Genomic DNA, 100323 nt, shown 5'->3' with positions numbered 1-100323 from the left:
GCCAACGCGGCTAGGCCGGCACGTCGGTAGCGGCCGCCGGGCCAGCCGGGGGCAGGGCCGCGGGGCGGCTGCCCGAGCGGCTGCGGCTGGCGGCCGGGCGGCGGGCCGGGGCCGCAGCGGCTGGCGCCGGGGCGATGGTGGCCGAGGCCGCGGGGCGGGCGCGGCGCGGTCGGGCGGGCTTGGCGGGAGCCGGTGCAGCGGCCGGTGCCGGCTCGGGAGTCGCGTTGGCGGGCGGGGCACCAGCGGCTTGCTGGCTTTGCTCCACGAGCTGGCGGGCTTCCTGCTCGAAGCGCTGCGCGCCCCGGGCCACTACTCCCTTTACCTGCTCCTTGGTTTCGCGGCGGATGCGCTTGGCGAGGTCCTTGAGCTGGCGGTCCAGCTCTTTCTGGGCCTGCTTGGCGGCGGCTTTCAGGGCTTTCTTGCCGGGAGCTTTTTCGCTGGGCAGGTCGATGCTGGAGTGGGCGCCGCCGGCCTGGGCCTTGGCGGCTTTGCGCTCGGCCTTATCGGCTTTGCGGTCCTTTTTGCCGCGCTTGCGGCCGGCGGCCTGTTCGTCCTGCTCGGGTGCGGCCTGCTTGTCTGCTTTCGCCATGGTGTGGTGCGGGGTAATAGAAGCTGAAGTACGGTTTCGGCAAGGAAGCAATTCGGGCGCAGATTGCCGCGGCTGCCCGCAAATGATAACATTCGGCGCTCCGGATGCTGCTGCCTGATACGCAGCCGGGCGCACCGCGTCTGCGCTTTTCGCCGTTTCTTTGCGCCTCCCTTTGTATCTGACTCCGCGCCGGCCCGGTGGCTGCGCGGTTTTTCCTGTACCCATGCAAGCTCTTCCCAAGCGTTATACCGTCACGGCCGCGCTGCCCTACGCCAACGGCCCCGTGCACATCGGCCACCTGGCCGGCGTATACCTGCCCGCCGATATCTACGTGCGCTACCTGCGCGCCCAGGGCCGCGACGTGAAGTTTATCTGCGGCTCCGACGAGCACGGCGTGCCCATTACCATCCGGGCCCAGAAGGAAGGCATCACGCCCCAGCAGGTGGTCGACAAGTACCACGCCATCATCCGCGACTCGTTCCATGATTTCGGCGTGTCGTTCGACATCTACTCGCGCACCTCCAACGAAACCCATCATAAAACGGCCTCCGACTTCTTCCGCAAGCTCTACGAGGCCGGGCAGTTCACCGAGCAAGTGTCGCAGCAGTACTACGACGAGCAGGCCGACCAATTTCTGGCCGACCGCTACATCGTGGGTACCTGCCCCACCTGCGCCAACGAAAACGCTTACGGCGACCAGTGCGAGAAATGCGGCTCCAGCCTGAGCCCGACGGAACTGATCAACCCGCGCTCCATGCTCTCGGGCAACAAGCCGGTGCTGCGCGAAACCAAGCATTGGTACCTGCCGCTCGACCAGTACGAGCCCTGGCTGCGCGAGTGGATCATCGAAGGCCACAAGCAGGACTGGAAAACCAACGTGTACGGCCAGTGCAAGTCGTGGATTGACCAGGGTCTGCACCCGCGCGCCGTGACCCGCGACCTGGACTGGGGCGTGCCCGTGCCGGTGGCCGGCGCCGACGGCAAGGTGCTCTACGTGTGGTTCGACGCGCCCATCGGCTACATCTCGGCTACCAAGGATTTGCTGCCCGACGACGCCTGGAAGCCCTACTGGCAGGACCCTGAAACCAAGCTGCTGCACTTCATCGGCAAAGACAACATCGTGTTCCACTGCATCATCTTCCCGGCGATGCTCAAGGCCCACGGCGAGTTTATTTTGCCCGACAACGTGCCCGCCAACGAGTTTCTGAACCTGGAAGGCGACAAGATTTCGACCTCGCGCAACTGGGCCGTGTGGCTGCACGAGTACCTGCAGGACTTCCCCGGCAAGGCCGACGTGCTGCGCTACGTGCTCTGCGCCAACGCCCCCGAAACCAAGGACAACGACTTTACCTGGAAAGATTACCAGGCCCGCAACAACAACGAGCTGCTGGCCACGCTCGGCAACTTCGTGAACCGCGCCGTGGTGCTCACCCACAAGTTTTTCGAAGGCCGCGTACCCGAAGCCGGCCCCTTGGATGAGTTGGACGAAGACGTGCTGCGCCAGCTCGCCGAGTTTCCGCAGCGCATTGCCGACCTCATCGAGCAGTACCGCTTCCGCGACGCCCTGGCCGAAGTATTGAACCTGGCCCGACTCGGCAACAAGTACTTGGCTGACACCGAGCCCTGGAAGCTCATCAAAACCGACCCCACCCGGGTGAGCAGCATCCTGCACGTGAGCCTGCAGCTTACGGCCGCGTTGGCCACGCTGCTGGAGCCCTTCCTGCCCGAGTCGGCTGGGAAGCTGGCCACCATGCTGCGCACCGAGCGAGTAGCCTGGGGCGAGGCCGGCCGTGCCACGCTGCTGCCCGAAGGCCACCAACTGGGCGAGGCTTTCCTGCTGTTTGAGAAAGTGGAAGACGCCACCGTGGAAGCTCAGGTGCAGAAGCTGCTCGACACCAAGAAAGCCAACCAGCTGGCCGCCGCCGTGGCCGCGCCGGCCAAGGACAACGTGTCGTTCGATGAGTTCGGCCGCATGGATTTGCGCGTGGGCACCATTCTGGCCGCCGAGAAAGTAGCCAAGACCAAAAAGCTGCTGAAGCTGACCGTGGACACTGGCCTCGACCAGCGCACCATCGTGTCGGGCATTGCCGAGCACTTCATTCCCGAAGCCTTGATTGGTCAGCAAGTGTTGGTGCTGCTGAATCTGGCCCCGCGCGAAATCAAGGGCATCGAAAGCCAAGGCATGCTGCTGCTGGCCGAAAACGCCGACGGTTCGTTGCAACTCATGCAGCCGGGCCAGCCGGTGCGCCCCGGAAGCTTCGTGGCCTAGGGCAACCTGATTACGGGCTGTCGACGGAAGCCGCTGCTTGAATGGGCGCGCTTGCCGTCGGCGGCCACGGGCTCCAGGGGCCAAGAGGCACCAAGGTAATGGGGGCGCTGGGTTGAGCCGTGGCTTTAGGGACGGGAACGGCCAGAAACTGCGGGGTGAGGTTGCCCGGACCGGCCAAGAAAAGCCCAACCCCCAGCCCGATGACAAGCAAACCGGTGGCGCACCAGAGCGCAAAGCGAAACAAAATGGCGGTCATTGGGATAAGCCCGGCATAATTAGGAGCGGAGCGCTGGCAAAGGTGCCGGACTCGGCTGCGGCCGACAATCCCCGAAAACCAGTATTTTAAGCCTCCCGGCCTACTGCTATTCCCCGCGTTGCTTTTGACAGGCTTGGGTGTTACACCAAATGCAACTGGGCCGCGGCGCGAATGAGGGCGGCGCTGTTGCTCACCTCGAACTTGGTGAGCAGGTTGCGCCGGTGCGACTCTACCGTGAGCAGGCTCAGGAAAAGCTTATCGGCAATGGCTTGGCTGGTAAGCCCTTCAGCAATGAAGGCCAGGACTTCCTTTTCGCGGCGCGTAAGTACCGGACCGGGGGGCGGAGCGGGCTGGAGCAGCAACTCCTGCATTTCGTCGCTGAAAAACCGCTTGCCCGCGTGCACCCGCGCAATGGCCGCCGCCAGTTCTTCGGGCAGAGCGTTTTTGAGCAAGTATCCGGCCGCCCCGGCCTGTACCATGCGCGTGAGGTAGCTGCGCTCGTTGAGCGTGGTCAGGGCAATGACTTTGAGACCCGCGTGTTCCTGTACCAGCTGCCGGCACACGTCGATGCCGCTGCCATCGGGCAGGTTGATATCGAGCAGTACCACATCGGGCATGGTGGCCTGCGCGGCGCTTAAAGCTTCGGCAGCAGTGGCGGCGGCGCCCACCACCTGCAGCCCCGGCAGGGGCTCAAGCAGCACGCGCAAGCCTTCCAGCACCATGCGGTGGTCGTCGACGAGCAGAACGCGAATAATACTCATGGCGGATCGGGGAGGGGCGAACGAAAACAGGCAGAGCACCCGCGCTAGGCCGCGGGAGCTGCCAGGGGTACGTCAATGGTAATGGCCGTGCCTTGGCCGGGCGCGGTCTGGATATCGAGGGCGCCGCGCAGGTAGTCTACCCGGGCCTGCATGCTGCGCAAACCCACGCCGCGGTGGCTGGCCGCCGAATCGAAGCCGCGGCCGTCGTCCTCCACCACTAGCTGCAGCTGGTCGTCGGTGCGGCTGAGCTGCACCAGCACCGATTGGGCGTCGGCGTGCTTCACCACGTTGTTGAGCAGCTCCTGTACCAGCCGAAACACCACCAGCTCGGTGCGCTGGGGCAGCCGCTCGGCAGTGAGGCCAAAGGTTTGGAGCTGCACGCGCAATGGCCGGGACTGGCCGAGCTGGTCGCACACATCCTGCAGAGCGGTGGTCAGACCAAAATGTAGCAGGGCCTCGGGCATCATGTCGCGGGCCACGCGGCGCAATTCGCTGATGGAGCCGTCGAGCTGTTCCAGGGAGCGGGTAAACAGCTGGGCACTGGGCTCGGGCAGCACCACGGCACTACGCACCGAGCCCAGGTAGTATTTCACCGAAGAAAGCATCCCGCCCAGCCCGTCGTGCAGGTCGCGGGCCAGGCGGCTGCGTTCTTCTTCCTGCCCGCGCAGCATGGCTTCGGAGGCCAGCAGCTGCCGCTCCTGCTGCAGCTCCTGAATTTTCTGGGCCTGCAGCAGCTGCTGCTGGCGGCCGATTTTCTGCCGGCTGCGCAGGGTGGTAAACCCCAGCACCCCGGCGCACAGCAAGGCCAGCAACACGGCTCCGGCGCCCCGGTTCACGGTTTGCTGGCGGCGCAACTCAGCCGCTTGGGCCCGCTGGGTTTGGCGCAAAGTCAGGATTTGTTGCTCTTTCTGCTGCACCTGGTACTGGCTTTCGATGCGGCTGATGGCCTGCTTGGTGGTGCTCTCCTGAGTGCTGTCTTCGGCGGCTTTGTAGCGTTTGAAGTAAGTCAGAGCAGTAGCCGTCTGGCCTTGCTGCTCGGCTAGCTCAGCCAGGGCCCGTAGGGTAAAATAGCGCTGCTGGGCGGCGCGGCCCGCGCGGGCCTGCTGCTCGCTGCGCAGGTAGTAGCGCTGGGCCGCGGCGTAATCCTGGCGTCGTTGTGCGGTGCGGGCCAGGGCAAAGTACAGTTGCGCCAAGTGCACAGGGTTGCCCTGCGGTTCGAGGTAGCGCAGGGCGGCGCGAAAGTGCTGGTCAGCCGCCGCAAAATCCTGGGTTTCGAAGTAGTAAATGCCTTCGATGCGGTGTTGCTCGGCTACGTCGTAGGGGGAAGTGGCGCGCACGGCCCGGCCCCGCGCCAGGGCCTGGGCGGCGTCGCCAAAGTTGTGGGCCCGAATGTGTAGCATAGCCAGCAGGTTGTAGGCTGGCAGTAGCCCGCGCTGGTCGGGTAGCTGCGGGCGCAGGGCCAGTGCCCGCGTGATGTAGCGCCGGGCTTTGTCGGGCTGGTTTAGGTCGTGGTAGTAGGAGGCAATGTTGAGGTAGCAGGCCAGCAGTTTGGGATAATTGCCGGCTGCCTGCAGGTAGTTCACGCCCTGGAAAAAGCGCTTCATGCCGGCTTCCATCTGGCCTTGGTAGAACAGCGCCTCGCCCGACCCCAGCGCCGCCAGGCCCAGACCATTGAGCCGCTGCGACCGGGGCAGGCGGCCCAGCAGCTCTGCGGCCTGGTCGTAGGCAGCCAGCGCCGCCGGGTACTGCTGGGCGGTGAAGTGCAAATTGCCGCGCAGCAGCTGTGCCTGGGCCAGACCTTCGGGGAAGTTTTCCCGCTCGCTGTACCGCTGCGCGGCTGTCAAGAAGTCTCTGGCTTGGCCGGTGTCGGCTCGGGCGATTAGGCTAGCCGCCTGGCGCAGGTAGCGGCGGGCCTGGGCTGTATCGGTCACCGCAGCTGGCGCCGGCTGAGCGGGCAGCGCCGGGCTGAGCATCAGGAAAAGCGAAAGACAAAGCCGCGTCAGCATCGAGGGGAGAAGAGAATGACAGGGCTCCAAACTTACGGCCGGGGGCCGCATGATGGGCCGCAGCAGAAGAAAATACTGGTTTACCAGGAGAAGCAAAATCCCGGTTTCAAGTGGTTCCAGCCCGGGAAAGCTGCTGCTACCTTTGCGGCGTCTCCTCATGTGGCACCGCTTTCTTTCTTTTCTTGATGTTGAAGTTTACCCTCGCAGCCGCGGCTCTTTTCGGTGCCGTTAGCGGCTGGCTGCCCGCCGCTACTGCCCAGCATCGTCCGTTTGAGCAACTGCGGCCGACTTCCCCTACAGAGCTGCTGCAAGCCCGGCCGCAGTCTGCGGCTGCCCGCACCATCAGCTCCTCCGTGCAGCGCCCCGGCCAAGTGGTATCGTACGGCTACGACTCCCTGGCGCAGGCCTGGGTCAAGCCGGCCCGTACCCGTTTTACCTACGACGGCCGGGGGCGCGAAATTTTGCAGGAAGTGGCCGACTCGGCCAGTGGCCGGGCCTTCAGTCGCATGGCTACCACCTATAATGCGGCCGACCAGGTGACCGAGACCCTCACCGAAGTCAACTTCACCGGTACCTGGAACTACGGCACCCGCAACCAATTCAGCTACGACACCCGGCGGCAGCTCACGCAGGAGCTGTACCAGTTTTATAACGCCTCGGGTACCTGGTACACCTTCGATGGCATCCGCTACCAAAACGTGTACAACGCTGCCGGCCACCTCACCGAGCAAACGCTGCAACACTACCGGCCCGGCACGGGGGCTTTTGTCGATTCGGTGCGTTACCTCTTCCACGGGTTGGCGCCGAGCGGGGAATGGGCGGAGCTGATCATCCAACGGCCCAGCGCCGGCGGGCAGTGGACCAACTGGGAACGGCAGCTCAACGTGGTGTGGTACGACTTCGGCCGGAAGCTGATGAGCAGCGCTCAGGCCCAAGTATGGGATAACAACCGGTGGGAATTGGTAACGCGGCTAACGGGCACGTACACCGCCACCCATGAAGTACAGATGGTGGAAGAGCGGCTGGCGGGCAACTGGGTAAATGCGCAGCGCCACACGGTTACTTATGATGCTCAGGGGAGCCTGACCGGAGACAAAACAGAGGACTGGACCGGCACAAGCTGGGGAACCGTATTTGAGGTAGCGCTCAACCTGTACTACCATCCCGACGGGACCGTACGCCGCCGCATCGTGCGCGTCGACAGCAACGGTGCGGGCTTGCAATACGCTGCCCTGGATAATTTCTCGGGCTACCAGACCTTTGTGCTGGCTGCCCGGGCTAGCGCCGCGCTGGCCCCCGGCGCGCTGCAGGCGTACCCTAACCCCAGCGCCGACGGCCGCTTCACGGTGCAACTGAATGCCTCATCCGCTACCGGCGAATTGCGCGTGACCGATGCCCTCGGCCGCCTGGTGCACCGCCAGCCCGCTCCCTCGCTGCCCGGCACTGAGAGCCTGGACTTGAGCCAGCACCCAGCGGGCGTGTACACCCTGGAACTGCGCACGGCTGCCGGAATAGCGCGCCAGCAAGTGGTGCGCTGAGCGGCCAAACAAAGGGCTGGTGTTCGTACCCAGTCAGCCCCGCTCCACCGGCAATTTTAGCTGGTAGGGCGGGGCTGACTGGGTATGAGTGGTGGGAAATAGCCGCGCTACTTCGTGTTGTAGAAGTTCATGGTACGCTCTAGGCCCAGCGTGCCGAAGGCCAGCACGGCTTCGGCGGCCTTTTCGATGCGCAGCGGCAAATCAATCCGCTCGTCCTCGTTGAAGGGCTCCAGCACGTAGTCCACCTGCCGGCCCTTCGAGAAGTTGGCGTCCACGCCGAAGCGCAGGCGGGGGTATTCGTCGGTGCCCAGGGTTTCCTGGATGTGCTTGAGGCCGTTGTGCCCGCCGGCCGAGCCGCGGCCTTTCAGGCGCAGCTTGCCGTAGGGCAGGGCCAAATCGTCGGTCACCACCAGTAGCTGCTCTCTCTCCAGCTTCAGCGCGCTGAGGTAGTGGGCGGTGGCCTTGCCACTCAGATTCATGTAGGTGGTGGGCTTCACCAGCACGTAGGTTTTGCCCTTGTGCTTGATTTCGGTGACGAAGGCGTGGCGGCCGATTTCAAACCGCGCCTCGTGCTTCTGCGCCAGGTAGTCGAGCACCATGAAGCCAATGTTGTGGCGCGTGTCGGCGTACTCGGGGCCGATGTTGCCCAGCCCCAGGATCAGGAATTTCATATCAGGGATTTGTGCGGATTTGTCGGATTGGGCTTGCGCCCTCCGGTGGTTCGCGGATGGGGCAGACGGTTGATTGTCCGGCATCCGAATCGGGCCGCGCAGCAAAACTACCTAAACAGGCACGAAAAAGGCCGCCCTGCAAGCAGAGCGGCCTTTCGTATCAGCGGCAGCGGCGTTTTCCTGAATCAGCCGCGGCATCCGGGCAATCCAGGAAATTCGCCGGAAGCCGTGATTATTTCTCGGCCTGCAGTTGGCCTTTCAGCGCACGCGGGATGGTTACCGTGGCAATGGGAGCCAGGGGGTTGGTCAGGATGGTGTAGTTCTCGGGCTGCACCTTGTTTACCTTGATCGACTTGCCCAGGGCCAGGTCCGAAATGTCCACCTTCACGTAGTCGGGCAGGTTTTCGGCGGTGGCTTTCACTTTCAGCTTACGCAGCTTGCTCACCAGCTTGCCACCGGCCAGCACGCCCGGCGAAACGCCCACGAACTGCACGGGAATGTCCATTTTCACTTCTTTGCCTTCCTGCAGCAGCAGGAAGTCAACGTGCAGCAGCATCTCGTTCACGGGGTGGAACTGGGCGTCCTGCACGATGGCCCGGTACATGGTGCCTTCCACGTTCAGGTCGACGATGTGCACCTCGGGGGTGTACAGCAGCTCGCGGAACAGGATGGCCGGTACCGAAAAATGCACTTGCTCTTCGCCGCCGTACAGCACGCACGGTACGTACGAGTTCAGGCGGAGGGCCTTGGCATCTTTCTTACCGAGATTCGCTCTTTTAAACCCTACAATCTCGAGGCTTTTCATAATGGTGTTGTGAAAGGCAAGGCCGCTTAAAAAGCCTTGCAATGAAAGTGTTCCGCCGGCCCACGTGGCCGAGCGGGCCGCAAAGGTACGCGCTTCCGCCGGGATTGAAAAGCCCGGGCCGACTATCTACCCGAAACCTGCCCGGCCACGGCCGCAAAGCAAACGGTCACCCCCAGCCGAAGCTCGAGGTGACCGTCAGGGGTAGCAAGCCAGCCGGCTAGATAAACAGCGAGCTGATGCTCTCGTGGGTAACCACGTTGCGGATGGCCTGGGCAAACAGGTCGGCCACCGAAATGACCCGGATCTTCTCGTTTTCCTGGCGCAGCGGAATCGTGTCGGTCACAATCAGCTCCTGTAGCGAGGAGTTGCGAATGCGCTCGTGGGCCGGGCCACTCAGCACGGCGTGGGTAACCACGGCGCGCACCGACTGGGCGCCGCGCTCCAGCAGTAGGTCGGCCGCCTTGCAAATGGTGCCGGCTGTGTCCACGATGTCGTCGACCAGCACCACGTTCATGCCCGTCACGTCGCCGATGACCTGCATGGAGGCAATTTCGTTGGCCCGCAGGCGCATCTTGTCGCACACCACGATTTCGGCGCCGAACTTCTTAGCAAAGGCGCGGGTGCGCACCACGCCGCCCACGTCGGGCGAGGCGAAGATCAGGTTGTCGAGGTTCAGCGACTTGATGTAGGGCGCCGACACGGTGGAGCCGTCGAGATGATCCACCGGAATGTCGAAGAAGCCCTGAATCTGGCCCGCGTGCAGGTCGCAGGTCATCAGGCGGTCGGTGCCCACGCTCTGCACGAAGTCGGCCACCACCTTGGCGCCGATGCTCACCCGCGGCTTGTCTTTGCGGTCTTGCCGGGCGTAGCCGTAGTAGGGCATCACCACGTTCACGTGCTTGGCCGAGGCGCGCTTGGCCGCGTCCACCATCAGCATGAGCTCCATCAGGTTGTCGGCGGGCGGGAAGGTGCTCTGAATCAGGAATACCTCGCAGCCGCGCACGCTCTCGTTGAAGGAGGGCCCGATTTCGGAGTCGGCGAAGCGGGTGATGCTGCAGTCGCCGAGCTCGGTGCCGTAGGCGGCGGCAATGCGGGCGGCCAGCTCGCGGGAGGTGGTGCCGGAAAAGATTTTAACCTGGGGCGTCATATGGGAAGCTGTGAGTGGCAGGCGGAGGCGCAAACTTAGCGGTTGGCGCAGGGAAATCGGGGAGGCCGGGCAGAGGCCAGCCAAACCGGAAAAAGCGAAAGGCGCCGGCTTCTCTCCGGGGAGGAAGCCAGCGCCTTTCGCTGTTGAGCAGTTGTCCGACCAGGGCTCGAACCTGGACTTTCTTGAATCAAAATCAAGCGTGTTGCCAGTTACACCATCGGACAATTTCCCATTCGTCGACCGGTCGGTGTTCCGTTTGGGTTTGCAAATGTACTACCGTTTCGGGGCGCTCCAAATTTTGGCCGAAAAAAAATTTGCGGGAAACCCCCTGAAACAGGCTGCAAAAGCCCTTTTGCCGGTGATTTTCAGCGAGAAAAGTTTCCTGCCGCGCCAGGTTTGCCCATGCGGCGAATGGTCCGTACTTTTGCGGCCTGAAACTGCTTCATTCTCCTTATACAGAAACGCAAATGGCGAATACCGGCAAAATCACCCAGGTCATCGGTCCCGTGGTGGACGTGAGCTTCGCGGGTGAAGGCTCCAAGCTCCCCAACATCCTCGACGCGCTGGAAGTGACGAAGGACAACGGCCAAGTCGTTATCCTGGAGTGCCAGCAGCACCTGGGCGAAGACCGTGTGCGCACCATCGCCATGGACTCGACCGAGGGTCTGACCCGCGGCGCCGACGTGCGGGACCTGGGCGCGCCCATTTCCATGCCCACCGGCGACGGCGTGAAAGGCCGCCTGTTCAACGTAATCGGCGAGGCCATCGACGGCATTCCGCAGCCCCAGTCGGGCACGCGCCTGCCCATTCACCGCCAGGCACCGGCTTTCGAAGAGCTGGCTACTTCCTCGGAAGTATTCTTTACCGGCATCAAAGTAATCGACCTGCTGGCCCCCTACGTGAAGGGCGGCAAGATCGGTCTGTTCGGCGGGGCCGGCGTAGGCAAAACCGTACTGATTCAGGAGCTGATCAACAACATCGCCAAAGCCTACTCGGGTCTGTCGGTGTTTGCCGGCGTGGGCGAGCGTACCCGCGAGGGCAACGACCTGCTGCGCGAATTCATCGAATCGGACATCATTCGCTACGGCTCGGAGTTCAAGCACTCCATGGAGCAGGGCGGCTGGGATCTGAGCAAGGTGGACATGGCCGAGATGGAAAAATCGCAGGCCACGCTGGTGTTCGGCCAGATGAACGAGCCTCCCGGAGCCCGCGCCCGCGTGGCGCTGTCGGGCCTCACCATCGCCGAGAACTTCCGCGACGGCGACGGCACCGGGGCTGGGCGTGACATCCTGTTCTTCATCGACAACATCTTCCGCTTTACTCAGGCGGGCTCGGAGGTATCGGCTCTGCTGGGCCGGATGCCCTCGGCCGTAGGTTACCAGCCCACGCTGGCCACCGAAATGGGCGCCATGCAGGAGCGCATCACCTCCACCAAGCGCGGCTCCATCACCTCGGTACAGGCCGTTTACGTGCCGGCCGATGACTTGACCGACCCGGCTCCGGCCAACACCTTCGCTCACTTGGACGCCACCACGGTACTGTCGCGTAAGATTGCCGAGCTGGGCATCTACCCGGCCGTTGACCCGCTGGACTCCACTTCGCGCATCCTGGATGCTGCCGTACTCGGCGACGAGCACTACAACACTGCCCAGCGCGTGAAGGAGATTCTGCAGCGCTACAAGGAACTGCAGGACATCATCGCCATCCTGGGTATGGACGAACTCTCGGAGGAAGACAAGCAGACCGTAAACCGCGCCCGTCGGGTGCAGCGCTTCCTGTCGCAGCCCTTCTTCGTGGCCGAGCAGTTCACCGGTCTGGCCGGCGTACTGGTTGACATCAAGGACACCATCCGCGGCTTCAACGAAATCATCGACGGCAAGCACGACCACCTGCCCGAAGCCGCGTTCAACCTCGTGGGTACCATTGAGGACGCCGTAGCCAAAGGCGAGAAGCTGATGGCCGAAGCCCGCTAATTTTTGAGTTGACGGTTGTCCGTTGTCCGTTGTGAGGCCAAATGGCACACGCTGACAACGGACAACTACAAACAGGCAACTGCTATGCGTTTAGAAATCATCACGCCGGACCGCAAGGTGTTTGAGGGCGAAGTTTCTTCGGCCATCTTCCCGGGCGCCGACGGCCAGTTTGAAGTGCTCAACAACCACGCCCCGCTCATCAGCGCGCTGCAGCCGGGCGAGGTGCGCGTAACCAGCGCCGCCGGCCGCGAATCGTTCCAGGTAACGGGCGGCGTGGTGGAAGTGCTGCGCAACAACGTGGTAGTGCTGGCCGAATCGGTGCTGGCCTAGCCTCTCCCAGCTAATAACTCAGGAAAGCCTCTCCCGCCGGGAGAGGCTTTTTTGTTGGGCCGAGCTGAACCGCCGGCCCGCGGTTGAATGCCGGTTGCCGGATTGTGCTGCCGGCTGCCGACCTTGCCGCGCTTACGCCCCCGAACCATGCCGCCGCTTCCCGACCCGCTCGCCGCCATCGAGAACATTTACACCACCCGGCAGCGCCACGTGCTGCTGATTGCCTCGCTGCTGGGGCTGGGCGGACTGATGCTGCTGGGTTTAGCGCAGTACCTGACGGCGTTTCTGGGCGCGGGTATTCTGTTTGTGGTGTTCCGGCCGTGGTGGCTGGCGCTGGTGCACCGCCGCCGCTGGAACCGCCGCCTGGTGGCCGTGCTGCTGCTGCTGGTGACGGTGGTGGTGCTCATCATTCCGTTCGTGGCCCTGAGCACCCTGCTCATCGACCGGCTGGTGGCCTTTGCCCGCCGCCCCGAGCTGATCATGGAAGTGCTGCACAAGCTGGAAGACGCCACCGGCTTTCAGATTATAGGCAAGCAGAACGTGCAGCAGATTCTGCAGCAGGTGGCGCGGCAGGTCAGCAGCTGGGCCCCCAGCCTGGCCACCGGCACGCTCAACTTCCTGGTGATTGTGGGCCTGATGCTGTTCACCATGTATTACCTGTTCATGCAGGAAACCTACTTTCTGCTGGGCCTGCGCCGCTACCTGCCCTTCCGCAGCGACACCCTCACCGAGCTGGGCGACTCGCTGCGCAACAACGTCAACGCCAACGTGCTGGGGCAGGTGGTGGTGTCGCTGGTGCAGAGCATTCTGACGGGCCTCACGCTGTGGATTTTCGCGGTGCCCGACCCGTTCTTCTGGGGCGTGGTAGCCTTCTTCATGGCGTTTCTGCCGGTGCTGGGCACGCCCCTGGTGTGGGGTCCGGCGGCGCTGTACCAATTTTCGCAGAGCAAAGCGGGACTGGCCATTGGCATCCTGCTGGTGGGGCTGCTGGTCATCATCAACGTCGACAACCTGCTGCGCATCGTGCTGGCCAAGCGCATGGGCGACATTCACCCGCTCGTCACGCTGGTGGGGCTGGTGCTGGGCGTCGAAATCTTCGGCATCATCGGGCTGGTGGTGGGGCCGTTGCTGGTGTCGTACTTTCTGGTGCTGATGGAGGTGTTCCGCCGCGAAAACCGCGCGGCCAAGGCGGCTCGCAAAGCCCGCCGCGCCGCCGCGGTCAGCGGCCCGGCCGGACCGCTGCCGCCGCAGGGCGGGCTGCCGCCCGGGGGCAGCGCGTAGGGCGGGAAGCGCCGGGCGGCGCCGGAAAAACCCTGCGCGGGCGTAGCTTGCGCCGCCGGCCGGGGCAAGCCTGGTTTTGCCCGGCCCGGTCCGCCAACCTCCGCACCCGATGACCAGCATCAACCCGAAAATCACCCCAATCTACCAGACCTCGGTCTTCAAGTTTCAGGACCTCGACGAGCTGGAAAGCTACTTCCAGGACCCGGGCAGCCGCTACCTGTACTCGCGCAACGGCAACCCCAACTCCGACGAGCTGGCCACGGCCATCAACGCGCTGGAGGGCGGGGCGGGCGGCGTGGTGACGGCCTCGGGCATGGCGGCCATCTTCGCGTCGATCCTGGCTTACTGCCAGGGCGGCGACCATGTGCTGTGCGCGGCCGACATCTACGGCGGCTCGGCGGCGCTGCTCAACACCGAGCTGAGCCGCCTGGGTATCACGGTCACCTACGTGCCCTTCGAGCAGCTCTACGACCTGCGGCCTTTCGTGCAGCCCACTACGCGTCTGCTGCTGGCCGAAACCATCAGCAACCCGCTGCTGCGCGTGGCCGACCTGCGCCGCCTCGCCACCGAGTGCCACGGTCTGGGGCTGAAACTGGTGGTCGACAACACCTTCGCCACCCCGCTGCTCACCCAGCCGCTGGCCCTGGGCGCCGACATCAGCCTGCACAGCGTAACCAAGTACTTGGCCGGCCACAGCGACGTAACCGCCGGCGTGGCCGTGGCCGCCGACCCGGAAATAGCAGCCCGGCTCCGGCAGATTGGGGTGTTCTACGGCCTCACGCTGAGCCCTATGGAAAGCTGGCTGGCCGTACGCGGGCTGAAGACCCTGCGCCTGCGGGTGCGCGAGCATTGCCACAACGCCCAGGCCGTAGCCGAAATGCTGAGCCGGCACCCCGCTGTGCGCGAGGTGTACTACCCCGGTTTGCCCACGCACGCCCAGCACGCCCTGGCCCGGGAGCAGGGCCAGGGGCTGTTCGGCGGCATGCTGTCGATTCTGCTGCCCGACGACCAGGAAGCTGTCAGCCGCTTTATGCGCCGCAGCCAGCGGTTCCCGTTCGCGCCCTCCCTGGCCGGGGTCGACTCGTCGCTTTCCTACCCGCTGGGTACCTCGCACCGCGCCCTCACGGCCGAGCAGCAGCGCGAGCTGGGCATCACGGTAGGGTTGGTGCGGCTGTCGGTGGGCATCGAGCCGGCCGAGGAGCTGCTGGCCGATCTGCAGCAGGCGCTGAACGGATAAGCCGCTGACTTCTGCCCGATACTCTGCCCTACGATGAGCCAGGAAAGCCTCGCGGCCCTCATCACGCTGCTTGCCATCTGTGCTATCAGTCTGCTGATAGCCGGGGTGACGAAATACCGACCACCGCACGCAATTAACCTGCTGTATGGCTACCGGACGGGCCGCTCGATGCGCACGCCTGCTACCTGGCAGGAAGCCAACCGGTATTTCGCGGAGTACTTCTGGCGCCTGAGCTGTGGGCTACCCGCCCTAGCCCTGGGGGCTTTTCTGCTGATGAGGGATGGTTGGGCAGTGGCGCTGGTACTGGGCGGCTGGATTTTGGGGCTGGGCATCGGCGTGTGGCAAACCGAGCGGCGGCTGCAGCGTCGCTTCGACGAGCAGGGCCAGCCGCGTACTTAGATCGGCAGGGTGAAGCCCGAGCCCATTAGTCAAGCAAGGCAAGTCGCCTGACTCAGTTTGTACCAACCAGGCAGCGTTTTGTGCCGCCTGGTTGGGGTTTTGTACTGCTGATTGAACTTTATAGGCTATTTGAACCAGGTTTTAAGCTTAGTTACAGGATTTCCCGCAGTGCTTTCACCACCCGCCGCACGTCGGCGTCGGTCATGGATGAGCCGGAGGGCAGGCACAGGCCGCGCCGGAACAAATCGGCGCAGACCTCACCGCCGTACGCGGGCGAATCGGTGAACAAGGGCTGCAGGTGCAGGGGCTTCCACAGCGGGCGGCTTTCGATGTTGTGCGCTTCGAGGTGCTGGCGCAGGTATTCGGGCGTGTGCTCGGTGTACTCGGGGTTGAGCAGCACGGTGGTCAGCCAGCGGTTGGAGCGCAGGCCGGCCGGCTCGGCAGGACCGACTTCCAGCGCCGCCACGGGACGCAGCAGCTCCTGGTAGAGGGCGTAAATCTCGCGGCGGCGCTTCACGCGGTCCTCAATCAGCTCCATCTGCCCGCGGCCGATGCCGGCCAGGATGTTGCTCAGCCGGTAGTTGTAGCCCAGCGTGGAATGCTGGTAGTGGGGGGCGGGGTCTTTGGCCTGGGTGGCCAGCCAGCGGGCTTGCCGGGCGTACTCGGCGTGGTTGGTGAGCAGGGCGCCCCCGCCGCTGGTGGTGATGATCTTGTTGCCGTTGAACGACAGCACCGCCACCTCGCCGAAGGAGCCCAGCGGCTGACCCTGGTGGCGCGAGCCTAGCGCCTCGGCCGCGTCTTCGAGCACCGGCACGCCGTACTCGGCGGCTACGGCTAGCAACTCGGGCAGGCGGGCGGGCATGCCGTAGAGGTGCACCACGATGACGGCCTTGACCGGCCGGCCCAGTTGGGCGCGGGCGGCCAGAGCCTCGCGCAGCCGCGCCGGGCACAGGTTCCAGGTGGTTGGCTCGCTGTCGACGAATACGGGCTCGGCCCCCACGTAGCGTACGGGACTGGCGGTGGCCACGAAGGTGAACGACGGCACGATGACTTCGTCGCCGGGGCCCACGCCCAGCAGCAGCAGGGCCAGGTGAATGGCCGCCGTGCCCGATGAAAGCGCCACGCAGTGCTGAACGCCCACGTACTGACTCAGGTCGCGCTCGAAGCCGTCGAGGTTGGGGCCGGTGGGCGCTACCCAGTTGTCTTCGATGGCTTTGTGGACGTAGTTCAGCTCGTGGCGACCGAGGTGGGGCGGGGAAAGGTAAAGCCGGTCGTATTCGTCGCTGCGCATTCGGTAGGTGTAGGGGCGCGTGGCACGCGCCCGTCGTGAAACGATAAAAGCCGAGTGGTGCAGATGCCGACGGGCGCCTGCAAGGCGCCCCTACGCGTGCTGCTTGATGACCTGGGCGGGTACGCCCACGGCCGTGACGCGGGCGGGCAGGTCGCGCACGGCCACGGCGCCGGCGCCCACGATGGTGCCCGCGCCCACGCGCACCTGGTTGATGACGGTGGCGTTGGTGCCCAGGTACACGCCGGTTTCCAGGAAAGCCTCGCCGCCCACGTTGGCCTGGGGCATCAGCGAGCAGAAATCTTCCAGCACGGCGTCGTGGCCGATGGTGCAGCCCAGGTTGAGCAGCACGTGGCGGCCCAGCACGATGTCGCAGGTGAACACGCAGCCCTGGCAGATGATGCTGCCGGCCCCGATCTGCACGTTCTGGTAGCCGCGCAACGTCACCGAGGGGTGAATGAGGGTAGCGAAGTGCACGTGGGGCGAGCTGAGGCGCTCCACCACGCTGGCGCGCTGCTGGGTGTTGCCCACGGCCACGGCTGCGTAGCGGGTTTCGGTGGTGGCGTTCAGGTCGGCCACGGTGCCCAGCCAGGGCAGGTCGTGGAGGCGGTCGGCGTCGGCGGGGGGCTGGTCGTCGTAGAAGCCGAGCACGTCCCACTGCTGGCGCATTTCGTTGAGCTGGCGCACGAGCATGAGCACCTCGCGGCCGAAGCCACCGGCGCCCACAATGACCAGGGGGCGGCTGCCGGCGAAGTCGAGGTCGTCGTAGTCGGAAAAGAAAAGCTGGGTCATGCGGAGGAATCGGGGGAAGAAGGCGGCGAGCCGCGGAAGGCTTCGGTGGTGGCCTGACCGGGCGCCGTGACGCCGTGGGCACCGAGCACGCGGCCGGCCGTACGTACGAGAATACGCAAATCGAGGGAAAAAGACAGGTGGTCGACGTACCACACGTCGTAGGCAAACTTCTGCTCCCAGCTGATGGCGTTGCGGCCGTTTACCTGGGCCCAGCCCGTGATGCCGGGGCGCACGAGGTGGCGGCGGGCCTGCTCGGGCGAGTACAGCGGCAGGTACTGCACCAGCAGGGGCCGCGGCCCCACCAGGCTCAGGTCGCCGCGCAGCACGTTCCAGAGCTGGGGCAGCTCGTCGATGGAAGAGGCGCGCAGCCAGCGGCCGAGGCGGGTGAGGCGCTGGGCGTCGGGCAGCAGCTGACCCCGGGCGTCGCGCGCGTCGCGCATGGTTTGCAGCTTGTAGAGCGTAAACAGGCGGCCGTGCCGGCCGGGGCGGGGCTGGCGAAACAGCACGCGGCCGCCGGGCTGAAGCCTGAGCAGGGTGGCCGCCAGCAGCAGCAGGGGCAGACTCACCACCAGCAGGGGCAGCGCGAGTAGCACGTCGAATCCGCGCTTGCCCCAGCGGTGGTACCAGTCGGCAGAAGGGGCAAGGGTGGGCATGGGGCAGCGGGCAGAATGCCCGGCAAGTTACGGCGGCGGCTGAATGCGGCCGGGAAGCGGCTGGGGTGCGACTGGCAACCGCGTGGCTGCGGTGCCGCAACATCACGGCTCGGAACCGCGCCGTTGCGGTTCTACACCGCGCTGTCGCGGTTCCGAGCCGCGATGTTGCGGTTCCAAACCGGTCGGTCGCGGTAAAAAGCCGCGAGGTCGCGGTTCCGAGCCGCAACATTGCGGTAAAAAGCCGCGACCTCGCGGTTCCGAGCCGCGAGGTTGCGGTTCCGAACCGCGAGGTTGCGGTAAAAAGCCGCGACCTCGCGCCTCCGAGCCGCAACCACGAACCCACAGGGCGCGCAAGGGCGAAACGCAGATGCGGGGAAGGCCCGGCGGCCGCAGCCGTTGGGTTGATTTCGCCGCGCTGCCGTTCTTTGCGCCATGCTCGTCTTTCCCAACGCCAAGCTTAACCTGGGGCTGCACATTACGGCCCGCCGGCCCGATGGCTTTCATTCCCTGGAAACCGTGATGGTGCCCCTGCCCTGGACCGACGCCCTGGAGGTGCTGCCGCTGCCCGCAGCCGCCGAGCCCACGCTCACGCTCACCGGGCGGCCAGTGCCCGGCGACTCGGCCACCAACCTCTGCCTGCTGGCCTACGAGCTGCTGCGCGCCGACTTCCCGCGGGTGCCGGCCGTGGCGCTGCACCTGCACAAGGTGGTGCCCATCGGGGCCGGGCTGGGCGGCGGCTCGGGCGACGCGGCGTTTGCGCTGCGGGCGCTGAACACGGTGCTGGCCCTGAACCTGAGCGACGACGCGCTGGAAAACTACGCCCGCCAATTGGGCTCCGACTGTGCCTTTTTCATCCGCAACCAGCCGGCCCTGGCTCTGGGCCGCGGCGACGACCTGAGCCCGCTGCCGCTGCCCCAGCTGGCGGGCACGGCCTGCAAGGTGATTTACCCGGGGCTGCACATCAGCACCGTCGAAGCCTACGCGGGCGTGACGCCCCGGGCGCCGCAGCACGAGCTGCGCGCGGCGCTGGCCGGGCCGGTAGCGAGCTGGCGCGCAACGGTGGTCAACGATTTTGAAGCCGCGCTGCACCCGCGCTTCCCGGTGCTGGCCGAGCTGAAGGCGCAGCTGTACGCGGCGGGGGCAGCCTACGCCAGCCTGTCGGGCTCGGGCTCGGCGGTGTTTGGGCTGTGGCCGGGGCAGGAAGCGCCGCCGGCGCTGCCGCTGCCGGCCGCTTACGAAGTGTGGGACGGGCGGCTGTAAGGTCAGTGCAACGCTACAAGATCATGTGGCTACCCGATAGCCGCACCGGGCTCTACGAACTGCAGGCGCAGCAAGAGCTGGCTCCCGACCATTGGGTGTACAAACGCATCAACTCCGCGCACTTTGACCTGGACCGTTGGCTGGCCACTTACGGCGAATACCACCGCCGGTGGCTGGAACAAGACGATGACACCATCTATCAGTGGCATCAACCCCTGAATCAGCAGCCCATTGAGGCGGCCCAACGATTCAATCGGGAGTCGATGGCAGCGCAGCTATACTTCTGGCTGGACGTGGACCGTAGCCTGGAAGGGATGAAAGGTTTTCAGTGGCGGCGTAGTCCCCTGTCGGGGAAAGATTGCAGAACCTGGGGCCGACTTTCCCCGCCCTGAACCGGCTGGTGGCAGTGCAGGATGCGCTGGTAATGCCGGCCTCCGAAACGTAGCCTTCGGAGAGCTGACGCTACCGCTCCCCCACGGATACCGCCTCGGCAGCCGGTTTGCGGCGGCGCTGCACCCACTGGTCGAGGAGGGGGTGCACCAGCACGCTCACCAGAATGAGCAGGGTGCCGGCGTAGAAGCCGGGGCTCATTTTTTCCTGCTGGCCGAAGATGACAACGGCCAGGGCAATACCGTAGATGGGCTCCAGGTTGATGGTGAGGTTGACGGCAAAGGCCGAGAGGCGCTTCATCAGCTCGACGGAGGCCGAGAAGGCGTAGACGGTGCACACGCCGGCCAGCACCAGCAGCCACAGCCAGTCGAGGGGCTTGGGGTCGAGCATGGGCAGCTCGCCGCCGAAGGCCGGGCGCACGATCAGAAACAGAATGATGCTGAGGCAGGCGCCGGCCATTTCGTAAAGGGTGAGGCGCAGCGGCGGGTGATGCTGAATCTGCTTGACGTTGAGCACGCTGAACAGGGCGCTCAGGCCCGCCGACAGCACGGCCACGGCCAGCCCGGTAAGCTGGTCAAACTCGGCCTGCGACACCAGGTAGAGGCCGGCCATGGCCACCAGACCCAGCAGGATTTCGTAGGCCTGGAACTTCTTGCGCAGCAGCAGCGGCTCGAGCAGTGAAGTCCATAGGGCCAGCGTGGCCATGCCCGCCAGACACACGCTCACCGACGAGAGGCGGGCGGCCAGGAAAAAGGTAATCCAGTGCGCGGCCACCAGCACCCCAATGCCCAGCAGGCGCAGGGCCTGGCCCACCGGCAGGCGCCAGGGCTGCTGCCGCACCGAGAGCAGCATGGCCAGCCCCACCGAGGCAATGAGGGTGCGGTAGAACACCAGCTCGACCGGCGGCAGCGAAATGAGCTTGCCCAGGATGGCCGTGAAGCCCCACAGAAACACGATGAAGTGCAGGCGCAGGTAGTCTTTGAGCATTAAGTTAGGGGCTTGGGGGCTTGGCCGATTAGGTTTTTGGTTGGGATTTGGGTTGGCAGAGCCGGTTGAACACCTGAACTCCGCCGCTGTTTGCCGGGCCCGGTTGAAAGGCAGCGGAAGTGGCGGAATTGGGTTGCGCCTGTTCGTCAACCAAGCTCCCAAGCCCCTGACACCTAACGCGGAACGAACCGGTAGAGCACGACTCCGATGAGGGTAAAGACGATGTTGGGCACCCAGGGGGCCAGGGCCGGCGGCATGGAGCCCACCAGCGCCAGGTTGCGGCTCATGATGACGAAGATGATGAACACGAAGGCCAGCACGAAGCCCAGGGCAATCTGGCCGCCCACGCCGCCGCGGGCCTTGCGCGCACTCATAATCACGCCGATGACGGTGAGAATGACAATGGCGAAGGGGTAGGACAGCCGCTCGTACTTCTCCACCAGGTAAATGTCGGTGTCGGCGGCACCGCGGTCGATTTTTTCCTGGATAAAGCGGTTGAGCTCGGGCAAGGACAACGTTTCGCTGAGCTTGAAGGTGCTGGCGAAGTCCTTGGGGTACAGGTTCAGGGTGGTGTCGCGGGCGGGCAGGGTGTGCAGGGTCTGCCGGTCGCCGCGGAAGGTGCGCACCAGCTGCGGCGTCAGGTGCCAGGCTTTTTTGGTGGAGTCCCAGTTGATGACCTCGGCCGTCATGCGGCGCTTGAGCAGGGTGCCCTCGATGGTTTCGAGCGCGAAGCGGTAGCCGATGTTGGTGACGTTGTCGTAGCTCTCGAGGTAGGCGTAGCTCTGCGGACCGATTTTGATGTGCACGTTGCGGCCCTGGAAGCGGTAGGGGTTTTTGATGTAGCGCCGCTCGAAGGCCACCCGGGTTTTGTTGGCCTGCGGAATCACCCAGCCGATCATGCCGAAGATGACCAGCCCGATGATGGTGCCGCCCATCACGTAGGGCAGCAGCAGCCGCCGGAAGCTGACGCCACTGGCCAGAATGGCCACGATTTCGGTGCGCGCCGCCAGCCGCGAGGTCACCAGCACCGTGGCAATGAACACGGTGATGGGGGAAAGCAGGTTGGCGTAGAACGGGAACAGGTTCAGGTAGTACTCCAGCAGAATCTTGCCCGCGCCCAGGTCGTGCTTGATAAAATCGTCATTTTTCTCCGTGAAGTCAATCACGCAGATGACCATCACCAGCACCACCACCACGAAAAAGAACGTGGTCAGCAGCTTGCCCAGGATGTACTTGTCGAGTAAGCGGAGCATTCAGTTGCCAGTTATCAGTTGCCAGTTGCCAGTATCAGCAGTTTCCAGTGCCATACAGAACGAACTGACAACTGGAAACTGGTAACTCATAGACGTATCATCAGCTGCTTGACCATACGCTCTTTCCACTCGCTGAAGGTGCCGGCCAGGATTTGCTCGCGGGCCGAGCGCACCAGCCAGAGGTAGAACGTGAGGTTGTGCACCGAGGCCGCCATGCCGCCCAGGTATTCGCTGGCGTGGAACAGGTGGCGCAGGTAGGACTTGGAGTAGAAGGTGCTGGCGTAGCCGCCGAGTTCCGCGTCGAGGGGCGAGAAATCCTGCTCCCACTTCTTGTTGCGGATGTTGATGATGCCCTGGGTGGTAAACAGCATGCCGTTGCGGGCGTTGCGGGTGGGCAGCACGCAGTCGAACATATCCACGCCCAGGGCAATGTTTTCCAGAATGTTGGCCGGTGTGCCCACGCCCATCAGGTAGCGGGGCTTGTCCGAGGGCAGAATGTCGCAGCACAATTCGGTCATCTCGTACATCAGGTCGGCCGGCTCGCCCACGCTCAGGCCGCCGATGGCGTTGCCGGCGCGGCCCTGCTCGGCCACAAACTGCGCCGACTTCTCGCGCAAATCGCGAAAGGTGGAGCCCTGCACGATGGGGAAGAGCTGCTGCTCGTGGCCGTAAAGCGGCTCGGTAGAGTCGATGCGGGCCATGCAGCGCTTCAGCCAGCGGTGCGTCATGTCGAGCGAGCGGCGGGCGTAGTCGTAGTCGCAGGGCCAGGGCGTGCACTCGTCGAAGGCCATGATGATGTCGGCCCCGATGATGCGCTGAATGTCCATCACGCCTTCGGGCGTGAACAGGTGCTGCGAGCCGTCGATGTGGGAGCGAAACTTGACGCCCTCTTCCTTGATCTTGCGGGTGTTGGAGAGCGAGTATACCTGGTAGCCGCCCGAGTCGGTGAGCATGGGCCGGTCCCAGCCGTTGAACTTGTGCAGGCCGCCGGCCTTCTGCAGCGTGTCGAGGCCGGGGCGCAGGTACAGGTGGTAGGTGTTGCCCAGGATGATCTGGGCCTGCACGTCGTCCTTCAGCTCGCGCTGGTGCACGGCTTTCACCGAGCCGGCCGTGCCCACGGGCATGAAAATGGGGGTTTCAATGGGGCCGTGGTCGGTGGTGAGCACACCGGCGCGGGCCTTGGTTTGCGGGTCGCGGGCGACGAGGTCGAAAGTCATGGAGAAAGTAGCGTCAGCAGTGGTTTGGTCGGCCCCGGAACCCGGGCTGGCGCCCCGATTGCGGGGCGCCCGCGGCTTCGGCGCCAGCCAAAACCGCGGGCCGGCCGCCAAACAGCCCGCAAAGGTAGACCGCCGGCGGCTAGGGTGGAAGGCGGCCGCTTAATAGCCGGCCGGAGGCGGCATCCTTGGGCGGCGCGGTCTACCTTTGCGCCCTTCCCATCCGGCCTTTTGCTTTGTCGCTGCCCTTTTCTCCCTTTATCTGGTTGCTGATTGCCGCGGTGCTGGTGCAGGTGGGCTACGCCGCGTACTACTTCTGGCCCTTTGCCGCGCGCCGCGAGGCCGACGCCGAGCCGGCCCCGGCCCACGAAGCCCAGCGGCCGGTATCCATCGTGGTGGCGGCGCGCAACGCCCTCGAGCAGCTGCGCCACCTCATGCCCCTGCTGCTGAGCCAGGACTACCCACAGTTTGAAATCGTGCTGGTCGACGACCGCTCCGACGACGATACCCTGCTCTACGCCCAGCAGCTCACCCAGTACTACGCCAACGTGCGCCTGGTGACGGTGGGCCGCACGCCCGAGGGCCTGGCACCCAAGAAATACGCCCTCACGCTGGGCATCAAAGTGGCCCGCTACCCGCACCTGCTCTTCACCGATGCCGACTGCGTGCCCACCACCAACCAGTGGCTGCGCCATATGGCCCGCGGCTTCGACTCCGGCGCCGACCTTGTGCTGGGCTACGGCGCCTACGACGCCGCGCCGGGCTTTTTGAATAAGCTGGTGCGCTTCGAGACCCTGCTCACCGGCCTGCAGTACCTGAGCTTTGCCGAGCGCGGCCAGCCCTACATGGGCGTGGGCCGCAACCTGGCCTACACCAAGGCCACGTTTATGGCTACCAAGGGCTTTGCATCGCACATTCGGCGCCTGAGCGGCGACGACGATTTGCTGGTGCAGGATGCAGTAACCCAGGGCCGGCGCGCCGCCGTGGTAACCCACCCGGCGGGTCAGACGCTGAGCACGGCTCCCGCCACCTGGGGCGCGTGGTGGCGGCAGAAAAGACGGCATATGTCAGCCGGGTCCCGATATCGTACAACGGATAGCGCCCGAATTGGAACCTTTATGCTCGCCAACGGGCTTTTTTACCTGGCCACCCTGGGGACGCTCTTTTTTTCCCCGACCGATTGGGTACCTTTGGCTATAGCGTGGCTGGTGCGAACCTCGACAGTACTGGCTACGTACGCGGGGGCTAGCCGCCGCCTCCAGGATCGGCAGCCCTTAGCCCTGCTGCCCATACTCGACGGGGCGTATTTCCTGGCGTATTTTCTCCTGACAGCCTCGCTAGTGCTTTACCGCAACCCCTCCCGATGGAAGTAAACAACCCGGACCTCCAGAAGCAGTTCTCGGCCAAGGCCAAGCACGACTTCAAGCTCATTCGCTCGGCCGTAGAGCAGGGCGATGAGAAGGCGTATGCCGAACTGATGCAGATCTACAAGAAGCCCGTGTACCACGTGGTGCTCAAGATGGTGCGCAACCCCGACGATGCCGAGGACCTCACCATCGAGGCCTTCGCCAAGGCGTTCCGCAACCTGCACAAGTTCAACCCCGAGTACGCGTTCAGCACCTGGCTGTTCCGCATCGCCACCAACAACTGCATCGACTTTATTCGCAAGAATAAAATCAAGACGATGTCGATTGACTCGGCCATCAAGATTGACAACGGCGACGAAATCACCATCGACTTCCGCGACAACAACCTGAACCCGGCGGAGTCGGCCATCAAAAACCAGAAGATCGAAATCATGCAGCACGTGGTGTCGCGGCTGCCCGATAAATACCAGCGCCTGGTAACCCTGCGCTACTTCGACGAGCTGAGCTACGAGGAAATTGCCCAGGAGCTGAAAGCCCCGCTCGGCACCGTGAAAGCCCAGCTGCACCGGGCCCGTGAGCTGCTCTACGACATGGTGAAAAACAAAAAGGAAATCATCTAGCCCTGGATGAGCTCTGTTGAAAAGCCCCGCCGAATCGTTTCGGCGGGGCTTTGTTATTTATTAGCGCACGGTTCGGGCACCTGTCATTGCGAGCAAAGCGAAGCAATCTTTCCCCTCGTGGCAGAAGCCGAAAGTGCGTGACACACCGGAGCATGTACCCGAACAAGCTTTTGACTGGTCAGGCTCATTGGGTCGTGCCGCGAGGGAAAGATTGGCTGCCTTCCTTCGGTTGCTTCGTCGTGCCTCTTCGCAATGACAGCGGGTTTGCGGCTGGTCAGGCTTTTTCGGTTTCTACCACGGACAAGGACCGATTGGCTACGCCTTCCTGCGCTTTGCTCACAATGACAGCCGCCGCGTGCCTGCTCGCAACGACCGAGCTACCTTTGCCATCCGCATCAGCGCCATCAGCGAAACATCACCGTCATCTGCGGTCCATGGAAATTCTCTTCCGCTACTTCCCCGACCTGACCCCGCGCCAACAGGAGCAGTTCCGCCAGCTCGAAACCGAGTTTCGCGGCTGGAACGAGCGCGTCAACCTCATTGCCCGCTCCGACGTGGATAACCTCGCCGAGCGCCACCTGCTGCATTCCCTCGGCATTGCCAAAGTGGTGCAGTTTCCCGCCGGCTCGTCGGTGCTCGACGTGGGCACCGGCGGCGGCCTGCCCGGCCTGCCGCTGGCCATTCTGTTTCCCGAGGTCGAGTTTCACCTCATCGACAGCATCGGCAAAAAGATTAAGGCGGTGCAGGACATGGCCCACGCCCTGCGCCTGCACAACGTGACGGCCGAGCAGGTGCGCGCCGAGCAGGTGCGTGCCAAGTTCGACTACGTGGTGAGCCGTGCCGTGACGCGCCTGGCTAACTTCCACCCCTGGATTGCCCAGCGCTACACCGCCACCGCCACGGCCAGCCCCACCCACGGCCTGTACTACCTGAAGGGCGGCGACCTGACCGAGGAAATTGCCGAATCGGGGCTGGTAGCCACCATCACCAACCTGGCCGACTTCTTTGCCGAGGAGTTTTTTGAAACCAAGAAGGTGGTTTTCGTGCCCGCCAACAACGCCCTGGCCCGCGGCAAGCGCAGCAACAACGTGTAGCGGCCCGCCTTTACTGAAAAGCTGACTCAGCATAAACCCCGCAAGCTGCGCCGTTCAGTGCGCGGACTTGCGGGGTTTTGCTTTGTAAGAGCGGTTGGTCAGGCCGGGACGGAGGCCGTCAGGAACTGCAGGGCGCGGCGCTCGGAGTAGTACTCGCCGTCGGGCGAGCCTTCGGCAAAGCCCACGTGGCCGCCCTCTTCGGGCGTTTCCAGGAACACGAAGGGACTGCGCTCGGCCGCCGCGCGTGGAAAGCAGGTAGGCGCCAGAAACGGGTCGTTCTGGGCATTGACGATGAGCGTGGGAATCCGAATGCCGTCGAGGTAGCGCCCCGAGCTGCTGCGGGCGTAGTAGTCGTCGGCCGACTCGAAGCCGTGCATGGGCGCGGTAAAGCGGTTGTCAAACTGCGGAAAGTCGTTGAGTTCTTCCAGGCCGGCGAGGTCGAGCTGGCCCGGCAGCAGCTCGGCCTTCTGCCGGATTTTCAGCCGCAACGATTTCAGGAAGCGGTTGAGGTAGATGCGGTTCTGTAGGCGCGAAATCTGCTCCGAGCCCGCCTTCAGGTCGGTGGGCACCGAAAACACCGCGGCCCGCTCCACCGCAGCCGGCACGCGGGCCGAATCTTCGCCCAGGTACTTGAGGGTCATGTTGCCGCCGGCCGAGAAGCCCGTCAGAAACACCCGGCGGTAGCGGCCGGTGGCCACGGCCTGCTGGGCCACGAAGTGCAGGTCGTCGGTGTCGCCCAGGTGGTAGGCCCGCAGCAGGCGGTTGGGCTCCCCGCTGCAGCTGCGGTAGTTCCAGGCCAGCGCGTCGATGCCGGCGCGGTTGAGGGCCCGCGCCATGCCGCGCACGTAGGGCCGGCCGGCGTCGCCCTCCAAGCCGTGCGAAATGATGGTCAGGCTGTCGGTAACGTGCTCGGTGCGCGACCAGTCCAGGTCGAGAAAGTCGCCGTCGGGCGTTTCCACGCGCTGACGCTGGTACTGCACGTCGGGCACCTCGCGCAGCAGGCTGGGCACGATGGTTTGCAGGTGGCCGTTGAAAAGATAGAACGGCGGGCGGTAAGGGGAGGAGGCGACCAGGGGCATGGCGGTAAGCAGCTAGGCAACACGAAGTACAACAGCTCTACCGGAATATACCGCAAATTTAGCGGCATGCATACCAGTAGCGGAAGGGGAACAAGCGGGCTGCGTTGCGGCTACAACCCATTCGGGCGGCGGCGAGTTGCAACGGGCGCCGTACCCGCGCCAGCCGGCGGGCGGCGCCGGCGCAGGAGGAAGCCGGCGAATACCCGCTCCTGCGGGCGCGGCCGAAGCGGGCCGCCGAAGCCGGTGCTCCTGAGGGAATTCTTCGGCGGCGAGCTTGGTATTTCCGAACGAACCCTTTACCTTTGCCAGCCCAACTGACTAACCCTCGACAGATTTTCTGTCTTTTTCCGCTTTCCGCATCATGGCAAATCATAAGTCGGCTCTGAAGCGCATCCGCTCGAACGAAGCCAAGCGCGTGTTGAACCGTTACCAAGCAAAATCGACCCGCACGGCCGTTAAGAAACTGCGTGGCACGACTGACAAAACTGAAGCCCAGGAGCTGCTGAAGAAAGTGTCGTCGATGCTGGACCGCCTGGCCAAGAAAAACATCATCCACAAGAACAAGGCGGCCAACAACAAGTCGAGCCTGACCAAGTTCGTGAACTCGCTGGCTGCCTAAGCCCGCGCCCGTTCAGTGGCTAGCCAAGGCCCCGCGCACCCGTTGCGCGGGGCCTTGGCGCGTTGTAGCCCGGCGCGGCCGTAGGCACTGCTAGGCCCAACGGTAGTGCGGCGGTCGGCAGCCGGCCGGGAAAATAAAAAGCCCCGCCGTAAGTCGTTCCGGCGGGGCTTTGGCGAATAGCTCAGGCCGCGCTACACGGTGCTGAGCTTGATCATGTTGGCCTTGCCTTTTTCGTTGATGGGCATGGAGGCGGTGCTGATGAACACGTCGCCGGGGTGCAGGTGGCCGGTGGTGCTCAGAATGTACTTGATGTCCTGAATGGTATTGTCGGTACTCACGAACCGGTCGTAGTAGAAGCTGCGCACGCCCCACGCCAAGCTCAGCTGGGTGAGAATAGCGCGGTTGTCGGTGAAGACGAAGATGTGCGCGTGCGGGCGGTACTTGCTGAGCTGGTAAGCCGTGTAGCCCTTGTGCGTCATGCCCACCACGGCCTGGGCCCCGGTGGTGCGGGCCAGCGAGCAGGCGGCGGCAATGACGCTGTTGGTGTAGAAGGTCTGGGGCTGGGCCAGTGGGTCGCCGGGGGCAAACTCGCGGTAGTACAGCGCCTCGTGCTCCTCGGCACTGCAGATGGTGGCCACCATCGAGCGAATCACCTCGGTGGGGTAGGCACCCACGGCGGTTTCGGCCGAGAGCATCACCGCGTCGGCGCCGTCGAGCACGGCGTTGGCCACGTCGTTGGTTTCGGCGCGGGTGGGGCGGGGGTTCACGATCATGCTCTCCATCATCTGGGTGGCCACGATGACGGGCTTGCCGGCGCGGTTGCACTTCTGGATGATCATCTTCTGCGCCATGGGCACTTCCTCGGCGCGGATTTCCACGCCCAGGTCGCCGCGGGCCACCATCACGGCGTCGGTCAGGGCAATGATTTCGTCGAGGTTGCGCAGGCCCTCGGGCGTTTCAATCTTGGCCACCACGCGGGTCTGCTTGCCGCTCTCGGCAATGATCTTCTTGATGGCGCGAATGTCCTCGGCGCGGCGGGCAAACGAGAGGGCCACCCAGTCCACGTCGTTTTCCAGCCCGAAGCGCAGGTCTTCCAGGTCCTTCTCCGTCATCGACGGGGCCGACACGTCGGAGTCGGGCAGGTTGATGCCCTTGCGGGGCTTCACGGTGCCGCCGTAAATCACCTCGGTCTGCACTTCCTTTTCGCGGTCGGTGCTGAGCACTTTCAGCTCGATCTTGCCGTCGTCGATCAGAATCATGTCGCCGGGCTTCACGTCGCGGGCCAGCCCCAGGTAAATGGTGCTGATGCGGCCGGGGCGGCTGATTTCCTGCTCGCCGCACACCAGCGTTACCTGCTCGCCAGCCTTGATTTCGAACGAACCGCCCTCGACTTCGCCGAGGCGGATCTTGGGGCCCTGCAAGTCCTGCAGCAAGCCCACGTGGCGGCGCAGATCCTTGTTGAGGCGGCGCACCAGGTTGATGACGGCCAGGTGCTCTTCGTGCTTGCCGTGCGAGAAGTTGAGACGGAACACGTCGACGCCTTCGCGCATGAGCGTGCCCAGGCGCTCGTAGGTATTGGAGGCCGGGCCCACGGTGGCCACGATCTTGGTTTTATTAAAAGCGGGTTGGTTTTCCATGCAACAAATACGGCAGGTGCTTAGCCCGGTGCCGGCCGGATGGCCGCACCGCAAAAGGGGTAAAACGGGAATCCAATCCTAAAGAAACGCAGCCCGGCGCAACTTGTGGCGGGAAAGTTTGCCCGCCCGGCCGGGCGACCTGCCCGAGACCGGCAGAGTGCAAACGTTTGTAATGCCCGTAACGAGGCCGCTACGGCCCTTGCCGGGTCGCCCGGTAAGGGCCCGATTAAAAGTGAAAATTCTCTTTGAACTGCAGCGTGTTCGGGTCGAAGCGGCACACGTACTGCACCACCGGCAGCTCGGCCAGCCGGCTGAGCAGCTCGTCGGCGTCGAGCGCGCCGGTGCCGTTGGTGACCTGAATCAGGTAGTCGTACTCCTTGATGTCGGGGGCCAGGAAGGGCTTCTTCAGGGGCGAGGGGTCGACGGAGCGGTTGCGCAGCAGGCGCAGGGTGGCCGTTTCGGTGGCGTGCAGGTAGTTGCTGATGACCAGCCGCCCGCGGTTCAGCAGGTCGTAGATCAGGTCCTGCTGCTTGACCAGGTGCAGGCGCAGCGCCTGGTTGAGCGTCCAGGCCAGCTTATGGTCCCGGCTCGACGACACCACCCCGAACAGGTCGAAGTCGCAGTCGTAGTCGCAGTCGAGCGTAAAGGTTTTCATCGGGCAGGGCAAAAGGCGGCGGGCGCGGCGTGCGCCGCAAAAATACGCACCGGGCGGGCCGAAACCAGCCCCCGGGCCCGGGCATTTCCGGGCGGGCGGTTTGACAATGTTGGGGAAGATGGTGTTATTTGTGCCGAGTTTTCTTTAAACCCCCACGGAAATGTCTGAAATCGCAGAAAAAGTAAAGAGCATCATCGTTGATAAGTTGGGCGTTGAGCCGTCGGAGGTTACCCCCGAGGCTAGCTTCACCAACGACCTGGGCGCTGACTCGCTCGACACGGTTGAGCTGATCATGGAGTTCGAGAAAGAATTCAACGTGAGCATCCCCGACGACCAGGCCGAAAACATCGGCACCGTGGGCCAGGCCATTGCGTACCTCGAAGAGCACGCCAAATAAGGCACCAATACCTTACTAGCTAAAGCACCACCGCTTTGCCGGCCGGCCCGCCGCCGGCCGTTTTTCTTTCCCTTCACCCTTCGCATCCCTCCATGGCCTTACGAAGAGTTGTCGTCACCGGTCTCGGCGCTATTACCCCCCTCGGCAGCACGGTTGCCGCTTATTGGGACGGCCTGCGTCAGGGCGTCAGCGGGGCTGCTGCCATCACCCGCTTCGACGCCAGCAAGTTCAAAACCCGCTTTGCCTGCGAAGTGAAGGACTACAATCCGGATACCTACTTCGACCGCAAGGAAGGCCGCAAGATGGATTTGTTCACCCAGTTCGCCGTCATTGCCAGCGACGAGGCCATCCGCGACGCGGGCCTCGAGGGCAACGTCAACAAGGACCGGGTGGGCGTCATCTGGGGCTCGGGTATCGGGGGCCTGCGCACCTTTCAGGAGGAGTGCATTGCCTTCGGCCGCGGCGACGGCACCCCGCGCTTCAACCCGTTCTTTATTCCCAAGATGATTGCCGACTCCGCCTCGGGCAACATCTCCATCAAGAACGGCTTCCGCGGCCCGAACTTCATCACCACCTCGGCCTGCGCATCCTCGTCCGACTCCATCGTGGCGGCCCTCAACTACATCCGCGCCGGCATGGCCGACGTGGTGGTGACGGGCGGCTCCGAAGCGGCCATCACCGAAGCGGGCATTGGCGGCTTCAACGCCATCAAGGCCATGAGCGAGCGGAACGACGACCCGCAGTCGGCCTCGCGGCCCTACGACAAGGACCGCGACGGATTCGTGCTGGGCGAGGGCTCGGGCGCGCTCATCCTCGAAGAGTACGAGCACGCCAAGGCCCGCGGGGCCAAAATCTACGCCGAGGTGCTCGGCGGCGGCCTCTCGTCGGACGCCTACCACATTACCGCGCCCGACCCCACGGGCGAGGGCGTGGTGCTGGTGATGCAGAACGCGCTGCGCGACGCCGGCATCGGCCCCGAAGCGGTGGACTACATCAACACCCACGGCACCAGCACCCCGCTGGGCGACGGGGCCGAGGTGAAGGCCATTCAGAAGGTGTTCGGCGAGCATGCTTATAAGTTGAACATCAGCTCGACCAAGAGCATGACCGGCCACCTGCTGGGCGGCGCGGGCGGCATCGAGGCGGTGGCCAGCGTGCTGGCCATTCAGCACGGGATCATCCCGCCCACCATCAACCACGTTACCGACGACCCCGAACTGGACGCCGCGCTGAACTTCACGTTCAACCAGGCCCAGACGCGGGCCGTGAACGTGGCCGTGAGCAACACTTTCGGCTTCGGCGGGCACAACACGTCGGTGGTGTTCGGCAAGCTGCGCGACTAACCTATGGCGATACTACGCGGCGGCCAACCGCTTCCGCTTTTCGGATTTTTCCGTCGCTTGCTCGGCGGCGACCGGGCGTTTCGGCAGGCTATTGCCACCGTGACGGGTCGCACGCCGGGCAACGCGCGTTTGTACACCCTGGCGTTTACCCACTCCTCGGCCGTGCGCCTCAACGAGCAGGGCAAGCACCTTTCCAACGAGCGGCTGGAGTTTCTGGGCGACGCCATTCTGGGCGCTGTGGTGGCCGAGTACCTGTTTCGCAAGTTCCCCTACGAACCCGAGGGCTTCCTCACCGAAATCCGCTCGCGCATCGTCAACCGGGAAAGCATGAACCACATGGCCCTGAAGCTGGGCCTCGACAAGCTGGTGCAACTCGACCCGGCCCAGAACCGGGCGGCCCGCTCGCGCTCCGTCAACGGCAACGCCCTGGAGGCGCTGGTAGGGGCGGTGTACCTCGACCACGGCTACACCGCGGCCCGGCGCTTTATCCTGGCCCGGCTCATCCGCCCGTTCGTCGACGTGAAGGCGCTGACCTCGACCACCACCAACTTCAAGAGTAAGCTCATTGAATGGGCTCAGCGCAAGGGCAAGGCGCTGCGCTACGAGCACAGCGGCGAACAGCGCCCCGGCGGCGTGATGGAGTTTTCGGTGACCGTGTTCATCGACGACGAAGCCGTGGCCGCGGGCATGGGCCTCTCGAAAAAGCAGGCCGAGCAAACCGCCGCCGAGCGGGCCCTGGCCGTGCTGGGCATGTAGGCGAATAAGTCCGTCATTGCGAGGCGTAGCCGAAGCAATCTTTCCCCTCGCGGCACGACCACAAGAGCCTGACCTACCGGAATCCATTTTCGGCTGGTCAGGCTCATTCGGTTTCTACCACCGACAAGGACCGATTGCGTCGCTTCGCTCGCAATGACAGCGAGGTTTTCGGCTCATCATGCTTGTGAGGCTTCTACCATAGGCAAGGACCGATTGCTTCGTCGTGCCTCCTCGCAATGACAGGGCCGACAACCCGAACCCGCGCTTTACAGTTACTTGCAGCACGATTCTTCCTCCCCTAGCTCTTTAGCTTATGCGACTTGCCGGCGCCGCCCTCAACCAAACGCCCATTGACTGGACCACCAACCTGCGCAACATCCGCGAGGCCATCGAGCAGGCCCGCGCCGCGCAGGTAGAGCTGCTGTGCTTGCCCGAGCTGTGCCTGACGGGGTACGGCTGCGAGGACCTGTTTCTGCACGACTGGCTGAGCGCCACCGCCCTGGAAAAGCTGCAGCAGGTGCGCGCCTGGTGCACCGACCCGCAGATGGTGGTGTGCGTGGGCTTGCCCGTGCGCCTGGACGGGCGCACCTACAACACGGCCTGCGTGATTCGCAACCAGGAAATCCTGGGCTTTGCCGCCAAGCAGTTTCTGGCCAACGACGGCGTGCACTACGAGCCGCGCTTTTTCAACTCGTGGGTGGCCGGCACCACCACTACGGTGGAGCTGGGCGACGAGCAGTGGCCCCTGGGCGACCTGACCTTCGAGCACCTGGGCGTGCAGTTCGGCTTTGAAATCTGCGAGGATGCCTGGCGCCCGGCCGAGGACCGCCCCGCGCCCCGTCTCACGGCCCGCGGCGTGCAGCTGATTGTGAATCCCTCGGCCTCGCACTTTGCCATGAGCAAGACCGACGTGCGCTACCAACTGGTGCTCAAGGCCTCGCGCGACTACCAGGTAACCTACCTCTACGCCAACCTACTGGGCAACGAAGCCGGCCGCATCACCTACGACGGCGAAATCCTGATTGCCCGCAACGGCGAGCTGCTCAAGCGCAACCAGCTGCTGAGCTTCAAGGACGTGGACCTGGAGTACACCGACGTGGACTTCAGCCAGGAGCCCGCCGTGACCGAGGAGATTGTGCCGCTGCCGGTGCCCGACGAGTACCGCGAGCTGAATCAGGCCCTGAGCCTGGCCTTGTTCGACTACCTGCGCAAGGCCCGCAGCCGGGGCTTCGTGCTCAGCCTCTCGGGCGGGGCCGACTCGTGCATGTGCGCCGTGGCCGTGGCCGAGCTGGTGCGCCTGGGCGTGGAGGAGCTGGGCGCCGCCGCGTTCATGCGCAAGGCCGGCTGCTTCAGTACGGCCGACATCGAGCACGTAGCCGCGCACGGCACCCTGCCCCCGGCCGCCGAGGCCACGCTGGCCGTCGATGCCGGCCGCACGCAGCAGGTGCTGCCCCCCGCCGGAAACCAGCAACTGGCAACTGATAACCCGCAACTGACAACTACTCTCAACCAGCAGCTCACCCGCCGCCTGCTCACCTGCGCCTACCAGGGCACCGTCAACTCGTCCGACGACACCTACCTCTCGGCCAAGGAGCTGGCCGACAACGTGGGCGCGGTGTTTTTCAACTGGGACATCGACCAGGAAGTGCGGGGCTACACGGGCAAGATTGAGCAGGCCCTGGGCCGGCCGCTGAGCTGGCAGACCGACGATCTGGCCCTGCAGAACATTCAGGCCCGGGTGCGCGCCCCCAGCATCTGGCTGCTGGCCAACGTGCTCAACTGCCTGCTCATCACCACCTCCAACCGAAGCGAAGCCGCCGTGGGCTACTGCACCATGGACGGCGACACGGCCGGCAGCATCTCGCCCATTGCCGGCGTCGACAAGGATTTCGTGAAGAAGTGGCTGGTGTGGGCCGAAAAGGAGCTAAACTACCCCGGCCTGCACCGCGTGAACCGCCTGCAGCCCACCGCCGAGTTGCGCCCCCTCGAAGACAAGCAAACCGACGAGCGCGACCTGATGCCCTACGTGGTGCTCAACCGCATCGAGCGGCTGGCGTTCTACGAGCGGCTCGGCCCGAGCCAGGTGCTGGAACGGCTGCGCGAAGAGCTGGTGGAGGCCGACCGCGAGCAGCTCAAAACCTACGTGCAGCGCTTTTACGCACTCTGGAGCCGCAACCAGTGGAAGCGCGAACGGTATGCTCCCTCGTTTCACCTCGACGACTACAACCTCGACCCGCGCTCCTGGCTGCGCTTCCCCATCCTGAGCGGCGGCTTCGGCGAAGAGCTGGCGGCGCTGTAGCGGCGGGCGGCTGCCCCGCCGTTTCGCGGTTCCGAGCCGGTCGGTTGCGGCTTTTTACCGGTCAGTCGCGGTTCTGAGCCGCGATGTTGCGGTTTCGAACCGCGACATCGCGGCTTTTTACCGGTCGGGCGCGGTTCGGAACCGCGAGGTCGCGGCTTTTTACCGCAATGTTGCGGCTCGGAACCGCGAGGCTGCGGCTTTTTGCCGCGATGGTGCGGTTCGGAACCGGTCGGTTGCGGTTCGAAGCCGGGAGGCCGCGTAGCTTAGGGGCCGAACGACGGCTTTGGGCCGGGGTGGGGGCTGTGCCTCAGCAGTCCGAAAAAAAACGGCGGCCGGCCGCAAGTTTTCGGGGCCGAACGGGCCTAAGCAGATGTAGCCCCCGGAGCCACCGCGTTCGGCGGCCCCTTTTCATTGGTTTCAGCCATCTGCTCAGTCGTGCACGCGCTTTCGTTTTCGGTTATTGTTCACGAACCGCCGGCCGTTGTTCAACTGCTGGCCCCGGCCGACGCTGACCTGGTAGCGCAGCTGCAGCAGGGCAGCGAGGCGGCGTTTCGCACCCTGGTTGAGCGGTACCAGAACCGCATTTACCGCACGGTGCTGGCGCTGCTGCCCTCGCCGGAAGAAGCCGAGGACGTGGCCCAGGAGGTGTTCGTGGAAGTGTACCAGACCATCGGCCGGTTTCGGGGCGAAGCGGCCCTGAGCACCTGGCTGTACCGGCTGGCCACCTCGCGGGCCCTGAAGCACCACCGGCGGGCCCGCGCCCGGAAACGCTTTGCCTACTTCACCAGCCTGCTGGGTTTCGACAACGAGGTGCTCCACCACCCGCCCGACCACGCCCACCCCGAGGCGCAGCTGGAAGGCCAGCAGCAGCTGCAGCTGCTGCTGGCGCACATTGCCCGGCTGCCCGAGCCGCAGCGGGTGGCCTTTACGCTGCGCCACGAGCAGCAGCTGAGCTACGAGGAAATAGCTGCCGTGCTGCAAACCACCGTCGCGGCCGTGGAGTCGCTGCTGTTCCGCGCCCGCCAAACCCTTCGTCAACGCCTGCAACCCCCATTCCGCCATGTCTGATGCCGCTCCCCGCCCCAGCGCCGACGAGCAGTGGGAAAACCTGCTGCGCCAGTGGCGCCACCCGCACACGGCCGCCCAGCCCGGGCCGCACTTCTACGGCCGCGTGCGTGCGCGGCTGACTCCGGAAGTAGCTGGAGAACCGCCGTGGCCCGGCTGGTTGCGCTGGCCGGCCTACGCGGCCACGCTCGCGGCCCTGGTGCTGGCCCTCAGCGGCGACCAGGCCCCGCTGCGCCCCGCCTCCTACGACGCCCGCCCCGGCGAACCGCCGGCCGCCTGGCCCGGGCGCTGACCCGCCCTGCCAGCGGCGGCCAAGGGCCGAGCCGAATGTCTGAGTACTTTTGAGTCTTCCTCGTTTTTTGCCCCGCACCCCGCGCCTATGCTCGCCTACATTACCTGGGACGTTTCGCCCATCATCGCCCAGCTGGGCCCGCTCACCCTGCGCTGGTACGGTCTGCTGTTCGCGGCGGCCTTCATCATCGGCTCGCTGCTGCTCACCCACATCTACAAGGCCGAGCGCGTGTCGGCGCGCTGGGTCGACGTCATCACCATCTACATGGTGCTGGGCACGGTGCTGGGCGCCCGCCTGGGCCACGTGCTGTTCTACGACCCCGACTACTACCTCACGCGGGAGCATTTCTTCGACATCTTCAAGATCTGGGAGGGCGGCCTGGCCAGCCACGGCGCCACCATCGGCATTCTGCTGGCCACCTGGCTGTTTGCCCGCAACAATAAGTTTGACTACCTCTGGGTACTCGACCGCATCGTGATTGTGGTGGCCACCGGCGGCATGTGCATCCGCCTGGGCAACCTGATGAACTCGGAAATCATTGGGCGGCAGACCGACGTGCCGTGGGCCTTCAAGTTCGTGCGCTACGACCTCATTCACCGCCAGGAAACCACCATTCCGCAGGAGCTGCGCCACCCCACCCAGATTTACGAGGCCCTGTTCTGCCTGGTGCTGTTCGGCCTGCTCTACTATCTCTGGAACCGCTACAAGGAGCAGACGCCGCGGGGTCTGCTGTTCGGCCTGTTCGTGACGCTGCTGTTCACCTTCCGTTTCCTGGTGGAGTTCCTGAAGGAAAACCAGGAATCCTTCGAAGACCGCCTGCCGCTGAACATGGGCCAGATCTTGAGCTTGCCGCTGATTCTGATTGGCCTGTGGGTGCTGCTGCGCGCGGGTAAGAATCTCAACAACCGCTTCGGGTACGCCCCGCGCGATTTGCACGAGCCGGCCGCCACCCCGCCGCCGGCCCGCCCCATTACCCGCTAACACGCCAAACGGCCCGCTCTTCACCAGAGCGGGCCGTTTGCTTGAAAAACCATAGTGGGCGGCTACTGAATGGTGTAGCGGTAGAGCGTGCCCTGCTCGGTGCTGATGATCAGGTTCTGGTTGTCGGTGAACACCACGCCCTCGGTCTGGCCGGCGCCGGCCAGCTCCACGGTGCGTGGCTGGGCCTTGGTCAGGTCGCCGCCGGGCACGTCGCAGAGGTAGAGCTGCTCGCGGCCCAGCAAAGCCAGGCGCTTGCCGTCGGGGCTCAGGTCGGCGCCGGTAACCTCGCCCGGCAGGTTAAGCTGCCCGGCCAGCTTGGCGGTTTGCTGCTCGGGGCCGTCGGCCTGCAGGGTGTACACCTTACACTCGCGGCCGCGGGCGCGGTTGCGGGTAAATAGATAGAGCTGCCCGTTGTGGTAGAGCGAGGCTTCCACGTCGAAGTTCCGGTCGTTTTTCACCGGCGGGAAGTCTTTCTGGTCGGGGTAGCTGAAGCGGATGCGGCGCACCTGCCCGGGATTGGCCGGGTCGACGCGGTAGATGGTCAGGTCCTGGCGGCTGTTGTTGTTGTTGCCGGTATCGGCAATGTAAATGCGGCCCTGCTCGTCCTGGGATACCGATTCCCAGTCTTCCTGGGTGATGCCGGGAATTTCGACGCGCCGCACCAGCTCCCCGCTTTCGCGCACCAGAAACAGCGTGGGCGTGTTGCCGTGGTCGCCGTGGGTGTAGTAGGTGCCGGCTTCGGGGCCCCGGGCCAGGCCCGAGCTTTCGGTGACTTCCGAGGGCATAGCTCCCAGGCGCTTGAGCCCGCTGACGGGGTTCATCACCGAGGTGTGGTCTTTCTTCTTGCCGCCTTTCTTGCCTTTGCCCTTGTCGTCGTTCTGGGCTTCGGAGCAGGCCGTGGAGGCCAGCAGGGCCAGGCTCAACAGCCCGAGGTAAATGCGTTGCATAGCTGCGGGAATACGTGAAAAAAGCCCGCCCGGAAGAACCCGGGCGGGGCGTTGGCTCAGCTATACGGGAAAACGCCCCTCGGGGTAGTTGTTGGTTTTTGGTTGTTCGTTTTTGGCTGATTGTTTTTTCGCTTTCAGGCGTCCGTTTTCCCGGAGTCGAAGTAGCCTCTAACAACCAACAACCAACAACCAACAACCAACAACCAACAACCAACAACCAACAACCAATCAATCCGGCACGGGGTCGTGGCCGTGGCCGCCCCAGGGGTGGCAGCGGGCGAGGCGGCGCAGGGCCAGCCAGCCCCCGCGCCAGGGACCGTGCCGCGTGATGGCCTGGGCCGCGTAGGCCGAGCAGGTGGGCGTGTAGCGGCAGGAGGCCGGCGTGTGCGGCGAAATCAGGTGGCGGTACACCCACACCAAAGCCAGAAAGAAGTATTTGAACAGCGCGGACACGGCAGCGGCGGGAGTAGGGGAACGGCCGGAAGCCGAACGGGCGTTAGGCTCGCAACGCCGGGCTTCGTAAGTTTGGTTCGGCGTTGCCACCGGCAATTTCCGCTCTTTCACTCACTTTCTTTCCCGTTCAATGTTTAAACGTACCTGGCTCAAAGGCCTGCTGCTGGCGCTGCTGCTGCCCGCCGTGGCCCGCGCCGACGAAGGCATGTGGCTGCCGCTGCTCGTGAAGCGCCTCAACCACGCCGACATGCAGAAAAAAGGCCTCAAGCTCACGGCCGAAGAAATCTACGACGTCAACAACGCCTCCCTGAAGGACGCCATCGTGCAGCTCGGCGGCTTCTGCACCGGCGAGTTCGTGTCGAAGCAGGGGCTGCTGCTCACCAACCACCACTGCGGCTACGACGCCATTCAGAGCCACAGCACCACCCAGAACAACATCCTGCAGAACGGCTTCTACGCCCAGACGCGCAGCGAGGAAAAAGCCAACCCCGGCTTGTTCGTCGACATCCTGGTGCGCATGGAAGACGTGAGCGGCAAGGTGCTCGAGGGCATCACGCCCCAGACGCCCGAGGCTGAACGCAACGCCCTGGTGCAGAAACGCCAGCGCGAAATGGCCGAAGCCGCCAAGGAAAACGGCCAGTACGTGGCCTACGTGCGCGACATGTTTGCCGGCAACGAGTTCTACCTGTTCGTGTACCAGCGCTTCGGCGACGTGCGCCTAGTGGGCGCCCCGGCCGAATCGGTGGGCAAGTTCGGCGGCGACACCGACAACTGGATGTGGCCCCGCCACACTGCCGACTTCTCCTTGTTCCGCATTTACGCCTCCAAGGACAACAAGCCCACCAAGGGCTTCGCGGCCGACAACGTGCCTTACATTCCCAAGCACCACCTGCCGGTGAGCCTGCAGGGCGTGAGTGAAAACGACTTCTCGATGGTGTTCGGCTTTCCCGGCCGCACCCAGCGTTTCCTGCCCGCCGCCGGCCTGCAGCTGACCCTGGACCAAACCAACCCCGCCCGCATCAAGCTGCGCGACACCCGCCTGAAGCTGTGGAAGGAAGACGGCGACCAGGACCCCGCCGTGCGCCTGAAGTACGCCTCGAAGTACGCCAACATTGCCAACTACTGGAAGTACTTCATCGGTCAGAACGAGGGCATGAAGCGCCTCAAGACCGTGGACCAGAAAACGGCCGAAGAAGCCGCCCTGGCCCAGTGGATTGCCCAGGACCCGGCCCGCGGCCAGCAGTACGGCCAGGCCCTGAACGACATCAACCAGGCCTACGCCGGCATGCGCCAGTACAACCTGAGCTCGGTGTACCTGAGCGAGGCCGCCCTGGGCACCGAGGTGCTGGCCTTTGCCTCGCGCCTGATGCCGCTCTACCAGCAACTGAAAGCCGAAAGCCCCGACCAGGCGGCCATCCGCAAAACGGCCGACGGCCTGAAGGAATCGGCCGAGGACTTCTTCAAGGACTACAACCCCGCCACCGACCAGAAGGTGTTTGCGGCCCTGATGCAGCTCTACTACAACGACGTGGCCAAGGAGCAGCAGCCGGAAATCTTCCAGACCGTGCAGAAGCAGTACGGCGGCTCGATGCAGAAGTACGCCGCCGAGGTGTTCAGCAAGTCCTTCCTGGTGTCGAAAGCCAAAACCGAGCAGTTCCTGCAGAAGCCCACGCTGCTGCAGCTGGAGAATGACCCGGCGTTCCGCATGATGAACAGCATCGTGAAGAACTTCCAGGAAAACATTCAGCCCAAGATGCAGGCCCACCAGGCCGGCCTGGCCCGCGCCAACCGCCTGTACGTGGCCGCGCTGCGCGAGAAAAACACCCAGAAGGTGTACTCGCCCGACGCCAACTCCACCATCCGCCTGAGCTACGGCTCGGTGCGCTCGTACCAGGGCCGCGACGCGGTGCGCTACAGCTACTTTACCACCGCCCAGGGCGTGCTGGAAAAGGAAGACGCCACCAACCCCGAGTTTGTGGTGCCCCCGAAGCAGCTGGAGCTGCTGCGCGCCAAGGACTATGGCCGCTTCGCCGATAAGGACGGCACCCTGCACACGGGCTTCATCACCGACAACGACATCACCGGCGGCAACTCCGGCTCCCCGGTCATCAACGGCCGCGGCGAGCTGATTGGCCTGGCCTTCGACGGCAACTGGGAAGCCATGACCGGCGACCTGGCCTATGACCCCGAGCTGAAGCGCTGCATCAACGCCGACATTCGCTACGTGCTCTGGTGCGTGGAGAAGCTGGGCGGCGCCAAGCACCTGGTCGATGAAATGACCATCGTCAACAACGGCCCGAACCCCGGCCCCGTGGCCGCAGGAGCCGCCCCGGCCGCTGCCGATGGCAAGGCCACCAAGGTGAAAATCAAGACCAAGAAAAAGAAGGGCGAAGCCGCCCCGGCCACGCTCTAGGCTGCGGCCGATTGATTGGCAAAAAAAGCCCCGGCGCCCCTGGCGTCGGGGCTTTTTGTTACGGTTTCAAATGCAGTACTTTAAGCAGCTCATCACGCCCTGCCTATGCTGCAACGCTACTTTGCTATCGGTTTATTCTTGTTATCGGTTTCGGCCAGCGCCCAGAGCGGTGCCCCCGGGGTGCGCGGCGCCCGGGCCGCGGCGCTGGGCAATGCCTCGGTGACCATCAGCAACGACTTGTGGGCCGTGGGCAACAACGTGGCCGGGCTGGCCCAGCTCAGCCGGCCCGAGGCCGGCGTGTACGCCGAAAACCGCTTTTTCATTCCCCATCTCAACAACGCCGCCCTGGCCGCGGCCCTGCCGCTGGGCCGCCAGCCCGCGGGCAGCACCGTGACCACGCCCCCGCACGGCGTGGTGGGCCTGGAGGTGCAGCGCTTCGGCGACAAGCGCTACAACGAGTCGCGCGCCGGGCTGGGCTACGCCTACCGGCTGGGGCTGATCAGCGTGGGTGCCCGGGTGGACATGCTGCAGCTCAGCATCGAAGGGCTGGGCAGCCGCCGCGCCGTGGCCGCCTCGCTCGGCGGGCAGGCCGACATCATTCCCCAGAAGCTGACTTTGGGCGTGAGCCTCTACAACCTCAATCAGGCCCGCCTGGCCGAGTACCAGGACGAGCGCGTGCCCACCATTCTGCGCGCCGGGCTGGGCTTCCGGCCCTCGGCCAAGGTGTTGCTGCTGGCCGAAACCGAGAAGGATATCGACCAGGACGCCGATTTCCGCGCCGGGGTAGAGTATCAGGTGATTGACGCCCTGGCCGTGCGCGCCGGCGTGGCCACGCTCACCGAGCAGGTAACCGGCGGCTTCGGCCTGCACTTCGGCCAGCTGCGCGTCGACTACGGCGCCCAGCTGCACAACGTGCTGGGCCTGAGTCAGCACCTGAGCGTGAACTTCCGCCTCGCGCCCAAGTCATGAGCCAGCTGCCTTTTGCGGCCGGACCCTGCCGGCTGGTTTTGCGCCGCCTGCGCGGCGCCGGCACCCTGGCGGCACTGCTGCTGAGCGCCGTCGTGGCCCGGGCCCAGGCACCCGAGTACCCGCGCCCGCGCCCCGACCTAGACCGGCTGGTGCAGGAGCTGTTTGCCGAGCCGCAGAGCGACAACGTGCCCTACGAGGACCTCTACGAAACCCTGCTGCAGTATTTGCAGACGCCGCTCAACCTCAACACCGCCTCGCGCGAGGAGCTGGCCAGCCTGCTGCTGCTCTCGGAACCGCAGATTACGGCCCTGCTCGAGCACCGTCAGCAGAACGGCCCGCTGCTGAGCCTCTATGAGCTGCAAAGCATCCGCGGCTTCGACGTGCGCACGGCCTACCGCGTGGCCTCGTTCGTGAACGTGGGCGACCAGAACGCCAACGCCACTCGCGGGCCGCTGTGGAAGCGCATCTGGCAGGAAGACAACAACGCCCTGTTTGTGCGCTACGAGCGGGTGCTGCAGGAGCGCGAAGGCTACGCGCCGGCTGATACCACCAGCACCGGCCGCCCCGCCTCGCGTTACCTCGGTTCGCCCGACAAGCTGCTCGTGCGCTTTCGCACCAGCCACGCCCGCGACTTTTCGGTGGGCTTTTCGGCCGAGAAAGATGCCGGTGAGCAGTTTACCTGGGACCCCAAAACCCGCCGCTACGGCTTCGACTACTACGCCGCGCACTTCGCCCTGTTCGAGCGCGGCCGCCTCAAGTCCCTCGTCGTGGGCGACTACCAGCTGCAGTTCGGCCAGGGGCTGCTGCTTTCCTCCGGCCTGCAGGTGGGCAAGGGGGCCGAAACCATCACCACGCTGCGGCGCTCCAACCTGGGCGTGCGACCCTACAACTCGGTGCTGGAAAGCACCTTTTTCCGCGGCGCGGCGGCCACCGTGGCCCTCACGCCCGCCCTGCGCCTTACCGGCTTTGCCTCGGCCAAGCGCGTGGATGCTTCCCTGCAGAGCGCCGCGGCCGACACCCTGCGCGAGTTCGACGAGTTTGCCTCGGGCGTGCTCATCAGCGGCTTTCACCGCACCGCCAACGAGCTGGAAAACCGCAAGAACGTGCGCGAGGTCATCACCGGCGGCAACCTCACGCTGGCCCCCACCGGCAGCCGCTTCAACGTGGGCCTCACGGCCGTAAACACCCAGCTGAGCACCCCGCTGGAGCGCAGCCTGGAGCTCTACAACCGCTACGAGTTTCGGGGGCAGCACAACCTGGCCGTGGGCGTAAACTACAGCTACGGCTGGCGCAACCTGAGCTTGTTCGGCGAAACGGCCCGCAGCAGCAGTGGCGGTTTGGGCACCGTCAACGGCCTGCTGGCCAGCCTGGGCCCCGACGTGGACGCCTCGGTGCTGTACCGGCGCTACGGGCGCAACTTTCACACCCTCTACGGCAATGCCCTAGCCGAAAACACCCGCAACATCAACGAAAACGGCCTGTACCTGGGCCTGAAGGTGCGGCCCGTTGCCCGCTGGGAGCTGTCGGCCTACTACGACCAGTTCAGCTTCCCCTGGCTGAAGTACCAGGTGGGGGCGCCCTCCCGCGGCTACGACTGGCTGGTGCGCCTAACTTACGCACCCACCAAAACCAGCTTGATCTACGCCCAGATCCGCACCCGTGAAAAAGAGTACGACAACGCCCTGCTGACCCGGCCCACGCCCATGCCGGTGCCCACCGTGCGCCGCTCCCTGCTGCTGTTCTACGACACCAGCCCCACGCTCGTGCTCAGTTTGCGCACCCGCCTGCAGGGCACCCACTACCGCGAAAACCAGGGGCCGCGCCGCACCGGCTACCTGCTGGCCCAGGACGTGACGGTGCAGCCCGCCCAGCGCCTGCGCCTGAGCGCCCGCTACGCCCTGTTCGACACCGACGACTTCGACACCCGCCAGTATGCCTACGAGCAGGACGTGCTCTACGCCTTCTCCATTCCAGGGCTGTCGGGCCGCGGCACCCGGGCCTACGTGCTGGCCGAGTTCAAGCTCACCCGCCGCCTCACGTTCTGGCTGCGCTACGCCACCACCCGCTACCGCGACCAGCGCACCGTGGGCTCGGGCCTGGAGGAAATTCAGGGCTCGGAGCGCTCCGAGGTGAAAGCCCAGATGCGTCTGGCGCTGTAAGCCGCCGTTGCCAGAGGAGTAGCGGAAAGCTTCCAGCCGCGGGCTTCCACCTCTAAGTTCTCAGTTCTAAACGCTGGTTGCTGAACGCAAAAAGGGCCGCTCTGGTGCAGAGCGGCCCTTTTTAATAAGCAGCGGGGTGCTACAGCTTCATGAGCTTCTGCACGGTGGTGCCACCGCCGGGCAGGCTCAGGCGCAGCTGGTACACGCCCTGGCTGAGCTTGCTCAGGTCGAGGCTGTGCTGGAGCAGGCCGGCGCCTTTGCTCACCTGCTGGGTCAGCACGGTGCGGCCCACGGCGTCGGTTACCTGCAGCGAGAGGTTGCCGCGCACGGCGTTGTCCACCGTTACGTTGAACTCACCCGTGCTCGGGTTGGGGAACACGGCCACGCCGGCCAGTTGCTGGGCATCGCGGGCTGCGGCCGGCAGTACGGTGCAGACTTCCAAGCCCCAGCCGGTGAGCGTGCCGGTGCCGCCCAGCAGGTCCTGAATCACCAGGGTCCAGTTGCCGTTCGGGTCCTGGCCGCGGAAGGCGCCCAGGGCGTTGGCCGGGCGCACGGTGCTGCCCGCGTTGATGGGGCAGGCAATGGGGCCGGCCGCCTCGTCGTCGAAGCTAACGTCCATGTTGGCGCCGTTGCACACTACCGAGTACAGCTCCACGCGCTGACCCGCCGGGTTTTCCAGCGAGATGATCAGCCCGCCGATGTCGCCGCTGGTAATCTTGAGGTTTTTCAGGTTCAGGTCGGCAATGATTTCGCCGGGCGCCAGCGCAATGGCCAGCGTCGAGCGGGTAGTAGCCGTCAGGGCCGTGGGCACGGTGGTAGCCGCTACGGTGTTGCACACCTGACGACCCACGTTGAAGAAGTTGGCGGCCGAGTACGGACCGGTGCCGCAGGCGGCAGTAGCCCGCACGCGCCAGTAGTAGCGGGCGTTGGTTTGCAAGGTTACCGGCGAGGTAAACTGCGTCGTGGTCAGGCCGGTCTGGTTGATGACCGTGGTGGCGAAGTTCGGGTCGGTCGATACCTGCAGGTCGTAGCTGGTAGCGCCGGTGATGGGCGCCCACGAGAAGGTGGGCACGGCCAGGGCAGCCTGGGTGTTGGCGGCCGGCAGGGTCAGAACCGGCGGCACGTTGCCCGAGGGACGCACCGTGAAGCTCAGCTGCTGGGTTTCGCTCTGGGTGCCGTTGGTGCCCGTTACGGTTACCGTGTAGGTGCCGGCGGGCGTGGTGGCGCCCGTCGAGATGGTCACGGTGCTGCTGGCGCCGGGGGCTACGGGGTTAGCCGTGAAGCTGGCGGTGGCGCCGGCCGGCAGGTTGCTAGCCGTCAGGTTTACCTGGCCGGTAAAGCCCAGGTACTGGCCCACGCTCAACGAGCAGGTAGCCTGGCCGCCGGGGCAGAAGTCGGGGTTGGCGCTGCCGCAGGCCGAGGTCAGGTAGAAGCCCGGCGCGGTGGGTACCTGCAGCTGGAAGTTCTGGTCGGAGATGTCGAAGAAGATGCTGCCCGAGGCCTTGATCTTCACGCGGGCCTGGGTGCTGGCGGGGGCGCTGGCCGGGATGTTAACCGTGTGCGAGCCGTCGTTGGGGGTAGCCGTGGCCAGCACGTGGGGGTAGGTGGCCCCGCCGTCGGTCGAGAGCAGGATGTCCACGTTGGCGGCGTTGATGGGCGCGGCCGTGGTATTGGCCACGTCCCAGGTTACCGTCTGGGGCACGCCGGTGCGCCACACCACGTTGGCGGTGTTGGGCGACATCACCAGGAAGGGGCCGGCCGTAGCCACTACGGGCACCGTAACGGTGTCGTACTCCACGCCGCCGCCGCCGAGGCGGTTGTCGCGGGCGGTGAGGCGGAACGTCAGGCGACGGGCGTAGGAGGGCAGAATCTCGGGCGTGCCGGGGTTGGGCTGGCCGTTGCTGAAGCGCCGCAGCGGGCTGGGGAACACCCGGGTGGGGTTGGTCGAGGGCGGGTTCGAGCGGAAGATGGGGGCGTTGCCGGTGGCTGCGGTGGGCAGGCCGGCCGGGCCCAGGTCAAACTGCTCCCAGGTGTAGGTCAGCGGGTCGCCGTCGGGGTCGGTAGCCGAGCCCGTGAGCTCAAACATGGTGCTCTTCGGAATCACGCGGCGCGGGCCGGCATCCACCACGGGGGGGCGGTTGCCGGTGTTCACCGCCGTTACGCAGTTGCCGGTGCCGTTGATGTGGGTCAGAATCTCGTCGTAGCTGCGCGTGTGGAAGTACGCGTCGGAGTTGCTCTGCAGGTCGCCGGCGCCGCAGATGCCGGCGTAGGCCATGATGGTGGTGCCGCCGCCGGGCTCGTAGGCCGAAACGGAGCTGCGGTTGCCACCGGCGCAGCTGCCGCTGCCGTCGTAGTTGAAGGTGTGGCGGGCGCCGAACTGGTGGCCGATTTCGTGGGCTACGTAGTCGATGTCGAAGGCGTCGCCGGTGGGGTTGGGCAGGCCGGTGGTGCCGCGGGCCTTGTTGCCCGGCACGCACACCACGCCCAGGCCGGCAATGCCGCCGTCGTCGGTGCCCACCACGTGACCGATGTCGTAGTTGGCCGTCCCGATGGTTTGGTCAACAATGGTCTGGTTGGTGTTCAGCGTGGCGCTGTTGCTGACGTTGGTGTAGGGGTCGGTGTTGGCGTTGAGGTAAATCAGCTGGTCGTTGTTGGCCACCAGCTGAAAGCGCACGGCTACTTCTTGCTCGTACACGCCCGTCACGCGGTTGACGGTGGCCACAATGCCGGCCAGCGCCCCGGCGGTGGTGCCGCCTTTGGTCTGGGAGTACTCACCGGTGGCAGCAACGGCCAGGCGGTAGGTGCGCAGCTGGGCGCCGCTGGGGCGGCGGGCCACGTTCTGCACCGGCGCCAGGCGGGCGTTTACGTCGGCATCGGCGGCGGTGGCGCAGGTGGCCGAAACCAGGGCGGCGCGGTTGATGTCGCGCTTATAGAATACCAGGTGATGCACGCCGTCGGGCGTGGGGTCGATAAACACGGTGTTCGACGCCGACAGAATCATGGCGTGCATGCCGGCTGGGCTCACATCGATAAAAGCCTTGGCCGTGGGGTCGTCGATGCCCTGGGCGGCGTAGGTGCGCAGCATGGGGAACTTGGCCGCCAGCTGCGGGTGCATAATGGCCGTTTCCACCACGCGGAAGCGCCCGGAGGTGCCATCGGGCAGGGGCAGCGACACCACCGTGCCCGACTGGCGGGAGGCAGTGCCCGACTCGGCGGGAGCCGCCGCCAGCGCCGCGCGCAGGTTGTCGGCCTGTACGCTCACCAGGCGGTAGCGGTCGAGGGCCTGGGTGGTGCGACGCGAAGCCGAGGGCAGCTGGGCGTCGTCGGCCCACAGGACCCGCTGAGCCGAGGCGGCAAACGGCGAAGCCAGACCGGCGGCCAGCAGGCTTCCCAGCAGCGCGCCGCGCAGGGTGGTGCCAATCGGAGTAAACGGTGTGCGCATAGGCAGTAAAGAAGAAAGAGGAGGGTGAGAGAGTCTGGGTGGAGAAATAGAAGCGCCTAAAGTAAACATTTTTGGCGGCTGAATAGCAGCCAGTCAGGCCATTTCGGCAAATTTCGGTGCCGTGATGAAGTGACAACCGGCGTCGGAAAAGGCTGCGGCGCAGCCTATTTTTCACCCATCGGCGGCTCGCTCCACTGCTTGCTGCCGGGGGGTAGCGCGGCTTTGGCAAAGCACAGGTAGTGGCGGGTGTCGCCGGCCCGGTAGGGCTCGATCAGGAATACCTGGCCGCCGACTATCAGTTGGGCCCGCAGCCCGGCGGGCGTCACCTCGAAGCGGGCGTCGGTGGCTGGCAGCGCCGCGGCCTGCCCGGTGTAGGCGCGTAGCTCGGGAAACCTGGCCGCCAGCTCGGGAGCCATTACACTGCTGAGCTGCACCCGGAACGCGGGTTGGCGGCCGTCGGGCAGCGGCAGCACCAGCGGGGTGGGGTGGGCACCCTGGGCGGGTGTCCGGGCCAGGTAGCGGCGCAGGGCCGGCAGGTCGAGCGCCAGCACGCGGGAGCCGGCCGCGGCAAAGCGCGGAGCCCCGAGCCGGGCCCGCGCGGCCGCCGATACCGGCCGCCAGAAATTGGCGGGGCGGCTGGCTTGGTCTGGTGAAGCTGCAGGCATGGGCAGGGCAGTGGGCTGGGGCAGCCACAGCAGGGCAGCCAGCAGCGGGCGAAACAGAAGAAGCGGGAGGAGCATGGCCAGGTAGCTGAGGTCGGGGCCACTCCCGGGCCAGATTCGTGCCGGAACCGAGCAGCCTAGCCAAGGTACGCCCGCCCGTGCAGCTTGCGCGGTCGGCCGCTTCTTCGGCGCAGCGCAGCGGCTGCCCGCGCCCTGGCAGGCCCGAACAATGAGCGGGTGCTGGCCCGTTTTCAGCAAAAAGCCCCGCCCGCGCAAGCTGCACGGGCGGGGCCGGGAAGAAGAGCCGACAGAAACCGGTTTACGATTCCGACTTGACGAACACTAGCTGCACACGGTCGGCCTGGCTCACGCGGCGGCGGAAGTCCTCGTAGGCCTCGTACTGGGTCGGCTCGAAGCGGGCCTGGGGCATTTGCAGGCGGCGGATGTACTGCACCGCGCCGCCGGGCAGCACCTGCACCTGGGCCCGGTAACTGCCGTAGGGCGTGGTCAGCTCCACCGGGGCGGGCACCGACTCGGGCTTGTAGCCGGCCGGCAGCTGGTAGCGCACGGTATCGGCATCAACGAAACCCATATCGAACACCAGGGGCGTGCGCCGGGCGCCGATGCGCGGCGGGGCGGCGGGCAGGCGGTTGAGCAGGTTGGGCGCCAGGAACAGCCGCCGGCCGGTGAGCGAGGCGTAGCGCGGCAGCGCCAGGGTAAGCCGCTCGACCACGGCCGGCAACTGGCCGCGGTGGTCGGGCTGCCAGCTGCTTTGCTCGATGGTAACGGCGGCCAGCCCCAGGCGGGAATAGGCGCGCTTGCGCTGATCTTCGGGCGCCGCCTGCAGCAGCTGACTCAGCTCGTCCTGCTGCCGGGCAGTGGAAATGGTACGCACCGTGGCGCGGGCGTTGCCCTGCTCATCAACCAGCACCTCGGCGCGGCGCAACTGGCGGTTGTCGGGAGCGGCGTAGGTGGGGGTGCGCACCAGGCGGCCGCCCTGCGGGGTGAGCAGCAGGGCGTGGCGGCCGCCGGTGAAGTCGCCCAGGTAGTTGAAGGCCTCGCTCTGCGAGGTGCACTCCAGCCACACCGTATCGGCCTTGGGGCCCTGGCGCAGGGGCACGCACAGAATTACGTGGTTGAACTGCTGGGCCGGAAAGCGGTCCTGCAGGGCGGGGCGGCCCGCCCCGGCGGCTATCAGGGCGCAGTGGCTTTCCACGCCCACTTCCTTGAGCAAAGCCATGCAGTAGTTCGACAGGGCTTTGCAGTCGCCGTAGCCGGTGGCGGCCACGGTACTGGCCGGGAAGGTTTGCCAGCCGCCCAGGCCCAATTGCACCGAGATGTAGCGGGTGGAGCTTTGCAGTAAGCCGTACACGCGGCGCACGCGCTCCTTCTCGTCGGCAGCGTCTTTCACCAGCGCCGCCACCCGGGCTTTCACTTCGGCGGGCAGTTCAGCGCGGCCCTGGTTGAGGGCGTAGTTCCAGGCGCCGAAGGTCTGCCAGGTGCTCATGTCGCCGGCGTGGCCCTGCACCTCGAAGCGCGAAGGACCCAGCAGCACTGCCGGAGCCAGCTCGCGCAGGCGCGGGCCGGCCCACTCGCATTCCAGCGCCGGCTGGTCGCGCAGCTGCCAGGCGTACATGCGCTTGCTGCCCTCGGCCTGGCCGTTGGCCGTAACTGCGCCCGCGGGCAGGCGCTGCTCCAGGTAGCGCAGCGGCAGATCGGCGGGCGTGGTCACGCGCAGCGTGGCGTATTCCACGCTCAGGTGCTCTTCTTCCTGCGGCTGCCAGCCCGGCAGAAACAGGCCGTTTTCCGAAGTCACCTCGTACTCGAACTCTACCGTGTAGGGGTAGCGGGGCTGGCGCAGGTCGGCCACGCGCACGCGGTTGTCCTCGTACAGGCTGCCGTTGCTCACGGCGCTATAGTCACGGATGTCCGACGACTTGAGGGCCCGCACCGGCTGGCCCGCCGCGTCGTAGAGGCGGCCGCGCAGGTAGTTGATCTGGTCGAGCTTGCTGTAGAACACCGTCACGGCGCCGTGCTCGTCGCCCTGGGCATCGAGCACGGTAACAACCTGGCGCACGCCGTGCACCACCCGACCGGCAGCTTCCACCCGCACCACGTCGTCGCGCTGGCGCACCACGGCGTGGGCATTTTCGCGCAAGGCGGCGGCAATGGCAAAGGCCGGCCATTGGGCGCCCCCGCCGGCGTAGGCGGCTGTGGCCGGCCGCGCTGCCACCAGCAACAGCGCCGCCAGCAGACTGGCCGTCAGGGCAGAGAAGAAGGAGCGCACGGAGTTACGACTTGCGTTTGAGGACGATTTTCTCGGCCTGCTTGGCCAGGGCCCGCTCGTAGAACTCGCGCAGGCCGGGGTACTCCTCGGCGTAGTACACCGGGCGGTTCAGCATCAGGCGGCTCATGATCTGCAGCTTGTTGCCCACGGGGGTGATGTTGAACAGGAAGCGGCCCGCGCCGTCGGGCATGTTGAGCACTACGTTCTTGGGCAGCTCTTCCACCGTGAAGTTGTCGGGCACGGTGAGGGTGAGCATGTTGGTTTCCTCCAGGCGGGCGCCCAGGTCCACCGGGAAGCGGCGCTCGGGCTGCTTGAAGGGGTTGCTCTGGTCGCTCAGGTGGCTCAGCGGCGAGAGGTAAATGGTGCCCAGTGCCTGGTCCGACTCGGAGGGAATGCGCACGTCCAGGTCCAGGGCCAGGGGCTTGTTGAGCAAGTCAACCTGCTGAAACGCGAACTTGTCGATCTTCCAGCTTTCCTGCTCCTTCAGCAGCTTTTCCACAAATTTCTTTTCGCCGTCGCGCTGCAGCAGGCCGCGCTGGTGCAGGCCCAGGTAGCCGTCGTGCTCGTCGCGCACCTTGCCCACGATGTTGCCCTTCTCGTCGAGGGTGAGCTGAGCCGAGCGGAAGTGCATGTAGCGGTGCGGGGTAAGCAGGGGAATCCACTTGCCGTTTTTGGCGTCCATGATCAGGCGGCCCTGGCCGCTGAGGCAGCGCTGGGGCAGCATGCCGAAGGGCGCCAGCGGCTCGCTCGCGTCGGCCAGCACCTGCTGGCTGTCGGGCAGCTGCACGTGGGCCACCACGTAGTTGAAGCGCTGCAGCTGCGGAAACGAGGTGTCGACGCGGCCGTGGGTGCGGGTGCTCAGAATCACGGGGTTGGCCTGCAGGCCCGCGTCGCGCAGCAGGGCAATCAGCAGCAGGTTCACGTCGGCGGTGTTGCCCGTGTGCTGCTCCCAGGTTTTGCGAATGCCGGTGCGGCTCCACAGCGAAGCTTCGCCGTTGCACTTCACGTTTTTGCGCACCAGCTCGTGCACGGCCGCGGCGCGGTCGGCGCCGTTGGGGTACTTGGCCACGATGGCGGCAATGTCGGCTTTCAGGAAGCCACCCTTATTGAGCTGCACCCCGAACTCCGGGTTTTCCAGCAGGTCCTGCTGCATCTTGCCCCAGGAGCTGGTAACGTCGTCGTAGCCCTGGCCCGGCATTTTCACGCCGGACAGCTCAAAGTCGATGCGCGCCACGTAGTCGCGCGGGGTGGTCATGTAGGGTTCCGCACGCAGGGCCGGCACGTTCTTCATGGCCCAGCGGTAGTCCGTCATCTGGGGCGTAAGAATGGCCGTTTCGGTGGTGTTGAGCCGGCTGGTCAGGTCGCGCTGCCCCTGGTCGGTGGCGTAGCGCACGGTAAACTGGCCGATGCTGTTGGTTTGCTCCTGCACCACTAGCGGCTCGTAGCCCTGGTTGAGCTGCTTGTAGTAGAAGTACTCGGGAATGTGGGCGCGGTACTCGCTCCAGCGCACCGGAATGCTGTGCTGAAACTGCCAGTCCTGGAAGTTGAACAGAAAGTCGGAGTTGACGGTGTAGGCAAACTCAATGACCGACCCTTCGCGCACGTTGGGCAACGTAAACTTGCGCAGGGAGCGGTTGGCGTCCTGCTGCTCGGTAAACACGGCCGAGGTTTCCATCTTTTCCTTGACCACCTCGCCCTTGGGCCCCAGGTTATAGGTGAAGGCTTTCAGGCCGATGAGTTTTTCCTCGTCGTTGCCGCGCCGGTACAGGGGGACCTCCACGCTGGCCCAGTCGTAGCCGCTTTTCTTGAGAATCTTGATGCGGGTTACCCGGTCAAACACGATGCGCCAGCCGCCCTTGGGGCTCACGTCGAAGCGCGAGACGCCGTAGTCGCAGAGCACCACGGCCTCGGCGGCGCTGTCGGCCACGAAGCTGGCTTGGTCGAAGTCTTTGGGGTCGAGCTTGCCGAACTTGATGGGTTCGGGCTGGGCCAGGGCGGCTCCCGCAACGGCGCAGCCAAGCGCGGCCGTGCTCAGTGAGCGGCGTAGAAATGGGGTCATAGCAGGTAAGGTAAGCTGGGGTGGGGTAGAAACTAAGACAGAAGCCGGCCGCGGCCAGCAGCGGCCGGACCAGAGAAGCCGATAAACCGGGGAGACGGGCCCAAACAGCCGGGGCCGGGATTTCGCAGCATAAAAGTAGGACTATTGGCTAACAATCTGAAATAACCGTGACAGATAATGCCCGCCGCTTACTTCCCGGGAGCAGGCTGGCAGCAGGCTTACGGTCCGGAAACTAAATAGCTACCAGCACATTTGCAAGCCGGCTTTGCACTTTATTGCGCTAGGGTTGGCGCTGCAGGACCAGCGGCTCGGCGTGCTTGGCCTGGGCCCGGATGAACAGCTCGCGCAGGGCCGGGTATTCGCTGGGTTTGTACTCGGTCTTGCGCAGCTGCAGGCGGCTCACCAGCTGCAGCACGTTGCCCTGCTGGGTGGCCTCGTAGCTGTAGCGCCCCTGGCCGCCGGGCAAGTCGAGCAGCAGCTGGCCGGGCAACTCGCTGATCCGGTAGCGGGGCGGCAGCGTCAGCTGCACCGTGGTCACGTACTCGTGCGCGGCGCCGAAGTCCACGGGGTAGCTGCGCGCGTCGCTCTGAAAGGGGTTCTGCGCGTCGGTGAACAGCTGCATCAGCGGCAGGTACAGGGTGGTTGGGGCTGCCTGAGCGGGCGGTACGGTCAAATCCAGCGCTACCAGCAGGGGCTTGGTCAGCTCGTCGGCGCGCTGCACGGCGCTGCGCGTGAGCTGCCAGTCGGGGTGCTGCTGCAGCAGGCGGGTGAGGTAGGCTTTTTCGCCGTTTTCGGCCAGGCGGCCGCGCTCGGCCAGGCCGGCGTAGCCGTTGTACTCCACGTTCACCGTGCCCCGCAACTCGCCCTGCTCACCCAGGCTCAGGCGGGCGTTGGTCAGGCGTAGGTGCTTCTGCGAGGGCGTGAGCGGCAGCCAGCGGCCCCCGCCGGGCGCAATCAGCCGGCCCTGGCCGTTGAGGCAGCGCAGCGGCAGGGTGCCCGGGGCGGCCAGCGGTTCGGTGGCATCGAGCAGCAGGCCCGCGGGCTGGTCGTGCAAAGCCACGTGGGCTACCACGTAGTTGAACTGATTCACCAGCGGCACTTCCGTTTGAATGCGGCCGTGGTCACGGGTGCTCACCAGCACCGGGTGAGCTTCCAGACCGGCGTCGCGCAGGGTGTGCACCAGCAGCAGGTTTACCTCGGCGGCGTTGCCCTGGCGCAGTTGAACCAGCTTGCCGAGCAGGGGCGTGCGGGCAAACAGGCTCTCCTCGCCGGTGTAGCGCAGATTCTGCTGCACCAGCGCCCGCACGGCCGCCGCCCGCTCGGCTGGGTTGGGGTGGTGCTTGGCCAGGGCCTGCGCCTCGGCCGTCAGCGGCGACTGGTTGCTGAAGGCACCGGCAAAGTCTTCGCGCTTGAGCAGCCCCCCGAAGTCTTCCTGCTTGAGCAGCTGGGCGGCAATCTTTTCCCAGGTCGAGGTCACCGGCCGGGGGCGGGTGGGGTCGAACTGCGTCAGGTGCAGCTCAAAGTCCAGGGCGGCGCGGTAGTCGCGCTCGGTGGTCATGTAGGGTTCGGGGCGGAAGGCAGGCACGTCCTGCATCACCCAGCGCCCGCCCAGTGCGCTGGTACTCAGGCGCTGCATCACTGTGTTGTTGGAGGAAAGGCCCATGCCTGCCTCTTCGGAGGCGCGGTACAAGGTGGTATAGGGCACCACGGCGTGCGTCTGCACGGCGTAGGGGTGGTAGCCGCGGGAAAACTCCTTGTACACGAAAAACGCCGGCAGCTCGGCGCGGCACTCGCTCCACACCACCGGAATGTCGTGCTGAAAATTCCAGGTCGGCAGGCTGTACAGGAAGCCCGACTTGACCACGTAGCTGTACTCGATGATGGAGCCTTCGCGCACCCGGGGCAGGGTGAAGCGGCGGCGGGCGTGGCGGGCGTCAATCTGCTCGTGAAAGACGGATTCGTCTTCCATCTTGTGCTTTTCCACCTGGCCGTTTACCAGGTTGTAGGTGGCGCCCCGCAGCTGCGTGAGCAGCTCCTCCTTGCCTTCGCGGCGGTACAGCGGCACGTGCACGGTGGCGTGCTCGTAGCCATCCTTGTTCACAATCAGCACGCGGGTAATGCGCTCCAGCACCACCTTGAAGCCGTCGTGTGCTCCCTCGATGCGGAGTCGGCCGTAGTCGCAGAGCACCACGGCCGGGGCCGCGTCGGCGCCCTTGTAAGCCGTGGCGTCAAAGTCGCGGGGCTCCACCTTGCCGAACTTGATGGGCGCCTCCTGGGCGTGGGCAGTAGCCACGGAAGCCAGCAGCAGGGCCAGCAGGCAGCGGATAAGCAGCGTCATAGTCCGACAAAAGACCGGGTAGAATAAATCAGCCAGGACGAGTAGGAGCCGCCCGGCCCTCAGCCGGCGCGGAATCATAATTCGCCAGCCTAAAGGTAGCGGCTGCGGCCAGGCCACCGGAGTCCGCCGCGAAAAAACGCCGCTTTGCCTGGCTTATCCGGTTACGGGCTGCCGGGCCGGCACGCGGTACAAACACACCAGGGCCAGGGCCACGCTCACCGCGCTCAGGCCGTGGACCAGCGGCAGGCGGCCGGGCTCGTTGGAGTACAGCCAGCCCCCCAGAATAGCGCCCAGCCCAATGCCGATTTCCAGCGCGATGTACATGGTGGCTACCGCCCGCCCGCGCCGCTCCGGGTGGCTCAGGTCGATGGTCCAGGCGTAGAGGGCCGGCGAGTTCAGCCCCGTGGACAGGCCAAACAGCGCCGCCGCGGCCAGAAACACCAGCGGCGAGTGCGCCAGAATCAGCAGCACCAGGGCCCCGGCCATCATCAGCGTCGATACCCGCAGCACCGGCACGCGGCCGTAGCGGTCGGAGGCGCGGCCGGCCACCAAGCGGATCAGCAGCGAGGCCAGGGTGTAGCTGGTGAAAAACAAGCCCTTGTTGTCGATGCCCAGCGTGCGGCTTTGGTCGGGGGCCACGGTCAGCAGCACCCCAAACGGAAACAAACACAGCAGCGTCACCAGGGAGGGCATCAGCACCTGCGGCTCCAGCACCTCGTTCCAGCGAATGCGCAGCAGGCCCCAGCTGAAGCGCTGCCGCTGGGCCACCGGCAGGGTTTCCGTCATGGTGCCCTGCACCAGCACCGAGAGCAGGGCCGCGCCGCTGGAGAGGTAAAACAGGGTGTTCAGCGAAAACCACTGGGTGATGTAGCCGCCCACCGCCGGGCCCGCGGCCATGCCCAGGCTGCCGGCCACGCCCAGCAAACCCATGGCCTCGCCGCGCTTCTCGTAGGGGATGATGTCGGCAATGTAGGCCGCCGTGCCCGTGGGCTTGAAGCCGGTGCTGAAGCCGTGCAGCAGGCGCAACGTCAGAAACGAGGCCACGGTGCCGGCCCACACGTAGAAAAACCCGCAGATAAAGCACACCAACGAGCCCACCACCATCACCGGAATGCGCCCCACCGTGTCGGCCAGCTTGCCGCTGAAGGGGCGCGAGAGGCCCGCCGTGACGGTAAACAGCCCGATGATGAAGCCCTTGTAGTCGCCCCCGCCCAGGCGGGTGAGGTGGTCGGGCAGTTCGGGAATCAGCAGGTTGAAGCTCAGGAAAAACAGAAACGAGCTCAGGCACATCAGCCAGAAACCGGCTGAATAGACCTTGTCAGTAGTGGGCATAGGGCAGGCGTACGCGGATAACGCCGCAAAGGTAGCCCGCATTTTGGCGGGCAGCTCGTCGGCGGGCAATCCGGGATTAAGCCAATTGCCGCGCCGGGCCTCCAGGCCGGGAAGTATGGAGAAAGTACGGACCTACCCCGGACCTTGCACCGGAACCCGACCCGGAAAAATACCAAATCCGCCGCCGCACGGCAGGGGCTGCCAGCTCCAGCTTAAAGCAAGTGGTGCCCCGGCTCCAAGCCGTGGCACCACTACGTTTACTCCGCGCCGCCAGCACGCACCCCCTCGCCCTCAGGGCGTGCTCCAAGCCGGGGCAATACTCCCCGTCTGCGCCGCCGTGGCTTCCCCGCTTCGCACATCAGCTAATAGCTGTCAGCTAGCAGCCGGGGGGGAGGTCCACCCGCCCACCGCGCCGCCTGCGTATGCTGCCAAAACGGCCGCCGCCCGGTTTCGGCGCGGCGCTTGCCCTGATTGCCGCCCATGAGCTTCTGGACCAACCTGTTTCAATCGATATCGGCCCGCCGGCCCCGGCCCGAGGGCAAGCCCCAACTAAGTTTGCGCGAGCGGGCCGCCGCCCTGCGCCACATCCCGGCCTTCATGCGCCTGGTGTGGCAAACCAGTCCGCGCCTGCTGCTGGCCAACGCCGCCCTGCGCCTGCTGCGCGCGGCCCTGCCGCTGGCCGTGCTCTACGTGGCCCGGCTCATCATCGACGAGGTGGTGCGCCTGAGCCAGCTGCCCGACCCCGGCGCGGCCTCACTCACCCCGGTGCTCACGCTGGTGGCCCTGGAGCTGGGCCTGGCCATCCTGTCCGACGGCCTGGGCCGCGGCGTGGCTTTGCTCGACTCCCTGCTCGGCGACTTGCTGGCCAACCGCTCGTCGGTGCGGCTGATGGCCCACGCCGCCACCCTCGACCTCGACCAGTTTGAGGACGCCACTTTCTACGACAAGCTCGAGCGGGCCCGCCGCCAGACTTTGTCGCGCTCCACCCTCATGGCCCAGCTGCTGGGCCAGGCCCAGGACCTCATCACCATGCTGTTTCTGGCCGCCGGGCTGGTGGCCTTTCAGCCCTGGCTGCTGCTGCTGCTGGCCGTGGCCGTGGTGCCGGCCTTTCTGGGCGAGTCGCACTTCAACGAGCGCAGCTACTCCCTGGTGCACAGTTGGACGCCCGAGCGGCGCGAGCTGGACTACCTGCGCCAGACCGGTGCCTCCGACGAGACGGCCAAGGAAGTCAAGATCTTCGGCCTCTCGGGCTTTCTCATCGACCGGTTCGAAACGCTGTCGGCCGAGTTCTACGCCCGCAACAAGAGCCTGGTCATCCGCCGCGCCGGCTGGGGCACGGTCTTCGCCGCCATCGGCACGCTGGGCTACTACGCAGCCTACGTGTACCTGATCATGCAGGCGGCCCGCGGGCAGATGACCATCGGCCACCTCACCTTCCTGGCCGGCTCGTTTGCCCGCCTTCGCGGCCTGCTTGAGGGCGTGCTCAGCCGCTTCAGCGCCCTGGCCGACGGCGCGCTCTACCTGCAGGACTTCTTCGACTTCTTTGCCCTGCGCCCCCGCATCGTGCGCGACGCGGCCGCGCCCTACCGGCCCTTTCCGCGGCCCATCCGCGAGGGGTTTACCTTCGAGGAGGTGGGCTTTCAGTACCGCAGCGGCAGCCGTTGGGCCCTGCGCGGGCTGAGCTTCCGGCTGCGCGCCGGCGAAAAGCTGGCCCTGGTGGGCGAAAACGGGGCCGGCAAAACCACCCTGGTCAAGCTGCTGGCCCGCCTCTACGACCCCACCGAGGGCCGCATCCTGCTCGACGGCCACGACCTGCGCGAGTACGACCCGGCCGAGCTGCGCCAGGAAATCGGCGTCATCTTCCAGGACTTCGTGCGCTTCCAGCTGCCCGCCGGCCAGAACATCGCCGTGGGCCGCATCGATGAGCGCCAGAATCAGACCCGCATCGAGGGCGCCGCCGCCCGCAGCCTGGCCGACTCGGTGATTGAGAAGCTGCCCCAGGGCTACGAGCAGATGATCGGGCGGCGCTTCGCGGGCGGCGTCGATCTGAGCGGGGGCGAGTGGCAGAAGATTGCCCTGGGCCGCGCCTACATGCGCGACGCCCAGCTGCTGATTCTGGACGAGCCCACCGCCGCCCTCGACGCCCGCGCCGAGCACCAGGTGTTCCAGCGCTTCGCCGAGCTCACCCGCGGCAAGACGGCCGTGCTCATCTCGCACCGCTTCAGCACCGTGCGCATGGCCGACCGCATCCTGGTCATCGAGCACGGCCAGCTGCAGGAGCTGGGCTCGCACGACGAGCTGCTGGCCCGCGGCGGCCGCTACGCCGAGCTGTTCCAGCTGCAGGCCGCGGGGTATCGGTAACGCCAGCCTTACCTTGTGGCCCGCCATCCACAAACCCCGCCATGACGCGCTTCGAATACCTGCCCGACCTGCCCGCCGGCGCCACCCTGGAAGCCCTGCTCGACCTGCTCGCGCTGGTATTCGACGACCAAGACCGCGCCGCCTGGCTGGCCGAGCTGCGCTACCAGCAGGCCCGCGGCCCGGTGCAGCTCTGGCTGGCCTGGGCCGAGGGGCAGGTGGTGGGCTGTAAGCTGGGCTACGAGCGGAAGCCCGGGCATTACTACAGCTGGCTGGGAGCCGTGCGGCCCGAGCGGCGGGGCCAGGGCCTGGCGTCCGCGCTCATGGAGCAGCAGCACCAATGGTGCCGCCGGCAGGGCTACCGCCGCCTGCGCACCCAGACCTACAACCGCTGGCGCAGCATGCTCATCCTCAACCTGCGTCACGGCTTCGAGGTAGTAGGCACCTGCCAGGGCGCGCACGGGCTGATGATTGTGCTGGAAAAGGAGCTGCTGCCCGTGGGCGAAGCGGATGAGCGGCCCGGCCGCTAGCGGGCGTCGGCCAGCGGGGCGTTGCGCACCCGGATGATTTCGGCGGCCACACTGATGGCAATTTCCTCGGGCGTGCGGCTGTGAATGGGCAGCCCGATGGGCGTGTAGAGGCGGCGCAGCTGCGGCTCCTCGTAGCCGTCGGCGCGCAGGCCCGCGAGCAGCTGGGCAATTTTGGCCTCGCTGCCCATCAGCCCCAGGTAGGCCAGCCGGTGGTTGAGCAGTTGGCGCACGGCCACGTCGTCGGAGCGGTAGCCGAAGGTCATGATGACCACGTACTGGTTGGGGCCCTCGGGCACCTCGTAGGCCAGCTCCTCGTAGCTGCGCAGGGTGCGCTTTTCGTGCACGTGGGGGTTGATCAGCAGCGTGTTCAGCCCCGGCCGGTCGTCGAACACGGTCAGGTGGAAGTCCAGCGTACCCATCACCCGCGACAAGGCCAGCGCTACGTGCCCGCCGCCCACGATGGTGAGCCGGTCGCGGTAGCCCAACGGCTCACTGTAGTGCCAGTGCGCGGGGTTGAGCGCCGAGGCCTGCAGCTGGGCGGGGCGGCCGGTGTGGCCCAGGTGCACGCTCAGCTCGCCCAGGTGGGTGAGGTGCAGGGTACCGGGCAGGCCCTGCTCCAGCGCCTCGGCCGCGGCGTGCACCGTGGGCAGGTGGGCCGGCTGCAGGGGCAGCAGAATGAGCGTCTGCTGGCCCGAGCAAATCATGCCCGAGCGGTCGTGCGGGGCCTCGGCGCGGTGAATCTGCTCGCGCAGCAGCACGGTGTGGTCGCGGCGCTGCATCCGGTCGCGGGCCAGCTCCACAAACTTGTGCTCCATGATGCCCCCGCCCACCGAGCCCGTCATGCTGCCCGGGGCCACGCTCATCTTGAAGCCCTGCCGGCCGGGGCTGGCCCCGCTGCTCTGGGCCACCAGCAGCAGCGTAACGGGCACGCCGGCCCGCAGGCAGGCCATGGCGTGCTGCCACACGAGTAAGTCGCGCGGCACGGGAGACTGAACGGAAAGCGAATCCAAGGGGTGGGTGGGGTGGCGATTCAGCCGGTAAGAATACCGATTTGGTGGGGGATAAGCTAGCAAACCAGGTTTTCAGCCGCCGGCGGCCGCGGGTGCCCGGCCGGCACCGGACTCAGGCCAGCCAGCTCGCGCTCAGGGCGTAGTACACGGCCATGAGCCCCGAGAAGATGGCGCTGGCCAAAAAGCGACGCGGCGGCGGCACGTGGTTTTGAATCAGGTAGTTGGCCGCCAGCGACACGGGCACGTTCAGCGCAAACGAGCGGGTGGCAATGCTCAGCAGCTGCCAGTTGATGAGCTCCAGGCGGCCGCTGAAGAGGTGAATCAGCAGCAGGTGGCGGGCAATCCAGAGCGGGTTGAAGTACAGCAAACCCAGCGTGGCCCGCAGCAGCTTGCCGCCCAGGCCCGGCCGCGCCGGCACCCGCCGGTCGATCCAGCGGAAGTAGGCGGGAATCTCGCGGGCGTAAAGCAGGCTGCCCAGCGCGGCTACCCCCAGCAGCCGCGTCGCCTGAAACTGGTGCAGCAGCAGGGTGGCCACCGTGTCGCCCGCGGGATACACGATGAGGCCGCGCCAGAAATTGCGCCACCGGTCGGCGGCAGTCGGCGGGGGAGCGGCGGGCAGCGGAGTGGGCAAGGAGCAGCGGGCTGCCCCGGCTTGGGGACCGGGGCTAGGCGGAGGTTGAAGTGGCAGAAAAAGCCGCGGCGGGGCTGGCGGGCTGGGGCCGCGCGGCGTAGAGGTTCAGCAGTACTTTCTCGGGCGTGATGGGAGCCGAGAAGGCGGGGCGCAGGCCGGGGCGAAAGGCGCGCACGGCGTTGCGGATGGCGAAGTAGCCGCCCAGCCCGTACATCAGCGGCGGCTCGCCCACGGCCTTGGCCCGCAGAATAGCGTTGGGGTGGCCCGGCGTTTCCAGAAACTCCACGTCGAGCACCGGCGGCACGCTGTACAGATCGGGCACCTTGTAGGTGCTCAGGGCATTGCTGAGCAGGCGGCCATCGGGGTTGTAAATCAGCTCCTCCATGGTCATCCAGCCCAGGCCCTGCACCAGCCCGCCCTCAATCTGCCCGCGGTCGATGCCGGGCGTGAAGCTCTGGCCGAAGTCGTGCACCACGCGCACCGCGTCGATGTCGTAGGTGCCGCGCACGGCGTCGACGGTGGCCTGCACCAGGGCCGTGCCGTAGACGTGGTAGGCGAAGGGGTGGCCCTTTTCCTGGCCCGCGTCGAACCACAAATCGGGCGTGGCGTAGTGGGCCTGCTCGCTCAAACTCACCCGTTTCCAGTAGGCCGTCGACACCAGCTTTTCCCAGTCGGTTTCGGCGGGCTTGCCGGCGGCCAGCACCTGCTCGTCGCGAATTTCCAGGCCCTCGTAGTTCATCTTCAGGTCCTCGGCGGCGTGGCGCAGCAGGCGGGTGCGCAGCTCCCGGCAGGCCATTTCCACGGCCTTGCCGTTGAGGTCGGCCGTGGCCGAGGCGGCCGAGGGCGAGGTGTTGGCCACGCGGGTGGTGTTGGTGGTTTCCAGGCGCACCCGGCCGGGGCTGATGCCCAGGGTGCGCGCCGCCACCTGAATCATCTTGGTGTTGACGCCCTGGCCCATTTCCACCGCGCCGGTGCTCACGCCCACCGAGCCGTCGGTATAGATGTGCACCAGCGCCCGGGCCTGGTTCATGGCCGTTTTGGTGAACGAGATGCCGAAGCAGATGGGCATCACCGCCAGCCCGCGCTTGCGGTCGGGGTGCTCCTCATTGAAGGCGTCGACCTCAGCCTGCCACCGCTCCAGCCCGAATTTCTCGTCGGCCGCCCGCCAGCTCAGCTCCGCGTTGCAGTCTTCCACGCGCTGGCCGTAGGGAAACACCTGCCCGTCCTGCAGCAGGTTGCGGCGCTGAATTTCCCAGGCCGGCACGCCCAACTGCTCGGCCGCCTGGGCAATGGCCGACTCAATTACGAACATGCCCTGGGGCCCGCCGAAGCCGCGGAAGGCCGTGTTGGGCGGCAGGTGGGTGCGGCAGCTGTAGGCCGTGGCCCGCACGTTGGGAATGAAGTAGGTATTGCAGGCGTGAAACAGGGTACGCTCGAGCACGGCGGGCGAAAGGTCGGCCGCCGCGCCGGCGTTCTGGTAAAACGTCACCTCGTAGGCCAGCAGCCGCAAATCGGCCGAGAGGCCCAGCTTGAAGTCGGAGGAGTAGGGGTGGCGCTTGCCGGTCATGCGCAGGTCGTCGTGGCGCGACAGCACCAGCTTCACCGGCTTTTTCAGCACGAAGGCGGCCAGCGCGGCCAGGGCGCCCCAGGTGGTAGCCTGGTCTTCCTTGCCGCCGAAGCCGCCGCCCAGGCGCGTCACGTCTACTTCCACCTTGTGCATGCCCAGGCCCAATACCCGCGCCGTGTGGCGCTGCACGGCCGTAGGACCCTGGGTAGAGGAGTGCAGGCGTACGCCGCCGCCGTCGGTGGGGTAGGCGTAGGCGCCCTGGGTTTCGATGTACAGGTGCTCCTGCCCGCCGCTTTCGGCCGTGCCTTCGATGACGTGGGCGCAGTCGGCCCAGGCCGTGGCCGGGTCGCCGAGGCGGAAGGTGCGCGGCGGCACAATCAGCTCGCCCTGGGCCTGGGCCACGCGCGGGTCGGTGATGACGGGCAGCGGCTCGATGTCGGCCTCGATGAGCCGGACCGCGGCGCGGGCCTGGGGCTCGGTTTCGGCCAGCACCAGCGCTACCGGCATGCCCTGAAAGTGCACGTGCGAGCCGGCCAGCAGCTCCTCATCGGGCACGATGCCGCCGATCTGGTTTTCGCCGGGAATGTCCTGGGCGGTGAGAATGCGCACCACGCCCGGCGCGCGGCGGGCCGCTTCCAGGTTCAGGCCACGCAGCCGGCCGTGGGCCAGGGGCGAGCCGAACACGACCGCGTGCAAAGTGCCGCGCTGCACCGGAATGTCGTCGAGGTATTGCGATTCGCCGCGCACGTGGCCGGCAGCGTCGAGGTTGTGCATGGGCAGAAGGGCGTTTTTCGTTGTTGGTTTTTGGTTTTTCGACCGCGGCCGAAACCGTGCTGCCGGCGCTGGGTGTGGCGCAGCTGGTATGCTCAGTTCAGGGTAACCAGAAGCCGCCCAGCTACAAGGCTATTAGCGGCGAAAAACCATCAACCAATCACCAAAAACCAATAGGATTAAACCAGGTGCGAGAGGGCGAGCTGCTGAGGAAAGTGCTCGAGGAAGTGGGCAAACAGCAGCTGACGCAGCAGCAGGCGCTTGTACTCGGCGGTGCCGCGGGCGTCGGCTATGGGGCTGATTTCCTGCTGGGCCACTTCGCCCGCGGCCCGCAGGGTGTCGGCGCTCAGCACCCGGCCGCGCAGAAACGCCGAGGTCTGGGCCAGGTACAAGGGCGTCGGCCCCACGCCGCCGGCCGACAGCTCGGCGGCCTCGATAATGCCTTCGGCCACGCGCAGGCGGGCGGCCGAGTTCACGCTGGCAATGTCGAGGTGGGTGCGCTTGCTGACTTTCTCGAAGTTGAACACCTCACCCGCGGCCGGCGGCCGGAAGCTGATTTCCGTAAGCTGCTCGTCGGGCTGGCGGTTGAGCTGCTTGTAGCCGCGGTACAGCTCGCGCAGGGGCAGCTGGCGTCGCTGGCCGGCGGCGTTCTGCAGGGTCAGCTCGGCGTCGAGGGCCAGAAAGAAAATCGTCAGGTCGCCGATGGGCGAGGCGTTGACGAAGTTGCCGGCCACGGTGGCCATGTTGCGGATGGGCGTGCTGCTGACCAGCTTCAGGTGGCGGCGCAGCCGCGGGAAACGGGACTGCAGCAGCTCCGAGGCCCGCAGATCTTCCACGGTGGTGGCGCTGCCCAGGCGAATGCGGCCGTCGGCTTCTTCGCGGATAAAGCAGCGCTCAGCCTGGCCGTAGAGCAGCTGCACCTCGGCAGCCAGCACGTCGTCGGCGCGCTGCACCAGCAGGTCGGTGCCGCCGCCCAGCAGGTAGGCGGCCAGGGGCGCGGCCGCCTCGGCCGGCTCGCCGAGCTGCCCGCCGGTGCGGGCGGCCACGTCGGCCACGGTTTCGGCGCGCAGCGCGGCCAGGCGCGCGGGCATCTGCCGGAAGTACGCGGGCACGAAGCCCTGCTCCACCAGCCAGCCCAGCTGCTCGGGTGCGGCGTCGCGCGCTGCGAGGCCGGCCGTGAGCCGGTCGGTGGCCCGCTCCAGCGACTTGTAGCCGGTGCAGCGGCAGATGTTGCCGTCGATGGCGGCGCGTCCGGCCTCGGCCGTAGCGGTGCCGCCCAGGCAGTGGCCGGTGAGCGACATCACGAAGCCGGGGGTGCAGAAGCCGCACTGGGTGCCGCCCTCGGCCACAATAGCCTGCTGCACCGGGGTGAGTTCCCCGCCCTGCGGGCTGATGCCCTCCACCGTGACGATGTGCCGGCCGTGGGCATTGCCCAGGGGCGTGAGGCAGCTGGTCATGGACTGGTAGCGCACCACGGGCTGGCCAGTGGCATCCGTCTGCAGCTCGCCCACCAGCATGGTGCAGGCGCCGCAGTCGCCCTCGCGGCAGCCGATTTTGGTGCCGGTCAGGTGCTGGTGGTAGCGGACGTAGTCGAGCAAAGTGCTGCCGGCCCGCAGGGTGGGCCGCACAAGCTGGTCGTTGAGGTAAAACTGAAGCATAGGGGCGAAAAACGGCCAGGCCGGACAGGCAAGATACCGAAAACCGCCAAGTCGGCCAGCCACCCGGCAGTAGGGCGATGATAATCAAAAGACTAGCGCACCCCGGTTGCGACTTTTTCGTACCTTCCTAGTCCTGCGAAAACTCCCACAACCCTCCGCTTATGAAAGCCACCGCTACTGCCACCGTACTGCTGGGCTTCGTGCTCAGCGGCTGCTTCACCGCCCGCGAAAGCCGCATCGAGTCGGACTACAGCTACGCGGGGGATTTTCGCAACTACCGCACCTACAACTTCCTCGAGTCGAACGCCACGCCCGACACCAGCCAGCTGGCTATGACCGTGCGCGAGGCCATTCAGACCCACCTTCGCTCGCAGGGCTACCGGCTGGCCAACCGCCGCCCCGATTTGCTGGTGTCGTACCGCGTATTCGACGGGGCCATGCGCTTTACCGGCTACGACCAGCCCGACCTGACCCAGTGGATCAAGAAGGAAACCGTGGAAACGGAGGAAACCCCCGAGGAGCAGCGCCAGGGTTACCGGCGGGTGCGCTACCTGCTCAGCGACGGCACCCTGCTCATCACCCTGATTGAGCGTAAAAACGGGCGGGCCGTGTGGCAGGGCTACGCTTCCAACGTGTCGGCGCCCATGGGCTCCCAGGCCGTGGTGGTCATGCGCCGCGCCGTGCGCTCCATCTTCGACCGCTACCGCGTGCTCTCGCAGGATTACCAGGCCCAGGAAGCCCAGATGCGCTGAACACCGCTTGGGCGGGCACGAAAAAAGCGTTGCAGCTCCCGTTGGTGGGGGCCGCAACGCTTCGTTTTTTCCAGCGGAAACTAGCGCCGCTTGTTGGGCAGGCGGAACTGCAAACCCAGCGAGGGAATGATGGTGACGCCCTTGAGCTTGGCTTCCTTGTTGTTGAGCAGGGGGTAGGTGCCGTAGTTCTGGTAGTAAATGGCCAGGGCGGGCAGGAAGTAGGCGTAGCGGTAGCCCAGCTTGAAGTTGACGAAGCCGCCCAGTGCCCCGTAGCTTTCCCGGCCGATGACCTTGGGCAGCTTCTGGGTGGTTTGGCCGCTGCCCGGCCCGGTGTAGATTTTGCCGGGCTCGATGCCGTACTTGAGAAACGAGCGGCTGTAGGCCAGCCCGTACGACACGTTGCCGATTTCTTCCTCGGCCCCGAACGAGTGGCTGAACACCAGCGGCACCAGCACGTCGATGCGGCGCATGGTGAAGCCCAGCAAATCTTCGGCGTCGGCCAGGAACGGAATGCTGGGCAGCTTGGCGCGCTGGGTCGAGAACTGCACGCCCACGCTGCCGTAGTTGGCCCCGGCCGCGCCCTGGGGTTTCTCCACCGTGCCCAGCGGCCCCATAAACTGGTACATGGCGTCGACGCTGTGGGCCCCGAACGAGTACTTGTAGCCCACGTCGAGGCGGTCGATGACGCCGTAGCGCAAGTACAGGTCGGAGGTGGCCACGCTCGGGTCGAGGGCGTAGGCCAGGGCGGCTTCCTGGATTTTGTCGAGGGCGGGGCGGTAGTTGATGGTATCCTTGGCGGCGGCTTCCTCCACCAGCGACTTCACCGCCCCGGTGGCTTTGCCGATGGCCGCGGTGCCGATGTTGAAGCCCATGTTGCCCCCGGCCCGGAACTCGCCCCGGGGCGTGACTTTGCCCGAATGAATAACGGAGCGGGGGGCCGTGCAGGCGGCCAGCAGCAGCAACGCCAGGGCCGGCAGCCGGCGCAGCAGGAAGTAAGGACGAATCATAAGGCGAAGTAAGGGGGCGAAGGCGAATATGCCGCGGCCGCGCCGCACGAAAATCGGGCCGAAACCCCGGCCCACCGCCCGGATTTATCAACCTTTGCGCCCCACATGCTCACCGTACTGCTCACCTGGCTGCTGGCCGCGGCCCTTACTACCACGCTGGGCGCCGCGGCCTACGACCGGCGGCCCCGCGCCGGCGCGCCCGTCCCGCCTCCGCCGGCCGAGTGGCTGAGCGCCGTGGGGCTGGCTTTGCTCACGGCCGGGCTGCAGCTGTGGTCGTTGGCCGCTTCCGTGGGCAGCGCCCGGCCGGTGCTGGCCGCGGCCGCCGTGCTGGTGCTGGTTAGCCGGCGCCGGGCCGTGGCGCAGTGGCTGCGGACGCTTTGGCAAGCCCTCCGCCGGCCGGCCGGTAAGACCACCGCTCTGCTGACCGCCGTGCTGCTGGGCTGGGTGCTGGTGTACGCCTCGCAGCGGCCCCTGAGCTTCGACGTGGGCCTCTACACCCTGCAAACCCTGCAGTGGGCCGAGCACTACCCAGTTATGCCGGGACTGGGCAACCTGCACGGACGCCTGGCTTTCAACTCCAGCTGGTTTTTGCCCACGGCGCTGCTGAAGCTGCCCACCCCCGCCGGCGCGGCCTACGGGCTCAGCAGCTACCCGCTGGCCTTGCTGGCCGTGGCGGCCGGTCGGGGGCTGAGTCAGGGGCTGCGCCACCCTGGGGCTACGGGCGCGGGGGCCTGGGCTCCGCTGGTGCTGGTGCTGGTGCTGCTGCACTTCTTTCAGAGTCGCCTGTCCTCGGCCCTCACTGACAGCCCGGCGGCCGCGCTGCTGAGTTTGCTGGGGTTGCACTACGCGGCCTGCTGGCGCCGCGCCGCCGGCCTGGGCCGCGCCGATGCGCTGGCGGGGCTGCTGGTGGCGTTGTTGCTGGTCACCATTAAGCTCTCGGTGCTGCCGGTGCTGCTGCTGGCGGCCCAAGCGCTTTGGTCCACGCGTCGGTTGGCAGGGCGCGCGGCCTGGCTGATGCCGCTGGGGCTGGCGGGGCTGGTACTGGGGCCGTGGCTGGCGCGCAACGCGCTGCTCTCGGGCTACCTGGTGTACCCGCTGCCCGCCCTCGACTGGCTGAGCGTTGACTGGAAGGTACCCGCCGAGGCGGCCCGCATCGAGCAGAACCTTATTGTGAATCTGGCGCGCAACCTGCCGCACGCGGTGGCCGCCGGGCCGGTGGCGGCGAACTGGAGCTGGCTGGGGCAGTGGTGGGCGCTGAGCCGGCCCGATCAGCAGGCGTTGCTGCTGGTGGCGGCCCTGTCGGTGCTGGCTGCTGCCTGGCGCTGGCGGCGGGGCGTGCCGCGGGTTGAAACCGGCTGGGCCGTGGGCTGGCTCACGGGCTGGCTGGGCAGCGGATTCTGGCTGCTGGCCGCCCCCGACTTTCGTTTCGGCCTGGGCTTTCTGCTGCTGGCGGCCCTCTCGCCCTGGCTGGCCGCCGAGGCGCCGCTGCCGGGACCCCGCGGGCGGCTGGTGCTGGGGGCGGCGCTGCTACTGTGGCTGGGCCAGCAAATGCGCGACCCGCTTTACCACCTGCGCACCGACCCGCCCCGCTTCGCCACCCGCGTGCTCTGGCCCGAGCCGGCGCCCGCGGCTGCAACCGTGCCCTGGCCCATTGGCGGGGGCTGGGTGCGGGTACCGCAGCGGGGCTGGCAGTGCTACGCCGCGCCCCTGCCCTGCGCGCGCTGCGGCGAAACCGGCCTGATGCGGCGCGGCCCCCGGCTGAGCCAGGGCTTCCGCCGTCGGCCCTGAGCCGGGCTGCCGTTTTTCGGTGGTGGCTTAGACCAACGCCGTTTTTTTCACCTTGCGGCTCTTTTCGCCCCGACTATGCTGGCCGTTTTCCTGCTTTGGCTGCTGACCTCCGCCGCGACCCTGGTGCTGGGCCGGGCCGGCTATGTGGCGGCCGGGCGGCTGGGCTTGCTGGACGCCCGTTCCGCGCCGGCGCCGGAGTGGCTGTGCGTGCTGGGGCTAAGCCTGCTCACGGCCGCGCTGCAGTTGGTTTCGCTGGTAATGCCCGTGAACAACAGTTTACGACTGGGCCTGCTGGCTGCGGTGCTGGCCTTGGGCTGGGCGCAGCGCCGTGCGCTGGCCGCGCTGCTTTACGCGCAGTGGCCCCGACAACTGCGCGACTGGGTGGCCGCGGCCGCCCTGGGTTGGCTGTTGGGCTGCCTGCTGCTGCTCACGAGCATGCCGCTGGTCAACCCCGACACCGGGCTGTATCATTTGCAGGCCATTCAGTGGAATCAGCTCTACCCGGTGGTGCCGGGGCTGGGCAACGTGCACGGGCGACTGGCCTTCAACTCCAGCTGGTTTCTAACCGAAGCCCTGCTGCCCCTGCCTACGCCGGCCGGCGCGGCCTATTGCCTGAGCAGCTACTGGCTGGCGCTGCTGGCCGCCGTGGGCGTGCGCAGCGTGGCCCGCGCCGCGCCGGGTGCCCGGCTGGTGGCCGCGGCGCCGCTGCTGTTGCTGGTGCTACTGCTCACCTACTTCCGCACCTGGGTTTCCTCGCCCTCGCCCGATTTCGTGGTAACGGTACTGCTGCTGCTGATTTTCTGGCTGCTGGCCCGGCCGGGTAAGGCCGCAGGTACCGCCGCGGCCGAGCAGGAAAATGTTCTGGTGGGGCTAGTGCTGGGGCTGGTGGCCGTCAGCGTCAAGCTCTCGGTGCTGCCGGTGCTGCTACTGCCCACGCTGCTGTTGCTGCGCCGCCCGCAGCCGCGGCAGTTGCTGGCCGCGGGGGCGCTGGCGGGGCTGGTGCTGGGGCCGTGGCTGGGGCGCAACGCGCTGCTCTCGGGCTACCTGGTGTACCCGCTGCCCGCCCTCGACTGGCTGAGCGTTGACTGGAAAATTCCGCGCGAGCTGGTGCAGGCCGAGTACAACGTCATTGTGAACATGGCCCGGCAGGTCAGTCGCGCCGCGGCGGCCGGCCCGGTCGGCGACTGGGGGGGAGCGTGGTGGCAGCCCTGGTGGCGGGCGCAGACCGCTTTCAACCAAGTGCTGCTCGGGGCCGTGGCTGTTTCCCCGCTGGTAGCGGCCGGGGCTGGCTGGCAACGCCGCCGCGCTGAGCTTCCGGCTGCGAGGCGCTGGCTGCTGGGCTGGGCGGTGGCCCTGCTGGGCGGTGCGTTCTGGCTGGCTTCGGCCCCCGACGTGCGCTTCGGCCTGGGTTTTCTGTTGCTGGCCGCGCTCTGGCCCTGGCTGGCTTTGGCCCAGACGGCCGCATCGGCCGCAGTCAGCCGCTGGCTGGCCCGCGGCCTGTTGCTGCTCTTGCTGCTGTGGTCCGTCAACGAATGGCGCGACCCGCTCTACCAGCTGCGCCACCAGCCCGCCGCCTTTGCCCGCCGGCTGGGCTGGCCCGATGCCGGCCCAGCGGCCGCCACCCGCACCGTGCCGGTGCCCGGCGGAGTGCTGCGGGTGCCGCAGCGGGGCGCGCAGTGCTGGAGTGCGCCCGTACCCTGTTCCTACCACGTACCCGCCGGCCTGCAGTGGCGCGGCCCTTCGGCGGGCGACGGGTTTCGCATTCGCTAAAGCCGGCAGGGCCCCAAGCCGGAGTTCAAACGTATTAAAGCTGAGCCCCGGCAGCCGCAGCGCGGCCCCACGGCAATAGCCACAGGGGCCATAAGAACGGGCCGGGCTGCGGTGGAGCGGTACCTTGCCCGCGCGGCATAAGGTGCCGGAGCATGGGTTTGGATTTCGTCGCGCTAGGCTATTGCCGCCGCGCCGCGGCTGAAAAGTGGACGGCGCGAATTCCCGCCAGCAAGCAAGGATGCTGGCGGACGGTGGCCAGTCCGTAGCAGAAAGCTTGTAGCAATTCTATACGCTACAGGTTTTTCGGACTACTAACTCCGCGAGCTGTTCTGCCCGGGAACTGAGAGCCGGAGGCAGGAATGCCAGGAGACCCGGCTGGGCGCGGTTGCCGGCTCCCCGGGCGGGCCCCGGACTTTTGTCGTTACTTGCCCGGCGCAATTCGGAACCTTCGGCATTCATGAATATTCTCTACGGCGTGCCCGGCGAAGGCCTGGGCCACGCCACCCGCAGCAAAGTCATCATCGGCCACCTGCTGGCGCAGGGCCACGACGTGCAGGTGGTCAGCAGCAGCCGGGCCTACCAGCTGCTGGCCGCCAACTTCCCGGGGCGGGTGCGCGAAATCCGCGGCTTTCACCTGGCCTACAAGCACCTCACCGTGTCGAAAAGCCAGACGGCGGCCCTCACCCTGCGCGCGGCGCCCGAGAGCCTACGCCTGAACTTCCAGCGCTACCACGACCTGCTGCGCAACTGCTGCCGCTTCGACCTGGTGATTTCCGACTTCGAGTCGTTCAGCTACTTTTTCGCCAAAACCCAACGGCTGCCGGTTATCAGCATCGACAACATGCAGATCATCAGCCGGGCCCGGCTCGACGTGACCGTGCCCCGCACCGAGCGCGGCAACCTGCAGCTGGCCCGCAGCATCGTGCGCGCCAAGCTGCCCCGCTCGCGGCACTACCTGGTCACCACCTTCTTCCGCCCGCCGCTGGCCCGCCCCGCCACCACGCTGGTGCCGCCCATCATCAGGCCCGAAATCGTGGCCCGCAAGCCCACCCGCGGCCGCCACGTGCTGGTGTACCAGTCGAGCACCAACCAGGCCGACCTGGTGAGCCAGCTCCAGCAGCTGCCCCAGCAGGAGTTTCGCGTGTACGGCTTCAACCGCGCCGAAGACCACGGCAACGTGCAGCTGCGCCCGTTTTCGGAGGAAGGCTTCATTGCCGACCTAGCCTCGGCCCGCGCCGTGGTTACCAACGGCGGCTTCTCGCTGATTTCCGAGGCCATTTACCTGCGCAAGCCGGTGTGCGCCATTCCCATTCCGGCCCAGTTCGAGCAGTGGCTCAACGCGGCCCAGGTGGAGCAGCAGGGCTACGGCCGGCACTTCCCGGCCCTCACGCCCGACAACCTCAAGGCCTTTCTCTACGACCTCAACCCGTTTGAGCAAGCCCTGGGCGAGTACCAGCAGCAAGGCAACGAGGAGCTGTTTGAGGCCCTGGACGTGCTGCTGAAGGAAATCGGGCGGGGAGCATAGAGCCAGCTGCGAGCGTTTCAGGCCCGAGGCGACGGGCAGTCGGCAACGCCACGTAAGCTTGCCGGTTGCCTGGTGGGAGCGATTTCGGCTGCCCCGTGGGCTTTGCGGGTGGCGCATCCGGGCGGGTTTTCCTAATTTCCGGCTCTATGATCCGCCCCGCCACCGTTTTTGCCGCCCTGGGTTTGCTGGCTGCCTGCCAGACCGCCCGCCCCGTTGCCACCACCGCGCCGCCCAACCACTTCGCCGCCGACTCCACCCTGCGGCGCATTGCCACGGCCCAGGATCAGCGGCAGACCGAGCAGCTGCGGCCCTTTCTGCAGAGCCCCCGCGAGGCGCACCGCCGCGCCGCTGCCCTGGCCTTCGCCTCGGTGCAGGACCGCGCCGCCCTGCCCGATTTGCTCGGGGCCCTGTCGGACGCCGACCTGGGCGTGCGCACCGCCGCGGCCTACGCCCTGGGGCAAACCGCCGACAGCGCCGCCGCCGAGGCCCTGGCCCGGCAGGTGGGCAGCGAAACCGACGCCCTGGCCCGCCGCTACCAGCTCGAAGCCCTGGGCCGCTGCGTGGGCCGCACCGCGCTGCCCCTGCTGCTGCGCCTGCCCGCCGCCACCGATACGCTGCTGCCGGTGGGGCAGGCCTGGGGCATCTACCGGGCCGGGCTGCGCGGCATCACCTCCGAGGCTGCGGTGCGCCGCGCCGTAACCCTGCTGGCCGCGACCCAGCCCGTGGGTGCCCGCCTGGCCGCGGCCCACACCCTGGCCCGCACGCCCCGCCTCGACCTGAGTCAGTACGAAGCCGCCCTGGCCACGGCCGCCACCACCGACCCGCGCTATGCCGTGCGCGCCGCCGCCACCGCTGCCCTTGGTAAAGTGAAATCGAATACCCTGCCCGCCACGCTGGCCGGCATCCTGCGCCGCGACGCCGACTACCGGGTGCGCGTGGCCGCGCTGCGGGCCCTGAACGCGGGCCTGTACGCGCCGGTGAAGGAAGCAGCCTGGGCGGCCCTCGACGATGCCAACGCCCAGGTGGCGGTGACGGCGGCCGAGTTTTTCCTGACCCACGCCACCGGCGAAACCGGCAAGCTGTTTCTCGACAAAGCCGCCCGCGTGTCGGCCTGGCGGGTGCGCAGCGTGCTGCTGGCCGCCGCCCTGCACCACGCCGGCAGCGCCGAGCGCCTGGGCATTCGCCAGCAGATTGAGCAGCGCTACGCCGCCGCCACCGACGGCTACGAGCGGGCCTTCCTGCTGAAAGCCCTGAGCGAAGACCCGGCCGCCTACGCCTTTGTCGAGCAGGCTACCTTTACGCCCAATCAGGCCATGGTGGTCAGTACCTACGGCATCGAGGCCCTGGTGGCCCTGCGCAGCCGCCCCGACTTTCCCGCCGCGCAGCAGCCCCTGTTCGTGAGCACGCTGGAAAAAGCCCTGGCCTCGGGCGACGTGGCCTTGGTGGGCACGGCCGCCGCCGCCCTGCGCGAACCAAAGCTGGAGATGCGCCGCGACTTCCGCCAGCCCGACTTGTTACGTCGCGCCCAGGCGCGCCTGGCCTTGCCGCGCGACATCGAAGCCTGGCAGGCCGTGCAGCAGGCCCTCGACTACCTCGAAGGGCGCGACAAGCCCACGCCGCTGCCCAGTGCTGCCGCTCAGCATCCCATCGACTGGGCACTGGTGCAGGGCATTCCGGCCGGGCAGCGGGCCGTGGTGCGTACCTCCCGCGGCGACGTGGTACTGCGCCTGCTGGTAGAGCAGGCACCCGGCTCGGTGGCCAGCTTCGTGCAGCTGGTGCGCCAGGGCTTCTACGCCAACAAGACTTTTCACCGGGTGGTACCCAACTTCGTGGCCCAAGGGGGCTGCCCCCGCGGCGACGGGTGGGGCGGCACCGACTACACGCTGCGCTCGGAGTTTGCCGACCTGCACTACGGTGCCGGCGCGGTGGGCCTGGCCTCGGCCGGCAAAGACACCGAGAGCTGCCAGTGGTTTATCACCCACGGCCCCACGCCCCACCTCGACGGCCGCTACACCATCTTTGCCCAGGTGGAAAAAGGGATGGACGTGGTGCACCGCCTCGACATCGGCGACGAAATCCGCAGCGTGGAGTTGCTGTAGCGGCCCACGCCAGCCGGCAAATGCAAAGGCCGCTTCTGCCTGGCAGAAGCGGCCTTTGCATATATCAGCTTAATGCGCTTAGCGCACCACCAGCCGCTGCGAAGTGAGGGGCTGGCCTTCCCCGCTCACTTGCACCACGTACACGCCGGGGCTCACGCGGTCGATCAGGGGCAGCACGGCTTCGGCGCCCGCGGCGGTCAGCTCGGTGCGCAGCACCAGGCGGCCGGTCAGGTCGAGCACCTGCACGCGCACGGGACCGTCAGCTACCGTGGCCAGCTGCAGGGTAACCTGGTTTTTGGCCGGGTTGGGGTAAAGTACCAGGGCGCCCTTGCCCAAACTCAGCTGCACGGCGGCTACCGGCGAGAAGCTGGCCGCGCCGTCGAGGTCGAGCTGGCGCAGGCGGTAGAATACCACCCCGTTCAGGCCGGCCGCGTCGCGGTAGGAGTAGGAGCGAGGCTGGCTGGAATTGCCGGCGCCGGCCACGAAGCCGATGCGCTGCCAGGCCTGGCCATTGCGCGAGCGTTCCACCTCGAAGCCGGCGTTGTCTTTCTCCGAAGCCGTAGTCCAGCTCAGCCGTGCCGCGCCGTCGCCGTCGGGTTCGGCCGCGAAGGCCGTCAGCTCCACGGGCAGCGGGTTGATGGGGCTGGTCGAGCCGAAGGTGAACACGCCGAAGCCACTCACCGGACCGCCCGACACCACCGAGCCAGCTGCCGCCGAGCCGGCGGTGCCGCCGTTGCCCTCGTTCACCCAGCTACCGCCCTCGAAGCGGGCCACGCGCAGCAAAGCCGGGTCGACGATGCCGCTGCGGGTGCCATTTTCCCAGTACAAGCCCACGGCCACGCTGCCCGCGCCGCTTTCGCGGTTCAGCACCCAGTGCTCTACCTGGCTGATGCGCACCAGCGGCGGGGTGGGCGGGGTGCTGCCGAAGGGTTGAGCCGCGTATTCGGCCACGTAGGCGCTGCCCGCGTCGCCCGGGGCCGAGATGCTGAGCCGGGCCCAGACCCCGTCGCGACCGATGGGAAACACGAAGGCGTCGTTGCCGAGCTTGCGCAGGGGGCCGATGACGTAACTGCCGGCGTTGCCCGCGGTGCTGCTGGCGTTGTCGGCCAGGGTCAGGCGGTTGGCTGCCGATGAGGCTACCAGGCCCGCGTTCAGGGTCAGGCTGTTGCTCAGCAGCAGCGGCGTGCCCAGGGTAAGTATTTTGCCGGTTCCGCTGAGGGTGAGGTCCGTAAGCGTCAGGGCGCCGGCGCCTTCCTGGGTCAGGGTAAAGCTCTTGCTCACCACGACGTTTTCGCTGTAAGTGCCCGCCAGGGCCTGCACCGTCCCGCCTTCCAGCACCAGGGCAGCGCCTTCACCCAGACGGCCCAGCATACCCACGGCGGGGCTGTTGGGACTCACGTTCAGAAAGCTCAAATCGCCCTGCCAGCCCAGGGCCGGCGAGGCGTCGGCGCGGCTGTTGAGGAAGGGACCGAAGTCGATGCGGCCGGTGGGAGCCAGCGACGATACCTCAGTGAAGCTGCCGTTGAGGGTACGCACCCGGCCGCCCAGGCCCGCCGCGCCGCGGATATCGGTGGCGGCGGTGCCGTCAAGCCAGTTCAGCCCCGCGTCCACGGGGTTGGTTAGGTTGATGGCGCGCATACCGGCCACCTGGCAGCTGTCGATGCGGTTCTGGCGGATGCTGTCACCTGCCGAGACAATGGCCAGGTTGCCTTCGATGTCGAAGTAGGGCGTGGAAGTGAGCGAGGTAGTAGCCGGGCGGTCCTGCACCTGAATACCAAACTGACACTGGGCCACCTGGTTGTACACCACCTTGTTGTTGACGCCCTCCAGCACCATGCCGTAGGCGTTGATGTTGAAAGACGAGGAAAGCGGCGTGGAGTAGTAGCCCCGCACGATGTTGCCCTCGATCCAGGCCCCACCGGTTACCAGGTCACCGTTGACGCCGCCCACTTGGGGCGCGCCGGCCGCCGCCCGGTTGCGGTCGACGAAGGCAATGCCGGCGTTGTCGAAGTTGGGGTTGGGCGACTCGCCGGGCGCCAGCAGGCGGCGCTGAATGCGGTTGTTGCGCACTACGAAGCTGCCCGGACCGCTGGAGCGCCCGGTACCGGTGCAGGAGCGCAGCTCCATGCCGTTGGAAAAGTTGTCGCGGATGATGTTGTTTTCGATGAGCGCGGCCGGGGTAACGAAGGCCCCGCCCCCGTTGCGGGCGCCGGCGGCACCGAGCACGGCCAGGGCGGCCCCGCCGTTGCCGCCGAAGCTGCAGCCGCGGACCACCAGCTCGCTGATGCTGCCGTCGTTGATGTCGATGCCGGCGCGGGAATTGTTTTCGAATACGCTGTTCTCAATCAGAATGCGCTGCTTGTTGCCGTTGACCAGGTAAAGCCCGCGGCCGGCGCCGTTGTTTCGGGTGTTGGGGGGCAGTGCCGAGTTGGCGGCCCGCACGCGGCGAAACGTGATGTCGGCCGTGCCGAAGGGAGTGCCGCCCTGCCCGTTCCAGTAAATGCCGAATTGCCGGTTGTCTACCGTTTCCACGTCCTCCAGCAGGAAGTGGTTCTTGCCGCTGGTGATGTCGGTCTGAACGCCCAGGTCGTAGTTGCGGATGGTGAGCCCGGCCACGACAAGCGGATTGCCGGCCGTACCGCCGCTGGCAGTGATGAACAAACCGGTGATAAACGACTGGGTGCTGGCAGCGGCCAGCCCGCCGTCGAACACGGTAGCGGAGGCGGGGTTGGCCGAGAGCGTGCCCGCGCCGCGCAAGCTCACGTTGCGGCTCAGTACCACCCGCTGGGAGTAGGTGCCGGCGTCGACGAAAATGGTAGTGGCTGGCGTGCTGCCGCTGCCCAGCGCCTCCAGGGCGCGGTTGACGCTGGCGAAGGGGGCGGCGGCCGTACCGTTGCCGGTGGCGTCGGAACCGGGGGCCGAGGTGTACACGTCGCCCGCGGTCGAGAGGTCGTTGACGTAAAGCGCGGCCGGGCTCTGGGCGCGGGCAGGCAAGGAAATGAAGCCGAGCGCCAGGAGGCTGGGCAGCAGGAGTAAGCGCTTTCCCATAAGTGAGGACTTCCTGGAAGTGGTTAAAAGTGTAGCCTCAAAACGTGCGCGGGGTCAGTGGGGTTAGGTGGAACTCGCCGGCCGCAGCCGGACCATTGGATTTTACGGGCGATAAAAGCCTCTTCAGGCTGGTATAAGTAAGATATATAGACTTTTCGGGAGAAGAATTATTTGAGCTTAAATAATTGATTATAAAATATTTATATAAATATCATTCTATGCTCTGGGGCGCCTGGAGCGGGTAGCCGCGCTGCTGGCTATCCGGCCCGATAGTATTAAAAGGGACACTGGGCAGGGCGGCCTTCCAGCACCATATTAGCCGGGGGCAGCTCAGCCAGCAGGGCCTGTTACCGGCGGGCCCAAGGAACTGCCCGTAGCCTTAGTCGGCGCTGAGCCGGACTGGGACCGGTGAAAAACAAAAAAGCCCGGCTGGAGGGCCGGGCTTTTCTAAACGGGAGTGGAGAATATCGGAGTCGAACCGATGACCTCTTGCATGCCATGCAAGCGCTCTAGCCAGCTGAGCTAATCCCCCGTTTTCAGTAACCATTCGCCGGTTGCGTTTGGTGGATGCAAAAGTACGGCAGCGGCCGTTATTTGCAAGGGGCTGCCCAAACTTTTTTCGCTTCCTCGGCTAATTGCTTGAGAATGCGCCACAAAAAAAAGCGGGCGGAACAGCTGTTCCGCCCGCTTTCAGGTTCCGGCTAAGCCGGGCTTAGTTGAAGATGTAGCGCAGACCCAGCTGGAAGTAGTAGGTCGACGATACGCCCAGGGTGTTGCGGAACGTTTCGCGGGGCAGGCTGCCACGGTCCAGCTGCAGCTGGTAGGTCGGGCGAACACCGTTGGGGTTGGCCGTGGTCGGGCCGCTCACGGCGCTGGCGTTCTGCGGCACCAGGATCGACTGCACGTTGGTCGACTGGTTCAGGCCCCAGTCGCTGTTGATCAGGTTGCCGATGTTGAACACGTCGATGCTCAGCTGCAGGGTGTTGCGCTTCTCGCCGATGTTCACGAACAGGTCCTGAAGCAGTTTCACGTCGAACTGGTTGCGCCAGGGCTGCAGGGCCCCGTTACGCTCGGCGTACTTGCCCTTGCGGGTGCGCAGGTACTTGTCTTGCTCGATGTAAGCAAAGAAAGCTTCGCTCTGCTCCTCGGGGGTCACGGTGCGGGCGGGGGTACTGCCGCTGGCCGGGATGGTGCGCGTCACGAAGGTGATTTCCGACGGATCCTTCGGTACGTAGATCAGGTCCGAGTTGGCACCGTCGCGGTTCACGTCGGCCGAGTAGATGTACGAGAAGCGGCCGCCCTGGCTGCCTTCGTAGAATACCGACAGAGTCGTGCCCAGGTGGTTCAGGTACTCTTTGCGGTAGGAGAGCTGCGCGATAACGCGGTCGGGAACCACAAAACCGGCGTAGCCCAGCTCGGGGTTGTTCGAGCCGTTTACGGTGGGCGTCAGCTGCCAGGCCGACAGGGCCTGGTCACCGTTGCCGTCGAACAAGTTCTTGGCTTGGCTGTGGGCGTAGGCCACCGAGGCGTAGAAGCCGGCATCAAACTGCTTTTCCAGCTTGGCCGTTACCGACCAGTAGTAACCCTCTTTGCCGTTGCCCAGCACGATGGTGTTGAATGCGCCGCCACCCGAGGTGCCGTTCGGTACGGCCTTGCCGTTCACGAGCGGGTTCACAAACTTGTTGGAGTTCGACGAGGGGTAGATCAAGCGGGTATCCGGGTAGCCGGGCACGTTCAGCGCGGTCGGCGTCACCAGGTTCACGTTGCGGAACAGGGCCGTGTTCAGGTCTTTGTTGTAGATACCTTCCAGCGAGCCAACGATGCCCAGGGGCAGCTTCACGTCCACGCCCAGGCTGGTTTTCCAGGTCTGGGGGAATTTGAAGTCTTTGCCGATGTAGGTGATGGTGCTCGGGATAACCGTGCCGGCTGCGGGGGGCGTGTCGGGGCGGTAGTAGGTGTAGTCAGCCTTGAAGCCGTCGTAGGGCTTGCCGTTGATGCCGGTCTGCACGATGTCAACACCCGGGCCGCCGGCCGTCTGGGTTACCTGCAGCAGGCCCGCGTCGCTGGCCTGGCTCACGATGTACACGTTGGGAATACGGCCGGTGAAGATGCCGGTACCGCCGCGGATCTGCAGCGTGCTGTTGCCCAGAACGTCCCAGTTGGCACCGAAGCGGGGCGAAATCAGGAATTTCGGATCGGGCAGGTTAGCCACGTTGATCCGCTCGTTGTTGTTGAACACCAGCGGGGTAATCAGCTTGTGCTCCTGCAGGCTCTTGGGGAAGGTGGTGTAATCGACGCGGATACCGCCGGTCAGGCGCAGGCGGGGCGTGATGTTGATTTCGTCCTGGGCGTAAGCCGAGTACTGGGCGAAGTCAAAGCTCGGGAAAGCCTGGGCAAAGCCCGGCGAGAGCGAGTACGTGATGCCGAAGTCGGTGGGCGCCGCGTTGCGACGGATGGCCGGGTCGGGGCTGTTGGCGTTTACGAAGTCCTGCCACGAGTTGAAGCGGTAGTAGCTCGTAGCCATGCGCTGGAAACCGTTGCGGGTGGTGCTGAAGTCAGCCTGGGCACCCAGGGTCAGGTTGTGGTTGCCCAACTGCCAGGTGAAGTCGTCGCGGAACGAGTAGCTCTCCACGTCGCGCACGTTGCCCACAGTGAACAGCTCGGCGCCGAACGAGGTCAGCGGCAGGTCGTTTTCGAGGATGTCCACAAAGGGGAACAGCTTGCTGTCGGTGCTGCGCGAGTCGTCCTGCTTGGTGTAGGTAGCGCGCAGGGTGTTGCCCATCGTAGCGCCGAAGGTCGAGTTCAGTTCGGCCGCAAACGAGTAGAAGTTGGCGTCGGTGAAGTAGTTCGTGTTGCGGAACGGCAGCGCGTTGATGCCGTCACGACCGCCGAAGCCCAGCGGGAACTGCGAGATGGGGCTCGACGAGGTGCTGGCGAACGAAGGCGTTTTGCCCTCGGTCTGGCTGTAACGCACGTTGAAGCGGTGGTTCTGGCTGATGTTCCAGTCGATGCGGCCCAGGATCTTGGTGCGGTCCGATACGAAGTCGTAGCCCTGGTAGCCACCGGTTTCGTAGCCGAAGTTGTCGCGCAGGTAGTTGCTGATCGAGTCCAGCTGGGTGGCACGCGGACGGGTTACCTGGTTGTCGCCGGGAGTGCCGTAGCGGCGGCTGGGAGTCGAAGCCACGCGGGTCTGGCCGGGGGTGGTGTTCTTCTCGGTTTCGTAGTTGAAGAAAAAGAAAACCTTGTCCTTGATGATGGGGCCACCCAGACGGATACCGTACTGGTTGAACTGCGAGTCGCTGATGTCGAGGCGCTCATTGCCTACCCGGTCACCGATGAATTTCTCGTTGCGCAGGAACGAGTACACCGAGCCCGAGAAGTTGTTCGAGCCCGAGCGGGTAACGGCGTTGATGGAGCTGCCAATGAAGCCCGACTGACGCACGTCGTAGGGCGTCACGCTCACCGACAGCTGCTCGATGGCGTCGAGCGAGATGGGCGAGCCGTTGGCCGGCAGGTTGCCGCCGATGCCGAAGTTGTTGTTGAAGTCGGAACCGTCGACCGAGAAGTAGTTCTGGCGCTGGTTGCCACCGCCCACGGCGTTGTTCGGGCCGGCCTGGGGGGTCAGGCGGGTGAAGTCGTTGAGGCTGCGGTTGATGGTGGGCAGGCGCTCCAGCTGCTCGCGCTGTACGCTGGTCACCGAGCCGGTGCGGTCGGAGTTGATCAGCGCGTCGCGGCGGCCGGAGATTTCCACGCCGGCCAGCGTCTGGGTGCTTTCGCTCAGGTTCACGTCCAGGCGCAGGTTCTGGCCCAGGCTCAGGAAGATGCCTTCGCGCACGGCTTCCTGATAGCCTACAAACGTCACGCGTACGGTGTACGGACCGCCCACGCGCATGGCCTGGATGTTGAAGCGGCCGTCAGCGTTGGTCGGCGCCACGTATTGGGTGTTGGTGGGCGTGTGCACGGCAATTACCGTGGCGCCGGGCAGTCCTTCCCCCGCCTTGTCGGTAATGATACCGTTCAGGGCCGAGGTCGTAACGCCCTGACTCCAGCCCAACTGCGCCGACAGCAGCGTCAGCACCAGCACGAGCAGGTGGCGTAAACGTACTTGTTTCATAAAAGGGAACATTGGTGAAAAAAGGTACTTGCAGGAAAACGGGGACAAAGCTAGGGCCGGGGGCGGGCACACGCGGTTACCAAACGGTTACTTTTCTGGGTCTGCGCGCAATCAGGGGAGCCAAATGAGGCCGCAAAGCTACGATGTAAATCACAACTTCGGGCGCACCGCCTTGATGAATCGACTCAGGTAATAGTCGCTCTCCAAGGCGTTTTCCACCACTCCTAACGAGGTGGAAGAGTGAATGAACTGCACGCCTTCGTCGCTGACCTCGGTTACCAAACCGACGTGCGTAATGGCGTTGCTGCCGGGCGCGGCTCCAAAAAATACTAAATCGCCGGCCCGCAATTCCTGCGGCCGCACGGGGTCGCCCCAGGCGGCCTGCTCGTTGGAGGAGCGTGGAATTTCCACCCCGGCGGCGTTGAACGACACGTTGAGCAGGCCCGAGCAGTCGAGACCCAGGCGGGTGGTGCCGCCAAACTTGTAGGGAGTGCCCTGGTAAGAGCGGGCCGTTTCGATTACAGCGCTCAGCTGCCGGTCGACGGTAGCGGGGCTGCTGGGCCGCCGGGGCCGGCGCACCACGGTTTTGCTGGTGGTTTTGCCCGACTTGGTTTTGACTTTGCTGCGCGCCGTGGATGGGCCGCGGCGGCGGTCTTCGGCCTTGAGGCGGGCCATTTCGCGGGCCGAGTGGTAACGACCGTTGCGGTAGTTAAGCTTGGGCGAGGTCTTGCAGCCGGCCAGAACCAGCAGCCCCGCCAAGGTCAGTATCGGCAGCCACGCCAGGGGGCGGGCTGAAAGCCGTACTTTTGAGGACGATTTCCGCATCGCCGCAAAGATACGCGAATGAGCCATTTGGAAGAAATAAAGCCGTTTGGACGCCTCACCCCCGCGGTGCAGGCCGAGCTGGTCGCCATCGTGGGGGCCGAACACGTGCTGACCGCCAGCAACCTGGCCGCCGACGAATACGCCCGCTACGGGCGCGACCAGACCGAAGACCTGCACTTCAGCCCCGAGGTGGTGCTCCGGCCCGCCAACGCCGACGAGGTCAGCCGTATTATGCGGCTGTGCCACGCGCACCGGCTGCCCGTAACCCCGCGCGGGGCCGGCACGGGCCTGAGCGGCGGCGCCCTGCCGGCCTTCGGCGGCGTGGTCGTGAGCACCGAGCGCTTCAACCGCATCATCGATATCGACGAGCGCAACCTGCAGGCCACCGTCGAGCCGGGCGTCATCACGCAGGTGTTTCAGGAAGCCGTGGCGGCCCGGGGCCTGTTTTACCCGCCCGACCCGGCCAGCCGCGGCAGCTGCTTTCTGGGCGGCAACCTGAGCGAGAGCAGCGGCGGCCCGCGGGCCGTGAAGTACGGCGTGACCAAAGACTACGTGCTGAACATGCAGGTGGTGCTGCCCTCGGGCGACATCATCTGGACCGGCGCCAACACCCTCAAAAACGCCACCGGCTACAACCTCACCCAGCTCATGATTGGCTCGGAGGGCACGCTGGGCATCATCACGCGCATCGTGTTCCGGCTGATTCCGCTGCCCACCCAGCAGCTCGTGCTGCTGGTGCCTTTCCGCCAGGAAGCCCAGGCCGCCGAAGCGGTGTCGGAGATTTTTCGGGCCGGCATGGTGCCTTCGGCCATGGAGTTTATGGAGCGTGAGGCCATTGAGTGGTCGGCGCGCTACCTCAACATCCCGCTCAACCTGCCCGAGGACGTGCGCGCCCACCTGCTCATCGAACTCGACGGGCAGGATCTGGAGGCCCTGTATCCCGAGGCCGAAAAAGCCTACGCGGTGCTGGAGAAGTACGACATCGGCGAAATTCTGCTGGCCGATACCGCTGCCCAAAAGGAGGAACTGTGGAAGCTGCGCCGCAACGTGGGCAATGCCGTGCGCTACATGTCGGTGTACAAGGAAGAAGACACGGTGGTGCCCCGGGCCGAACTGCCCACGCTGCTGCGGGGCGTGAAGGCGCTAGGCGAGCAGTACGGCTTCAGGAGCGTGTGCTACGGCCACGCTGGCGACGGTAACCTGCACGTGAACATTATCCGGGGCGAGCTGAGCGACGAGCAGTGGCACCACGGCCTGGAGGAGCCCATCCGGCGGCTCTTCGAGCTGTGCGTGCAGTTGGGCGGTACCATTTCGGGGGAGCACGGCATCGGTTTGGTGCAGCGTCCTTATATAGGTATTGCGCTGCCCGAGGCCAACTTGGCGCTGATGCGCGGCATCAAGCAGGTGTTCGACCCGCAGGGCATCATGAACCCCGGCAAGATTTTCTAGGCAACGCAGCGGGAGCCGCAAGCCAGCGGGCCGGGCGGCGCGGAAATTCAGCAGTCAGGCCAAATTTCCGCCCCCCCCGGCCCGTCAGCTATTCTATTCATTGCTGCACCCGGTGGCCTGCGGTATATCCTAGGGCTGGCCGGTGCCCAGTAGCACCCGTTGCTGGGCCAGCGTCCGGCCCGCACCATCCTGCAGCAGCAGCAGGTACACACCGCCCGGCAGCTGGCTTACGTCGTAGCGGCGGACTTGCGTAGGCACGGTGCTGCCCAGCTCCCAGCGTTGCACCTGCTGGCCCACAGCGTTAGTCAGCGCCAGCGAAGTCGCGGCGATTTGGGCCAGCTCGGTGGGTAGCTGCACGTTCAGCTGGGCCGTGGCCGGGTTGGGGTACACGGCCAGCTTGCTGAGCAGCCGGGGCGGGCCAGCAGCCAGCAGCACCGGGTTCATGAGCTGGGCCACAAAGCCATCGGCGCCGGGGTCGGAGGTGGTGAGGCTAAGTGGGCCGAAGGGAATGGTGGCCGTGCCCGTGCCATCGTCGCCGTAGTCGCCGGCTAGCAGCAGTTGGGGGCCGCGCATGTCGAAGGCGGTGAGGCGGTCGAGCTTGGTGCTGCCGGTGCTGAACACGCTCAGCGGGGTGCCGCTGGGGCTGAACCCGGCCATAAACAAGTCGAGGCTGCCCACCGCTGCCAGCGGGTGGCCACCCACCGTGGCGGCCCCCATGTAAGCGCCGGCAATCCAGTAGTTTCCCCCGGCGTCGAGGTGAATAAAGTCGCCGCGGATGCCGTTGCTACTGCCCCCGCCGCCGCCACCCCCCGCCGCCCGCGTCCAGAGCAGGTTGTGGTTGGCGTCGAACTTGGCCACGAATACGGTGTAGGGCTGGCGCAGGGCATCGTAGGGCACCAGGGCCGTGTCGTCGATAACGCTGCCCGGCCCCGAAAACAGGCCGGTCAGGTAGAGGTTGCCCTGCGCATCGGGGCTCATGCCCACGGCGCTGATGTTGCCGGAGGAGCGGGCGTAGCGCACCCCCAGCGGCTGACCGGCCAGCGAGTAGCGGGCCAGGAAGAAGTTGGCCTCGCCCTGCAGCGTAACCGCCGTGCCGTTGACGGTGCTGTTGTCGTCGAAGTTGCCCAGCACCTGCACCCCGGCGTCGGTAACGGCCAGGTGCAGCTGAAACAGGCTGCCGCTGGCCACCGTCTGGCTGAACAACAGGTTGCCCGCGGCTCCGTAGCTCAACAGGCGCGAGATGGTCAGACCTTCGTCGGTGTTGTAGGCGCTGGTGAGCACGTACAGCCGGCCGTCGGCCCGACCCACTACGTCCACCACGGTTTCGGCGTAGCCGGCCAGCGTATCGCCCAGAATACTGCCCCCCAGGCAGGTGCCCGCGGCATTGTAACGGGCCACGAAGGCCACGCCCTCGGCCGAGCCGTGGTAGCTGCGGCCTTCCAGCTGCACCTGCCCGCGCAGCGAGCCGGCCACCAGCAGCTGCCCGGTGCCGTCGAAGGCGAGCCGGCTGAGCTGCAGTTGGCCGCCGGGCAGGCTGGGCAGGGTTTTTTGCCACAGCTGGTTGCCGCCGGCGTCGTACTTCACGATAAAGCCAAGCTGGCTGCTGGGGGGCGGCGTCATTACCGACCCGCCGGCCGATACCGTTCCGCTGGCGTGACCAACCGTGTACAGCTCACCGCCGGGAGCAAAGGCCGCGTCGTAGACGCCGGTGGCCGCGGGGCCCGTCAGGTTGCGGACCCAGTTGACGGTAACCTGGCCCTGGACTGGGCATACAGCCAGCAGCAGCGCGCAGAATGCGAGAAGTCGGCAAAGCAACAGCATGGTGGTAGGGGTGGAGGGGAAAGAAAACGGGAGCAAGTGGCGCAATCCTCTGAACTCGAAGATGTACTGCTCATTAATGTGAATATATATGCTTTTTATAAAACTTAATAAATATTTAGTGCAAAAAGATATTATAAAAGGAACATAATAGACAATCGGGCGTATCAGGCTTCCCGTCAGTGGGTTTGGGAAAAACAAACCGGGCCGGCTACCACGATGGTAGCCGGCCCGGCAGACTAAGCTTGGCAATGCCCGGTGGGTTCAGGGATTATTGCTGGGTTTTGAGCTGGTCCTCGCCCCCGTAGGGAGCCCCGGCATTGATGTCGCCGCGCAGACCGCCCATCGACTGCCCGCCTTCGTTTTCATAGGGCGCCTTGGCAGTGCCCGGGGCCGGGGCCTCGGCCCCGCCCACCCGGTCGCCGGAGCCGGGCTGCGTACCGGCGGCCATAGACTGGGTATTGGTGCCTTGGGCAGCCGATTGCCCGGCCGCGCCCGATACTTCGCCGACTTTCTGAATGTACTGGCGCTTGGCGTCGTCCTCGCTCAGGCCCTTGAACTTGCTCCACGAGTCCCACTGGGCCTGCGACATGCCGGGCTCCCCGCTGGGGTTGTCGGGCGAGTCGTCGCCGACAACTTCGCCGGAGGTGTCGTGGTCACCGGCGGTGGCTTGCTTGTAGAGGCCGTACAGCTCGGTCATGTGGGCCGCGGCCTGGTCGCCGGGCAGGTTGTTGACGCGCGCCACGGCGGCTTCGAAATCCTGTTGCAGGGAAGAGTGGGACTGGGAGCTCATGGAAAAACGAATTGGAGTAGGAAGAAACCGGCCGGACCGGTGCCTGGGTCTACTGCCTTGGCACGGCTTTGGTTGCGGGCCGCGGCTGCCTAAGTTTGGGGCTGGCAAGTCCCAAAGCTTCGTACCTTTGCCCGCCAATTATGTGTGGAATCACCGGACTCTTCGCCTTTTCTGATTCAGGCCGCTCGTCGCTGACGGGCCTGCAAGCTTCAACCGACGCCATCGTCAGCCGCGGACCCGACTCGCAGGGCCACTTCGTGTACGACTGCGTGGGGTTGGGCTTTCGGCGCCTGGCCATCCTCGACCTCTCGGCCGACGGCAACCAGCCCATGACCGACGAGTCGGGCCGCTATACCATCGTCTTCAACGGGGAAATCTTCAACTTCCGCGAGCTGCGCGCCAAGCTGCAGAAGAAGGGCTACACCTTCCGCTCGCACACCGACACGGAGGTTATCCTGAAGCTCTACATCACCGAGGGCCGCGGCTTCCTGAAAAAGCTCAACGGCTTCTTCGGCCTGGCCATCTACGACAAGGAGGAAAACACCCTGTTCGTGGCCCGCGACCGGATGGGCGTGAAGCCCATGCTGGTGTACCGCGACGAGGACCGGCTGATGTTTGCCTCGGAAATGAAGTCGCTACTGGCCTTGGGCGTGCCGCGCAAGCTCGACTACGCCTCGCTCAGCCACTACCTGCAGCTGAACTACATTCCCGGGCCGGCCACCATCTTTAAAGGCGTGAAGAAGCTGCTGCCGGGCCACTACCTGTTTGTGCGGGCCGACGGCAAGGTGGTGAAGAAGCGCTGGTACAAGATTCCCTACGACCCCAAGAAGGTCGCCAAAAACAAAACCACCTACGAGCAGCAGAAAGCCCAGCTGGTAGACCTGATGGACGCCTCGGTGGCCCGCCGCCTGGTAGCCGACGTGCCGCTGGGCTCGTTCCTGAGCGGCGGCATCGACTCCTCGGTTATCACGGCCCTGGCCGCGCGCCACACCCCGCACCTGAACACGTTCAGCATCGGCTTCAAAGACGAGCCCTTCTTCGACGAGACGAAGTACGCCAACCTGGTGGCCAAAATGCACAAGACCAACCACACGGTCTTCTCGCTCACCAACAACGACCTCTACGACCACCTGTTCGACGTGCTCGACTACTTCGACGAGCCGTTTGCCGACTCCTCGGCCCTGGCGGTGTACATCCTCAGCAAGCACACCCGCCAGAAGGTAACGGTGGCCCTCTCGGGCGACGGCGCCGACGAGCTGTTTGCCGGCTACAACAAGCACATGGGCGAGTGGCAGGTGCGCAACGGCGGGCCCAAGGCCGAGCTGGTGACGGGCCTGAACATCCTCTGGGACGTGTTGCCCAAGTCGCGCAACTCGTTTTTCGGCAACAAGGTGCGCCAGCTGCAGCGCTTCTCGCGCGGCATGCTCTCGGGCCCCAAAGACCGGTACTGGGACTGGGCCAGCCTGGCCAGCGACAAAGACGCCCGCAGCCTGCTGAGCCCCAACGCCCGCCAGAAAGCCGGCCGCAAAATCGCCGACAAGCGCCGCAAGGACCTGCTGGAAAACCTGCACGCCGACGGCGACCTGAACGAGGTGCTGCTCACCGACATGAACATGGTGCTGCCCTACGACATGCTGGCCAAGGTAGACCTGATGAGCATGGCCAACTCCCTGGAGGTGCGCACGCCCTTCCTCGACTACGAGGTGGTCAACTTCGCCTTCTCGCTGCCCGTCGAAAGCAAAATCGACGCGAAGATGAAGAAGAAGATCGTCCAGGATGCCTTCCGCCCGCTGCTGCCCGAGGAGCTCTACAAACGGCCCAAGCACGGCTTCGAAGTGCCCCTGCTCAAGTGGTTCCGCAACGAGCTGCGCCCGCTCATCACCGACGATTTGCTCAGCGACGACTTCATTGAGGCCCAGGGTATTTTCTCGGTCGACGGCATTCGTGCGCTCAAGCAGCAACTATTCTCCAGCAATCCGGGCGACGTGCACGCCCGTATCTGGGCCCTCATCGTGTTTCAGCACTGGTGGAAGCGCCACATGGCCTAATTCCCGGCTGATTCTTTCATTCCCGCCCATCCGCTTCCATTCATGGAGGATTCCACCGTTGCCCCCGGGGCGGCTGCCAGCCGTGCCATTCAGTTTCCGCCGCGCAAGCTTTCCATCGTTATTCCCGCCTACAACGAGGGCCGCACCATTCACCTGATTCTGGATCAGGTGAAGGCCGTGCAGCTGCTGGGCGGTATCGAGAAGGAAGTCATCATCGTCAACGACTGCTCCAAGGACGATACCGAAGCCGCCGTCGAGCGGTACCGGGCCGCCAATGCCGACTTTCCCATCCGCTACCTCAAGCACGAGGTCAACGCGGGCAAGGGCGCGGCGCTGCACACCGGCATCAAGCATGCCACCGGCGACTACGTCATCATTCAGGACGCCGACCTGGAGTACGACCCCGAGGAATACAACGTGCTGCTGCGCCCCGTACTGCGCGGCATGGCCGACGTGGTGTACGGCTCGCGCTTTATGGGTGGGCGGCCCCACCGCATCCTGTTCTTCTGGCACAGCATCGGCAACAAGTGGCTCACCATGCTCTCGAACATGTTCACCAACCTGAACCTGACCGACATGGAAACCTGCTACAAGCTGTTTCGCCGCGACATCATTCAGGGCCTGCAGCTGGAGGAAAAGCGCTTCGGCTTCGAGCCCGAGGTAACGGCCAAAATGGCCCGCTTCCCCAACGTGCGCATTTACGAAGTAGGCATCAGCTACTACGGCCGCACGTACGAGGAGGGCAAGAAAATCGGCTGGCGCGACGGGTTCCGGGCCATCTACTGCATCGTCAAGTACGGCCTGACCCGCTAGCCCGCCCCGCCCTATGCTGCTTTTGCTGCTTGCCGGCGTCTGGCTGGGGCTGGTGGCCCTGCCCTACGGCACCTGGAGCGTGGCCCGGCTGCGCGCCGGGCTGCGGCGGCACGTAGCCGACGGCCCCGTGGGCGCTACGCTGACCTGGCTGCTGGGGCTGGCCCTGCTCACGGCGCTGCTGCAGGCCTGGTCGCTGCTGGCGCCGCTCAACGGGTGGGCCTTTGCCGGCGCCGCCCTCGGCAGCCTGGGGCTGTTTGCCTTGGATCGGCAAGCTTTTTGGGCCACCTGGCGCGGCATCCGGCAGACGCTGGCCGGCTGGCGGGCAGGGGAGTGGGTGGCGGCCGCGGTGCTGGCTACCGAGCTGCTGCTGCTGGCCACGCTGCCCAGCATCAACGGCGACACGGCCGTGTACCACGCCCAGAGCCTGCGCTGGCTGGAGCAGTTCGGCGCCGTGCCGGGGCTGGCCAACATCGATACCCGCCTGGGCTACAACTCGGCTTGGTTTGTGCCGCAGACGCTGGCGTCGTGGGCGCAGTGGGTGGGCAGCCCGCTGCACACGCTCAACGCGGCCGTGCTGCTGATTTACGCCGGCTATGCGCTGGCCGCCCTGCCCGCGTTGCGCCGGCAGCCCACCGCCGCCGGCCTGCTGCGGGTGCTGCTGCTGCCCCTGCTGGCATTCTGGTGCGCCGACGATCTGGCCTCGCTCTCGCCCGACCCGGCCGTGGCCATGCTTGCTTTCGTGGTGTTGAGCCAAGCGGCTGCGGCTCCGTTGCCCGGGCGGCCGCAACCCTGGACGCTAACCCACGCCGTGCTCGCGCTGCTGGCCGTGTTTGCCGTTACCATCAAGCTTTCGGCCGGGCCGCTGCTGCTGCTGCCCCTGCTCTGGCTCCTGCGCCGCCGGCCCGCGGCCCTGCCCGGGTTTCTGGCCCGTATGAGCGCCGCGGCTTTGCTGCTGGTGCTGCCCTGGATGCTGCGTACGGTGGTGCTCACCGGCTACCTGCTGTTTCCCTTCCCAGCCCTCGACGTGCTGCCCCTCGACTGGAAGTTTCCCCGCAACTACCTGTTCGTGCACGCCGACTACATCCGCAAGTTTGCCCGCAACTGGACGCTGCAGGAAGGCCAGCCCTACCTGCTGCCGCTGCGCCAGTGGCTGCCCATCTGGTGGCAGCAGCAGCTGTTCTTCGACCGGCTGCTGACCATGCTGGCGCCCGTGGTCGGGCTGCTGAGCGGCCTGCTGCTGCTGCGTTCGGCTACCTTGCGGCGGCAGCTGGCGGGCCCGGTGGCCGTGGTGGCGCTGGTGGCCGCGGCCGGGGTCGGCTACTGGTTTGCGGTGGCGCCGGCCTACCGCTTCGGACTAGGCTTTATTCTCTCGCTTTTTGCCCTGCTGCTGCTGCCCGCGGCGCTGCTGCTGGCCCGGCGCTGGCCGCGCCCGGTAGCCACGAGCATAAGCCTGCTGGCCGTGGCGGCCCTCACTGCCAAGCTGCTGATGGTGGAGCTGCGGTTTTTTGCCACCCCGCGCTACGTACCGGCCGCCGAGTTTCCGGCCTTTCTGGCCGACGTCGTCGCGCCGGAAGCCCGTGCCTTCGTGCAGCAGTGCTACCAGCCCGACAGCAGCCACACCGCCTACCTGCTGCGGCCGGGGCTGCCGCTGGGCGGCAAGCTGCGGCTGCTCGGTACGCTGCTGCGCTCGGGGGCGCTGGCCCGGCAAAGTCAGGGGCTGGCTGCCTCCGGCCGCCGCCTGCTGCGGCCCGCGCCCTACCCCGACTACTCGGCCAGCATGGATACCGTACAGCTGAGCGGGGTGCGGCTGCTGCAGTACCCCGCCCGGCCCGACCCTAACCGCTACGGCGTGTGGTATGCGCCCTTTCCCTTCGCCGCCTACACCCGCGGCCTGAAGCTGCGCACCGGCGAGCTAAGCGGCGGTTTCCGGCAGGCGAAAAGCAAGCAGGATTCGGATACTCCTACTATTTCCTCGGAAAATTGAAATCGGCCCGGTATATTCCGGCATCTTCCTTCCACCGCCTCAAGTTTAGCCACCATGAAAATAGCAGTTGTTGGCACCGGTTATGTCGGCCTGGTTACCGGTACGTGCTTCGCCGAAGTGGGCCTCGATGTAACCTGCATTGACATCGACGAAAATAAAATTAGCAACCTCAAGCAGGGCATTCTGCCCATCTACGAGCCCGGCCTGGAAGAAATGGTGCTGCGCAACGTGGAGAAGGGGCGCCTGCAGTTTTCCACCTCGCTGGCCGAAGCCATGCAGGACGCCGACGTGGCCTTCATTGCCGTGGGCACGCCGCCCGGCGAAGACGGCTCGGCCGACCTGAAGTACGTGCTGGCCGTGGCCCGGGGCATCGGCGAAAACCTGAACAACTACGCCGTGGTGGTGACCAAGAGCACGGTGCCGGTGGGCACTGCCGCCAAGGTGCAGCGCGAGCTGGAGCTGGCCCTGGAGCGCCGCGGGGCCGCCATCGAGTTCGACGTGGCCTCCAACCCCGAGTTCCTGAAGGAGGGCGCCGCCATCGACGACTTCCTCAAGCCCGACCGCATTGTGGTGGGCGTGGCCTCGGAGCGCGCCGAGGAAGTGATGCGCAAGCTCTACAAGCCCTTCCTGCTCAACGGCCACCCCATCATCTTCATGGACATTCCCTCGGCCGAAATGACCAAATACGCCGCCAATGCCATGCTGGCCACCAAGATTTCGTTTATGAACGACGTGGCCAACCTCTGCGAAATCATGGGCGCCGACGTGAACATGGTGCGCCGCGGCATTGGCTCCGACGCGCGCATCGGCAACAAGTTCATTTACCCCGGCATCGGCTACGGCGGCTCCTGCTTTCCCAAGGACGTGAAGGCCCTGATCAAGACCGCGGCCGAAAACGGCTACGACATGCAGGTGCTCAAGGCCGTGGAAAGCGTGAACGAAGGCCAGAAGGCCGTGCTGTTCGAGAAGCTGCACCGCCACTTCGACGGCGAGCTGCAAGGCAAGAAGATTGCCGTGTGGGGCCTCTCGTTTAAGCCCAAGACCGACGACATGCGCGAGGCGCCCTCCCTGGTCATCATCGACAAGCTGCTGGAAGCCGGCTGCGAGGTGGTGGCCTACGACCCGGTGGCCATGAACGAGGCCCGCAAGGAACTGGCCGACCGTATTGCCTACGCCCCCGGGCCCTACGAGGCCGTGGAAGGCGCCGACGCCCTGCTGGTCGTGACCGAGTGGCCCGAGTTTCGGGTACCGAACTTCGAGGACATTGCCAGCCGCATGCGCGGGCGCGTGATTTTCGACGGCCGCAACATCTACGACGCCCACGAAATGGAGCAGACCGGCTTTGCCTACCACTGCATTGGCGTGCGCACCACCCACCGCGAACCGGCTTCCACCAAGTAACTTGCCGCCCGGCGCGCCCGGCTGGCCGCGCGCCGCAACCCGACCTTTCGTTATGGCTCACCGCTCCGAAAAGAAACGCGTACTGATTACCGGCGGGGCCGGCTTTCTGGGCTCCCACCTCTGCGACCGGTTTTTGGCCGAGGGCTACCACGTCATGGCCATGGACAACCTGGTGACGGGCAACCTGGCCAACATCGAGCACCTGTTCGGCAAGAAGGACTTCGAGTTCTACCACCACGACGTGTCGAAGTACGTGCACGTGCCGGGCGAGCTGGACTACATCCTGCACTTTGCCTCGCCGGCCTCGCCCATCGACTACCTCAAGATTCCGATTCAGACCCTGAAAGTCGGCTCGCTGGGTACCCACAACCTGCTGGGGCTGGCCCGCGTGAAAAAGGCCCGGGTGCTGATTGCCTCCACCTCGGAGGTGTACGGCGACCCCGACGTGCACCCGCAGGTGGAGGAGTACCACGGCAACGTGAACCCTGTGGGGCCGCGCGGTTGCTACGACGAGGCCAAGCGCTTTCAGGAGGCCATTACCATGGCCTACCACAACGTGCACAACGTGGAGACGCGCATCATCCGCATCTTCAACACCTACGGCCCGCGCATGCGCCTCGACGACGGCCGCGTGCTGCCCGCCTTCCTGAGCCAGGCCCTGAAGGGCGAGCCGCTGACCGTGTTCGGCGACGGGTCGCAGACGCGCTCGTTCTGCTACGTCGACGACCTGGTGGACGGTATCTACCGCCTGCTGCTGTCGGACTACCACCTGCCGGTGAACATTGGCAACCCGGCGGAAATCACCATTCGTGAGTTCGGGGAGGAAATTGCCCGGCTCGCCGGCGTGGAGTTCCGCCCCACCTTCCACCCGCTGCCCGAAAACGACCCCCTGCGCCGCCAGCCCGACATCACCAAGGCCCGGCAGATTCTGGGCTGGGAGCCCAAAGTCGACCGCGCCGAGGGGTTGCGCCGCACCTTCGAGTACTTCCAGCAACACGTGGCCGTGCCCGCCGCGCCTTCCGCCTAGCATGTCGCTGATCAAACCCCACCTGATTCACTTTCCCAAGCTGGGCGAGCCGTCCATCGGCTACATCTCCGTACTGGAGCAGCAGCAGGAGCACCTGCCCTTCGAGGCCAAGCGCGTGTTTTGGACCTACTACACGCCCGAGAGCATTGTGCGCGGGCGCCACGCACACCACGCCACCGCCCAGGTGCTGGTGGCCGCCGCCGGGCGCATCATCGTCACCACCGAAATGCCCGACGGCTCGGTAGACCTGTTCCGTCTCGAAGACCCCCACGTGGGCCTGTACGTGCCGCCCCACGCCTGGCACACCATGCAGTACTCGCACTCGGCCGTGCAGCTGGTCTTCGCCTCCGAGCCCTACGCCGAAGCCGACTACATCCGCAGCTACGACGACTTCCGACGCATATGGGGCGCGCGGAGCTCGTAGCCGCCCGCACCGCGGCGCTGCTGCCGGCCGTGCCCTACGCGGCCCTGCGCCAGCTCGAGCCGCCGCGCGTGGCCGCCCACTTCGTGCAGCGCCGCTTCGAGGCGTTTGGGCAGGGCGCGCACGAGCACGTGGCCCGACTGGGCACGGCGGATGAAGCGGTAGAGTTCCTGTACGCCGACCTGCCCTGGGACTCGCAGTTCTTTGCCCAGCCCTCGGTGCGGCTGCACGCGGCCCTGTTTGGCCCCGGCGTTACGGCCCCCGTCCTGGCCGAAGCGGCCCGGCAGTTCACCGCGCAGCTGGGGGCGGTGGGCACCCGTCACGCCTACGCCGAGGTGCCGGCCGAGGATACTGCCCTGCTCTACGCGCTGGGCCGGGCCGGCTGGAGCGTGGTGGAAACCCGCCTGCAGTACGTGCACGAGCACCTCGACCAGCTGCGGGAGCCCCGCTACGCGGTGCGCGCCGCCGCGCCCGACGAAGCCGAGCTGATCCGCGCCGTGTCGGCCCGCAACCGCAACCTGTTCGACCGCTTTCACGCCGACCCCGCCTATTCGCCGGAGCAGGCCGATGCCTTTCTGGGCGAGTACGCCGCCGCCGCCGTGCGCGGCTACTGCGACACCGTGCTGGTGCCCGCCGCCGAGGTAGTCGACAGCTTTCTGGCCATCAGCTACCTGGCCGCCGACGCCGCCGCGCTGGACACTGCGCTGGGCCGGGTGGTGCTCACGGCCGTGGGGCCGGCCAACCGCGGCTGGCACCGCCGGCTGGTGTCGGAAACGCTCTACCACACCCGCGAGCGGGGCGGCCGCGCGGTGCTGATGACCACCCAGGCCACCAACCGCGCCGTGGTGCACAACGCCGAGCAGCTGGGCTTCCGGCTGGGCGGCGTGACGCTGGTGCTGAGCGCGCAGCCGGCAAGCTAGAAGCCAAAAATCAAGCTTAAAACGCGGTTCGCCGATGGGGGAGGAGTGTGGGCGCGTGCGCGGGCTTGCTACCTTTGTTTTATGCCCAAGCTGTCCGTTATCATTCCCTGCTACTACAACGAAGCGAATATTCCCATTACCGGGCCCGAGCTGATTCGCAACGAGCAGCGGTTTCCGCCGGGCGTTGAGTTCGAGTACGTGCTGGTAGACGACGGCTCGCGCGACGGTACCTGGGCTGCTCTGCAGGGCTTTCAGCAGCAGTACCCCGACCGTGTAACCCTGGTAAAGCTGGCCGGCAACGTGGGTTCCTATAATGCCATCGTGGCCGGCATCGCCCACGCCACCGGCGACTGCCTGGCCGTCATCACCGCCGATTTGCAGGACCCGCCCGAACTGCTGGCCGAGATGTACGGCTACTGGGAGCGGGGGCTGAAGCTGGTGCTGGCCAACCGCGCCGACCGCGAGGAAGGACTGGTGCAAAGCCTGGTGTCGAACACCTTTCACTACCTGATGCGGCGCATTGCCCTGCCCGGCGTGCCCTCCGGCGGCTTCGACATGGTATTCTTCGACCGGCAGCTGCGCGACCAGGTGGTGCAGATGCACGAGCGCAACAGCAACGTGTTTTACCTGCTGGTGTGGCTGGGCTACCCCTACGTGAGCATTCCCTACACCCGGCGCAAGCGCGAGGTGGGCCGCTCGCGCTGGACCTTTAGCAAGAAAGTCAAGCTCTTCGTCGACTCGCTGCTGTCGTTTTCCTTTTTTCCGGTGCGCATGATTTCGGTGCTGGGCCTGGGGCTGGGCGCGGTGGCGGTGGCCTACGGGCTGTTTCTGCTGGTGCTGCGCCTGCTGGGCGAAAACGAGCCCGAGGGCTGGACCACCCTGATGCTGGTGCTGCTCTTCGTGTCGGCCTTTCAGATGGTGGCCCTGGGCATCATCGGCGAGTACGTGTGGCGCGGCCTCGACGCGGCCCGCACCCGGCCGCTGTACGTGGCCGAGCAGGTGCAGCCCGCCCGGCCGGCCGCTCCCTCCGCGCCGCCCGTTGGCTGAGGCCACGAATCCGGCTTCGGCGGGGGCGGGCGTAACCCCCGCCCGGCCGGACCGTTTAGCGGCGGGCGCCTTCAGCGGCCCCGGAATTGTTACTTTTGACCCGGTTTTTTCTTATTCCTTCCTGATGCAAGTTCCTTTCCTTTCCTTCGGTCCGCAGCACGAGCCCATCCGCGACGAAGTACTGGCCGCCATGGCCCGCGTCTACGACGCGCAGTGGTACGTGCTGGGGCAGTCGGTAGCCGATTTCGAGCAGCAGTTTGCCGCCTACTGCCAGGTAAAGCACTGCGTCGGCGTGGCCAACGGCCTCGATGCCCTGCATCTGGCCCTGAAAGCCCTGAACGTGGGTCCCGGCGACGAAGTCATCGTGCCCTCCAACACCTACATTGCCACCTGGCTGGCCGTGTCGTACGTGGGCGCCACGGTGGTACCCGTCGAGCCCGACCCGGCCACCCACAACCTGGATCCGGCCCTGCTGGAGGCCGCCATTACGCCCCGCACCCGCGTCATCATGCCCGTGCACCTCTACGGCCAGGCCTGCCGCATGACCGACATCATGGCCGTGGCCCGGCGCCACAACCTGCACGTGGTGGAAGACAACGCCCAGGCCCAGGGCGCCAGCTGCGACGGGGGCCGCACGGGCAGCTTCGGCACGCTGAACGCGACCAGCTTTTACCCGGGCAAAAACCTGGGGGCCCTGGGCGACGCCGGCGCCGTAACCACCAACGACGAAGACTTGGCCCGGCAGGTGCGGGTGCTGCGCAACTACGGCTCGCAGCAGAAGTACTACAACGAAGTGGTGGGCCACAACTCCCGCCTCGACGAGCTGCAGGCCGCCGTGCTCAGCGTGAAGCTGGGTCACCTGGACGCCTGGACCAGCCAGCGCCAGCAGATTGCCGCCCTCTACAACGAAGCCCTGCAGGGCGTGGGCGACTTGCAGCTGCCGGTGGTGGCCGCGGGCTGCACCCACGTGTACCACCTCTACGTGGTGCGCACCCGGCAGCGCGAGGCCCTGCAACAGCACCTGCAGCAGCGCGGCGTGGGTACGCTCATTCACTACCCCGTGCCGCCGCACCTGCAGCAGGCCTACCAGCACCTGGGGTTCCGGGCCGGGCAGTTCCCCGTTGCCGAAGAGCTGGCCCAAACGGTGCTGAGCCTGCCCATGTGGCCGGGCATGAGCGCCGAGCAGGTGCAGCAGGTGGCCGCCGCCATCCGCGAGTTTTTCCCCGCCTGAACCGGCCGCCGGTAACCCCCCGCCGCTCGGCTGCGTAGCGGCGGCGGGGCTGCCCAGCGCTTCGCCGCGCGGGCTCTGGCCCGTCCCAAACATCCACCCTAAGTATTTCCGTCCCGTTCTGCTATGCAGGGTCCTCACCTGATTGAGTTTTCCAAAGTCGGCGCCCCCGGGCTCGGCTACCTGAGCGTGGCCCAGAACAGCGAGCTGCCTTTCCCCATTCAGCGGGTGTACTGGACCTACTTCACGCCCGACGAGGTGCTGCGCGGCCACCACGCCCACCACGACCTGGAGCAGCTCATCTTCGCCGTCAGCGGCCAGATTACCTTTACCCTGGAAGACCTGAACGGGCAGCAGCAAACCTTTGAGCTGAGCCGGCCCAACATCGGCCTCTACATTCCGCGGCTGTACTGGCGCACCATTCGCTTCTCGCACTACGCCGTGCTGCTGTGCCTGGCCTCGCACGAGTACGACGAGGCCGACTACATTCGCGACTACGACGAGTTTCAGCGCCTGGGCGGGCGACTCAAGGCTTAGCGGCTTCCTGCCCCATTCTTACTTCCGAAGCTGTACGCCGGGGCTGGTTCGCGGCCCGGTTTCCTTTTCTGCATGAGTACTCCCGACCTTCCGACTACCACCCTGCGCCTCGCGCCGTATTCGCCGGCCCACGAGGCCGAGTGGAACGACTTCGTGGACCGGGCCGCCAACGGCACGTTTCTGCTGCGCCGCTCCTTTATGGACTACCACCAGGACCGCTTCGCCGACGCTTCGCTGCTGGTGTGGCAGCGCGAGGTGCTGGTGGCGGTGTTCGTGGCCGGGCAGTACCGGCAAACGCCCGAGCCCGCGGTGTTGGTAGCCCACCCGGGCCTCACCTACGGCGGGTTGATTCACCTGCCCGAACTGAAGTATGCCGACCTGGCGGCCATTTACCCCGCGGTGCTGGAGCAGGTGCGGGCCGCCGGCTACCGGCAGCTGGTCATCAAGCCGGTGCCGCGGGTGTTCTGCCGCTTTCCCAACGAAGCGTCGCTGTTCTGGCTCACCAGTCAGGGCTTTGCCTTGCGCAACCGCGAGCAGAACTCGGTGATTGACCTGCTGCAGCCGCTGCGCATCAGCAAGGGCCGCAAAGACAACGTGCGCAAGGCCCGCAAGCAGGGCATTGAGGTGGCCGTTTCCGGCGAGCTGGCCGCGTTCTGGGACATTCTCACCGACAACCTCTGGGCCACCCACCAGGTGCGCCCGGTGCACAGCCTGGCCGAAATCAGCTTGCTGCAGGAGCGTCACCCCGCCAACGTGGTGCTGTACACCGCCTGCCTGCGCGGGGAAGTCGTGGCCGGCGTGCTGCTGTTCGTGGATGAAGCCCGGGGCTTTGTGCACACCCAGTACATTTCGGCCAACGAAACCGGCAAAGCCACCGGGGCCGTAGATGCCGTGCTGCTGACCATTCTGGAGCACTACCACCAGCGGGTGCCGCGCTTTTCCTTCGGCATTTCCACCGTGCGCGGGGTCGTCAACTTCGGCCTGCTGGCTCACAAGGAAGGCTTCGGCGCCACCGTCGAGCTGATGGACACCTACGCCAAAGAGCTTTAACGATGAGCCTTGCCCACGTTCGCAACGGCTACGTGCTGGGAATCGACAGCGACCTGCTGCCCCAGTACCGGCTGAATCCGTTCGCTACCCGCCACGTAGCCGCGCACGCGGCGCTGGCGCCCGCCACTGCTGCCATCGACTCGTATTTCGAGCAGCGGCTGAGCGGGCAGCAGCATTGCTACACGGCCAACGGCCGGCAGGCCCTGAATCTAGCGTTGCAACTGCTGGACTTGCAGCCCACTGACTGCGTGACCATTTTCACCAGCAGCGAGAATCTGTACATCAGCGGCTGCGTAACCCGGCAGATCGAGCAGCACTGCCGCTGGTCGCGAAAAATGGAGCCGGAAACCAAGGTGATTTTCGTCAACCATGAATTCGGGTTGAGTTACCCCAACCTGCCGGCCCTGAAGCAGCATGGCCTGCCCATTATCGAGGACTGCTGCTACGCGTTCGACTCAGCTACCGCGGCCAACCAGATGGGGCAGGTAGGGGACTTCGTTATTTACAGCTTCGCCAAGTACTTTCCCGTTCAGTTCGGCGGGCTGCTTACTGCTTTTGCCCGGCCGCTGCCGGCTTCTCCCTTAGATGAAACCAGCCTGCAGTATCTGAAGAGCGTGTTGTCGGAGTATGTGGAACGCCTACCGGAAATCAGGGACCGGCGGCTGCACAATCAGCAGTGGCTGGCGCAGGCCCTGCGCCGGTTCGCCCTAACGCCACGCTTTGATTTTCCGGCTGGCGAGGTACCCGGGGTATTCATGTTTGCCGCTCCAGCCGAGCTGGATTTGCCCGAGTTGAAAAACTTTCTTTGGAATAAGGGCGTGCACTGCAGCGTGTTCTACGGCGAGCAAGCGTTCTTTATTCCGGTGCACCAAGAGTTGTCCGAGCTTGACCTGGGCTATTTCGTAGCGTGCTTGGACCAGTTTGTAAATCAGTAAGGGCAACCCACTCATGATTGTAGCCAATATTCAGTTGGGCCAGGGCGTATTCGTCGACCCGTCGAGTTCTATCAACAATGTAGTGTTGGGCGATAAAGTGAAGATTGCCAAAAACTGCAGCGTTTTCGGCTCCGAGACGTACCCGCTGGCTATTGGCGCCGGCTCCTACGTCGGGCCGAATTCGTTTATCCAAGGCTTTGCCGCACCAGTTACCATCGGTGAAAGAGTCAGTATTGCCCAGAGCGTGAATATCATGAGCAACTCGGGGCCGAATGCCAGCCCGCTGATGCAGCGCTATTTTCCCCTGCAGCAGGCGGCCGTCAGCATCGGCGACGACTGCTGGCTGGGCACCAACGTGGTAGTGATGCCCGGGGTGGTGTTGGGACGCTGCTGCGTGGTAGCGGCCAATAGCTTCGTCAACAAATCATTTGAGCCCTATTCCGTGATAGGGGGGAACCCGGCCCGGCTCCTGCGCAAGCTGGAACCCCTGGAGTAAGCACATTGCTATAATTTCATATCCTCTCTTGCACACTCATGGAAGGCTTCCCGCTCGTCAGCATCTGCATGTCGTCGTACAACAACGCCCACTACGTAGTGGAAACGTTGAATAGCTTCACGGCCCAAACCTACCCGAACCTGGAAATTGTGGTCGTTGACGACTGCTCCAAGGACGACTCGGTGGCGGTAATCAGGAACTGGCTGGCTGGCTGCTCCATTCCCCACCACCTGGTGCAGCACGAGCAGAACCGGGGGGTGTGCCGGGTGGCCAACAGCCTGATTGAGCACGCCAGCGGCAAGTACGTGTCCATCATTGCCTCCGATGATGTGCTACATCCGGAGAAAATCAGCAGCCAGGTAGCTCTCCTAGAAAAAGCTGGTCCAGGCCACGCCATGGCCTACAGCAACGTCTGGCGCATGAGCGACGAGGGCGTGCGGCTGCCCGAGGATTACTTCACCTACTATGGAACACAGCCCGTCGACGGCGCTTTTCTGCTGCCTTTGCTGAAAGGCAATTTCATTCCGGGCATGAGCGCG

The 100323-nt window shown here is 65.8% G+C and carries 78 protein-coding genes and 2 tRNA genes (1 of these 80 cut by a window edge); 45 read left to right on the top strand and 35 right to left on the bottom strand.

The window, feature by feature from the left end:
- Window positions 1–10 precede the first annotated feature (10 nt).
- The gene (locus ACE191_RS10190) at window positions 11–589 is read right to left on the bottom strand and encodes a hypothetical protein (RefSeq protein ID WP_400192096.1); all 579 of its coding nucleotides are present in this window, start codon (window positions 587–589) and stop codon (window positions 11–13) included.
- A gap of 223 nt (window positions 590–812) precedes the next feature.
- Here ACE191_RS10190 and metG point away from each other — a divergent pair, with 223 nt between their 5' ends.
- Window positions 813–2858, top strand: coding sequence for a methionine--tRNA ligase (gene metG, locus ACE191_RS10185; protein WP_400192095.1), 2046 nt, complete (start codon window positions 813–815; stop codon window positions 2856–2858).
- Between the two features lie 396 nt (window positions 2859–3254).
- On the opposite strand, the gene ACE191_RS10180 is transcribed toward metG, so the two are convergent.
- Window positions 3255–3875, bottom strand: a complete 621-nt coding sequence (locus ACE191_RS10180) for a response regulator (protein ID WP_400192094.1) — start codon at window positions 3873–3875, stop codon at window positions 3255–3257.
- A 44-nt stretch (window positions 3876–3919) separates the two neighbouring features.
- Entirely contained in the window at window positions 3920–5881 is a 1962-nt protein-coding gene (locus tag ACE191_RS10175; protein ID WP_400192093.1) for an ATP-binding protein, read from the bottom strand.
- Window positions 5882–6066: 185 nt separating this feature from the next.
- Between ACE191_RS10175 and ACE191_RS10170 the strand changes: the two genes are divergently transcribed.
- A complete protein-coding gene (locus ACE191_RS10170) occupies window positions 6067–7419 on the top strand; it encodes a T9SS type A sorting domain-containing protein (protein ID WP_400192092.1) in 1353 nt (450 codons plus the stop codon).
- 107 nt (window positions 7420–7526) lie between these two features.
- Here the strand turns inward: ACE191_RS10170 and pth are convergent, their stop codons facing one another.
- From pth to ACE191_RS10150, 4 genes are all read right to left on the bottom strand, one after another.
- The gene (pth, locus tag ACE191_RS10165) at window positions 7527–8090 is read right to left on the bottom strand and encodes an aminoacyl-tRNA hydrolase (RefSeq protein ID WP_400192091.1); all 564 of its coding nucleotides are present in this window, start codon (window positions 8088–8090) and stop codon (window positions 7527–7529) included.
- Window positions 8091–8322: 232 nt separating this feature from the next.
- Window positions 8323–8895: a 50S ribosomal protein L25/general stress protein Ctc gene (locus tag ACE191_RS10160; protein WP_400192090.1), complete on the bottom strand. Its 573-nt coding sequence runs from the start codon at window positions 8893–8895 to the stop codon at window positions 8323–8325.
- A 217-nt stretch (window positions 8896–9112) separates the two neighbouring features.
- The gene (locus ACE191_RS10155) at window positions 9113–10042 is read right to left on the bottom strand and encodes a ribose-phosphate pyrophosphokinase (protein ID WP_400192089.1); all 930 of its coding nucleotides are present in this window, start codon (window positions 10040–10042) and stop codon (window positions 9113–9115) included.
- Between the two features lie 151 nt (window positions 10043–10193).
- Window positions 10194–10266: transfer RNA gene (locus ACE191_RS10150), tRNA-Gln, on the bottom strand.
- Window positions 10267–10509: 243 nt separating this feature from the next.
- On the opposite strand from ACE191_RS10150, the gene atpD reads away from it, so the two are divergent.
- The 5 genes from atpD to ACE191_RS10125 all read left to right on the top strand — a co-directional run bounded on the left by atpD (window position 10510) and on the right by ACE191_RS10125 (window position 15262).
- Window positions 10510–12015, top strand: a complete 1506-nt coding sequence (atpD, locus tag ACE191_RS10145) for a F0F1 ATP synthase subunit beta (protein WP_400192088.1) — start codon at window positions 10510–10512, stop codon at window positions 12013–12015.
- A gap of 84 nt (window positions 12016–12099) precedes the next feature.
- Window positions 12100–12345: an ATP synthase F1 subunit epsilon gene (gene atpC / locus ACE191_RS10140; RefSeq protein ID WP_400192087.1), complete on the top strand. Its 246-nt coding sequence runs from the start codon at window positions 12100–12102 to the stop codon at window positions 12343–12345.
- 147 nt (window positions 12346–12492) lie between these two features.
- Window positions 12493–13626 carry an AI-2E family transporter gene (locus tag ACE191_RS10135; RefSeq protein WP_400192086.1) on the top strand — a complete coding sequence of 378 codons (1134 nt, stop codon included), beginning with the start codon at window positions 12493–12495 and terminating at the stop codon, window positions 13624–13626.
- 109 nt (window positions 13627–13735) lie between these two features.
- Entirely contained in the window at window positions 13736–14863 is a 1128-nt protein-coding gene (locus ACE191_RS10130) for a trans-sulfuration enzyme family protein (protein ID WP_400192085.1), read from the top strand.
- A gap of 33 nt (window positions 14864–14896) precedes the next feature.
- A complete protein-coding gene (locus ACE191_RS10125) occupies window positions 14897–15262 on the top strand; it encodes an SdpI family protein (protein ID WP_400192084.1) in 366 nt (121 codons plus the stop codon).
- A gap of 151 nt (window positions 15263–15413) precedes the next feature.
- Here the strand turns inward: ACE191_RS10125 and ACE191_RS10120 are convergent, their stop codons facing one another.
- From ACE191_RS10120 to ACE191_RS10110, 3 genes are all read right to left on the bottom strand, one after another.
- Window positions 15414–16553: a DegT/DnrJ/EryC1/StrS family aminotransferase gene (locus ACE191_RS10120; RefSeq protein WP_400192083.1), complete on the bottom strand. Its 1140-nt coding sequence runs from the start codon at window positions 16551–16553 to the stop codon at window positions 15414–15416.
- Window positions 16554–16643: 90 nt separating this feature from the next.
- The gene (locus ACE191_RS10115; RefSeq protein ID WP_400192082.1) at window positions 16644–17342 is read right to left on the bottom strand and encodes an acetyltransferase; all 699 of its coding nucleotides are present in this window, start codon (window positions 17340–17342) and stop codon (window positions 16644–16646) included.
- Window positions 17339–17995 carry a sugar transferase gene (locus ACE191_RS10110; protein WP_400192081.1) on the bottom strand — a complete coding sequence of 219 codons (657 nt, stop codon included), beginning with the start codon at window positions 17993–17995 and terminating at the stop codon, window positions 17339–17341. The genes ACE191_RS10115 and ACE191_RS10110 overlap by 4 nt, the downstream gene beginning before the upstream one ends.
- A 432-nt stretch (window positions 17996–18427) precedes the next feature.
- On the opposite strand from ACE191_RS10110, the gene ispE reads away from it, so the two are divergent.
- Window positions 18428–19255 (top strand): 4-(cytidine 5'-diphospho)-2-C-methyl-D-erythritol kinase, encoded by an 828-nt coding sequence (gene ispE, locus ACE191_RS10105; RefSeq protein ID WP_400192080.1) that lies wholly within the window; start codon window positions 18428–18430, stop codon window positions 19253–19255.
- Between the two features lie 23 nt (window positions 19256–19278).
- Window positions 19279–19647 (top strand): hypothetical protein, encoded by a 369-nt coding sequence (locus tag ACE191_RS10100; protein WP_400192079.1) that lies wholly within the window; start codon window positions 19279–19281, stop codon window positions 19645–19647.
- A 70-nt stretch (window positions 19648–19717) separates the two neighbouring features.
- On the opposite strand, the gene ACE191_RS10095 is transcribed toward ACE191_RS10100, so the two are convergent.
- The 3 genes from ACE191_RS10095 to tgt all read right to left on the bottom strand — a co-directional run bounded on the left by ACE191_RS10095 (window position 19718) and on the right by tgt (window position 23102).
- Entirely contained in the window at window positions 19718–20632 is a 915-nt protein-coding gene (locus ACE191_RS10095; protein WP_400192078.1) for a DMT family transporter, read from the bottom strand.
- A gap of 173 nt (window positions 20633–20805) precedes the next feature.
- Window positions 20806–21885: an LptF/LptG family permease gene (locus ACE191_RS10090; RefSeq protein ID WP_400192077.1), complete on the bottom strand. Its 1080-nt coding sequence runs from the start codon at window positions 21883–21885 to the stop codon at window positions 20806–20808.
- Window positions 21886–21971: 86 nt separating this feature from the next.
- Window positions 21972–23102: a tRNA guanosine(34) transglycosylase Tgt gene (gene tgt / locus ACE191_RS10085; protein WP_400192076.1), complete on the bottom strand. Its 1131-nt coding sequence runs from the start codon at window positions 23100–23102 to the stop codon at window positions 21972–21974.
- 233 nt (window positions 23103–23335) lie between these two features.
- On the opposite strand from tgt, the gene ACE191_RS10080 reads away from it, so the two are divergent.
- From ACE191_RS10080 to rsmG, 3 genes are all read left to right on the top strand, one after another.
- A complete protein-coding gene (locus tag ACE191_RS10080) occupies window positions 23336–24472 on the top strand; it encodes a glycosyltransferase (RefSeq protein ID WP_400192075.1) in 1137 nt (378 codons plus the stop codon).
- On the top strand, window positions 24463–25086 hold the full coding sequence (locus tag ACE191_RS10075) for a sigma-70 family RNA polymerase sigma factor (RefSeq protein WP_345220645.1): 624 nt from the start codon (window positions 24463–24465) through the stop codon (window positions 25084–25086). The genes ACE191_RS10080 and ACE191_RS10075 overlap by 10 nt, the downstream gene beginning before the upstream one ends.
- 434 nt (window positions 25087–25520) lie before the next feature.
- Entirely contained in the window at window positions 25521–26180 is a 660-nt protein-coding gene (gene rsmG, locus ACE191_RS10070) for a 16S rRNA (guanine(527)-N(7))-methyltransferase RsmG (RefSeq protein ID WP_400192074.1), read from the top strand.
- A gap of 98 nt (window positions 26181–26278) precedes the next feature.
- Here rsmG and ACE191_RS10065 read toward each other — a convergent pair whose 3' ends face one another.
- On the bottom strand, window positions 26279–27259 hold the full coding sequence (locus tag ACE191_RS10065) for a YheT family hydrolase (RefSeq protein WP_400192073.1): 981 nt from the start codon (window positions 27257–27259) through the stop codon (window positions 26279–26281).
- Between the two features lie 361 nt (window positions 27260–27620).
- Here ACE191_RS10065 and rpsT point away from each other — a divergent pair, with 361 nt between their 5' ends.
- Window positions 27621–27878, top strand: a complete 258-nt coding sequence (gene rpsT, locus ACE191_RS10060) for a 30S ribosomal protein S20 (RefSeq protein WP_400192072.1) — start codon at window positions 27621–27623, stop codon at window positions 27876–27878.
- A gap of 191 nt (window positions 27879–28069) precedes the next feature.
- Here the strand turns inward: rpsT and pyk are convergent, their stop codons facing one another.
- The gene (gene pyk, locus ACE191_RS10055; protein WP_400192071.1) at window positions 28070–29515 is read right to left on the bottom strand and encodes a pyruvate kinase; all 1446 of its coding nucleotides are present in this window, start codon (window positions 29513–29515) and stop codon (window positions 28070–28072) included.
- Window positions 29516–29741: 226 nt separating this feature from the next.
- Complete coding sequence (locus tag ACE191_RS10050; RefSeq protein ID WP_400192070.1) at window positions 29742–30170, bottom strand: IPExxxVDY family protein; 429 nt, start codon at window positions 30168–30170, stop codon at window positions 29742–29744.
- A 160-nt stretch (window positions 30171–30330) separates the two neighbouring features.
- On the opposite strand from ACE191_RS10050, the gene ACE191_RS10045 reads away from it, so the two are divergent.
- From ACE191_RS10045 to lgt, 7 genes are all read left to right on the top strand, one after another.
- On the top strand, window positions 30331–30567 hold the full coding sequence (locus tag ACE191_RS10045) for an acyl carrier protein (protein WP_059067513.1): 237 nt from the start codon (window positions 30331–30333) through the stop codon (window positions 30565–30567).
- Window positions 30568–30659: 92 nt separating this feature from the next.
- On the top strand, window positions 30660–31910 hold the full coding sequence (gene fabF / locus ACE191_RS10040; RefSeq protein ID WP_400192069.1) for a beta-ketoacyl-ACP synthase II: 1251 nt from the start codon (window positions 30660–30662) through the stop codon (window positions 31908–31910).
- A 57-nt stretch (window positions 31911–31967) separates the two neighbouring features.
- Window positions 31968–32666 (top strand): ribonuclease III, encoded by a 699-nt coding sequence (gene rnc, locus ACE191_RS10035; protein WP_400192068.1) that lies wholly within the window; start codon window positions 31968–31970, stop codon window positions 32664–32666.
- A gap of 313 nt (window positions 32667–32979) precedes the next feature.
- The gene (gene nadE, locus ACE191_RS10030; protein ID WP_400192067.1) at window positions 32980–34965 is read left to right on the top strand and encodes an NAD(+) synthase; all 1986 of its coding nucleotides are present in this window, start codon (window positions 32980–32982) and stop codon (window positions 34963–34965) included.
- Between the two features lie 435 nt (window positions 34966–35400).
- Window positions 35401–36033, top strand: coding sequence for an RNA polymerase sigma factor (locus ACE191_RS10025; protein WP_400192066.1), 633 nt, complete (start codon window positions 35401–35403; stop codon window positions 36031–36033).
- A complete protein-coding gene (locus tag ACE191_RS10020; protein ID WP_400192065.1) occupies window positions 36026–36322 on the top strand; it encodes a hypothetical protein in 297 nt (98 codons plus the stop codon). Before ACE191_RS10025 ends, ACE191_RS10020 begins: the two co-directional genes overlap by 8 nt.
- A gap of 87 nt (window positions 36323–36409) precedes the next feature.
- The gene (gene lgt / locus ACE191_RS10015) at window positions 36410–37303 is read left to right on the top strand and encodes a prolipoprotein diacylglyceryl transferase (RefSeq protein WP_400192064.1); all 894 of its coding nucleotides are present in this window, start codon (window positions 36410–36412) and stop codon (window positions 37301–37303) included.
- A gap of 62 nt (window positions 37304–37365) precedes the next feature.
- Here lgt and ACE191_RS10010 read toward each other — a convergent pair whose 3' ends face one another.
- Window positions 37366–38250, bottom strand: coding sequence for a hypothetical protein (locus ACE191_RS10010; RefSeq protein ID WP_400192063.1), 885 nt, complete (start codon window positions 38248–38250; stop codon window positions 37366–37368).
- A gap of 228 nt (window positions 38251–38478) precedes the next feature.
- Entirely contained in the window at window positions 38479–38703 is a 225-nt protein-coding gene (yidD, locus tag ACE191_RS10005; RefSeq protein ID WP_400192062.1) for a membrane protein insertion efficiency factor YidD, read from the bottom strand.
- Between the two features lie 130 nt (window positions 38704–38833).
- Between yidD and ACE191_RS10000 the strand changes: the two genes are divergently transcribed.
- From ACE191_RS10000 to ACE191_RS09990, 3 genes are all read left to right on the top strand, one after another.
- The gene (locus tag ACE191_RS10000) at window positions 38834–41116 is read left to right on the top strand and encodes a S46 family peptidase (protein ID WP_400192061.1); all 2283 of its coding nucleotides are present in this window, start codon (window positions 38834–38836) and stop codon (window positions 41114–41116) included.
- A 105-nt stretch (window positions 41117–41221) separates the two neighbouring features.
- Window positions 41222–42085 (top strand): hypothetical protein, encoded by an 864-nt coding sequence (locus tag ACE191_RS09995; protein WP_400192060.1) that lies wholly within the window; start codon window positions 41222–41224, stop codon window positions 42083–42085.
- Window positions 42082–44244, top strand: coding sequence for a helix-hairpin-helix domain-containing protein (locus ACE191_RS09990; protein WP_400192059.1), 2163 nt, complete (start codon window positions 42082–42084; stop codon window positions 44242–44244). The genes ACE191_RS09995 and ACE191_RS09990 overlap by 4 nt, the downstream gene beginning before the upstream one ends.
- Window positions 44245–44383: 139 nt before the next feature.
- Here ACE191_RS09990 and ACE191_RS09985 read toward each other — a convergent pair whose 3' ends face one another.
- From ACE191_RS09985 to ACE191_RS09960, 6 genes are all read right to left on the bottom strand, one after another.
- Entirely contained in the window at window positions 44384–47686 is a 3303-nt protein-coding gene (locus ACE191_RS09985; protein ID WP_400192058.1) for a reprolysin-like metallopeptidase, read from the bottom strand.
- A 164-nt stretch (window positions 47687–47850) separates the two neighbouring features.
- A complete protein-coding gene (locus ACE191_RS09980) occupies window positions 47851–48426 on the bottom strand; it encodes a hypothetical protein (protein WP_400192057.1) in 576 nt (191 codons plus the stop codon).
- A gap of 241 nt (window positions 48427–48667) precedes the next feature.
- Window positions 48668–50635, bottom strand: a complete 1968-nt coding sequence (locus tag ACE191_RS09975; RefSeq protein WP_400192056.1) for a DUF3857 domain-containing protein — start codon at window positions 50633–50635, stop codon at window positions 48668–48670.
- A gap of 4 nt (window positions 50636–50639) precedes the next feature.
- Entirely contained in the window at window positions 50640–52694 is a 2055-nt protein-coding gene (locus tag ACE191_RS09970) for a DUF3858 domain-containing protein (protein WP_400192055.1), read from the bottom strand.
- A 280-nt stretch (window positions 52695–52974) separates the two neighbouring features.
- Entirely contained in the window at window positions 52975–55032 is a 2058-nt protein-coding gene (locus tag ACE191_RS09965; protein WP_400192054.1) for a hypothetical protein, read from the bottom strand.
- A 153-nt stretch (window positions 55033–55185) separates the two neighbouring features.
- Window positions 55186–56364: an MFS transporter gene (locus ACE191_RS09960; protein ID WP_400192053.1), complete on the bottom strand. Its 1179-nt coding sequence runs from the start codon at window positions 56362–56364 to the stop codon at window positions 55186–55188.
- Window positions 56365–56844: 480 nt separating this feature from the next.
- Here ACE191_RS09960 and ACE191_RS09955 point away from each other — a divergent pair, with 480 nt between their 5' ends.
- Together ACE191_RS09955 and ACE191_RS09950 are read left to right on the top strand one after the other, a co-directional pair.
- Window positions 56845–58725 carry an ABC transporter ATP-binding protein gene (locus tag ACE191_RS09955; protein WP_400192052.1) on the top strand — a complete coding sequence of 627 codons (1881 nt, stop codon included), beginning with the start codon at window positions 56845–56847 and terminating at the stop codon, window positions 58723–58725.
- A gap of 41 nt (window positions 58726–58766) precedes the next feature.
- Window positions 58767–59252: a GNAT family N-acetyltransferase gene (locus tag ACE191_RS09950; protein WP_400192051.1), complete on the top strand. Its 486-nt coding sequence runs from the start codon at window positions 58767–58769 to the stop codon at window positions 59250–59252.
- Here the strand turns inward: ACE191_RS09950 and ACE191_RS09945 are convergent.
- The 4 genes from ACE191_RS09945 to ACE191_RS09930 all read right to left on the bottom strand — a co-directional run bounded on the left by ACE191_RS09945 (window position 59249) and on the right by ACE191_RS09930 (window position 64889).
- Window positions 59249–60235: an XdhC family protein gene (locus ACE191_RS09945; protein WP_400192050.1), complete on the bottom strand. Its 987-nt coding sequence runs from the start codon at window positions 60233–60235 to the stop codon at window positions 59249–59251. The two genes, ACE191_RS09950 and ACE191_RS09945, sit on opposite strands and share 4 nt — an antisense overlap.
- A gap of 139 nt (window positions 60236–60374) precedes the next feature.
- Window positions 60375–60893 (bottom strand): hypothetical protein, encoded by a 519-nt coding sequence (locus ACE191_RS09940; RefSeq protein ID WP_400192049.1) that lies wholly within the window; start codon window positions 60891–60893, stop codon window positions 60375–60377.
- A gap of 34 nt (window positions 60894–60927) precedes the next feature.
- A complete protein-coding gene (locus ACE191_RS09935; RefSeq protein ID WP_400192048.1) occupies window positions 60928–63234 on the bottom strand; it encodes a xanthine dehydrogenase molybdopterin binding subunit in 2307 nt (768 codons plus the stop codon).
- 176 nt (window positions 63235–63410) lie between these two features.
- Window positions 63411–64889 (bottom strand): FAD binding domain-containing protein, encoded by a 1479-nt coding sequence (locus ACE191_RS09930; protein WP_400192047.1) that lies wholly within the window; start codon window positions 64887–64889, stop codon window positions 63411–63413.
- Window positions 64890–65050: 161 nt separating this feature from the next.
- Between ACE191_RS09930 and ACE191_RS09925 the strand changes: the two genes are divergently transcribed.
- Window positions 65051–65641, top strand: coding sequence for a DUF4136 domain-containing protein (locus ACE191_RS09925; protein WP_400192046.1), 591 nt, complete (start codon window positions 65051–65053; stop codon window positions 65639–65641).
- Between the two features lie 80 nt (window positions 65642–65721).
- Here ACE191_RS09925 and ACE191_RS09920 read toward each other — a convergent pair whose 3' ends face one another.
- Window positions 65722–66648 carry a hypothetical protein gene (locus ACE191_RS09920; RefSeq protein ID WP_400192045.1) on the bottom strand — a complete coding sequence of 309 codons (927 nt, stop codon included), beginning with the start codon at window positions 66646–66648 and terminating at the stop codon, window positions 65722–65724.
- A gap of 105 nt (window positions 66649–66753) precedes the next feature.
- Between ACE191_RS09920 and ACE191_RS09915 the strand changes: the two genes are divergently transcribed.
- The 4 genes from ACE191_RS09915 to ACE191_RS09900 all read left to right on the top strand — a co-directional run bounded on the left by ACE191_RS09915 (window position 66754) and on the right by ACE191_RS09900 (window position 73830).
- Window positions 66754–68436: an LIC_10190 family membrane protein gene (locus ACE191_RS09915; protein WP_400192044.1), complete on the top strand. Its 1683-nt coding sequence runs from the start codon at window positions 66754–66756 to the stop codon at window positions 68434–68436.
- Window positions 68437–68511: 75 nt separating this feature from the next.
- Entirely contained in the window at window positions 68512–70206 is a 1695-nt protein-coding gene (locus ACE191_RS09910; RefSeq protein ID WP_400192043.1) for an LIC_10190 family membrane protein, read from the top strand.
- A 457-nt stretch (window positions 70207–70663) separates the two neighbouring features.
- Window positions 70664–71731 carry an MJ1255/VC2487 family glycosyltransferase gene (locus ACE191_RS09905; RefSeq protein WP_400192042.1) on the top strand — a complete coding sequence of 356 codons (1068 nt, stop codon included), beginning with the start codon at window positions 70664–70666 and terminating at the stop codon, window positions 71729–71731.
- Window positions 71732–71877: 146 nt separating this feature from the next.
- Window positions 71878–73830, top strand: coding sequence for a peptidylprolyl isomerase (locus tag ACE191_RS09900; protein ID WP_400192041.1), 1953 nt, complete (start codon window positions 71878–71880; stop codon window positions 73828–73830).
- Between the two features lie 78 nt (window positions 73831–73908).
- Here the strand turns inward: ACE191_RS09900 and ACE191_RS09895 are convergent, their stop codons facing one another.
- The 4 genes from ACE191_RS09895 to ACE191_RS09880 all read right to left on the bottom strand — a co-directional run bounded on the left by ACE191_RS09895 (window position 73909) and on the right by ACE191_RS09880 (window position 81751).
- Window positions 73909–76878 carry a right-handed parallel beta-helix repeat-containing protein gene (locus tag ACE191_RS09895; RefSeq protein WP_400192040.1) on the bottom strand — a complete coding sequence of 990 codons (2970 nt, stop codon included), beginning with the start codon at window positions 76876–76878 and terminating at the stop codon, window positions 73909–73911.
- 458 nt (window positions 76879–77336) lie between these two features.
- Window positions 77337–77410 (bottom strand) — tRNA-Ala (locus tag ACE191_RS09890).
- Between the two features lie 180 nt (window positions 77411–77590).
- A complete protein-coding gene (locus tag ACE191_RS09885) occupies window positions 77591–80992 on the bottom strand; it encodes a carboxypeptidase regulatory-like domain-containing protein (protein WP_400192039.1) in 3402 nt (1133 codons plus the stop codon).
- Window positions 80993–81142: 150 nt separating this feature from the next.
- Complete coding sequence (locus ACE191_RS09880; RefSeq protein ID WP_400192038.1) at window positions 81143–81751, bottom strand: C40 family peptidase; 609 nt, start codon at window positions 81749–81751, stop codon at window positions 81143–81145.
- An 84-nt stretch (window positions 81752–81835) separates the two neighbouring features.
- On the opposite strand from ACE191_RS09880, the gene ACE191_RS09875 reads away from it, so the two are divergent.
- Entirely contained in the window at window positions 81836–83266 is a 1431-nt protein-coding gene (locus ACE191_RS09875; RefSeq protein ID WP_400192037.1) for an FAD-binding oxidoreductase, read from the top strand.
- A gap of 129 nt (window positions 83267–83395) precedes the next feature.
- Here the strand turns inward: ACE191_RS09875 and ACE191_RS09870 are convergent, their stop codons facing one another.
- Together ACE191_RS09870 and ACE191_RS09865 are read right to left on the bottom strand one after the other, a co-directional pair.
- Window positions 83396–85087, bottom strand: coding sequence for a T9SS type A sorting domain-containing protein (locus ACE191_RS09870; protein WP_400192036.1), 1692 nt, complete (start codon window positions 85085–85087; stop codon window positions 83396–83398).
- 268 nt (window positions 85088–85355) lie between these two features.
- The gene (locus tag ACE191_RS09865; protein WP_400192035.1) at window positions 85356–85877 is read right to left on the bottom strand and encodes an acyl-CoA-binding protein; all 522 of its coding nucleotides are present in this window, start codon (window positions 85875–85877) and stop codon (window positions 85356–85358) included.
- Between the two features lie 140 nt (window positions 85878–86017).
- Here ACE191_RS09865 and asnB point away from each other — a divergent pair, with 140 nt between their 5' ends.
- The 14 genes from asnB to ACE191_RS09795 form a co-directional block, all read left to right on the top strand.
- A complete protein-coding gene (asnB, locus tag ACE191_RS09860) occupies window positions 86018–87925 on the top strand; it encodes an asparagine synthase (glutamine-hydrolyzing) (RefSeq protein WP_400192034.1) in 1908 nt (635 codons plus the stop codon).
- Between the two features lie 42 nt (window positions 87926–87967).
- On the top strand, window positions 87968–88738 hold the full coding sequence (locus ACE191_RS09855) for a glycosyltransferase family 2 protein (protein ID WP_400192033.1): 771 nt from the start codon (window positions 87968–87970) through the stop codon (window positions 88736–88738).
- A gap of 13 nt (window positions 88739–88751) precedes the next feature.
- The gene (locus ACE191_RS09850) at window positions 88752–90722 is read left to right on the top strand and encodes an LIC_10190 family membrane protein (RefSeq protein WP_400192032.1); all 1971 of its coding nucleotides are present in this window, start codon (window positions 88752–88754) and stop codon (window positions 90720–90722) included.
- Window positions 90723–90776: 54 nt separating this feature from the next.
- Entirely contained in the window at window positions 90777–92123 is a 1347-nt protein-coding gene (locus ACE191_RS09845; RefSeq protein WP_400192031.1) for a UDP-glucose dehydrogenase family protein, read from the top strand.
- Window positions 92124–92175: 52 nt separating this feature from the next.
- A complete protein-coding gene (locus tag ACE191_RS09840; protein ID WP_400192030.1) occupies window positions 92176–93150 on the top strand; it encodes a UDP-glucuronic acid decarboxylase family protein in 975 nt (324 codons plus the stop codon).
- Between the two features lies 1 nt (window position 93151).
- A complete protein-coding gene (locus tag ACE191_RS09835) occupies window positions 93152–93574 on the top strand; it encodes a sugar 3,4-ketoisomerase (RefSeq protein WP_400192029.1) in 423 nt (140 codons plus the stop codon).
- Complete coding sequence (locus ACE191_RS09830; protein WP_400192028.1) at window positions 93553–94491, top strand: hypothetical protein; 939 nt, start codon at window positions 93553–93555, stop codon at window positions 94489–94491. The genes ACE191_RS09835 and ACE191_RS09830 overlap by 22 nt, the downstream gene beginning before the upstream one ends.
- An 81-nt stretch (window positions 94492–94572) precedes the next feature.
- Window positions 94573–95538, top strand: a complete 966-nt coding sequence (locus ACE191_RS09825) for a glycosyltransferase family 2 protein (RefSeq protein ID WP_400192027.1) — start codon at window positions 94573–94575, stop codon at window positions 95536–95538.
- Between the two features lie 124 nt (window positions 95539–95662).
- Window positions 95663–96769, top strand: coding sequence for a DegT/DnrJ/EryC1/StrS family aminotransferase (locus ACE191_RS09820; RefSeq protein WP_400192026.1), 1107 nt, complete (start codon window positions 95663–95665; stop codon window positions 96767–96769).
- Window positions 96770–96892: 123 nt separating this feature from the next.
- Window positions 96893–97303: a sugar 3,4-ketoisomerase gene (locus tag ACE191_RS09815; RefSeq protein ID WP_400192025.1), complete on the top strand. Its 411-nt coding sequence runs from the start codon at window positions 96893–96895 to the stop codon at window positions 97301–97303.
- Between the two features lie 72 nt (window positions 97304–97375).
- Complete coding sequence (locus tag ACE191_RS09810; protein ID WP_400192024.1) at window positions 97376–98353, top strand: hypothetical protein; 978 nt, start codon at window positions 97376–97378, stop codon at window positions 98351–98353.
- Window positions 98354–98355: 2 nt separating this feature from the next.
- On the top strand, window positions 98356–99288 hold the full coding sequence (locus ACE191_RS09805) for a DegT/DnrJ/EryC1/StrS family aminotransferase (protein ID WP_400192023.1): 933 nt from the start codon (window positions 98356–98358) through the stop codon (window positions 99286–99288).
- A 13-nt stretch (window positions 99289–99301) separates the two neighbouring features.
- Window positions 99302–99784 (top strand): acyltransferase, encoded by a 483-nt coding sequence (locus ACE191_RS09800; protein ID WP_400192022.1) that lies wholly within the window; start codon window positions 99302–99304, stop codon window positions 99782–99784.
- 38 nt (window positions 99785–99822) lie between these two features.
- Window positions 99823–100323, top strand: the 5' portion of a protein-coding gene (locus tag ACE191_RS09795; RefSeq protein ID WP_400192021.1) for a glycosyltransferase family 2 protein. Its footprint extends 444 nt past the window's final position; 501 of the gene's 945 nt are visible here — the first part of the coding sequence; it begins with the start codon at window positions 99823–99825; the stop codon falls past the right edge of the window.

Source organism: Hymenobacter sp. B81 (assembly GCF_044628455.1).
Taxonomy (GTDB): Bacteria; Bacteroidota; Bacteroidia; order Cytophagales; family Hymenobacteraceae; genus Solirubrum.
Note: the sequence above shows the minus strand (reverse complement) of the source record. Positions and strands in the feature narration are given on the sequence as shown.

Bases quoted from the DNA above. Each gene is read 5' to 3' on its own strand.
- ACE191_RS10190 (WP_400192096.1), bottom strand. From the start codon at position 589: ATGGCGAAAGCAGACAAGCAGGCCGCACCCGAGCAGGACGAACAGGCC.
- metG (WP_400192095.1), top strand. From the start codon at position 813: ATGCAAGCTCTTCCCAAGCGTTATACCGTCACGGCCGCGCTGCCCTAC.
- ACE191_RS10180 (WP_400192094.1), bottom strand. From the start codon at position 3,875: ATGAGTATTATTCGCGTTCTGCTCGTCGACGACCACCGCATGGTGCTG.
- ACE191_RS10175 (WP_400192093.1), bottom strand. From the start codon at position 5,881: ATGCTGACGCGGCTTTGTCTTTCGCTTTTCCTGATGCTCAGCCCGGCG.
- ACE191_RS10170 (WP_400192092.1), top strand. From the start codon at position 6,067: ATGTTGAAGTTTACCCTCGCAGCCGCGGCTCTTTTCGGTGCCGTTAGC.
- pth (WP_400192091.1), bottom strand. From the start codon at position 8,090: ATGAAATTCCTGATCCTGGGGCTGGGCAACATCGGCCCCGAGTACGCC.
- ACE191_RS10160 (WP_400192090.1), bottom strand. From the start codon at position 8,895: ATGAAAAGCCTCGAGATTGTAGGGTTTAAAAGAGCGAATCTCGGTAAG.
- ACE191_RS10155 (WP_400192089.1), bottom strand. From the start codon at position 10,042: ATGACGCCCCAGGTTAAAATCTTTTCCGGCACCACCTCCCGCGAGCTG.
- atpD (WP_400192088.1), top strand. From the start codon at position 10,510: ATGGCGAATACCGGCAAAATCACCCAGGTCATCGGTCCCGTGGTGGAC.
- atpC (WP_400192087.1), top strand. From the start codon at position 12,100: ATGCGTTTAGAAATCATCACGCCGGACCGCAAGGTGTTTGAGGGCGAA.
- ACE191_RS10135 (WP_400192086.1), top strand. From the start codon at position 12,493: ATGCCGCCGCTTCCCGACCCGCTCGCCGCCATCGAGAACATTTACACC.
- ACE191_RS10130 (WP_400192085.1), top strand. From the start codon at position 13,736: ATGACCAGCATCAACCCGAAAATCACCCCAATCTACCAGACCTCGGTC.
- ACE191_RS10125 (WP_400192084.1), top strand. From the start codon at position 14,897: ATGAGCCAGGAAAGCCTCGCGGCCCTCATCACGCTGCTTGCCATCTGT.
- ACE191_RS10120 (WP_400192083.1), bottom strand. From the start codon at position 16,553: ATGCGCAGCGACGAATACGACCGGCTTTACCTTTCCCCGCCCCACCTC.
- ACE191_RS10115 (WP_400192082.1), bottom strand. From the start codon at position 17,342: ATGACCCAGCTTTTCTTTTCCGACTACGACGACCTCGACTTCGCCGGC.
- ACE191_RS10110 (WP_400192081.1), bottom strand. From the start codon at position 17,995: ATGCCCACCCTTGCCCCTTCTGCCGACTGGTACCACCGCTGGGGCAAG.
- ispE (WP_400192080.1), top strand. From the start codon at position 18,428: ATGCTCGTCTTTCCCAACGCCAAGCTTAACCTGGGGCTGCACATTACG.
- ACE191_RS10100 (WP_400192079.1), top strand. From the start codon at position 19,279: ATGTGGCTACCCGATAGCCGCACCGGGCTCTACGAACTGCAGGCGCAG.
- ACE191_RS10095 (WP_400192078.1), bottom strand. From the start codon at position 20,632: ATGCTCAAAGACTACCTGCGCCTGCACTTCATCGTGTTTCTGTGGGGC.
- ACE191_RS10090 (WP_400192077.1), bottom strand. From the start codon at position 21,885: ATGCTCCGCTTACTCGACAAGTACATCCTGGGCAAGCTGCTGACCACG.
- tgt (WP_400192076.1), bottom strand. From the start codon at position 23,102: ATGACTTTCGACCTCGTCGCCCGCGACCCGCAAACCAAGGCCCGCGCC.
- ACE191_RS10075 (WP_345220645.1), top strand. From the start codon at position 24,463: ATGGAAGTAAACAACCCGGACCTCCAGAAGCAGTTCTCGGCCAAGGCC.
- rsmG (WP_400192074.1), top strand. From the start codon at position 25,521: ATGGAAATTCTCTTCCGCTACTTCCCCGACCTGACCCCGCGCCAACAG.
- ACE191_RS10065 (WP_400192073.1), bottom strand. From the start codon at position 27,259: ATGCCCCTGGTCGCCTCCTCCCCTTACCGCCCGCCGTTCTATCTTTTC.
- rpsT (WP_400192072.1), top strand. From the start codon at position 27,621: ATGGCAAATCATAAGTCGGCTCTGAAGCGCATCCGCTCGAACGAAGCC.
- pyk (WP_400192071.1), bottom strand. From the start codon at position 29,515: ATGGAAAACCAACCCGCTTTTAATAAAACCAAGATCGTGGCCACCGTG.
- ACE191_RS10050 (WP_400192070.1), bottom strand. From the start codon at position 30,170: ATGAAAACCTTTACGCTCGACTGCGACTACGACTGCGACTTCGACCTG.
- ACE191_RS10045 (WP_059067513.1), top strand. From the start codon at position 30,331: ATGTCTGAAATCGCAGAAAAAGTAAAGAGCATCATCGTTGATAAGTTG.
- fabF (WP_400192069.1), top strand. From the start codon at position 30,660: ATGGCCTTACGAAGAGTTGTCGTCACCGGTCTCGGCGCTATTACCCCC.
- nadE (WP_400192067.1), top strand. From the start codon at position 32,980: ATGCGACTTGCCGGCGCCGCCCTCAACCAAACGCCCATTGACTGGACC.
- ACE191_RS10020 (WP_400192065.1), top strand. From the start codon at position 36,026: ATGTCTGATGCCGCTCCCCGCCCCAGCGCCGACGAGCAGTGGGAAAAC.
- lgt (WP_400192064.1), top strand. From the start codon at position 36,410: ATGCTCGCCTACATTACCTGGGACGTTTCGCCCATCATCGCCCAGCTG.
- ACE191_RS10010 (WP_400192063.1), bottom strand. From the start codon at position 38,250: ATGCAACGCATTTACCTCGGGCTGTTGAGCCTGGCCCTGCTGGCCTCC.
- ACE191_RS10000 (WP_400192061.1), top strand. From the start codon at position 38,834: ATGTTTAAACGTACCTGGCTCAAAGGCCTGCTGCTGGCGCTGCTGCTG.
- ACE191_RS09995 (WP_400192060.1), top strand. From the start codon at position 41,222: ATGCTGCAACGCTACTTTGCTATCGGTTTATTCTTGTTATCGGTTTCG.
- ACE191_RS09990 (WP_400192059.1), top strand. From the start codon at position 42,082: ATGAGCCAGCTGCCTTTTGCGGCCGGACCCTGCCGGCTGGTTTTGCGC.
- ACE191_RS09985 (WP_400192058.1), bottom strand. From the start codon at position 47,686: ATGCGCACACCGTTTACTCCGATTGGCACCACCCTGCGCGGCGCGCTG.
- ACE191_RS09980 (WP_400192057.1), bottom strand. From the start codon at position 48,426: ATGCTCCTCCCGCTTCTTCTGTTTCGCCCGCTGCTGGCTGCCCTGCTG.
- ACE191_RS09970 (WP_400192055.1), bottom strand. From the start codon at position 52,694: ATGACCCCATTTCTACGCCGCTCACTGAGCACGGCCGCGCTTGGCTGC.
- ACE191_RS09965 (WP_400192054.1), bottom strand. From the start codon at position 55,032: ATGACGCTGCTTATCCGCTGCCTGCTGGCCCTGCTGCTGGCTTCCGTG.
- ACE191_RS09960 (WP_400192053.1), bottom strand. From the start codon at position 56,364: ATGCCCACTACTGACAAGGTCTATTCAGCCGGTTTCTGGCTGATGTGC.
- ACE191_RS09955 (WP_400192052.1), top strand. From the start codon at position 56,845: ATGAGCTTCTGGACCAACCTGTTTCAATCGATATCGGCCCGCCGGCCC.
- ACE191_RS09950 (WP_400192051.1), top strand. From the start codon at position 58,767: ATGACGCGCTTCGAATACCTGCCCGACCTGCCCGCCGGCGCCACCCTG.
- ACE191_RS09935 (WP_400192048.1), bottom strand. From the start codon at position 63,234: ATGCACAACCTCGACGCTGCCGGCCACGTGCGCGGCGAATCGCAATAC.
- ACE191_RS09930 (WP_400192047.1), bottom strand. From the start codon at position 64,889: ATGCTTCAGTTTTACCTCAACGACCAGCTTGTGCGGCCCACCCTGCGG.
- ACE191_RS09925 (WP_400192046.1), top strand. From the start codon at position 65,051: ATGAAAGCCACCGCTACTGCCACCGTACTGCTGGGCTTCGTGCTCAGC.
- ACE191_RS09920 (WP_400192045.1), bottom strand. From the start codon at position 66,648: ATGATTCGTCCTTACTTCCTGCTGCGCCGGCTGCCGGCCCTGGCGTTG.
- ACE191_RS09915 (WP_400192044.1), top strand. From the start codon at position 66,754: ATGCTCACCGTACTGCTCACCTGGCTGCTGGCCGCGGCCCTTACTACC.
- ACE191_RS09910 (WP_400192043.1), top strand. From the start codon at position 68,512: ATGCTGGCCGTTTTCCTGCTTTGGCTGCTGACCTCCGCCGCGACCCTG.
- ACE191_RS09905 (WP_400192042.1), top strand. From the start codon at position 70,664: ATGAATATTCTCTACGGCGTGCCCGGCGAAGGCCTGGGCCACGCCACC.
- ACE191_RS09900 (WP_400192041.1), top strand. From the start codon at position 71,878: ATGATCCGCCCCGCCACCGTTTTTGCCGCCCTGGGTTTGCTGGCTGCC.
- ACE191_RS09895 (WP_400192040.1), bottom strand. From the start codon at position 76,878: ATGGGAAAGCGCTTACTCCTGCTGCCCAGCCTCCTGGCGCTCGGCTTC.
- ACE191_RS09885 (WP_400192039.1), bottom strand. From the start codon at position 80,992: ATGAAACAAGTACGTTTACGCCACCTGCTCGTGCTGGTGCTGACGCTG.
- ACE191_RS09875 (WP_400192037.1), top strand. From the start codon at position 81,836: ATGAGCCATTTGGAAGAAATAAAGCCGTTTGGACGCCTCACCCCCGCG.
- ACE191_RS09870 (WP_400192036.1), bottom strand. From the start codon at position 85,087: ATGCTGTTGCTTTGCCGACTTCTCGCATTCTGCGCGCTGCTGCTGGCT.
- ACE191_RS09865 (WP_400192035.1), bottom strand. From the start codon at position 85,877: ATGAGCTCCCAGTCCCACTCTTCCCTGCAACAGGATTTCGAAGCCGCC.
- asnB (WP_400192034.1), top strand. From the start codon at position 86,018: ATGTGTGGAATCACCGGACTCTTCGCCTTTTCTGATTCAGGCCGCTCG.
- ACE191_RS09855 (WP_400192033.1), top strand. From the start codon at position 87,968: ATGGAGGATTCCACCGTTGCCCCCGGGGCGGCTGCCAGCCGTGCCATT.
- ACE191_RS09850 (WP_400192032.1), top strand. From the start codon at position 88,752: ATGCTGCTTTTGCTGCTTGCCGGCGTCTGGCTGGGGCTGGTGGCCCTG.
- ACE191_RS09845 (WP_400192031.1), top strand. From the start codon at position 90,777: ATGAAAATAGCAGTTGTTGGCACCGGTTATGTCGGCCTGGTTACCGGT.
- ACE191_RS09840 (WP_400192030.1), top strand. From the start codon at position 92,176: ATGGCTCACCGCTCCGAAAAGAAACGCGTACTGATTACCGGCGGGGCC.
- ACE191_RS09835 (WP_400192029.1), top strand. From the start codon at position 93,152: ATGTCGCTGATCAAACCCCACCTGATTCACTTTCCCAAGCTGGGCGAG.
- ACE191_RS09830 (WP_400192028.1), top strand. From the start codon at position 93,553: ATGGGGCGCGCGGAGCTCGTAGCCGCCCGCACCGCGGCGCTGCTGCCG.
- ACE191_RS09825 (WP_400192027.1), top strand. From the start codon at position 94,573: ATGCCCAAGCTGTCCGTTATCATTCCCTGCTACTACAACGAAGCGAAT.
- ACE191_RS09820 (WP_400192026.1), top strand. From the start codon at position 95,663: ATGCAAGTTCCTTTCCTTTCCTTCGGTCCGCAGCACGAGCCCATCCGC.
- ACE191_RS09815 (WP_400192025.1), top strand. From the start codon at position 96,893: ATGCAGGGTCCTCACCTGATTGAGTTTTCCAAAGTCGGCGCCCCCGGG.
- ACE191_RS09810 (WP_400192024.1), top strand. From the start codon at position 97,376: ATGAGTACTCCCGACCTTCCGACTACCACCCTGCGCCTCGCGCCGTAT.
- ACE191_RS09805 (WP_400192023.1), top strand. From the start codon at position 98,356: ATGAGCCTTGCCCACGTTCGCAACGGCTACGTGCTGGGAATCGACAGC.
- ACE191_RS09800 (WP_400192022.1), top strand. From the start codon at position 99,302: ATGATTGTAGCCAATATTCAGTTGGGCCAGGGCGTATTCGTCGACCCG.